Raw genomic sequence first — 115343 nt, forward strand, 5'->3', positions numbered from 1 at the left:
TCGCCTTGGTTTTTTAGCGGGTTAATAGGCTGATTCGATGGCAGGGCTATACAGGTGGCGTTTTTAGCCTTTATATGAGCATCGTGGCCTAAGGGGCTATAGGGTGCAGTAATAATACGCTGCGATATACCTTTATTGGCGATGCCGGCTACATCATACACTTGCACACCGTCACTACCTTCGGCCACATACAAATACTCACCGCGTAATTGCAGACAACTGGCGGTACCCGCTGAGTGTTGATGCAACTTATCTAAGGTTTTATCTTTAGCTAGATGCTGCTGATAAAAGTCGGGGTAGGCATAACGATGTAAATAACTGCCTATCACCGCCTGCGGCTCCTGCCACTCGGTAACTTGCACGGCACTAATTTCACCGGCGCCGCCTAACCACGTATTGTAACCAGCAAAATTAATAAAGTTGGTACCCTGCATTAACAACTGCGCCATGATGGCGTTGTTATCGTTTTGTTTTGATACATGGCAATCGCTACAGGTTTTGGTTTCTGTTTTACGCACGGTATGAGCAAAGTGCGGGTTAAAGGCTTGCGAGCTATAACCACTGGCCGCGATAGGCGGCTGCTGCACATAGATTTTTTCACGGTTAGCGTTAGTCGACGACAACACTAGCGCCGAGGAGGAACGGGTGGGAGCAATTTTGCCGCCCTTGGCTGGGCCACGACGCCCCAGCATAAACACTTGATCTCTAGCCACTTGCGGGTTGTAGGTAGCATAGTTACGACTCTCACCACCTTCGTAGTGATGGCGCTCGGTTTTGGCATTGGCCTCTATAGGCAGGTGGCAACCGCCACAACTAGTGGTCCATGAGGTATGGCAGGCATAGCACTCCATATCATCATTAGAGTGGGCCAATTCTTTAGCGGGCACATCATTGCCCCAGTTTTGTTTTTCCGTATCGGTGCTCATTAATTTGGCACGGGCGGCTTTTTCGTTGTAGTTAGCATTGCCTTTAGTGACACTGTCTTTCACTAAACTCAATTGCCACTCTTTGTCGGGGTACAAGGCCGAGCGCTGGAATAATTTATCCCCTACCCATTCAAAACGGCGGCGACCGTCCGGTGTGCGCAATACTGATAAATCCGCACCACCCTCTAGTGCCGCTGGCCCCGAAGTATAAAGATTAGGATATTCTTTGGCGGTACCGTGGCAATCTTTACAATCGACTTCAACCGCTAAAGCGACTTCGCCGTAGAGATGACCGTTACCGTGGTTATCTTGGCCAAAGTGACAATCCACACAGTGCATGCCGACATCAACATGCACGGAGGACATGTGCACTGCTTTGTCGAATTTTTCTGGATCATCGTCAGCGACCTGTTCACCTTCGGCATCTAACAAATTACCTTTGCGATCGCGTTTAAAAACAGCGCGGAAGTTCCAGCCGTGACCATGGTAGTCAGCAAACTGGGTGTCGTTCATTTTATCGTTGTTATCCCACACATTTTTCAGGAAATCGAGATCTGCCCACTTACCTCGGGGCGCTGCACCTTCGGGGTTTCTGTCTAAGACTTTGCGCGTTTCGGCATGAGAAGGGTATTGTTGTTCTTCGGGCCACATCTGTGGCGCATCCGATTCATAATCCCACATGGTGTAACCCAAGAAGGTATTCATAAACATATTGGGCTGGTGCATATGGCAAATCATGCACTGGCTGGTGGGGATTGCGCGGGTAAAGGTATGCTCTAGCGGGTGGCCACTCTCCTCTTTGTTAATAGTCGTATCTTTGGTGATTGTTTTGCCGTCGTGGCCAAATTTGGCATAGGGCCCAGAGTGACGTGGGTCGCGATCATTGGCATAAACCACATGGCAGGAGGCGCAACCGGAGTTGCGGTAATCGCCGGGTTGATCATTGGTGCCTATAAACCAGGTGAGCGGGTCATTTAATCGCGTTTTAGTAATATTAATGATCGGCACGGAGATACGACCGCCAGTGCCTTCACCGCGGTTTGATTGTTTGAAGTCGGGGCGACCCGGTTCTTCCAAACGCTGTATTTGGCCTAAGTTACTGGGCAGGCCAGTTTCTGGAAATAAATTACTGATATTGCGGCCACCGCGTTCAAACACGCGAAAAACATCACCGGGTTTTACCGTTTCCCATGCCGGCAGCGGATATAAGGCCTCGATAACACCCTTGTCGGCCGCCGCTTGCTTTAAGTGATCAGGAATAACCGGACCTTTTAAAATGGTGCCCTTACCGGCGCGGTCATAAGTCTCACCTAAGATATAATTTTTATAAGGCAATATGCCGTTATTGTAAGAAGCGCCACCTAATAACATCGCACCTGTGCTGTGCAAGCTGCGCATTGATGCCTCGATGGTTTCCTGGTGGCAGCTGCCACAGGCTTCATTGACTATGCGGTAATCGGAGGGGTTAATAAAACGAATAAATTCCGGGCTTTCGTGGTTGAGCAAAGCGTAGGTACGTTCGGGGTTGCGACTGCTAGGCGTGGGCCATTTATCCGGTATGCGCGGCAGCACATGCGCCTCGCTCATCGCTGCTAAATAGGCCTCACTACCTTGCTCACTGCTCTCGGGCTTAAACACCGAGATATTACCACCATGGCAATCGGCACAGGCTAATTTAACACCGGGATTAGCGTGCATGGTTTTGCTGTCGGAGTCGGTATGGCAGCTGGTGCAGCTTTCATTTTTGGCATCAACCTCAAGCTGTGACTGGCTGGCTGGCGAATTAGGGGCGGTGCTATAATCGCGATCAACCGCATGGTACATGCCCGAGCTATAGGCTGCCGCTGACAGCAGCAACAAACCGCTTGCCCACGCTGCCTTCAGCAATGGCGATAAGGCCTTGGCGCTAAATGTTTTTACCGTTGCAGTTTTTGATACGAGCATTGCTATCACTATCCAGTTATCACGGCAGCCGTGATGTTAAAAAATAAAAACAAACCTAGTTACTGCTTAATACGCTAGCACTAGGTTAAACAAAAAATAATCTTGGCCATCATCTTCATACAAGTCGTCATAGCCTTCGCCGGGAATTAACCGTGCGTAAGAGCCTCTAAACACAATGTTTTGGGTCATAAAAGGCCTATAGGTTAACGACAGTGATACATCTAAGCCTATATCGTCCGCGATATCACTTTGGTTTCTCGCCACTTCTAACACCGCGGTATCGTCAAAATACAATTGATTGACGTTGCCACTCAAGCGTAACTCCGGTAACAAATCCATATCGAAACCGGCGCCGATTAAAATAATTCCAGGGTTGGTAAAGTTCGATTGCCCCAGCTCTTTAGACGAGCGCATGGAATTTAACACGCCATTGCGAGACGACAGTGAAACCCTACCGCCGCCAATTAACGGTACGGGCTGGCGTATCCAATAACTGGTATCGCTACCGGCAAATTGAGGATTTTCAAAAATAGCATCGAAACCAGTAGCCTTATCATCATAGGGGTCGTCATCACCGCTACCATAAAGAAACGATAAACGCGGCCTAAACCAATCAAAATCCATAGAGGCTTCGGCGGCAAAAAACACTGCCTCGACATCTACTTTTTGATCAACAAACACACCGGGGTCGTTTTCGCCAAAGGCATAATAGGCTGAGGTAGTTAAATTTAATCGTCCTATATGGCCATCACCGTTATAGCCTAGGTAGGTAACATCGTAACCGCGCGGTACCTCTCGGCCTAATGACGCAGGCCTGGCAATAAACTCATTGTTATCAAAAAAGAACTGCCCCTCTTCGCCATTCTTGTTATGCACAATAGTGAATTGCGACATAAAGCCTTTTATCAATAAATCCTGCCAGTAAAGGTTGGCGGCAAACACATAATCATCACGCAAGGCTTTACCATGGTCGTTTAAACCACTATTGGTGTCTTTCTCCATACGCTGAAACACAGCGAGGTTGTATTGAAAAATATTATTATCGCGGTTACCAAATAAGCGTATGCCTAGCTGATTATCTTGAAACAAAAAGCCTCTAAAGTCAGAGCTAAACGGTTGGATACCCACCCGTATACTATCAAAATCAAACTTATCGGACACGTTGCGCAAATGCACATCGGCAAAGGCGGCCTGTAAACCTATGTGACCATCGTAACGGGTATCACCATCCGCTGGGTCTACATTAATACCCTGCACCTCATCGAGATGCACCTCGTTATAATTGATCACGGGGATAATACGAAATTCGTAATCTGGGGGTCTAAAAACGGTATCGCCTTTATACCAAACAAATTCCAAGGCTAGGTTCTGATTGAGTAACCACTGATCGGCGGAGCCGTATACATCAATGTCGCCGCTGTTGTTGGATGAGCTAGCGCCTACCGGTGTGGGTAGTTGCCTAATTTCATACACTGAGTCAGAAATAATACCGAGGTTAAAAAACCAATCGTCGCCATAAACCGGCTTATCGCCTTTTAAAGTATTGCGATGATAGGGATCAAACCAATTATCCTCATAACCCAAGGCATCCACTATGCGCCAGCGATCGGGTAGCGGTACCGATGCGGTGTAATCTTTAATACCTGGCCTAGGTATAGGTGACACTGGATTTTTACGCCGCGTTTGCCTAGGGTCGGCTGCCACCGGCGCACGCTTGGAGCGCACATATTCTTGCTGCTGGGTGACTTGCTCCGGTTCGCCCTTCTCAGAATCACACAGCACCGCCTGTTGTTTACCCGGGCGACGACGCTTGGCGGCGCGCTCGCTGTTTTGCTGTTGCTGCATCTGCTCTTGGCTGATGCAATCGGTTTGTGCATGCAGCAAGGGGCTGGCGGTTAGCGATAACATCAACCAAGCCGGTGCAACAATAGGCGATAGCGTTTTTGTCATCGGTTATTTCCCTGCACAAACATTGTCGACATCACTATCTAAAAACGGCGCCTGCGGGCACTGCACATAGCGTAAGCGCACACCCTGCGGCGTTAAGTTATCGGCCCGCATGGCCCGTGGCGCATTATTAATGGCACCACTTAAACGCTGGCCAGCATTATGCACACCTAAAAAGCTAATCATGTCATCTTGATCAACACCATCACCGGACACACCTATGCCACCTATTAAGGTGTTGCCGCTATAGATAGGCACACTACCGGGGAATATTTGGCTGCCATTAGCCATTTGATTGGTGGTGCCGGTAGCGGTAAACGTTAGCGTAGGCGGATCAAAAGCTACACCCGAACAACGGTTGGTAACATCTGCCACACCGCCGCCGGAAGCTACGCTTAATACATGCTGAATAACCGCGTTATAAACCATGTCTAATTGCAAACCGGTAGAGAACACACTCCAAGAACCCGGCGCTTTACTTAAGGGGCCATGGGGACGACCTTGCAAGCCATCAGGGTAAGTTGGGCGCGATAAGTTGCCCCCTGCTCGATCAGAAAAGGCCACCGCGCCATTCGTTAATGCCGAGGCATCAGGAATGAAATTTTGCACCGCGCTAACATAACCACCTAGCGCAACAGACTCGCGCAATACTAAGGGCAAGCCGGTAGAGGACACATCAAAGTAACTGGCATCGGGTTGCGTAGTAAGAAAGTTAGCGGCATCAGCCGACGAAAAAAACGCGGCCGTACGTGCTTTTTGCACCGACACATCGGAACCAAATACCGGCGCATCACGGCTTCTTACCATGCCTAAAATATCGCCCTGAGTATCAACCACGGTAATGGTCACTCTTGCTTGGCTACCTAAGGGGCGACGAATTTGGGCGCGCGCGCGGTTGGCAACCGCTAAGGCCTCTTCCAATATCACCTGCACCTGCGCCGCGGTTAACAAACCATCGGGGGCGTTAATAGCCGGGTAGCGATTAATATTGGTGCTGGGGTCAACAAAGATAAAAGCATCGGTGGCAGCGGGAAAGCCACTGCTGTCACGACGTATACCCGACTCTCGTTGGCCAAAAGCCAAGCCTGCTCTTATTGTGCCATTGCTATAACCGGTTACCGGAATTAATGAGCCCACTGAGCCAGCGATAGACGCGTAGCTATTGGCTGCTGCCGGGTCGGTATTTAAATCAGAAAAATCAACATCGCTAAAGCGAAAGGTTTTACCATCGGCAGTAATACGATCACCGCGTCTATCAACAGGCGCGGCGTATTGATAAGTGCCCGCATAGGCGATCATTTCATCGACACTGCGGTCGCTATCAGATATCACTTTATCGATGGAATATAAACCATCGGCAATCACCCCTATGCCCCCTACCGGTGTGCCATTTTTGTAAAGCGGCAAGCCGCCCGGGTCAGCCGATAAACCTAAAGGTGCCCGCTTAGGGCCATGGCTGATATTGACATTATCTACCGTAAAATCTGAGCACGATAACTGACTAAACTGCACACCAAATAACGGGCCGGCCGGTTGATTCATTTCACCGGGGTTAAAATTTTCCTGCACAATTTGGCTGGCAGTGCGGCTAGAAAAGGCATTGCCTTCAGAGGATAAATACGCCCCTGTTATCGCTTTGCTAATGGCCGCCTGATCATCAATATTTAATGCTAGGCCCGTGGCCGGTAAGGAAATACCTTCCAAGCCACTATCAATAACTGCATTACCTGCGCCATTGGTGGCGCTGGCAATGAGCACGCCTCTATCGGCGGCAGCGCCCATGCGATACACCGCCAAGACATTACCCACCCTATCGGCTACTGCGATAGTGGCTTGCTCGCCTTGCGCCTGCGCCTCGGCAATGGCTTGTGCCAATATGGTCTCTACATCGGCAACAGTTAATCGTGTCGGCGTATCCGCACAACTGCCATCACACTCAACTGTTGACGTACCCGCGCCTTCACCGGTTGAACTACCCCCTGAGCAAGCACCCAGCAACAGTAATGACAACAACATAAAAACAGCAGAATAATGCATGCTTTTAAACTCCGGCATTATGGTATTTTTTGATTTAGGGCTCATTGCGTAAAGACGTCCTTGGGATGATAAGCGTGGCAAGAAATACAATTAACCGGTACTTTTTCAGCAATCGAAACATCGCCGTGACAACTGAGGCAATTATCGATGCCGGGAATTAAAACATCCGCGCTGCTGGCTGATTGGTCCGCCTCATGGCAACTTAAACAGGTCTGATCTTTGCTTTGACCCTGCTTAGTTAAATGGCTGGCGTGATCAAATAAAGCACGCGCATGCCAGTTGTCATTAATATTGACCGGCATCACCAACCAACGTGCATACATATCATCCGATTGGTTATCGGATACTTCATGGCAAGTGACGCAGCCCCGCTGGGTAAACTGAATAGCCGCTTCAGTGGTGGCCCGTTGCATACCGCAATTAAATGGCTTATCACTGCAAGCAGATTGGCTAGCACTTTTGCCGGGGCGACGGCGGCGATCACTGCCTGGTGCCTTGTAGTTAGGGTCGGTATACACACGTACAAAATGCTCTTCTATGGTTTGCACCACTAAACTGGGTTCACCATGGGGCAATTGTCGATCAGGCTCATTGGCATCAAAGCTGAGGTCATGGCAAGAGGAGCAATGTTTTTCCATGGTGATAGCGGCAAAATGCTCTTTATCGGCCTTTAACGCATGGCAAGAGTTACAAGACATGGCCTCGCCGGTATCCGACAGCTGCACCTTGCCAGCATCCAAATGTATGTCGTGGGGAAACTTCAAATTAGAAATATCGGCTTGGCCAGCCGCTTTTTCTAACAAATGGCTATCCCAGGTTATCGATATGCCGGTGCCTTTCTTAAGGACTTCCGGCAACACATAATTCAGTTTGAACGCAGGATGGCTGCCCGTATCAAAACCGCTAATGGCGGGCGTGCCCTTGCTATTATCGCTAAGCTGCTGTGCTTGCCGGTGGCAATCCACACAAAGCGCATCGGCTTTTACCACCAAGGCGGCAGGTTCATTATGCTCTTTATGGCAGCTTTGGCATTCGCTCACGCCATAGGCTTTATGGCTGGTGGCTATATTTTGAGTCGCCTCGTCGCCATGCACGGTTAAAGCATCACTATTGATATGATCAGCAGTATCTTGATGACAAGTAACACAGCTTTCGTTCTGTACGGTTTGAAATGCTTTTTTATGGCAGGCCGAACAATCATTACCTATTTCTAATTGATGAGCCGGTAATAAGGGCCCGGTAGACCATAAGTGATCACCCGAACCTGATTTGATAAATGTTTGCTCGGCGGTGGCGTCGGCTCCGTTATCGCGCAACAAATACGCACTGATAGGCCAAGCCAAAGCCAATAGTACAACGATTAAACTTAATAAATAGGCAGGTGCACGTTTCGCTAATACCGTGCTAGCTAAATCGGTTACATAGGCCGACTCTAGCGCCTGTTTTTGCAACTCATCATCTATATACAGTTCGCAGGCTGCATCGAAACCTGCAGGCGGCTCTATTATTTTTAGCTTATGGCTGCTAATAACAATTTCATCGCCAACACTTAACGCCCGGCTCTGGTATTCGGAACCATTAACGACCAGCGTATGTTTACCTACCGCCTGAATAGTAATCTGGCCAGCAACTAACTTAAGCACTGCGTGGCTATGTTTGATAGCGCTACCGCGCAGCTGGATTAATTGTGCGGCAGCACTACCTATAGTAATTAACTCTGCAGCGAGTTCGGTATCTTGATAAACAACAACTCCCTGTTCAGAAGTTATCTCACGTAGCAAAAATTCCATATTTATTATTCTTAATCATTACCAATAAAAGAAAACTGCAACAATATGCGCAGTTAGGGCGAACAACAAAGCAATCGTGAGCGGCACATGAATGTACAGCCAAATCTTCATCCAGCCCTGTAACTGAATATCTCTGCGTATGGTTCTTAATAAATTTTGTCGCCGGCACAGCATGGATAATAAATCCTGCAGCCTGGCAGCCTCTTGTGGCTTTCTACAGCGGGGAATGCGATCGGCAACATACTCGATAACCGCCTGCTGATTAGAGTTGCTCACCATCACACTAGCTGTAGAGACATTGACGCCATCAGCAATAGATAACATTTTCGAATCATCTCTAGCCAATAGCTGCGTTACCACACCGCCACCTATATTGGTGCGGTCTATAGCGCTTTCTATTACCGCCCGTATATCGGGTTCACAAAGCTTGCTTAATTTTCTAACACTATCATTCAAACCATTAAGCTCTACAAAAAGTACCTCCCTAGAGCTATTGGTTCGATTTTTAGCCTGCAAGCGGGGATACACTAAATAGCTATAAATACCAAAAAAACCGCTGGCGATAACTAAGCACATTAGCAAGTAAGCCAGCGTATGAATGTTGTAACCAAACTGGGCGGCGCAGTGCAGCGTTGCCACCACTAATAAACCACTACCCAAATACACATGAGCAGACACCCAAGCTCTAACCGTAGCAGTACCCGTTTTGTAATTTCTTTTGCGCTTGCCTAGCGCGGCCAACCACACGATGAGTAACGCAGCGATAGTGCCTAATATATAGCCCTGCCAAGTGCCGCCATTAGCAGGCTGGCTACCGCCCTGTGAAACATAGAGCGCAACGCAAGCCACCAGCAACACAATAGTTACGGTGAAGTAGCGCGCTTTTTTATAATTTAAAATGTTTTCATGTATCACTTAGCGTACCTCCACCAGCTCGATAAATTGATCGGGGTTCATTCTAACCGCAGCACCGGTTGGGCAGGCATTTACACAGGCTGGGCCTGAGGGTAGATTCATGCAGGCATCACATTTAACCGCTTTTTTACCCTTCGCTTTAGCGGCATCATCGGGCGTGTAGCCAGACTCTTCACCGGGGCCATTGCCCTTACCTAACAACATCCAACTCCAGAGGCTGGGTTTTTTGGGCGCATCGTAGGCAAGCTTGATAACATCGTAGGGGCAGTTTGATTCGCAGTTGCCGCAACCGATACAGCTAGAGTCGATAAACACTTCGCCCGATGGCGCACGGTGTATGGCATTGGGCGGGCAATCTTTCATGCAATGAGGTAGCTCACAATGCCGACAAGAAATAGGCACATGTAACTCAGCATAAGAACCGCCCGACTTTCTATCTAAACGTGAGATGCCGTCGTGAGTTTCGGCACAGGCGGTTTCGCAATTGTCGCAACCCACGCAGAGGTTTTCATCAATAATTAAACAGTTGGTTGCCTCACCCAAGCCTTCGTCCATTAAAAACTGCATCACCGAGCCTACTTCAGGCCTAGATTCCATGGTGCTGTGATTCAGTGCACGCTCACTGGCATTATCTTGCAGCGTTTCTATACAGGAGGTATCGGCCTGCACCATTTTAACAAAGGACTTTCTATCCAACTCTATGGTTTCGGTAGCTACGGTGGCCACGGCAGTTTCGCGCCTAACAGGGTCACCCATTAGCGCCATTTCACCGACCATTTTGCCGGAGTGCAATTGCGCAACCACAACGGGTTTATCTTTATTTCTCGTTAAGGTAACCGAACCACTGCGAATTATGTGCAGCGAAGAACCTTGTTCGCCTTCTACAAAAAGCTTGCTACCGGCATCAAAGGTTTTTTGTTGTATTCTGGCAGCAAATTCACTGAGCTGGGCAATGCTGAGTTTCGGTGCGACATGTTTTTGCAAGGTGCGAACCACAAAGATGAGGTCTATACCCTCTCTCACCTCATCGTTGGAGTTCATTAACTTGATCATGGTGCGGCGCGGCGTTTCAACTAAAATACAATCTTTACCGGCAATGGCGTTACCCTCTCGCGGCCGCCCCGACAACAAACTAGCTTCACCAAAAAACTGACCGCGGCCATGGCTAACGGTTTGCGTGGTATTGGGCAGGCTAACCTCAACCACCCCTTCAATAATCGTAAAGAAGGAGTTGCTAAAATCGCCATCCTTATAAATATAATCACCCGCCCGTATAATTTTGGTATAACGCGGGCTGGGGTTTTGTTTAGCTAATTGCTGTTTTATTTTGGCAGATTCAGCCTCCACCTCATCAAACATAGCGCCAGGTTCATAACTCACCAGTATGTCGCTTTCAATCACTAACTCACGAAATTGCAGCGCATTCATTTCCCTAAACATGGGTATGCGCTGCTGAAACAGCTTAACTAAATCATCCACCTCTTTTATATAAGGCAGTAATTTAAACTGTAGCTCTAACAGAGGATGATCGGCAGGTTTAATGTCGTGGCCTAAGATGTATTCAATAACATCGTAGCCTTGGTTCATCGCTTGCTTTATTAAGGGGTAGCCCGCCAAAGAACCAATAATATAAAGGCCAGGAACATTCGATTCATATTGGCCTGTTAATGCAGGAATGGCACCGGGTTTATCATTGGGAAACTCAACGCCTATAGACTCTACAAAGCCACGTGGCGGCACGCCACCCAACCTGGCAATAACCCTATCACAGGGGAAGCTCTCCTCACCTTCAGCAGTATTTAAGGTAATTAAATAACTACCATCTTCCGCCTTAGCAATCTCTTTTACGCCAGTGCTGTAATAGCAGGTTAACGCTATCGAGGGGTCACTATTGGCAGCTAATATGGCACTTAGATTACCCTCTTTAGCTCTAGAAAATTCATCTCGGCGATTAAGAATGGCAACTTTATTTTGCTTGACTAAGCCCAGAGCATTCTCTATCGCCGAGTCACCCGCACCCACTACTACCACTGTTTCATTGTGGTGAGCCATAGGGTCATCGAGGGTATATTGCACTAAGGGGTAATCTTCGCCTGGCACCCCCAGCTTACGCGGGTTGCCCTCTAAGCCTATCGCTAACACCACATGCTCAGCATGTATTTCAGTGCCATCTTTTAACACTACGCAAAAATCACCTTTAGCGCCGGTAACTTTAACAACTTCACTGCCATAACGAATATTAACGTCTTGCTCTACTACACGCTTTTCCCAGCCGCCTAAAATGGTTTCACGGCTGCCTGCGGCAAACTCAAAATCACTACGCAGCGCCAAAAACCCAGGCTCAGCCATAACATGCTTACCTTTCTGGTAACGCTGTATGGTTTTGGAGGGCTTATCAAAAGACTCTAATAATATGTGGCTATAGTCGTGCTGAGGATTTTGCTCGCGTTGCTGCCTATCGTAAAAAGCAGCGCGGCCCGCGGCGCTTAAGCCTGCAGGGCCAGAACCTATTACTGCCACCTGATAAAGAACAGGCATACTTCATCGCTCCATCGTTGTGTTATTGGTTATTATTAGAGCCACATAAAGCGACAATTTATTTTTAAACGGCCAGTATACCTAAATATATGTAAATATACCTATAAAACCCCAAGCGACATAATTACATTAGCTCATTAATAAACCGAGGCTTAGCAAATAAAAACCCCTGATAAAAATCAAAACCTATAGTTTGGCAGACTTCATAATCTTGCTGCTGACTAATACATTCCGCTAAAGTTTGAATACCCAGTGACCGCGACATTTGATGCAGCTGCTGAACAAGCTCTATTTTACCCGGTGGCGCTTTATGAATATCATGAACCAGCATCATATCGAACTTCAACACATCAGGCGCAGCCTCCACTAACTCCAGTAACCGCGACTGACCTACCCCAAAATCATCGTAGGACAACAGCAGACCTCTCTGGGTTAACTCCCCTTTAATATGCTTAATTAACTCAATGTCGGTAATAGCCTGCTCATGTACCTCCAGCACCAATTGGCAGCTAGGATAACGCTTATGCAGTTGAAAAAATTCGGCCATGAGCTTATCAGGGTTTTTCATCTCACTGGGATGGGTATTCACAAAGATATGGCCTTGCAAGCCATGCTCCATCGCTATTTGCACACCCAACTCACGAAATAACTCTGAAAGCTCAACTTCCAAACCGACACTTTCAGCAATCTGAAACAAGCCCCCGGGGCTTTCAGGTAAATCCGCATGATCACCACGACCCAGCAGCTCGTAACCAAACACAGTACTATTATTGTGATTAACAATGGCTTGATAGGCAGGCTTGATCATTTTACGCGCTAGCAATTCCTCAAATTGGCCAACACCAGCGGGGAAGTGAAAGCTTAAATCGTTGGCCGACACCATTACCGTGGCATCCGATTGATTATCTTCGTACTGCAGCACATCAAGCATAATGCGCATCTCAAGATCACCTAAATGAATGACATCGCCATGCGAAAGAGGCATAGGGCAGCTAATGCGCTCATGATTAACAAAGGTACCATTGCTGCTACCCATATCATTAATGTAGAGCAGGCCATCCTCTACACTCACAAAGGCATGTCGCCTAGAAACCGAGGTCACAGCAACCGTTAAAGGCAGCTTTTCCTCCCTACCAATGATATAGGGATACTCATCAATAACCTGCCGCTGCATAGTACCCGCGGGGCTAAAATAGCCCTCAAAATACCATTTCCGCATTTATATTATTCCTGCTTGATTAATAAAGAGCATGAACAGTGAATTTTATTATCGACGACTATGTTTGCCGCCATTTATTTGTCACTTATAGCGCTGAACACTACTGGCTAAAATATAGACTAACTCGTTAAATGCAATCCGACAATCATTAACCTTAAGAACGTTTCAAGGGGTCAGCGTTTCAAGAACTGTTTGAACTCACAGAAGGATGAATCAAAATACCTTGAGGGTATTTTGACCCTGCGGGCGCCCTTTAAAAACGGGCGTTCAAACTGTGCCCTAGGCACAGTTTGTCGAACCGCTTAGGAACTGCACCCTTTCGAAAAGCACATATTAAAAAAGCCCATACCTTTCGGTATGGGCTTTTTTAATATGGTGCGCCCGGATGGATTCGAACCATCGACCGCTCGGTTCGTAGCCGAGTACTCTATCCAGCTGAGCTACGGGCGCGTAGGGTGCGCACTATATGGATCTGTGCGACTTTAGTCAACCTTGAATTGTGAAAAAAACACATTTTTTCAAGGGCTTGGTGATAACGATTAACTAGCAACCAAAAGAGATAAAACTCTTACTCACCAACTATTTAAAAATACCCGCCTCTGGCGGATGTTTTTAAATAATGGCGGAGAAGGAGGGATTCGAACCCTCGATACAGTTTCCCATATATACCCTTAGCAGGGGCACGCCTTCAGCCACTCGGCCACTTCTCCGCATAAACTTTAAACAATTCATCAAAGAAAAACTGTCTAAAAATCAATCTCATAGGCGCTGAACACAGCCCTTATCAATTGAGGGCGGCATAATACCATACTTGCCGCATATTCAAAGCCTAATCTAGGTTTAAACCGTAATTAGGACTCTATTGGCGCATCCAAATCAAATGCAGTGTGCAAAGCGCGTACGCCTAGCTCTAAAAATTTCTCATCCACGATGACTGAGATTTTAATTTCAGAGGTGGTGATCATCTCTATATTGATGTTCACGTCCGCCAAGGCTTTAAACATACGGCTGGCGATACCGGCATGGCTGCGCATGCCTACACCTACCAAGGAGATTTTGGCTATGGCGTCATCGGTTTGCACGGCACGAGCACCTAGCTCTTTAGCGGTAACCTCAACAATACTCTTGGCCTTAACAAAGTCATTACGATGTACGGTAAAGGTCAAATCAGTAGACTTATCATCGCCAAAGTTTTGCACGATAACATCTACTTCTATGTTGGCATCGCTCACTGGGCCTAAGATTTTATAGGCTATACCGGGTGAATCGGGTACGCCCTTAACCATGATCTTGGCTTCGTCGCGAGTAAAGGCAATGCCTGAAATTGCAGGATTTTCCATTTCAACCTCTTCATCTGTACATATCAATGTGCCGGGGCCATCTTGTGAGCTGTGCAGCACACGCAAGGGTACGTTATATTTACCGGCGAATTCTACCGCTCGAATTTGCAGAACCTTTGAGCCCAGGCTCGCCATTTCTAACATTTCTTCGAAGGTAATTTTATCCATGCGTCTGGCGCGCTCGACTACCCGCGGGTCGGTGGTATACACCCCATCCACATCGGTATAAATCTGGCACTCATCAGCCTTTAACGCTGCCGCTAAAGCCACAGCGGTGGTATCTGAACCGCCACGCCCTAGGGTGGTGATATTGCCATGCTCATCAGCGCCCTGAAAACCAGCTACGACCACTACCCGACCTTCTTCAAGATCAGTGCGTATGTGCTTTTCATCAATAGCTTTGATGCGCGCTTTATTATGAGCGCTGTCGGTAAGAATTTTTACCTGGCCGCCAGTGTATGAACGGGCAGGCACGCCGCGCTTATTTAAGGCCATGCTTAATAAGGCGATAGTAACTTGCTCACCGGTAGACACCAGCACATCCAGCTCACGCGGGGTGGGCGGATCTTGAATAGCATTAGCCATGGCGATTAGGCGATTGGTTTCGCCACTCATCGCCGATACAGCCACAACGATGTCATGGCCCTCAGCACGAAACGCCGCGATTTTATCGGCTACGCCTTCTATACGTTCGATAGTACCTACCGACGTACCACCGTATTTTTGAACAATTAAGCTCATGGTAAACAGCCACATCCTGGAAAAAAGGGACGCAATTAAACACTAAACTGCGCATAAATAAAACAATGTTTTTCAAAGGGGTGATTTTCTTTCAAGGGGTCGATTTTCAAGGGGTCAGAGTCACTTGTTTCATGCTTCACGAAACAAGTGACTCTGACCCCTTGAAAATATCTGGCTGACCCCTTAAAAAAGGCCTAAGCCCCCGCTTCTACCCAAGCAATTACCGCCGGTAAAGCCCCGGCCAAAGCCGCCACATCGGTGCCGGCCCCTTTAGCCTTTTCGGGCTTGCCGCCGCCCTTGCCACCCACTAAGGGCGCAAAGTGCTTCATCAAGTCACCGGCGCGGTATTGCTTGAGCAAGTCTTTGCTTACGCCACAGGCTAGGTTAATCCTATCACCATCCACACTGGCCAATAACACCACCGCGGTACCCAGCTTATCAGTAAGTTGTGATACGGTACTGTCTAAGGCCGTCATATCGGCACCGTCTAGCAGACTGGCGATAACCTTAATACCCTTCACATCCTGCGCCTGCGAAGCTAGGTCGCTGCCCGCTGCCGAGGCCACTTTGGCCTTGAGCGAGATCAGCTCTTTTTCTAGCTTGCGCTGTTTTTCTAATAGCTGCTGTACCTTATCAAGCACATTGTCGCGATTGCCTTTAACCGCCCCAGCTACTTCGGCGACACAGCGCTCGGCATCATCAAATAAAGCCAGCGCCTTAGCACCGGTTACCGCCTCTATGCGGCGCACGCCGGCAGCAACACCCGACTCAGACACTACCCGCATCAAACCTATATCACCAGTGCGGCTAACATGAGTACCGCCGCACAACTCTACCGAGTAGCCCTCACCCATGCTTAGCACGCGCACGTTATCGCCGTATTTCTCGCCAAACAACATCATGGCACCCAGTTTTTCGGCATGGGCCATATCGGTTTCGGTGGTTTCTACCGCGCTGTTTAGCCGTATTTGGGTGTTTACTTGCTGCTCTATAGCTTTGAGCTGCTCGGCGGTTACCGCCTCAAAATGTGAAAAGTCGAAACGCAGTTTTTGTGCATCTACCAAAGAGCCTTTTTGCTGCACGTGATCGCCTAACACATCTCTTAAGGCGGCATGCAATAAGTGGGTGGCCGAGTGGTTGAGTGCAGTCGCATTGCGTATCTCGGCATCTACTGTCGCCGCCAAGCTGTCGCCTACCTTAATAGCACCTTGGGTCAGCACGCCTTGGTGTAAATGGTTATCGCCACTCTTGCTGGTATCAGCCACTTCAAAACGCACACCGCTAGCAGTTAATAGGCCGCTATCACCGGTTTGGCCGCCAGACTCGCCGTAAAAAGGCGTACTAGCTAACACCACCGCACCGCTCTCGCCTTGGTCCAAGCTAGTGACTAGCTCGCCGTCTTTTAATAGCGCGGTCACCACGCAGTCGCCTGCCAAGGATTGGTAGCCCGTGAAAGCCGTCTCACTATCTATAGCCACACCCTCGGCCAGAGTCATTTTAAAATTACTGGAGGCTCTAGCCATTTGCCTTTGGTTTTCCATGGCGGCTTCAAAGCCGGCCACATCTAACTCCAAGCCACGCTCGCGGGCGATATCGCCGGTGAGGTCTACGGGGAAACCGTAGGTGTCGTAGAGTTTAAAAATGGTTGCACCGGGGATTTGCTTGCCCGATAAATTGGCTAAGTCCTGCTCTAAAATGCGTATGCCTTGATCCAAGGTTTTAGCGAACTGTTCCTCTTCTGCTAATAACACTTTTTCGATTTGCGCCTGTAATTTTACCAGCTCTGGGTAAGCCTCACCCATCTCTTGTGCTAACGGCGCTACCAATTTATGGAAGAAGTTATCTTTCGCTCCCAGCTTATTACCGTGGCGTACAGCGCGGCGAATAATGCGGCGCAACACATAGCCGCGGCCTTCATTAGAGGGCAGTACGCCATCACTAATCAAAAATGAGCATGAGCGTATATGGTCAGCAATCACTCGCAAAGACGACTCAGTGGTGTCTTTAAAACCAATAATCTTGGCCGCCGCGTTTAATAAGCTTTGAAACAGGTCTATTTCATAATTGCTGTGCACGCCCTGCATAATGGCCGCGATACGCTCTAGGCCCATGCCGGTATCCACGGAGGGCTTAGGCAAGGGTTGCATGCTGCCATCTTCAGAACGGTTGTATTGCATAAACACATTGTTCCAAATTTCTATAAAGCGATCGCCGTCTTCATCGGGGCTGCCCGGTGGGCCACCAAAGATGTGTTCGCCGTGATCGTAAAAAATTTCGGTGCAGGGGCCGCAGGGGCCAGTATCGCCCATAGCCCAGAAATTATCCGAGGCATATTTAGCACCCTTGTTATCACCTATGCGGATGATTTTTTCAGCGGGCAGACCCATGTCGTTGAGCCAAATGTTATAGGCCTCATCATCGTCGGCATACACGGTAACCAGTAATTTATCGGTGGGCAGGTTGAGGTATTGCTCACTGGTTAAAAATTCCCAGGCAAAGCTAATCGCTTCTTTTTTAAAGTAATCACCAAAGCTGAAGTTACCTAGCATTTCAAAAAAGGTGTGGTGACGGGCGGTATAACCGACGTTTTCTAAGTCATTGTGCTTACCACCGGCGCGTACACAGCGCTGTGAGCTAGTGGCGCGGGTGTAGGCGCGCTGCTCTTGCCCTAAAAACAAATCTTTAAACTGCACCATGCCGGCATTGGTGAAAAGCAGGGTGGGATCGTTACCAGGCACCAAGGAGCTGCTGGCTACGCGGGCATGGCCCTTGTTCTCAAAGTAACTTAAAAATGCTTCCCGTATAGCTGAGCTTTTCATATCTACCTATATACCTATTTATGTCGTGTTCTATGCCACGCTCTATATCGTGTTTGGCTGGTGAGCCCTAAAAAGAACGAAAACCCGCCAAATAGCGGGTTGTAATGAATTGGCAGTATATATAAAAGCACAGCAAAGACCGATAGCTTAGCGGCGGTTTAGAGAAATTAATTGGCTGCTATTCATTGGCCACTATTAATTGACCACTATGGCTACATGCGGCTTTCGACGCTAAGCCCCACACATCAACAAGCACCTAAGCAGCACAAGCGAGCCTCGCTAAAGGCCCCCGAAGCGCTGATAAAAGCCGGCATCAGCCTTTGGCAGCTTACCTTCAGCGGTTTCCATATGGCCCAGCAAGTAGTTTTCTGCCCCTTGATAGGTGGCCCTGTAGATATTCGCGGTTAAGTTTAATGCCGACTTACCCGCCCAATCGGCATGCAGTAGCTCATCGGGTAGGTCGCTATCTTTGAGTAAGATGCGCCTGTATTCGTGTATCAGCAAGGTGCGCAACTGAAAGCACTGCTCCGCATCCAAGGACTTGGCCTTAGTGACTGCTGCCTGCACCGGCCGAAAGCGACCCAAAAAGCCATTGTAACGCGCCTCTAATTCATCCAAGTTCCAGCAAGCCTTAGAAAGCTGCTTCAGCACCCCTTGCGAGGCCAACTCTTCGGTGTGGGCATTCATCACCACCACCTTATCAACCGCATCTAGCTCTTGTAAGGTTTCATCCAGCGAGCGCCTATCCGCACCGGGGCGCGCCAATAGGCCAGAGGCTAAGGTGCCGTAACCCAACCAGCGCAACTCTTTGCGCAGCTCATCGCGCTCCTCTTCCACATAGGCCGGCAGCACCAAGGTCCACTGCCCATCCCATTGCGGGCGGCTGGCAGAGTAAATACGGCGAGAGGTTTTTTGATACTGGCGCGAACCAAATTCGGTAAAACTGTAATAGCTGCGGCGGCCTATCTGGGTGGAGACCAACCAGTTTTCTTGAATAAGACGGTAAACCGACGTGCGCACCAATCGCTGGTTTAGCCCAAAAGGCTGCAAAGCCTCTATTAAGCTGCCCAACCATACCGAGCCACCATGCTGGGAAATAGAGTCGCCAAAAATACTGACTATCAAGGAGCCGCCACGCATAGGTCGCTGCTGCTGAAACTCCGCCAGTAGGCTTTCAATACACTTCAATTTGGCCATGCTAAATGTACTTCCCGTATCATTATTTTGATAGGCAGGATTCTACTGGGCCGCCGTAATGAGGGCAAACATTATAAAAAAGCCGCCATCAGCATAATCCTGATGGCGGCATAGCGATAACTAGCCCAGTAGGTTTTGGCCCCTGCGCTTAGCGCTGATCAAAATCAACCACCACCACATCAGAAATAGGATGAGCCTGACAGCTCAATATATAACCAGCTTCAATTTCATGAGGCTCTAAGCCATGAGCAATATCCATATCCACCTGCCCCTCTACCAATTTACACTTGCAGGTAGAACAAACCCCCGCCTTGCAGGAATAAGGCAGCTCCATGCCGTTCGCCATGCCGGCGTCTAATATATTTTCGCCCACCGCAGCCAAATTAAACTCTATAGCACGGCCATCGGCTTTCACGGTTACCTTGCTGGTTTTCTCTTCACCGTAGTCCTGCACCCGCTGATGCGCTTTTGCTAGGCGCGCTTCGGAATCTTCCGAGGAACTGGCAAACAATTCATAATGTATCTGGGTATCTTTTAACCCTTCTAATCTAAAGCCGTGGGAAACTTCAGACATCATAGACTCAGGGCCACAAATAAACGCGTCATCGGTATTATGAATATCGATGAGTTTGTGCTTTTGTAACAGATAACCTTTTTTATTATCTATTCTGCCTTTAAGTAGATCGGAGCCTTGATCCTCTTGGCTCATGATATTAATCCACTGAAATCGCTCTAAATAATAATTTTTAACAAAGCTTAACTCTTCTTTAAACATCACCGTATTACTACGTTGATTGCCATAAATTAAGGTCACCCGGCTCTCTGGCTCTATAGCCAAAACAGACTTGATAATAGAAAGCATGGGGGTAATACCGCTACCTACAGCTAGGCACATATAGTTCTTTTTCTGGTTTTTATTCAGCGCCGTGCCAAAACTGCCCTGAGGCGGCATAACCTCAACGCTATCGCCAGCCTTAAAATTATCATTGGCGTAATTAGAAAAAACTCCATCCTTTACCCGCTTAATGGCTACCCGCAGGTGGCCATCATTAACCCCTGAGCATATAGAGTAAGAGCGGCGCATTTCTACGCCATCAATAACCGCTCTTAGGGTTAAAAATTGCCCCTGCACAAAACGAAAAGTGTCTTGCAGCTGATCTGGCACAGCAAAACTAATCCGCACCGCGGTATCGGTTTCCGCCTGTACGTTAGCAAGGGTTAATGGATAAAAATTTGTATCTGGCTTCTTATCTAACTCTGTATTTGACATCGTGCCACCTGTGTTTTGGCTAACTTATTCTAGCTATAGGCTTAAATATTTTTAAAATAATCAAAGGGCTCGCTGCAATCATTGCACTGAAACAATGCCTTGCAGGCGGTAGAAGCAAACTCACTGATTCTTTGCGTGTGGGTAGAGCCGCAATGCGGGCAGCGTACATTGGCTGCCGGCGTCTCACGCCCCTGCTGATCCAAGGCATCGTCGGGGGGCGCAATGCCATAGTCTCGCAACTGCGCACGCCCTTTATCGGTCATCCAGTCGGTAGTCCAAGCCGGGGCCAATACGGTGCTTATCGCTATCTTTTCTATGCCGTGGCTGCGCAATAAAATCTCTATATCCTCGCGCATAACATCCATGGCGGGGCAGCCCGAATAGGTCGGTGTAATCGTCACCTGTACGGTTTCACCCTCGCGGCTGACATCGCGTAACACGCCCAAGTCCCATAGCGAAAGCACGGGGATTTCTGGATCTTTCACTTGGTCCAGCAAATCCCAAAGCTCGGTATAGGGCGAGTTGCGTCGCAACTGCTGCCGCTGATACTGCTCGTGGGTCATTAGCGGTATGTGCTGCATAGCGTTACCACTTAGCATTGGGGTAGGTACGATACACAAACTGCATTTCCATTAGCAGATGGCTGAGGTACTCGGTGTGATAACCTTCACGGCCGCCACGTACCGCCCACTCCGCATCGGGCACGGCCAACGTCGCCGCCGCTAAAATGGCTTTAATATCCGCCAACCACTGCGCCTTAAAACTAGCTGCATCCACTGCGATACCAGCATCGATTAAGCGCTGCTCTAAAGCATCATGCTCAAAAATCTCATGGGTATAACCCCAGAGCTCATCTATAGCGCGCTGCATACGTTCATGGCTTTCTGCGGTGCCATCACCTAGGCGCAAAGTCCATTCCCTGCTGCGGCGTAAATGATACTGGGTTTCTTTTATGCCCTTGGCAGCAATGGCCGCCAAGGTTTGATCTTTAGACGCTAACAAAGCTGTTAAGTAATAATGATTAAACACATCAACAAATAACTGACGAGTAATGGTGTAAGCAAAATCACCGCGTGGCAGCTCGTTAATTAAAAAGTTTTGAAACTGCCGCTCGTCGCGTAAATAGGCGTAATCATCTTCTGTTGTATCATTGCCCGCCAACTCAGCGGCATAACTGTAGAGCATGCGCGAGCGGCCTATATAATCCAAGGCCACATTACCTAGGGCGATATCCTCTTCTAAAAAAGGGCCCTTGCTTACCCATTCGGACACTCTGTGCCCCAGCACTAAGGCGTCATCGCCTAGGCGCACGGTATAGCTGATAATATCTTGTTTTATGTCACTGTTGATCACGTCTTTAGTACTCATGGTTTTATCCCGATTACATATTGTCCACTTCTTTAGGAAGCGGATAATAGGTGGCGTGGCGATAGGGTTTATCATCGGAGGGATCAAAAAAGCTGTCGCTATCATCCTCTTGTGAAGCACTAATATCACAGGACTTCACCACCCAAATGCTGACACCTTCGCTGCGGCGGGTGTAGCAATCGCGGGCATATTCCAATGCCTGCTCATGATCGGCGGCATGTAAACTGCCCGCATGTTTGTGGTCTAAACCACGCGCAGGGCGCACAAAAACTTCAAATAATTCTAAATGTTCTAATGACATACTCTTTCTCCAATATGCTGGCAGGGTAAGGGCCTAGGCTGCACTACTCGCCTTACGCGCTCTGATCTTTTGTTCGTAGGCGTTTTGCGCATCGCGCACCCAAGCGCCCTCTTCATGCGCTTGCACATGGTGCTGTATGCGCTGACGATTACAGTGGCCATTGCCATTAATAACGCTCTGAAACTCCTCCCAATCAATTTCACCGCCGTCGTAGTGGCCACGTTGCTCATTCCACTTCAGGTCTTTATCGGGATGCTGTAAGCCTAAGTACTCAATCTGCGGAACTGTTTGATCAATAAACTTCTGACGTAAATCATCATTGGTTTCACGCTTAATCTTCCACTTCATAGAGCGGGCAGAATGCGCAGAGTCAGAGTCATGAGGGCCAAACATCATTAGCGATGGCCAATAAAAGCGATTGAGCGAATCCTGCGCCATCTGCTTTTGCGCGGGTGTGCCGTGGGCCAAGGAAATCATAATCTGGTAACCCTGACGCTGATGGAAACTTTCTTCCTTACAAATGCGTATCATGCCGCGAGCATAGGGGCCGTAAGAGGTGCGCTGTAATGACACCTGATTACAAATCGCTGCGCCATCAACCAACCAACCTATGGCACCGACATCACCCCAAGTTTGGGTAGGGTAATTAAAAATAGAGGCGTACTTGGCCGAGCCATCTTGCAGCGCGGCGATTAACTCGGCGCGCGAGATACCCAAGGTTTCCGTTGCACTGTACAAGTACAAACCATGGCCGGCCTCATCCTGCACCTTGGCTAATAACACCGCCTTGCGACGCAGTGAAGGGGCACGGGTTATCCAATTGCCTTCAGGCTGCATACCTATCACTTCGGAATGGGCGTGCTGAGAGATCTGCCGTATCAAATTTTTTCGGTAGGCTTCAGGCATCCAATCTTTGGGTTCGATTTTTTGCTCCGCATCTACACGAGCCTGAAACTTCTGCTCCAGTGCACTCATCTCTTCGCTTTGGTCTTTAGTCTTCATGTCTCAGTACTCTCATCGTGTGCATTTCAACACCGTGTTATTCAAGCCTAACGCCATTAACTCAGAGCTTGGCAAACAGCCTTGCCGCACTGCGGCATTTGCAATATCTTTATGATACGCAAATTTCAATCTTAATCAACAATAATGTATCACGTAATATTAATTTATTACTCCCTCAGCTAGCAGCAGCGCCCCAACCTTAGCGTAGAAAAATAATTTGCGGACTTGTTAATGAAATTAGCAGCCGAGATAGAAGAGTTACTGCTAAAAAAGTCAGGCCATTAAGCCATACCTATATAAGGCACGGCTTAATGACGGGTTTAGTCCGTAACATTAGAAAAACGTTAAAAGCTACACTACAAAATAATAGCCAAGCCGCATTACACGCGCTCAATAATAATCGCTATGCCCTGCCCTACACCTATGCACATGGTGCATAGCGCATAACGGCCCTGAATGCGATGCAACTGGTACATAGCCGTAGTCACCAAACGTGCGCCACTCATACCCAAGGGATGACCCAGCGCTATAGCGCCGCCATTGGGGTTTACCTGCGCAGCATCATCCGGCAAGCCCAGCTCCCGCATCACTGCCAAACCTTGCGCGGCGAATGCTTCGTTTAGTTCTATCACATCCATATCGGCTAAACGCAGGCCAGCCTTTTCTAACACTTTGCGCGCCGCTGGCGCTGGCCCCATACCCATAATACGCGGCGCCACCCCCGCTGTGGCCATAGCCACAACTCGCGCCTTGGGCGTTAGGCCATAACGGCTGGCAGCTTGTTCAGAGGCCAGCAACAAAGCACAGGCACCGTCATTAACACCTGAAGCATTACCCGCCGTCACTGAGCCGTTTTCACGAAAAGGGGCGCGCAATTTACTCAAGGTCGCCAGTGTAGTATCGGCACGGGGATGCTCATCGGTATCCACCTGTAGTGGCTCACCCTTACGTTGCGGTATCATCACCGGCACAATTTCCTGCGCAAAAATCCCATTAGCCTGCGCTGCTGCCGCTTTCTGCTGACTACTTAAGGCAAAGGTATCTTGGTCTTCACGGGAGATATAAAATTCTGCCGCCACATTTTCAGCCGTCTCGGGCATGGAATCTACGCCGTACTGGGCTTTTAATAATGCATTCACAAAGCGCCAGCCTATAGTGGTATCAAAAAGCTCGGCCTTGCGACTAAACGCGGCATCCGCCTTGGGCATAACCATAGGCGCACGCGACATGGATTCAACACCACCGGCTATCATCAATTCGGTTTCGCCAGACTTAATCGAACGCGCCGCAAGACCTACCGCATCCATACCACTACCACACAACCTATTTATCGTAGCACCCGGCACTTCTACAGGTAAGCCCGCCAACAAGGCACTCATTCTCGCTACGTTGCGATTATCTTCACCGGCCTGATTGGCACAGCCATAAATAATATCGTCTACAGCATCCCAGGCTACGCCGGGGTTACGTACTTGTAAGGCTTTAAGAGGCACGGCACCTAAATCATCGGCGCGTACCGATGATAGCGCGCCACCATAGCGGCCTATAGGCGTGCGTATGGCATCACAGATAAACGCATCTTTAATGGTATTTTTACTCATTGTTTCTTGCTCCAACCGTTGCTCTAACTATTGCTTTAACTATTACGTTTACTATTACGTTTACTATTACGTTTATTATTGTTCCGGTTCTGGCAGCACCGTGCCTCTAATGCGATAAGACTTGCCGCGAAAATACGCCACATCCTCACCCTGTTCATTACTCACCGTTACGTCATACAAGCCGGTACGGCCTGCCAAGCTTTTCTCTGTGGCTACCGCGGTTAACAACTCACCAGCCAAACCCGGGCGCACATAGTCTATGCTTACAGCCTGCGCAACCGTGCTAATGTTTCGACTATTACAGGCAAAGGCAAAAGTAGAATCTGCTAAGGCAAAAATAAAACCGCCGTGGCAACTGCCGTGTCCATTAAGCATATCGTCGCGTACTGTCATGCTTAGCTCCGCGCGACCAGGCGCTACACTAAGTATTTTCATACCCAAAGATTGGCTGGCATTATCAACTTTATACATGCTGTCGGCGCAGGCCTGGGCCAACGCCTGTGGTGATAAATCGCTAGTACTCATAAGCTACTCACTTTTATAGTTCACTTTATAGCTGGTCTTAGAACTCACTCGTCATCAACTAGCTCATCGCTAAAAAAACGACCACCGCTATACACTTTTCGACACAACAAGGGCGAAACACGATAGCGATCTTCACCGTAAATACTGCCTATATTGTCCAAGCTATCAACCACCCAAGCTAAACCAATAGCGTCTGCCCAAGCCAGTGGCCCACAGGGATAATTCACCCCGTTGCGCATGGCTAAGTCCACTGCGGCAGCGTCGCAAACTTGTTGATTCACTGCATCAGCGCCTTCATTGGCAAGCATGCAAACGGTACGCATCAATACCATGCCGGGCACATCATCGATAACAGAAACTGATTTACCTAAGGCCTGAAAAAACCCCACCGCTTTATTCAAAGCCTGCTCACTACATTGATCAGATTTAGTCAGCGCTATGCGTTGGGCCTTGTCATAATCTAAAGCCAAATCAAATAGCACGACATCGGCGTGATTATCCTCAGCGCTGCACTGGGTAGCCGTGCGACCATCCGTTAAAGCCAATCGCAGGCCATCAATTTCTATACCTGGCGAGTGATAATGGCCAGCACTAGCAACCGTGACACCCGCCTTTTCGGCTTGCGCCAATAGAGTTTTGGCAACGCCTAAATCACCGCGATAACGTATGGCTGTAGGAGCAGGCTGTGCACTAGCGGTTTGCGGCTGGGGTTTCGATGTGGACTGCTCGGCAGTGTCGCCATAGTGATAAAAACCACGGCCGCTTTTGCGCCCCAAGTACCCGGCGTTAACTAATTCTTGCTGCAGCAGCGAAGGCTTAAAGCGTGGATCTTGAAAATAAGCATCGAACACGGAATGGGTTACCGCGTAATTAACATCGTGGCCGATTAAATCCATCAACTCGAAAGGCCCCATGCGAAAGCCACCGCTTTCGCGCACGATGGCATCGATAGTAGCAACGTCTGCGCCACCCTCTTCTAACACCCGTAAAGCCTCGGCATAAAAAGGCCTAGCCACGCGATTAACAATAAAGCCGGGAGTCGATCTAGCCAGTACCGGTTTTTTACCCCAGCTGGCCGCAGTATCAAAAATACACTGCGCTACAGCGGGATCGGTAGCCACACCGCTAATAACCTCTACCAATTTCATAATGGGTGCGGGGTTAAAAAAGTGCATGCCCAAAAAGTTTTGCGGCCGCGACAAAGCCGCCGCTATAGACGTTACTGAAATGGAGGAGGTGTTACTGGCAAAAATAGTGCTAGCGCTGCAAATGCTTTCTAACTGCGAAAATACCTGCTGCTTAATCTCAAGCTTTTCCACTATGGCTTCCACCACCAAGGTAGCGGGCGCTAAGTCGGCAATGTTATCGCAGGGGGTTAAGCGACTCAGTAAAGCCTCGCACTCAGCAGCAGAGATTTTGTTGCGCTGCACCAGCTTTTGCAAGCCAGCGGCGGTGCGCGCTATGCCCTGCTTGGCCGCGCCGGCGGCAGCGTCATACAACAACACCTGATGCCCGGCTTTGGCGGCCACTTGCGCAATACCTGCGCCCATGGTGCCAGCACCTATAACGCCAACAATTGTCTCTATAGGCAGTATGCCCATTAGCTTCACCTCTTAAAAAAATATGCTGATTATGTATCGCTTGCAACAGTACGCTTATTTACCTTTAAAAACGGCTGGGCGCTTTTCCATAAAGGCAGCAACGCCTTCACGGTAATCTTCTGTACGGCCGGCTATGCGCATCAACTCTTTCTCTAACTCTAGTTGCTCATCGAGTGAGTTAGCAGTAGACGCTTTTAACGCGCGCTTAATTAACGACAAACCTTTAGTGGGCTGTGTTGCCAACTGTTTAGCTAGTGCTAGGCTGGTTTCCGCTAATTTATCATCGTCCACACATTGCCAAATAAGGCCCCAGGCTTCCGCCTGTTCGGCCGCTAACTTATCGCCCAATAAAGCCAAGCCCTTGGCTCTCGCCATGCCTACTAATCGCGGCAAGGCCCAGGTGCTACCGGAATCAGGAATCACGCCTATTTTACAAAAAGACTGAATAAAACTGGCCGAACGCGCCGCCAAAACGATATCGGCAGCCAACGCAAAGCTGGAACCGGCACCGGCAGCTACGCCATTCACCGCACAGATCACCGGCAACTCTAAGGCCGTAATAGCGCGTATTAGCGGGTTATAATTTTTTTCTACCGACTCGCCCAAATCAGGTGCTTCATCACCCACGGTAACACTGCGGTCGCCTAAGTCTTGGCCGGCACAAAAGGCACGGCCCTTACCGGTAATTAATAAGCAGCGTATGTCATCATTACTGCGCACTTCTTTTAATACTGTGCGCAGTTCTTGATGCATCTCGGTATTAAAGCTATTAAATTTTTCGGGGCGGTTAAGCGTTAGCAGCGCCACTCCAGCATCAATATTGAATTCAATGGTATTAAAAATCATGCTCTAGCGTCCTGTGTATTTAGGTTTGCGCTTTTCAAGAAAAGCATTAATACCTTCATTGCGATCATCACTGCCTGCTAATATCGTGAACGCTTTGCGCTCATATTGCAGGCCCGCTTCCAGATCGATCTCAAAGGCTTTAAGTAAAACGTCTTTTGCTTGCCTAACCGCCAAGGCTGGCTTTTGGGCAATGGTTTGCGCCAGTTTCATCGCGCGCTCTATGGTCATTTCAGGCACGGTAACCTCAGCCACTAAACCCGACTGCTTCGCCTCAAGGGCAGAGATAAACTCGCCAGACAACACCATCTTCATCGCCAAGGATTTACCCACCGCACGAATCAAACGTTGGGTGCCGCCCGCACCGGGTATCATGCCTAGGTTAATCTCGGGCTGGCCGAACTGCGCGTTATCGCCGGCAATAATAATGTCGGCATGCATGGCCAGTTCGCAACCGCCACCTAAGGCATAGCCATTAACTGCCGCAATTAAGGGTTTGGGGAATTGATAAATACGGCGCCAAATAGCCGGGCGAGTATCATTGAGCACCCCCACCATATCCAGCGCGGCCATCTCTTTTAAATCAGCACCGGCGGCGAACACCTTATCGCCACCGGTAAGCACCACGGCGGCAATATCATCATTGCTAGCGATAGCCTCTAAGGCCGTCGCCAACTCCGTTAACAATAATGAAGTCAGCGCATTATGAGCCTGTGGCCGGTTGAGGCGGATAAGCTGCACAGCCGCAACGGGCGGCTCTAAAATAATCGTTTCATAAGATTGAGTCATAAATTTCACTTCAATAGTTTATGGTTGCCGCTACAGTTCAGCCTGCTAATGGGTAAAACTCAGATCATCAGACTAACACAACAAGATACGCATATTAACAAATATATATATTTTACGTATCATAAAATATACCCTAGTCTAGGCCTATACTGAAACAACACCGGAGCAACACCAGAACAACACTAGAACAACAGCTTTCACTACCTTATAGCCTCTCAGCTAGGCTTTAGCTAAATAACTAACTCATGCCCATAGCAACAAAGTGAAAAAGAGAACGATATGCAGGTATACAGTATTGACGACATCACCCCAGTCGTAGACCCCAGCGCCTACGTACACCCCACCGCAGTGCTAATAGGCGACGTGATTGTGGGGCCGCACTGCTACGTAGGCCCCAATGCCGTGCTGCGCGGCGACTTCGGGCGATTGATTTTAGAGGCGGGTGCCAATTTGCAAGACACCTGCGTGATGCATGGGTTCCCCGGCACTGACACCATCGTCGAACAGAATGGCCATATAGGTCACGGCGCGGTGTTACACGGCTGCCGCATAGGCCGCAACAGCTTAGTGGGCATGAACGCAGTGGTTATGGATAACGCCGAGATAGGCGAAGAATCTATAGTCGCCGCCGGCTCGCTGGTTAAGGCACAGTTTCAATGCCCGCCACGCAGCATGCTGATAGGCAGCCCGGCAAAAATCCTGCGCCAAGTTAGCGATAAGGAAATAGCCTGGAAAACACAAGGCACCCTGGAGTACCAACAACTCAGCCTGCGCAGCCAACAAAGCATGAAAAAAGTGCAGCCGCTAAGCAAAGTTGAGCCGGATAGGCCTCGTATTAACATCGAATCTGTACAGCCGCTGCATAAAAGCAAATAACAAAACGAAAAACCGCGGTGCTATCTAGCAGCGATGCAGCCTAAAAACGTGAAAAATCGCCAAAGCTGTATTGCGCCTGCACATCAGTGTAATTAACGATATCAGCATTTATAGCTTTACCCGCAGCGGCTAGTGCCGCCTTCATACCTTCCTGACTATCAAACACTAAATCGACGCTAGCAAAATACTGACTATCATCGCCAGGCTTAACACCTATATTTTTCTTTAAAAGAACATCCTGTAGGCCTAAAGGGCCAAATTTTTCTTTTACCAAGGCTAGGTGCGAATTTTGATAATAGTCAAAATCAAACCGTGCCTGCTCTGACTTGGGGTAACTAACCGTTAAGCAATACATACTAAGCCTCTTACTCTTATATAAAATTTCATCGAACGATACTTATCAAAAAACATTTATTAAACAATATTAATCAAACAGTATTTATTAAAAAACACAGGCTAAACAATAAAAAACCGCGAGCAAGCTCGCGGAAAAATCGTATGGGGATACATACGATAAAATTACTCTTCGCGGCGTTCTACCAGTGTCATAATGCTATACACCGCCACAGGTTCATCACGTTGATTGCGAACCTCTATATCCCACTCAACCACACCGGTTGCCCTGTCTTCGTCGGGGCGCCGGTCTTTTTTAATTTTTTGCTTACAGGTTAACCGCGCCTGTATGGTGTCACCTATCGCTACCGGCTCTATAAACCGTAGGTTTTCTAGGCCGTAGTTAGCGATAACCGGGCCGGGCGCTGGGTCTACAAACATACCTGCCGCCGCCGAAATAACTAAATAGCCATGCGCCACACGCTTACCAAAGAATGAGTCTTTAGCGGCCACTTCATCAAAGTGCGCATAAAAGTGATCGCCGGACACACAACCAAAATTAACCACATCCGCTTCCGTCAGCGTGCGTCTATGGGTAATTAAGGTCTCACCAATCTGTAGCTCTTCAAAGTAATGGCGGAAAGGGTGTACATTGCTGGTGATCTGCTCGGAGCCAGGATTAAATTCTTTAGTAATCGCGGTTAATGTCGTGGGGCTACCCTGTATGGCGGTGCGCTGCATATAGTGTTTTACCGCCCTAGAGCCGCCCAACTCTTCACCACCACCGGCGCGGCCGGGGCCGCCGTGCACTAACTGCGGTAAGGGTGAACCATGGCCGGTAGACTCTTTGGCGCAATCCTGATTGAGCACCAAAATACGGCCGTGATAGGCCGCCGTGCCTAACACCAACTTAGCGGCCTCGGCATCATCCTTAGTGGCTATAGAGGCCACTAAACTACCGCGCCCTAACTTAGCCAAGGTAATCGCATCTTCAATGCTATCGTAGGGCATAAGCGTTGATACTGGGCCAAAAGCTTCTACCGCATGAGCTGATTCCGCCGTTAAAGGCTTATCGCAATACAATAGGGTTGCCGGAAAGAAGGCCCCTTTTTCTTTATCGGCACCCACTACCGCAAAATCCTGAGTGCCACCGTAGATTAATTCGCAAGACTGTTTTAATTGCTCAACTTTTTCCCACACATCCTTCATTTGTGAGCGGCCCACTAACGGCCCCATACGTACACCTTCAACAGCGGGATCACCTAAGGTGGTTTTCTGTAATCGCGCCTGTAAAGCTTCTGATACAGCCTCAACCCGGTTTTGCGGAATAATCGCGCGGCGTATAGCGGTACATTTTTGCCCGGCCTTTATCGTCATTTCGGCCGCAACAGCTTTAATATATAAATCAAACTCTGGTGTGCCGGGCTCTACATTAACACCGAGTATGCTGCAATTTAATGAGTCCGACTCCATAGTAAAGGGGATGGAGTTGGCAACAATGTTGGGGTGTGTTTTTAACATTTGTCCGGTGGTCGCAGAACCGGTAAACGTAACGACGTCTTGCTCATTAAGATGATCCAGTAAATCGCCGGTGTTGCCACAAATTAACTGAATAGCGCCGTCGGGTAAGATGCCAGAATCGACGATTTCTTTTACCATCACTTGGGTTAAATAACTGGACACCGTAGCCGGCTTTACAATAACCGGTACACCGGCAATCAAGCTGGGGGCGATTTTCTCTAGCATGCCCCAGCAGGGAAAGTTAAAGGCGTTGATATGCACCGACACCCCTTCTTTGGGTACCAGTATATGCCGCCCTATGAAGCTGCCATTTTTTGATAAGCGCTCGGCCGGGCCTTCAACTAAAAAAGTTTCATTGGCAAATTCACGTCTCGCTAGGCTGGCATAGGTGAAAACTGTGCCTATGCCCCCCTCTATGTCCACCCAGCTATCGGTGCGGGTAGCACCGGTCCAGGCCGACACTCGATAAAAGTCTTCCTTCTTTGCCATTAAGTGCTGGGCCAAGGCTTTGAGCCTGTTGGCACGCTCATGGAAGGTCATCGCACGCAGGGCAACACCCCCTTGGCTGCGGCCATATTCCAAGGCAGCTTTAAAATCTATGCCTGAGCTAGAGACCTCAGCCACTGCCTCACCATTGATCGCATTAAAAACCTCAACGCCCTGGCTCTGACCTTCAACCCACTGGCCGGATATATAACTCTGTAATTTCATTCGGGAATAACCTCGCTCAACGACACGCTTGCATCTCTGTATAATGCGCAAAAGTATATGACACAAAATTATTACTTAAAAGCCATTTCTTGTGTTATATTTTTGCGCACTGATATCCGTTAACACAAACAAACACTCAATCAATGTAATTTATTCTTTAAATATCAGTTAGTTAGTGACAATTCATCAAAAAAACAACACCAGTAATCTGAATGCTGAATAAAAATATAGATTCACTATAGGTATAAAATACTACTAGACATGAATCATAATAGTATCCGCACAGATAAAAATCACTGCCCGTGCCGTATCGGTAATAGCAAAAGTGAGCAGCGACACCGCTCCCTCATTGCCTATACTGCGCACTAGCATATAGTTAACTATAAAGAGGCAACTTATGAGCCATACCGAAGCCAGCAACAACAATAAAGATTACAGCCAGTTAGAGCCCATAGAAAAAGCCAGCATAGATGAATTGCGCAGCTTGCAACTACAACGCATGCGCAAAACCCTAGAGCATGCTTATAACAACTCGCCTTTCTATAAAGCACAGTTTGACGAGGCGGGTATACTCCCCTCTGATCTCAAGGAGCTTAACGACCTCGCTAAGTTTCCCTTTACCACCAAAAGCGATCTACGCGATAACTACCCTTTTGGCATGTTTGCCAGCCCCATGGATGAGGTAGTCAGAATACACGCCTCCAGCGGCACCACCGGTAAACCTACTGTAGTCGGTTACACCCAAAATGATATTGATACTTGGGCCGACGTAGTCGCGCGCTCTATACGTGCAGCCGGTGGTAGCCGCAAAGACATGCTCCACGTCGCCTATGGCTATGGGCTGTTTACCGGTGGCCTAGGAGCACACTATGGCGCTGAGCGCTTAGGCTGCACCGTAATACCTATGTCAGGCGGGCAGACTGAAAAACAAGTACAGCTTATCAAAGACTTTAACCCCAACATTATTATGGTTACCCCTTCTTATATGTTAAACCTAGCCGACGAAATGGAGCGGCAGGGTATAGACCCACATCAACTGAATTTACGCGTGGGTATTTTCGGCGCAGAGCCTTGGACCGACGCCATGCGTAAAAATCTAGAGCAGCGCCTAGGTATAGATGCCTTAGATATTTACGGCCTCTCTGAGGTGATGGGCCCCGGTGTGGCTATGGAGTGTTTAGAGACCAAAGACGGCCCCACCATTTGGGAAGATCATTTTTACCCGGAAATCATAGACCCAGAAACCGGCGAAGTGCTACCCGACGGCGAAGAAGGCGAGCTAGTATTTACCAGCCTCACCAAAGAGGCACTACCCATCATCCGCTACCGCACCCGCGACCTAACGCGGTTATTACCTGGCACTGCCCGCCCCATGCGCCGCATGGATAAAATTACCGGCCGCAGCGACGATATGTTGATTATTCGCGGCGTCAATGTGTTCCCCAGCCAAATCGAAGAACAGATACTCGCCCTAGCTACGCTCTCCCCTCACTATCTATTAGAACTTAGCCGTGTAGGTAATTTAGACACACTACAAGTCGATGTGGAATCCTGCGAGCCACTCGATGAGCAAGCAAGCGCAGTGATTGCCAAAAAACTGCAAGGCCGAATAAAAACGATGGTCGGAATTTCAACCAAGGTTAAAATATTTTTGCCAGAAACTCTGCCTCGCTCTGAGGGCAAAGCTAAGCGGGTTATCGACAAACGCTAAGCAAAAAAATGGCCGCATTAACATGCGGCCATTTTTATATTCCAATAAAAGCGAATTACATCAACGCTCACAAAGCGCTAGGGCTCTAGGCTATCGCCCCGATATTAAAGCATGTGCTAAACCCAAGAACTTATTCTCACAGAAAAATGCCGATGGGCTATTTTAGCTTTTCGTCAACGCTAAGCTCGCGGGCTTCGCTCTCTAACATTACCGGTATGCCGTCGCGAACGGGGTAGGCCAAACCGCTGGCACAGCAAATCAATTCATTTTTATCTTTATCGTATTCCACCGGCGCCTTGCTAACAGGGCAAACTAAGATGCTTAATAATTTTTTATCGATCATTTCTTACTCTCAATGTAATGGCTGTGGGTTAGCAGCCATGGGCGCGACTAACAACTGCGGGTCTATACGAGATTGATACCAATTCATGCGCCAATCTAAATGCGGGCCAGTGGCGCGGCCGGTAGCCCCGACTTCGGCGACGATATCACCGGGCTTTACCTCATCACCCACGTTTACCAACACTTTGCTTAAATGCATAAGCGTGGAAGAAACCCCGTAACCGTGGTCAATAATCAAGGTGCCGCCAGAATAAAACATATCGTCATGTGCCAGAGTAACAACGCCGGGGGCTGGCGTGCTCAGCGGTGTACCGGTGGGTGCTGCTACATCCACCCCGTAGTGCGGCCGTTTAGGCTCTCCATTATAAACACGCTGGCTGCCAAACACACCCGTAATAGGCCCGGTTAGCGGCCAAACAAACGGCCCGGCAAAATCCTCACGTTTTTGGATTTCCGCCCGCGCTTGCCGCACCTGCAAACTATCTGCACGAATACGCTTTAAGGCCTGCGGCGAGGGGCTCATGATTTTTTTGGCTATGCCCTCTATGCGCTGCATCTGATATTCACGTCTAGCAATGCTCAACTTATGATCAAATTGGCTGCCATCAGGCAGGTTTAGCGACAACGGCATAGTGGCCGGGGCATCTCTATCAAAACCCAAGCTAAACAGGCCCTGCTCACTAACACTGACTTTTTGGCCATCGAGGCTAATCTCTGTGCCGGGCTGGCCATGGCCTATTACCAAACCGCCTTGCGTGAACGGCCCTTTCAGCGTTATGCCCGCTATCGCCAGCTCATCGGCACATAGCCATGGCGAAAACATCCATAGTAATAAAAAAACCTTATACAAAGCTGACCCCTAGATACATAGATACATAGATACACACAAAAAATAGCGGTTAAAGCCGCTCGCACTAGCACTCATTTCAACACAGGCGAAAACATGAGAGCAAGCGTAAAGCCTGTTATTTAATTAGTCATTGCATTAATAGCTTCGAAGCCAGTGACAGCGCTTAGGCTGCACACTAAGATAAAGCTCACTATACCTATAAACCGCCTAGACGCCGGAGAGCCGCCGTGCACAACGCCACCTATAAAGAGAAGCGCCGTTTTATCATTAAACTGGGTAAAAACTTACATAAATACGGCACCCCCACCGATAGGCTAGAAACCCACTTAGACAACACCGCCAAATTATTAGGTATTAACGCGGGCTTTATGGTGGCCCCCACCTCTATTACTTTTTTATTTCAACACCCCGATGAGCACCACGATGACAACCACATCGTGCGCGTCAAACCCGGTGAGTTAGACCTAGGCGCCTTGTCCCGCACCGATGCCGTGGTAGATAAACTGGAAAACGACAGCCTGTCACTGGCAGAAGCCGATCAACAATTAGACGAAATTGCCCAGAAGCCCAGCCGCTATTCGCCACTGGTTACCCTACTAGCCTTTGCTGCTGGCAGCGCGGCCTTTGCCCTACTCAGCCACGGCAGCTGGCACGACATTTACTCTTCGGCCTTAATAGGCACGGTGGTGTTTGCCTTGGTTAGCCTAGCCCAACGCTATGAGCGGGTCGCCTATATGTTAGAGCCACTATGTGCGGTAACCGCAGCTTTTTTAATTTGCTGCCTCAACCGCATAGACCCCGCTATCAATGTGCCGCTGGTAATTTTGGCTAGCATTATCGTATTGATTCCCGGCTTATCGTTATTGCAAGGTTTGGCCGAGCTATCCGCCAGGCACTTGGTTTCCGGCAGCGCTAGGGTGATGGATGCACTGATGCAAATGTTTAAACTCTATTTTGGCTCATGGCTGGGCATCGCTTTGGCCTCAGCCTTTTTAGGGCCGCTACAGTTTCAAGCGGTGACGTTTAACACTAGCTGGAGTAACTGGCTAGCCGTGGCCACCCTAAGCATTACCCTCACCATTATTTTAAAAGCGCGCAGCAAAGACATACCTTGGATGCTAGCCTCGGGCTGCATAGCCTATGGCGCCAGCCTGTGGGGTGGTGCTGTGTTTGGCATCGCCCTAGGTGCGTTTATCGGCGCTTTTGCGGTGGGTATTTTTAGCAACCTTTATGCCCGCATGATGAAGTCACCGGCACTCATCCCCTCACTGCCAGGGCTGGTGGTGCTAGTGCCGGGCTCTAAGATTTTCATTTTGCTAAACCGCGCTATTTCTGGGCAAGAGCAATTTGCCGGCGATCAATTAGGGCAACAGGCTTTTTTGGTTTTTATGTCACTAGTGGCGGGGATAATTTTTGCCAACGTGATTACGCCGCCTAAGCGTAGCCTTTAAGCATCGTAGCTATAGCTCAAACTTAATCTAAGATAAATATGGATAATGAAACCAACTCAAGTCGTACAGTTGGCTTCGTGCGTGAAGCGAACGTTCAGCAAAAGTAAAAAACGGATTTAGTCGAGAATTTGAGACGGAAACAACTTAGCTGTATGAAAAATAATCGTTACGACCCCTTTAGCTATCACCATGGCAGAGTGTCAAATGAATCGATTTATCTTTCGTTATTTTTCCCTAGGGAGGTTTAGCTTGAATAAACGCAGAGGGATTAGTACGTTTTAAATACTGGCTACGGTAATAATAAAAATACTTGCGATTAATCGCCTTGTCACGACAAAACGCGGTAATGCTCAGGCCGCTTTGCTGCTGTTCATTGATGAGTACTATCCACTGCTGCTTATCGCATTTCATAGTCTGCACCTAAATTATTGGAACAGTAGTTTATCGATTACGTGTAGTTACTGGCAGGGTGTGGTTGGTGCGGCGCTTACTTTATTTTAAAAGATTTTGTTTCAAACCTTGGAAGCATGATGCCTCTCGGGGTGTATAGTCACGATTGTTTTGTAATATGTAGCCAGAGGCAAGTAGATTATTAACAGTTGCAGCATTAAATATACCTGATAAAGATTCAGCAGTTAGTGATCTGTTAAACTCAATGAGTTTTTTATCTTCTTGCATATCCACAATGTTTATAGGTATGCCATTGCTGGGGATAAAAGGCACTATAAGATTGAATTTTGATATTAATAACTCTTTAGTGTTGTCTGGCACGATGCAAATATAATTATTCTTAAAGTCAAGCTCTACAATTGAAGACGGGTAGACTGTGAAATTAAAGTTCCCCTGCCTATCAAGTTGTTTAATGGTATTGCCGTAAGCGTTGTTTTTTTCGCGCAAGCAGGGCTTGTTGGTGCAGGCAGACAAATAATCGACAAGTAATTGTTGACTGGGTTCTTCAAGACTAATTAAGGCACTCCACACCTCGCCATCTAGAACAAAGGGTGCGCTGTATTCAATGTCCAGTTCTATACCTATGGGAACATCTGTTTTTGGTAAATACACAAATTTTGCTTTATTGGTTGATACTTCAAGGCCTGATTTAAAATAGATCGACCTGGCTATACCAAAGAATAGCCATAAAATTAATATTGAAAATATAAATAATGGAGGGGAGAGGATTTTGACGATTTCTTTAATTGACAGCTTAGAAAAGAAGAGAAACAATAATATAACAAGAGGGAATCCCGTCCATAATATTAATAATTGATGAAGGTTTCGGTACCCAACCCCTTCTTTTATCAGTAAGGGAAGTGCAAGCAAAAAAAGTATGCTTATGAAAATGCAAAGTAATGAGTTGGAATGAGCTTTCATATCTTATTATCGCAAAAAAGTACCATTACTAAATGGGCCTATTCAGTAATGGTACTCACAATTATTGAGCAAGGCTATTAAAATTACCCCCGCTATCTACAGCTGCGCCTCCTTGATTATGCGGAACAGATACAGATACTGTGGATGAACACTGGCCACCTTTACTATCGGATGCTTGTGCGGTAATACGGTAAACTTTGCCATCACCATTGCCTAAGCGCTCAGAGCGTAAATTTGCGGAGTTCGATTCAACCATGATTGCATCCGGCGAATTATTACCAGGCGCTTCATCCTGAGTGATGCTAGTAATATCATAGGATATTTCATCCCCATCTGGATCAATAGCACCAGATATCGTGACCTTCTGGTACTTTTTATTTGGTGGCCATAAAATTGCTTTGTCCACATTTAAGTCAGTACAGAGAGGGGGTGAATTGCTAGGCCCTGTCAATAAAGAAACAGTTGCATTATTTTGAATGTTAGCATCGGTTTTAGATTGTGCCGTTAAACTAACATCAATGGTTGAATAGGGTAATGTAGTCTCACTTGCCGAAACAGGAACTTGAACTGTTGTAGAGGATCCGCCTTCAAGCGTAATTATTTCTGATAATATTACACCTGCCTCCGTAGCTGCAACCAGCGTGAATGAGTCCTCTGAACTGCCGTGATTAGTGACTTGAAATGTAAGGGTGACACTATCGCCAATTTTTAGGATTTCGAGCCCTTGTGGGGCCTTCACTTCTACATACGTTGCGCTCGACTCACCAGAAATTAATCGTGAAAATTGATTTCCACCCATGGTTTTACCTGTAGCATAAATCAAAAATGTCTCGGTTGGGATGGTTACGTCCCCCACGAATTTATCGGCACTTGTATTTGGATTATTCTGATGGGTGTCAATATTGGCTATGAGACTGCCATCAGGGCGACGAAACGAAAATTGGCTAGAGGAATAATCACCAATCATGTTGGCAAGAATAGTACCTGTGTTACCGGCAATAGGTGTGCCATCTACAGGAAATAAACCTTCATGCCCAATCCTTCCTTTTAACTCAACAAACTCTAGTGAGTCTAAAAATAGATCTGTTTTAGATTTAACAGCTATTGTTAAGTCGCCGGAGCCAGTAACCTCGATAGACCAAGAACCGGAAGCAGGATTTACGACGGTATATACAGCTCCAGATGTCAGTTGTGTCTCAGATACATCGGCATCAGAGCCAGTTACTATATTACCAGACGGTGACTTTAACTTAATGATGTTTTTATTTTCTATCGACATTGAAAAAGTAATTTCAGATATCGTTTCATCTATTGGAACTGAGTATGAAGTTGGTCCTCCAGCTAGGGCTGTGCGCAGCGAAAATACAGGGTAAACATTTTTCTTTGCCAAAGGGGCAATCAAATTAAAAATATTAGCTGCTTCTGAGCCGTTGAGGATAAATACTTGGCCACCTGTTTTATTCGCAACATCAAAATAGCTCTGATGATAGGGAGAGCACGATCCAAACAAAAGGGGGTAGATTTCTGTATTTTTACTATTAGCTAGGGCTGCTACGTTAGATGCAAGCGATCCATCCTTGGGTGCAGCATCAGTAAAAAGAAATAACTTGCTTGTAGTAAGAGCTTTATCCACAGCCCTTAAGGCTCCAGTCCAAGCCAGTTCAGGGCAGTCTCCACCACCATTCGCGGATAGCGAATTGACAGCGCCCAAGAAGGGTGCTGATTCAGAATATACCTGTGGAGACCCCACCGCAGGATCATTAAAAGATTGAACAAGGTATTGCCCTGGCTCATCTTCAGTACCAGCAGTGGCGCTAACAATTGCAGACACCTGACTTTTCACTGAAGCAATAATTCCACCCATACTGCCGGTATCGTCTATGATGACACCAAGTGTCCCTTTAATATCCATTAAGGTCTTAATGGCATTTATATCACTTGCAATTGCAGAGTCATCTAATATTGAATTGACAAAGTTTTGAGTTGCTAGAGTGGCATTGTTGAAAGCAATCGGGTAACCGGCTCGTCCTGGTGAGTCTTTATTAAGGCCGTCGGGGCAAACTATAGCTAGGCCATGCCGGCACTTACCTGCAGGTATGTTTGTGCAGATGCCCGGGATGTTAAAGTAACCACTTGTGGGGCCTGTTCCGGGTATTAGTGTGGTTCCAGGGCTGATGATAGACCCTGTGCAAGTCGCTTGGCTGGCCCCAACAGAAGAAACGGTTTCTTCTCCAAAGTTGGGTATGCCGCTGCCACTCTCAACTGAATTTGTGTGCGAGAAATAGTCTTGTATTGTGTGTAAAGCTTGCCCTAATTGCTGACGTGCTTGCTCACCGTCAGCACTTGACCCTATTAGAGAATTGATTATGGATTTTTTTAGCCCGACTATACGCGATGTTGCTTGCCCCAGGCTTTCATTGTCCACGTGTAGCTGGGGAGTTAACTGATGCCAGTCGACGTCTAAATTAGCCTCAATAACTTGCTCGATGGCTCTCTCACTAAACTCTAATAGCTCACCATCTTTATTTCTCGATATACCCTCTAAAGTAGTTTGGGTGATTCCGATGTGGCCATCTTCATTTGTACCAAATGCTGATAACTTAAGGGAAAAAGTGATGAAAACTATAAAAATGAACCCGGAATGATATTTTTTAATATAATCCATCATATTGCACCTCCAGTGTGCTTATTAATATATTTTTTAAACTAACCAGAATAATTTGTGGTTATAGCAATAAAATATAACCAAATTGATTATTTGAAAAATCAAAACTAATTAATTGAAATGGGCGTTTCTTTGGAGAAAGCTTAAGATGTTAGCGGTATTAAGCTTAGGGGTAGCATGCATCAAATTTACAAGCTATTTTGGTTGCTCTCTCCATGAGATAAATCGTTATTCCCTTTTTTCCGTCGAGAATGTTATGCCTGTTTATAGAGTTGTACAATTTGAAATGGGTATATTGTGACATGCGTCACAATTTATAGCTGGGTCGGCTGGTGGCTAGATTTTAGATTGATCTAAATGAATGGCTGGCAGAGTGATTGAATAGGCAAAGGCAAATAATCCCACAACACTCCCAATATCAAAGATGGTGTACTTGAAGCCCGGGTAATTACTTAGAAATTCTTAATTAAAGCGAATTAAAGGGGCCGTAACGATTATTTTTCTTTGGTCATGGCTGGGCATAGCCTTGGCCTCTGCCTTTTTAGGGCCGCTACAGTTTCAGGCTGTGACGTTTAACACTAGCTGGAGCAACTGGCTAGCCGTAGCAACCCTAAGCATTACCCTCACCATTATTTTAAAAGCGCGCAGCAAAGACATACCTTGGATGCTAGCCTCGGGCTGCATAGCCTATGGCGCCAGCCTGTGGGGTGGTGCTGTGTTTGGCATCGCCTTAGGTGCGTTTATCGGCGCTTTTGCGGTGGGTATTTTTAGCAACCTCTATGCCCGCATGATGAAATCACCGGCACTCATCCCCTCCCTACCGGGGCTGGTAGTGTTAGTGCCTGGCTCTAAGATTTTTATTTTGCTAAACCGTGCTATTTCTGGGCAAGAGCAATTTGCTGGCGATCAATTAGGGCAACAGGCTTTTTTGGTTTTTATGTCGCTAGTGGCGGGGATTATTTTTGCCAACGTGATTACGCCGCCTAAGCGTAGCCTTTAAGCATTGTTGTTGTGGCTTGTAACAAACTGCGGCTAGCACAACCTGTAGCATTGTTGGTTGTAACAGCTCAAACTTAATCTGAGATAAATTGATATTGAGGCCAACTCAAGTCGTACAATTGGCTTCGTGCATAAGCGGATGCTCAGCAAAAGTAAAAAAACGGATTTAGTCGAGAATCTGGGACGGCAGGAACATAGCTGTATAAAAAATAATCGTTACGACCCCTTTAGCGATTAGTCGCGCTTGATTACCTTGTTAAAGCTTTGCGCCGATACGTGCTAATTTGTCCGGCTCCATGTATGCCTCCCAATCTGTGGAAGGCTTAACTATTACACCGTTTTGCATTTTGTGATTGGTGTAAGACCTTGTTCGGACACCTTTAGTATCCTTAATAAGCTCCTGCTTTCTAGTATTATCAGGAACGAACATAATACGCTTCTCTTTATCTATTCGTGGCGTAATATCATGAAACTGTCCGTTTTCATCCACCCAAACTGCATGAAACTCTGCCTCAGTGAACCGAGCAGCCTTGTCTTGCCAAATTACCCAGCCGAACTGTACAGAACCGCCATCTAATTCCTGTTTCTTTATACAATTTATATTGCAGTATTTCTCGACAGCTTCAAACTCAGCCTGCCTCCTCAACTTTAATATTTGTACAGAAGCGTCGTCCAGCCCCAAGTCTTCGATTAAAGCCTGAATATCAATATCTATTTTCTTCGGAGTCGTATTCATGGTTTATAGCTTTAACGCTGCCAACAACGGCAGACTTGTAGTTGTGATTTTTGTGCAACAATGGCGCAGCCATGCACAAAAAGCGCGACTGCAAGGCTGTCCAAGCCATGAAATGGCTGATATTGCTTGGCCTTGTTAGGTTTCGAGGTCACGGGACTGAATAATACCATTGCAGACATACAGGCAACTTCTGAATATTTCTTCAGCCTTTTCAAAAAACTCATCATTCAAAACCAGTTCTTGGTGACCACCGCTATAGTATTTGAGTACATACCCATCATGGTGGTCGTGTATTACCTGACCATGAGCGAATGCATTTCTCCATAGCATTAGCTTATTTAGATTCGCCTTTAGCTCTTTAATACCATTGGTATCGAGAAGATTAAACTTCTCGAGCATTCTGGTGAAAGCCTTTCTTTTAAAAGAAAAGTTGAAATCTGATGTTCCAACAACCTCATTAATAAAGAAGTTTCGCTTATCTTGGGACTCTTTGAACAAATACTTGCTCATTGCTTCAATAATACGATCTTCGATCGTAATCATTGCGCCAAGTATTTCAGAGCGGTTCTTCTCGATAATAGGTATATCTTCTGCCGAAGCAGATGGAAAGCCTTTAGCTTTATCTTCACGATCCAAAACTAATCGAAGTGTAATCGCTTTCGGAAAATTGAACTCTCTCATAAAAACCTAACGCTTTTGGAAGGGGCGAAGTGCGCAGCACTTTGTCCCTTCCAAACTTGTTAAATTAGCGCCACACTGGCTACGAAAAATAAGATGTTGCGTAGCGCTAGCGTAGCTTTTGTTTGTGGTGGCACCCGATAGATACATGAGCTTTCCGATGCCCTGATTATTATTAGTGGCAACATTTGCCGAATAGACTGAGTTTGCCGATAAAATATAACTTTGTAAATGGCACTAGGAACGAGCGTGATGACATATGATGTTGCACATTCCTTGATGCCTGATTGCCAACGAGTGGCACGATAGTTTTAGCTAAGCTGAACTACCGCTAATAATTATTTTTTGCCGCGCAATTTAACGCTTAGTATACCGACTAGTCCGTATAATCTGAAAACCTAGGCAAAGTCGGTTTAAGTTGTGGAATAATAAGGGGGTTATGCGGACAAATCGGTATAACACTCCCTGATTACCGTTTTATTATTGCTGCTAATATATTGTTTTTACACGAAAACATTCAACTTTGCTCATTAACACCATAATTATTATGGCAAAGGCTCTATTATCTAACTTTTTCATCATTAATTAAGAAGTAACATCATATAGGCTGTCACCTCACTTCATATCTATAGTTCCATATACGCAATAGGTGAACTTCCGCCTCGGAGCATTTTGATACGACCAGAGGTTCAGGCTATATCAGATCAAACCTAAGCTCCAACAATTTAACACTGCCCTCTTATTTAATCTTATTTTTTAACCCCCTACGAAGCGCAATACCTAAGGAAGTAAGGTAGCTGTTTGCAAGACAGTCGCTGGCATGGATGCCAGCGCCTAGCCTATATGGACATATTCACGGCGTGTCTTGCAAGCGGCTATCTTGCTTCCTCCGCTTTCACACTAATAACCAACATATACCTTCCATAGCTTAGCAACGAACTGAGCCGAGTGTTACGTTCCAGAACACGCCGTGAACACATCCATGTGGGCTCGGCATCAGCATCCCTGCTGATGACGGTTCTGGAACGTAACACTCAACTCAGCCCGTAGCATCAAGTACTAATTTCTTATTTAACACTGTTTTTAAAACTGCCTTACGAAGCGCGATATTCAAGGAAGTAAGGTAGCTGCTTGCAAGACAGTCGCTGGCATGGATGCCAGCGCCTAGCTTAGGGCCTGCCCCGTGAGCGTAGCGAGTGCTTTGGGCACAGGGATGTACTTGCAGCGTGTCTTGCAGGCAGCTACCTTGCTTCCCACACCTCCCAATGACACTCCACCACAGTAAAAGCTTTACAAGCACTCACCGCTTTTTGATAATGAGCACAACGCAACCCGTACCAACTACAAACACTCTAAGTTAATCACTGTTATGTCACGTTACCGCCCACCCCGCCCTAAAGGCTCGTTTTACATTACCCCCGAAGGCGAAAAAGCCATACGCGATGAGGTATTTCAACTGTGGAAGGTAGAGCGCCCGCAAGTGACCTCGGTAGTACATGAGGCGGCTAAAAATGGTGACCGCTCTGAAAACGGTGATTATATATACGGCAAAAAACGCCTGCGCGAAATTGATAGCCGTGTACGTTTTTTAACCCAGCGCTTAGAAAATGTAAAAGTGATACACGACAAGCCCAGCGACCAAAATAAAGTCTTTTTTGGTGCCTGGGTAACCGTGGAAGACGAAGACGGTAAAGAAACCACCTACCGTATCGTCGGCCCCGACGAATTTGACTTGCGCCAAAACAAACTCAGTATGGACTCGCCTCTGGCTAGAGCCTTATTAGGCAAAAGCCTAGAGGATGATATTATTTTTAAAACCCCAGAAGGTGACAGAGAATTATATATTGCAGCGGTGAGCTATACGCCGCCCTGTTGATACAGCCTATCCACCGCCAACAAAGCAGCTACTGATAAGGCATCGGTAATCTCGCCGTTTAAGGCCATAGCTACCGCCTCACTTAGCGGCATTTTTTTACGGATTAAATCGCCCTCACTAGCTTCTAGCTGCTGTTCACCGGCCACTAAACCGGTGGCTAAAAAAATCACCGCCTCTTCATCGGTTACTGAGTTAGAAGTATGCAATGTCATTAGCTGCTGCCAATGTTTGGCGCTGTAGCCGGTTTCTTCTTTGAGTTCGCGCTGCGCACCTAGTAGCGGTTCTTCATCTAAAGGCCCTCCACCCATGGGCAGCTCCCAGCTGAAAGCATCTAAGGTGTAACGGTGCTGACCAACCAGCCAAGTATTACCCGCCTCATCCACGGGCACGATGACGATAGCGCGGTTTTTAAAATGGATGTTGCCATATATACCCTCAGTACCGCCGGGGGTGGTGACAGTTTCGTGAGTAACCGTAACCCAAGGGTTGTCATACACTTCTGCGCTGCTTAGTTTTAACCAAGGTCCGCGCTGTTGGGGCAATTTTATTTTGCTATCGCTCATAGGATAAATCTTTTTGTTTATCGTTTTACCGCTTATGCAGCTAGATAAATGCCCGCTACCAATGCAGCACCTCTTTTACAAAAGGAATAGTCAGCTTACGCCGCTCTTGCAGGGAAGCTCTATCCAACTGCGCCAAAGTTGTTAACAGTGCTTCCATGTTGCGCTGGCAGCGCTTGTAGATATATTGCGCCACTTCATCGCTTAACTCTAAGCCTCGGCTCACGGCGCGTAGCTTTAGCACCGCTATGCGCTGCTCGTCACTGAGCGGCTTTAATTGGTAAAAAGCTCCCCAACCTAAACGCGAGGCTAAATCCGGCATAGTAATCGCTAAATCCGCCACCGCTTTATCGGCCGCAATTAACAGGCAGTTGTCAGCTTCACGCATTTGATTAAACAAATGAAACAAGGCTTCTTCCCACTGCGCGTTACCCAACACGTGGCTGATATTATCCAAACACACCAAGGGCAGCGCCGCTAAGCCGGCAAACAACTCTTCAGGAGGGTAATGGCTTAATTCATCCAAGGGCAAATACACTGAGGCATGCCCCAGTTGGTCGGCATGGTGACAGGCCGCTTGCAATAAATGGCTGCGACCACTGCCGCTGGGCCCACATAAAAAGATGTAGGTTTCACCATTTTGTAGCTGACGGCTAATCTCATTAACCGCTAAGCCATTATCACCCGCGTAAAAATTTTCAAAGGTGGCTTCATCTCTTAGCTGAACTGCCAAAGGCAGTTGCTCGTATAAAAAACGCATGGATAAACTCATTCAAGTAAAAGGCTGTTATGACTTAGCCACATCGTATAGCTCACTGCTTTTATAGTGCGCATGTAAGTGCCGCAACCAAACCATAATCACGGCCGCTACCGGCAAGGCCAATAACACGCCGACAAAACCGGCTAATTGGCCGCCCGCCATCACCGCAAAAATAACCGCTACCGGATGCAAACCTATGCGATCGCCTACCAGCATGGGGGTAAGCAATACACTTTCTAGTACTTGCCCTACGCCAAATACCAGCGCCACCCACAGTAAAGGTAACCATTCATAAAATTGAAAATACGCTGCCACACTGGCCGCCACTATGCCGACGATAAAACCTAGGTAAGGCACTATAGAGGCCAGGCCTGCTAACAAGCCTAACAACAGGGCTAAGTCCACACCCACTATGCTCAAGCCTACGCTGTAAATAATACCCAAGGCCAACATCACTAGCAGCTGGCCGCGCATAAAGGCGCCTAAAATCTCATGGCACTCAGAGCTGACGGCCACCACTTTGTGCTCCCACCTTCTGGGCAGTGATGCACGTATTTTGGCAATCAGTAAATCCCAATCGCGCAGCAAATAAAAAGTCACCACGGGAATTAATAATAGATTAGCGACCACAGCAATAATCACCATACTGGAACCCGCCAGACGCTGCCACAAGATGGCAACAACATTACCGGCACCTTTTAAATTACTGCCGATATTTTCACGCAGCTGATCAAAGCCTAAACTGTCGGCAGACACATTAAAATTGCGCTGCAAAAAAGGCATAAGCAATTCCTGCAAACCGTGTAACCATTCCGGTATGCGAGTGATGAGTATATCTAATTGCCTACCTATCATAGGCACGGTGATAAGTAGTATTACACTGACCACAATAGAAAAAACTAAAAACACCACGCACACAGCCACGGTGCGATTTAATTTCCAGGTTTCTAACTTATCCGCTATGGGGTCACCCATATACGCCAATAACGCGCCCACTAAAAAGGGCGTTAATATGGGGTGTAATAAATACACCAGCACAGCGACTAGCAATACGGCCGCGGCTAACATTAAACGCTGTAGGTCACTCATAATTAATCCCTTTATTCGTGTTGCCCTTGTTGATTTATTGTCTATTTGTTCTTTATGGCTTGCTTATTATGCACTAGGTTATTGTGCGCTAGGCCAGTGGTAATTGAGTTGCGCTGCGGGGTAGTTCGCCGCTTGCAAAGCATCCAGCGCTGCGATTTTTTCTAATTTTTGGCCTAGCGCTAAGGTCTGCTCTAGCTGTTCTAATTGGCCATCGGCGATAAGGTGGATAAACAGCTGTTGATTTTCTACATAGATGGGATTGGCATAGCGCACCGCCGATAGCTTTTGCAAATAGTCGACCGCACGGGCGTAAGCAGTAAAATCTTTAATCCCGGTTAAACGTATAACTATCCCGTCCTCGGACATTTTTACCGGCACTATGGCGTACTTGCTGGCCAGCTGATCCGCCGCCACATCCATAGCCGTGCCCACATATTCATCCAGCTGCGGTGCTTGGCCCTCTATCTCGCTGCGCTCACCCTGATCGCTAAACTGCCAGCGGCCCAGCCACTCACCATTACTTAACGCGGTCATACGGCCTATTAGCAGGCTATCGGCTTTGTAACGCGCCGCCGCGCGCTGGGCCGACCACAGGTTCATCTGCCACAGCTCGTCGGGGCTAATAGCGATAGTATCTTCTAAATCTAAGCTGGGCAGTTTAACCACCAAGCCACGGCGCGCCGCTTGCTGCTGTATAGCCTCGACGATGTTACCGTCGGCCGCACCAACAAAGCGCCTGCCCTCAGCACCATCTACTACCGCCCACACTAATATGGAGGGGCGATTAGCCGACCATATGGGCAGGCTTTCACTGCGCAGCAAGTCATCAATTAAACTGGCTTCAAATTCCATTTTAATCATCAGCTGCTCTTGCTCGCCCTCCACCGTGGGCTGACGATAATAGCTAAAGCGCTTAAGAAAGCGCTCCGCCTGCCTGACTTTGGCTTTAACTTGGTCATTTTCCAGCACGCTATGATGGCCCGATATACGCACCAGCACGATGCTTAAGCCCTGCGACGCTGCCCGTAAGCGATCGCGGTAGGATTGCGAGTCCAGCGCTTGCTCTACGCTATACAGGCCCCGCGCCACCTCAGCGCTATGGCCATAGGGCGTGATCAGGCACCACAGCACCAGCAACCATGCGCTAGATACCCTGTATTTACTGTGCTTTTTTATCGTCATTACTCAAAGTCCATCGCTATAGCGCTGTTTATATACGCTAACAACTTAATTTATAAGCAGTTATTGTAACAAGAGTATCATTATTTCATTAGCGAATTCACAGGCGTAAAGTCACAGAAAGTAAATATAGGAGTGCAGCCGCCATTTATCGGGGCAATTTAGTAGAGTGTGAGGGCAACATCCGCTAGAATAGCGCCGCCCAAAAAACTCGCTGCGAGCCTATCTTCATGACTGATCAAAATACCTCAAAACCTTCTCTTAGCTACAAAGATGCCGGTGTCGACATAGATGCAGGTAATGCTTTGATAGAACGTATTAAACACGTAGCTAAGCGCACCCGTCGCCCCGAAGTGATGGCCGGTTTAGGGGGCTTTGGCGCATTATGTGAAATACCCACGGGCTATAAAGAGCCGGTACTAGTCTCAGGCACCGACGGCGTAGGCACTAAACTGCGCCTAGCCATGGACCTAGGTATACATGACACCATAGGCATAGATTTGGTGGCCATGTGTGTTAACGACTTAATTGTAGCCGGTGCCGAGCCGCTATTCTTTTTAGACTACTACGCCACCGGCAAGCTCAATATAGACACCGCCGCTGCAGTAGTAGAAGGCATAGGCAAGGGTTGCGAACTTTCTGGCTGCTCCTTAGTCGGTGGCGAAACCGCCGAAATGCCCGGTATGTATGAAGGCGAAGATTACGACTTAGCGGGCTTCTGTGTCGGTGTCGCTGAAAAGTCTAAGTTAATTGATGGCAGCGCGGTTAAATCAGGCGATACCTTAATCGGCCTAGCCTCCTCGGGCGCGCACTCTAATGGCTACTCGCTAATACGCAAAATTATTGAAGTCAGCAACGCTGACTTATCTATGCCCTTAGGTGATCAATCACTGGGCATGGCGCTAATGGCCCCTACCCGCATCTATGTAAAATCGATATTGGCGCTAATGAAAAAATGCCCAGTACACGCCCTGTCCCATATTACCGGTGGCGGCTTATTAGAAAACATCCCCCGCGTACTACCTGCTAACTGCAAAGCGGTAATAGACACCCAAAGCTGGCAGCAGCCAGAGGTATTTGCTTGGTTACAAAGCAATGGCAACGTAGACAGCGTAGAAATGTACCGCACCTTTAACTGCGGTGTAGGCATGGTAATTAGCGTGGACAACGCCGATGCGCAATTAGCGCTAGAGTTCTTATCAGAACAGGGCGAAGAAGCTTGGATTATTGGCCATGTTGCCGAAGCCAATGACGGCGAAGAGCAGGTAGAACTACAAGGCCTGTAAAACGCAACATGACTGACACCAACATTACCCCCAACACTACCCCCAACCCTCAAGGCCAGCGCCGCAAGCTAGTCATTTTAATTTCTGGCAGCGGCTCTAACCTGCAATCGTTTATTGATGCCAGCAACAATGGCCAGCTCAATGCCAGCATAGAGGCGGTTATTTGTAATCGCCCTAATGCCCTAGGTTTAGAGCGTGCCGCCAAGGCAGGCATACCCGCCATACTGTTAGACCACACCCAGTTTGACGGCCGCGAGAGTTTTGATGCGGCATTAATTCAACGCATAGACAGCTACCAGCCCGACTTGGTGATACTGGCCGGCTTTATGCGAATTTTAACCCCCGGCTTTGTGCAACGTTACTTGGGCCGCCTGCTAAACATACATCCTTCACTACTACCCAAGTACCCTGGCCTCAACACGCACCAACGCGCGATTGATGCCGGCGATGCCGAAGCCGGTGCCACGGTGCACTTTGTAACCGAAGAGTTAGATGGCGGCCCCGCTATCGTACAAGCGCGCATCGCCATTACCGCGCAGGACGATGCCAGCAGCTTGGCGCAACGTATTTTGGCCCACGAACATCGTATTTACCCGCTGGCCGCCCAGTGGTTTTTAGAAGGGCGCTTAAAACTTGCCGATAACTACGCTATGCTGGATCAAACACCTTTGAGTGCCAGTGGATATGCCTACTCTTAATTTCCGCAAAACCTTGCCGTATCGCGCCCTAGCGGCAGCGGCCTGTAGCTTTATCATCAGCCTTGCTACCTTCAGCCTCCCCACGCTTGCGGCCAAAAACCCAATTGCACCCTATCAGGCCAACTATTTGGCTTATAGCAAAGGCTTTACCCTCAAATTAGAACGCCAGCTCGAACAACAGGCTGGCGACCAATGGCAGCTCAGCAATATCACCCAGGTGTTGTTTAGTCAGATTAAAGAACGCAGCACCTTTACCCTTAGCGACGGTAAGCTGCAGCCACTCAGCTACCAATACGACAATCCCTTAAGCCGCAAAAAAAATTCCTCACTGCAATTTGACCCCACCGCTAACACCGTGCAAGAGCTAACGTCAAAAAGCGCACCCTTAATTTTGGCAACAGCCAGTTACGACCAGCTTAGTTTTCAAATGCAATTGCGTTTAGACTTCATCAACCAAGCCGAGCCTTTTACTAAAAAAAGTTATCAACTGGTTGATGGTGACGACCTAAAACACTATCAGGTAGAAGTACTAGTGGAGGAAACGATTAACATCGCTGCCGGTAGTTTTAAGGCGATTAAACTCAAGCAATATCGCCCCGGCAAAGATAAATACACGCTGATATGGTTAGCCAAAGATTGGCAGTATTTTATTTTACGCTTACAGCGTTTTAAAGAAGGCAGTAGTGACAGCAATATAGAATTGCAAAATGCCATAATCGACGGCAAACCTATATCGTCTATTTAATTAGAGTTAATAAACGTAAAGTAAACTACAGCGCCGCCACTACTGCCAAAGACCTACTCGCAAGTAGGTATCAACCCATACTCTCCTGAAACGCCAACAACACATTGGCGGTATTCACCCCCAAATCCTCTACGGCATAACCGCCTTCAAACACAAACAAAGTAGGCAACTGCATAGACTCTATAAGCACGCCCATTTCACTAAAGTTTTCTGATTTGAGCTTAAAGGATGAGATAGGGTCATGTTCAAAGGTATCCAAACCCAAAGAGATTAACAGCACATCGCAATCAAAATCTTTAATCGCTGCCATGCAACGCTGTAAGGCTTCGCGGTATACCGGCCAATCGGTAGTGTGCAGGGTTAGCGGTATATTTAAGTTATAGCCTTCGCCATCACCTTGGCCTATCTCGTCGCTATGACCGCTAAAATAAGGGTATTCGTAATTGGGGTCGCCGTGTATAGAGGCCACAAAAACATCGTTTCTATTATAAAAAATACTTTGGGTACCATTGCCGTGGTGATAATCCACATCCAGTATCGCTACTTTTTCATAGCCTTGATCGCGAAAATACTGCGCGGCCACCGCCACGTTATTTACATAGCAATAACCACCCATTTGATCGGCGGAGGCGTGATGGCCGGGGGGGCGGCACAAAGAAAAAGCCGTGCGCTCGCCGCTGCAAATAATCTCTGCGCCAGTAAGGGCAACATTGGCTGAACTTTTAATGGCCTGCCAAGAGCCTGCCGATAGGCCTACCGCTAAATCAAAAGCGTAATAACCTAACTGGCCTTTAATATGGGCCGGCACTTTATGCCTAAAGTCATGCATAGGGAAAGCTTCCGGCACCGCATCATTGGCGCTGCCAAATTCAGCTTCCCACGCGGGCCAGCAGTTTTCTAAAAACTGTATATAGCCTGGCGTATGCACTTTGGTAATAGGCGTTAAGCCATAATCCTTGGGGGCCAATACTTCACCCAGCTGCTGTTTCACCACCTGCTCTAACACCATATCGGCGCGCGAGGGTTTTTCAAAACAAGGGGTGGGCTCACCGCCCGACATTTCATAACGCAAGGCATGCAAGCGTTGATCGTCTGAATAAACAATTTTCATAATTACCTCTAATTGACTTCAGTATTCAGTAACAAGTGTGAGCAGGCTGTAAGCAATTTACAGCCACGCGATTAATAGAAAACCCAGCGCCGTTATAGTGGCAGCGATTAGCGCATAGGGCAGTTGCGTTAAGGCGTGAGCCATGGGCGGGCAACCACTGCCCTGTGCCGACAAGATAGTGGAGTCACTATAAAAACAGGCGTGACTACCAAAGGCACCCGCTGAAATAACCGCGCCTATCATTAAATGCACATCCACCCCCATAGTATTGGCTAGCGGTATTACTACCGGCAGCGCTACCGCATACAGCCCCCAAAAAGTACCGGTGGCAAAAGCCACTAAAGACAACGACACAAAGGTAATTAAGGGCAGCAACAGAGGATTCACCCAAGAGGTAGCGACATCTATCACATACGGGGTTAGCTGCAGCTGATCGTTCACGTCTTTTAATACAAACGACATGATCAAAATGGCGATCACTTCCACCATAGATTTCATACCCGTTAAACTGTGTTCGAATATGTCGTGCAAACGCATTAGTCCTTGCGCGCTATACATCACAATAATCAGCACCAAGGTAGCGAAAGCCCCTTTTAAAATATCGACATCAAACAACCAGGTGAAGCCAATTAACGCCAGCATGGGGACCACAAAATTAAACACCCGGCCCTGGTCACTCAGCTTATCGTCATCGGCATCGACATCCTCAACAAAACCCAGCGGCACGGTTTGACCCTGCGCTGCTCGTGCCTGCGCCTTACGCATACCGCCTATTAAAGGCAGCTTACCGCTAGCCAGCAAAGGAGGCATCAGCAAGGCCACCCAGGCATATAACATATAGGGTATGGCGCTAATATAAGCGCGCATACCCTCACCCACAGCGGCAACATGATTAGATTCCAACAAACCCGATACATAAATCGCCCAGGTTGAAAAAGGCAATAAAATACAGACCGGTGCGGCGGTGGTATCCACCACATAGGCCAGCATTTCTCTAGACACTTTTAATTTATCGGTAACCTTTTTCATGGCCGAGCCTACCGCTAGAGCATTGAGGTAGTCATCAATAAAAATTAATAAGCCCAATCCCCACGTCGCCATTAAGGCCTGCGGACCGGTTTTGATATATCGGGTTAAAGAGCCGGCAAAGGCGGAAGCACTACCCGACTTAACCAATAGCGTAATTATGCTGCCAAACATGGCCACGGTTAGTACTATCCAGCCTACCGTTTCATTACTGATAGACTGTAAAACAGCGTTTAAAAAACCAGACATAAATAAATGCTGTTGCAGCATTATAAAGCCCACTAGCGCGCCTATAATTAAGGCCTCTAGTGCTCGCTTTAATACTATTGCAGTGATTAACACCACCAGCGTGGGGATTAGACTTTCTATACCAGGCTCTAACATAGACAACGAACTCACAGAAAATTAATGTTAATAGGCGCTAAACAGCCATGTGTTTAGCGCCTATTAAGCATACCGCTTAGCTAGGCTTGTCGCCTTACCACTTATAGGTAAAGGACGCGCCATAGGTTCTTGGTGTGCTGGGGTTATAAGCCACCAAGGACTCTAGCGTATCGGGGAACATTTCTGTGACATATTCTTTGTCCGCTAAGTTTTTAACCCATAGTGCCACTTCCCAGTCGCCTACCTCGGGCCGTAAACTCACCCGCGCGTTGGCTAACCAAAAACCTTCTTGGCTGGCTGCTTCGGTGTTTTGCACGGTAAAGTAAGTATCATCCTGATAATTAAAATCCGTTTGCCAAGCAGTGATATAACCTTCCGCCAAGGCCCACTCATAACGCAGCAAACCATTAAACATCCATTCGGCAGCATTGGCGGTAGTGTTGCCCGCTAGAATACCGTTGGCCATTTGGTCGGCGGTTACTTTTTTAATTTCAGCATCGGTATAAGAGGCGCCGGCACGTATATCTAATCCATCCAGCGGCCGCCACCACAACTCTAACTCGGCACCGTAAATGTCGGTTTCGGGTATATTACTGACGTTAAACACACCGCTGGCATCTAATACAAAAGCTTGTAAATCTTGATAATCGTAATAGAACACGCCACCGTTTAATTGCAGGGTGTTATCCATTAGCGTGCCTTTAAAACCGATTTCATAATCGATTAAGGTTTCTATCTCGTAAGGGATCAACTCAGCATCAGAAGAGGTCCAGGTACCATTGTAACCACCACTTTTAAAGCCGCGGCTGACAAAACCATATACCAGCCAGTCATCATTGGGTTTGTAATCTATGCCTAGCTTCCAGGTCATTTCATTGGCGGTAGTTTCATTATCAGTAGCCGTCGATAGCTGGCGATTTTCTAGCGGCACGCCAAATAATAAATCGTCAAAGTCGGCGTCGGTAACATCAATAAGATAAGTACCACCATCAAAAGTAATTTCCTCAGCGGTGTAACGCGCATCGGCAATTAACGACCAACTATCCGCAATATGCCATTCGGTATGGCCAAACATCGCGTAAGTGGTAGTTTCTTGCACAAAGTCCACCAGCTTGCTGTGAAACCAGGTGTCGGCGTAATCGTAAGTGTCTTTGGTATCGACTTTATCGGCACCGTAGTAAACACCTGCCACCCAATTGTAATGATCACTGTCGCCTGACAAGCGCAGCTCTTGGGAAAACACATCAGTCACTGAGGTATAGGTTTGATCGGCACTAATAGCGGCGGTGCCATCAAACTCTTCCTGCAAGATACGATCAGAATATAGGTAACCGGTAACCGAGGTTAGGGTGACCTCATCGGCTTCGTAATTAACATTAAGCATCGCGCTGTAAAGATCGTGGTGATAAACCGGCTCTAAACTGAATTCGCCTTCATATAAATCGCCGTCGCCACTGTGGCCAGTGCTGGTGACACAACGGCCCAGTTCATTTTGCGCCTGCAGTTCTTTACGGCTCATGTCTTCCGAGCAGGCATTACTGCCGGCAAAGCCGGTAGAATTACCCGCGCCATAGGCCTCGTCGCGGCCAAAGGCATTGCCTGGCACCCAATCAACGCCAGCATTGGTTTGTGGATCAGAGGCATCGGCAATACCGAAACTGGCCCAAGGGGTGTTGCCGCTGCGATCTTTCACCGCCTCTAGCACTAAGTGGGTGGTCAGTGCCGAGTTGGCATCCCATAACAGGCTACCTCGGCCGGCCCACATTTCTACTTCGCCCAGCTCATTGCCGGTGGCATTGTTCTTATAAAAACCATCGCGGTTTTTGCTGGTAAAGGCAAAACGCCCCGCCACGGTATCGCTAAGCGGGCCGTTAATATAACCGTCAGTTTCTACTAAATTTTTATTACCCAGCTGTAAGGTAAACTCACCACCGGCCTCCATGCTGGGTTTAGCTGAGAACAGGCTCATGGCACCGGCGGTGCTGTTACGGCCAAACAAAGTGCCCTGCGGCCCTTTTAAAACCTCTATGCGCTCTATATCGTACATGGGTAGTGACATTAGGCTGGTATAGGCCAGATTCACCTCATTCATATACATGCCCACGGGCTGAGCAGCATTAGTAACAAACAGCGATTGGCCGACATTGCGTATGCTGATGTAGGGGTTGGCTACGCCTATACCGTTTTTAATAAACAAACCCGGTGTTTGTGCGGCAACATCGATGGGTTGCTCCATACCTAAATCTTTAATCGATTCACTACCAAAGGCGGTAATCGCTATACTGACGTCCTGCGCGCTTTGTTGACGCTTTTGCGCAGTCACCATAACTTCTTCAAGCTGATAGGCCCCGGCATTCAGTGCCGCACTGCTCATTATTGCTACGGCTATGCTCTTTAAGGCCAGTGTTTTGTGTTGGTACATAGGTGCTCCCCATTATTATTGTGCTAGAGTATTCGCATGAAATACGACTATCATGTCGACCAAAAGCCTATGGCTCCCGACGGTGCCTAGAAGACCACAAGCAACAGGTATTGCCTATAACGTCGCGGGGGTATTTGTGAGCGATAGGCAAAGAATAAAAATGATAGTGAGATGGATAATGAGATAGATAGAGAGGTAGGTTTTGAGTGGTACGCTTTTACTAAATTCGGCAGAATGGCACCAGCAACTGGCCTTGCTGGTTGATAAAATCGGCAGCGATGATTTTGTATTGCAGCTTTCTGCGGCTATATGCAGTATTACGCAATACAATCATATTGCTGTTTACACCTTATCCACTAAAGAAGTACCTACCGTGCTGTTTCACAACCTGCCCGAGCAATGGGCTAAACCTACCTTCCCCAGTTATTGTGAAGGCGCCTATTTGCTAGATCCCATAGCCCAGTTTTGTTTTAACGACGCCCCTTCAGGCGCTTATCATCTAAAAGACTTGGCCCCCGATCACTTTAAGCAAAGCGAATATTTTAAGCGCTATTACAAAAACATAGGCCTGCGTGATGAGAGCGTGCTGCTGTTAAAATTAAAACCCGATTATTATATCGCCCATTCTATAGGCCATCGCTTTAGTAGCTTGGGAAGAATGAATAAACGCGAGCAACAGCGGCTACACTATGCAACGCCGACGCTGCTGGCCATTTGCCGGCAGCATTGGAGTTCGGTATTAAATAATGAAAAAGTAGACGATAGCAGTGCAAAAAATATTGCCGCCGCCTTTCACCAATTTGGCGCTGAGGTATTAACCAGCAGGGAACAGGAAATAGTACGTGAAGTGTTAAAGGGGCATTCCAATAAATCGATAGCCGAAAATTTATATATTAGTTTTGAAACCGTTAAAGTGCATCGCAAACACATTAATAATAAACTGGGCACATCCTCTCACGCGCAATTATTTAGCAGCTTTATCAGCTACCTCACCAATAGTTTGGACCAAGCCTAAGAGCTAGCAAGCCATTAAGGCTTTTTTTGTACATCATCTTTGATGTGTTTATAGGCGAAACGCCCTACATACACCAACATTACAAAGCATAAAACGACAATAATTATACCGGCCACTACTGCATCATCTATATACATCATCGTTCCCCTCTAAGCACTATTAATGAATTGTAGACTACGCCTATACGGTGAAATGACCTTGATGCATATCAAACAGCCTTTAGTTTAAGCGATGTGGCTGCAGCTCGATTTTTTCTATGCCCTGCCCCAACATAAAGACTCGCCCTTGATAGCGTTCGTTGCCGGTAGAGCTAAACTCAAATACAAACGAGCGCCATATTTTTAAACGCCCCTGCTCATCGCGTTTGCACCAAAAACCGCGCAACGCCACACCCTCATCCAGCAACTGCACATCCATTTCTTTACAGTGTTTTTTGACGGCGACAAAAGCCTGCTGCTTAACCCCCTGGGCTCGCCACCAATACACCAGCAAGGTAATAAACGCCGCCAGTAACAATAAATCCCCTAAACTAAAATACACTCTGCCACCCTCTTTATATTTAGCTATTTATACCGTAACCGACTCAGCTTTCTCTAAACGGTTGATATGCCACAATACCAAGCTAAAACCTAATACACCAAATACCGCAGCGCCGGCTACTTCACCCGCTATCACCCCAACAGCACCAAAATACTGTGAAAATATATACACTAAAGGCACAGTACCCAATAAAGCCCGGCCAAAATTTAACATAGTCGCAATATACGGCAGGTGCAGATTATTAAAACTGGCATTGGCAATAAACAACATGCCGCCAAAGGCAAAACCGCCAGCCAAGTAATGGGTATAAAACGTGATCAGCGCGGCGGCGTCGCCATCTACGCTAAAAAACTGCACCAAATACTCGCTAAGTAAAAATAACAGCGCCCAAATCACCAGCACATACGCTAAATTACTGAGCATGGCATTCCACACCACTTGCCGCACCCTATCATAGCGCCCCGCGCCCGCATTTTGCCCGATGATGGGGCCTATAGCCCCCGACAGTGCAAACAACGCCACAAAAGCCACCGGCGCTATGCGCCCTATAATAGCCGCCCCCGCCACCGCACTATCACCAAAGCTAGCCATCATTTTTAGCACATAACTACTGCCTATAGGGGTGGCGATATTGGTTAATACCGCCGGCCCCGCTATTGCTGTTATGGCGGCCAGGTCTTCACGAAAAAAAGCTTTATTGGTTTTACTGGGTAACTGATGCACTTTCACTATGGCGCTTACTGCTAGGGCAAACACCCCTATACGGGCAGCAAAAGAGGCCATTGCGGCGCCCTCTATGCTCCACTCGCAGACGAAAATAAAGATGGGGTCTAGCACGGCATTAATTAGCGCGCCGCCCATAGTGGCCAGCATCGCTCTGCGGGCGTCACCTAAGGCTCTCAGTGCAGCGGCGGCACACATGCCTACCGCCAATAACGGTGTCGCCGGCAATAAAATATTGCAATAGGATAGCGCCAAGGACAGGGTTTCATCCTGCGCGCCCATAAAGGCTAACAATTGCTCGGCAAACAACCAAGCAGGAAAGCAAACTAGCGCCGCAACCAACCCACTAAACAGCATCACATTACTACAATGACGCCCCGCCAATGCTCTATCGTTGCCCCCTTCGGCCTGAGCCACTAGAGCCCCCATGGCTATCTGCAAGCCTATGCTTAGCGAGGTCATAAAAAACAAGAGTGTGCTGGCAAAGCCTACTGCCGCAGCCATTTGCTCCTGACCCAACAGGCTCAAAAAATAGATATCAATCAGGTCAACACTAAATAAGGCGATTAAGCCTACGGTGTTGGCGCCGGTCATGATCAGAATGTGCTTAAGGGTAGAGCCTTGGGTAAATACAGCGCGTTTCATGCAGGATTCAATTAAATATACAGTGCAAGGGGTTTTCTTAATAAGCTAGATGTCTATACTAACAGAGGTTGGCGTACGGAGCCGAACTCGCTTACTATCTAGGTTCATATTGAGCACCAGCAAGAAAGCTAATAATAAAACCAGCCGCCGCACCGGCAGATGGCGCACAAGGTAACAATAATGGCAAATATACTCATCGTAGACGATTCACCTATAGATCAAAAAGAACTCTCTAGCATCTTAGAAAAAAATGGTCACTCAGTGATGCGCGCTGACAATGGTGAAAGTGGCGTTAAAATGGCCCGCAGCGAAAAACCCGACCTGATTTTAATGGATGTGGTAATGCCCGGCCTCAACGGCTTTCAGGCTACCCGTCAAATCAGCAAGGCAGTAGAGACCGCGCATATCCCCATTATTTTAGTGTCTAGCAAAGATCAGGAAACTGACCGCCAGTGGGGCCTGCGTCAAGGTGCCAAAAGCTATATGGTCAAGCCGGTTAAAGACAAAGAATTACTGAGTGAAATAGCCGCACTGCTGTAGTACTCACCTATCTAGAGCAACACCATGATTAAGGGCCGCCCAGGCCCTTTTTAATTACCCCTTAATTATTGCCCCTTTTTAGTTGCCCCCTAATTATTACCCCTTTTTATTTCCTCTTAATTATTTACAGGCAAAAAACCGTACAGGTTCTATGCTTACTCTATGCTTTATACATTTATGTAGTCAGCCGCATTATGAGCCAAGCAGATATACGCAACTACCCCGATGTCATGCAGGCCTGCCAAACCATAGCCAATTTAGTCGCTAAAGTTTGTCAGGTACCCGCCGTGTTAATCATGCGGCAAAACAGCGACAGCATGGAAGTTATTAGCTCTGCCGACACGCCGCAAAGCCCCTTCCGCAGCAGTGACACTGTAGCCCTAAACTCAGGAATCTATTGCGAAACTGTGATCGCCACACAACAGCCACTGGAAGTAAGCGACGCCCTTAACGACCCGCTATGGCATAACAACCCCGAGATAAAACTAGGCATGATCGCCTACTATGGCGTGCCTGTTAACTGGCCTGACGGCAGCATCTTTGGTACCTTTTGCGCGTTACGTAATGTCGCCGGCCACTTTGATGCCGAGCAAACGACACTTATCAACGAGTTTGCCAGCGTTATCGAAGCTCTATTAAAACAAGTCAGTTCGCAAGAGCAGCTGCAGCTATTGGCCGACTATGACAGCCTTACTCAAGTCTATTCCCGCAATCGCCTATTGGAGCGTTTACAGCATGAATTTGACCGCTATCAACGCTACCAAACGCCGCTATCGGTTATTTATCTAGACATAGATCATTTCAAGCAGGTCAACGATAACTACGGCCACGGTATAGGCGACTTAGTACTGCAATTAATTGCTAAGCAGCTATTAAGTAATCAAAGGCAAACTGATTTTGTTGGTCGCTTGGGAGGGGAGGAATTTTTAATCTGTCTTAGCGACAGCCAATTAAATGCCGCCATGCTGCAGGCACAGCGGCTGCTGCAAAAAATTACCGAAATAGACGTGGAAGTAAAAAGCCACGCCTTGGATATTAGCGCCAGCTGTGGTGTTGCGCAGGCCAGCCATGGCGATCAAACTATAGATCAGCTTATTGCCCGCGCCGACCAGGCCTTATATAAAGCCAAGCTAGCTGGCAGAAACCAAGCTAAAAGTGCCTAGTTAAAGGCTGCAGCTTGCAGGTACTGCCCTGCAAACTCAGCGTATTCTAAAGTTGCTCACCTAAGCTGACTATTCAGCTAGCCATGCAGTCAGTCATCCAGCCCCGACAAATCTTCGCCGCCAAAAGCCACATAGATATCTTTAATAAATTTGGCGAACTCCAGCGTCATAATACTAAAGTCGACATCAAACTGCGCAGCAGCATCGTCGGCACTTTGTTTTTCAGCCTGCTCTTGAATTAAGTCGCCAAAGCTAATGCGTTTAATCGCCAGCTGATCATCGACGATAAAATCTATGCCGCCCTGCCAGCTCATCGCCAATTTATTCACCCACATACCGGCAGCTAAATGGCTGTTAATTTCCTTAGAGCCCAAGTCCTGATTTTTACAGCGGATAATACTACTGTCATCGGCCTTGTCGCGCAGCTCACACTCACCACCCAGTTCAAAGCCTTGCGGCGGTTTGTTCTCTAACACCCATTGCGTCATCGCATGCTGCGGTACGTTTTTTGCCGTCGCCGCTATCACCGGTAAAGTGCCTAGGGTTTCCCGCAAGTAGCTCATAAACTCTTCAGCGCGCTTAACCGCACCGGCATTAATAATTAGTAAACCTGCACGTGGGTCTATATAGGCATACTGCCGCGACGAACGAGTAAAGGCTTTAGGTAATAGTTCAAACAGCACTTCATCTTTTAAATCTATACGCTCTTTACGCCCTACTGAACGACCATCGCGAGCTTGTATCTGTTCAACTTTTTCAATCAGTGCTTCATTAATCACACCGGCGGGTAAAACTTTTTCCTGACGCTGTGCGCACAACATAATGTAACCGTTGGCGACATGGGTGAACATTTCGCCATGCTTACCCAAGGGTGCCGCCCAGCCATAGCTGCTCAGCTCTTGGCTACCACAGGGGTTAAACGATTTCGCGGATAAAGCGGCCTCTAAGTTTTCTACGGTTTCAGTAAAGGGTTTGGTAAAGCGATAAACTAATAAATTTTTAAACCACATAGTCACTTCTTTCTTATCAATAGGGCTTGTTGTTATTGAATAATTACTGCGTTATTTCTCAATAATTATTGCGCAAAAATAATCGGCTCATCACCTGCATGCCACTGCGGTAACTTAATCATTACCTGGGCAAATAATTCGGATTGTAAAAATTGTTGCAGCCAACGCTGCACATGTTGATAAGGCGCCGCATCAAAGCCAGCCTTATTAACAAAGGCAAACTGCCGTATAAAAGGCAAAATCGCCATATCTGCCATACTTACTTTACACCCCATTAAAAATGTCTGGGCCTGTAAGCGTAACTCTAACTCGTTAATAAATATTTCCGCCTGCTGCTTATACTGTTGTTCTATTTCTAACAAGCTCAGCTGGGGGTAATCGTCTACATAGCGATTAGGGTATTTGTATCTATCCAATGCACTTTTAAATTCGTTATCGTTGCGCGCAATCAAAACCGCTTGTTCGCTGCCATTACTAGCCAACCAACCGTCGGGATCATTAGCCGCTAATGCCCACTGCATAATCTCCACGCTTTCATCTATCACAGAGCCATCAGCTATTAGAGAGCCATCAGCCATCACAGTGCCATCAGCCATTAAAGAGCCCTCAGGCAACTGCAATACCGGCACCGTAGCTTTCGCCGAGCAGGCCAGTAATTCGGCCGGCTTATCGCGCAACACGACTTCCCGCAGCTCTACAGCTAGGCCAGCATAGGCCAGCGCTAAACGTGCGCGCATAGCGTAGGGGCAACGACGAAAAGAATATAAGATAGGCATATGGGGAACAGTCAATAGTCTACAGTCGCTAGTCTCTAGCCGCACAAACTAGCGACTAGAGACTTCCAGCTAGCGACTGCAATTAAGCAACAATATCTAGCAATTCAACTTCAAATACTAAGGTTGTGTATGGGCCTATAGCACCACCAGCACCACGCTCGCCATAGGCAAGGCTGTAAGGTACTGATAACTTCCACTTTGAACCTACAGGCATTAACTGTAAGGCTTCGGTCCAGCCGGCAATAACGCCGTTAACAGGAAATTCAGCAGGCTCACCACGATCAACAGAGCTGTCGAAAACGGTGCCGTCAATTAGCGTGCCGTGGTAGTGGGTGCGCACGGTAGAACTGGCAGTAGGCTTGTCACCTTCACCGGCCACTAATACTTCATACTGTAAGCCGGACTCGGTTACTGTAACGCCGTCACGCTTGGCATTTTCAGCTAGGAAGGCATCGCCCTCAACAGTAAACTCTTTGGCTTTTTCGGCTTCTTTGGCTTGCATGCGCTGGGTAATTTCTTGGAAAGCAGCGCTTAAATCGTCCTGCGACACAACACTGGCTTTGCCAGCAAGCGCATCGATAAGGCCAGCGGCAACGGCATCGGCATCAACACCATCAAAAGGGTTAGCGGCAAGTTGATCGCCCATTTGACGGCCTATGCCGTAGCTGGCGCGTTGCTCAACGCTGGTATACGTATCAGACATAAAAATTCACTCAATCAGTCATTAAAAAGGATTGCGCAGCTTATCATAAACTTATCGGCCTTGCCGCCCACGATACAAGCGCTGCGTTTAAGGCTACACTAGCCGGATTTTATTGGTCTAATATCGAACTATTTATTGCATTATTTATTGCACTATTAACGAGCAGCTCCCCCTCTATGCGCCATCTAGACAGCAACACGCAAGCCGAATTTAAAGGTTTTAACTGGCAGATATTAGTCACCCTCTGGCCCTATCTGGCCGAGTATAAAGCCCGCATAGCCTTGGCCATAGGCTGCCTGCTGGCGGCCAAGGGTGCCAATGTCTACGGCCCTTTTGTGTTAAAAGATCTGGTCGATAAGCTGGATATACAGCGCGGCAGCGATGCCCAGCTTATCGCCCTGCCGCTGGCCTTGGTACTGGCTTTTGGTTTGGCCAAATTCTCTAATGTATTATTCAGTGAACTGCGCGATACCATTTTTGGCCACGTCACTGAGCGTGCCATGCGTCGCATAGGCTTAAAAGTGTTCGAGCATTTGCACCAACTGGACTTGGCCTTTCACCTTAACCGCCGCACCGGTGGGCTATCGCGGGATATAGAGCGAGGCACCACCGGCATTAGCTTTTTAATGCGTTTTTTCGTCTTTAATATCTTCCCCACCCTGATAGAGATTTTGATGATAGCCGGCTTGTTGCTAGTCAATTATGGCATCGCCTTTTCACTGATTATTATCGTCGCCGTCACCCTCTACATTATCTATACCATCATCGCCACCGAGTGGCGCACCCAGTTTGTCCGCGCCGCCAACCAAGCCGACTCCGCCAGCACCACCCGCGCCGTGGACAGCCTGCTCAATTATGAAACCGTTAAATACTTTAACAATGAGCACTACGAGGCGCAGCGCTACGATAGCGCCTTAGCCGAATGGGAGTCGGCGCGGCGCAGCAACCGACTATCGCTGTTTACCCTCAACGGCGGCCAGGCCTTAATTATCGCGGTGGCGCAAACCCTAATGATAGGGCTGGCAGCACAGCAGGTCACCGAAGGTAAAATGAGCCTAGGGGATTTCATCTTGGTCAACGCCTTTATGATGCAATTATTTTTGCCGCTGAATTTTTTAGGCTTTGTATATAGAGAAATCAAAAGCTCTATGACCAACATAGAGCAAATGTTTACTCTGTTAGCCCAGCAGCCGCAGGTGCAGGATACGGCCCACGCCAGCGAGCTAGTGGTCAGCCAGGGCCATATCCGTTTTGATAATGTCTATTTTCACTACCATGCCGACCGCCCCATACTGCAAGGCGTGAGCTTTGAGGTGCAGCCCGGCGAAAAAGTGGCCGTAGTGGGTGCCAGCGGCGCGGGCAAGTCTACCTTGGTGAAACTGCTGTTTCGCTTTTACGACGTCAGCAGCGGAGCTATTAGCATAGACGGGCAAAATATCAGCACGGTTAGCCAGCAATCACTGCGCCAAGCCATAGGCATAGTGCCGCAGGACACCGTGCTGTTTAACGACAGCCTCTATGAAAACATACGCTACGGGCTACCCAGCGCCAGCCACCAGCAAATCGAACAGGCCTGCCAAATGGCTCATCTAGCGCCCTTTATTGCCAGCCTGCCGCAGGGCTACGACACACCAGTGGGTGAGCGCGGCCTAAAATTATCCGGTGGCGAAAAGCAGCGCGTGGCCATAGCCCGCACCCTGCTGAAAAACCCACCCATTATGGCCTTTGACGAGGCCACCTCGTCACTGGACAGCCACTCTGAGCAAGCTATCTTAACGGCTCTACAAGCCGCCGCTAGGGGGCATAGCAGCCTAGTGATAGCCCATAGGCTCTCTACCATTATTGATGCCGATCGCATCATCGTACTAGAGCAAGGCAAAATCGTTGAACAGGGCCAACACCAGCAACTGCTGGCCGCACAGGGCCATTACGCCGCCCTGTGGCATATGCAGCAGCGCGAGCAACAGCCCAGCTAGTTTATCCCTGATAGCCCTGTACCTAAGCCAGCCCAGCGATTACACTGTGCGGCTGGCCCGCAAACAACCAATGGCAACTGCAGTGAAAAAGCCCATTAGCAAAGCTAATATACGCGACGAAATGGATCAGCAGATCCGCGATTTCCTACACGAAGGTGGTGCAGTCGCGGAGATTGCCTCAGGCATTAGCGGCCGACCCTCCAGCTATGGCCCCCTCAAACCCGACAATACCCCTTTTCAAGAGCCCAAAGCCGAGCGCACCTATGTGACTGAAGCTGTCGCCGCCTTAGAAGAGCGCAAAAAAGCCAAAACCAGCAGCAGCGCCAAGCCCAAAGCTAATCGCCGGCCACGTAAAAAAATGATTTATGACGATTTTGGTGAGCTTTTACGCTGGGAATGGGAATAATCCCTATTAGACTTTTTTTTCATATTGTAAATATTACCGTTTCAATTGCAGGCAAAGTGCGTACAATCGCCCCCCTTGTCGCCTAGGCTAAACATTAGCCCGCAATAACAACGGCAAATACACGGCAGTATTGATAACAATAACAACTGAACTAAGTATGACACGCAGGCTCTAAGCGCCCACTAACGCCATCACTTAGCTTTAGCAAAAAATTACACATCATTATGACTCGCGCAGAACAATTAAAAACCTCTATAGAGGAAGGCCATCTCGATGATGTTGAATGGCTAGTAGAAGGCAACAACGCCCCTATAGGCTGGGAGCACGTACAGCTAGCCATAGATAGCCAGCAACCCGCCGTTGCTGAACAACTTAAAACCTATATCAAGTTGCACAGCAACGCTTAATTTTTAGCTGGCTGCGCACAACGAAAAGCCATGTTAATAATCTCTAACACCGTCACTATACCGCTAGACTACATTGAATTAACCGCCATACGCGCCCAAGGTGCCGGCGGCCAAAACGTCAATAAAGTTTCTAGCGCCATACACCTGCGCTTTAACATCCACTGCGGCTGCCTACCTGCGTATTATGTTGAGCAGCTAATAGCGCTTAACGACCAGCGTATTAGCAAAGACGGTATTGTTATTATTAAAGCACAGCGCTTTCGCAGCCAAGAAAAAAATCGTGAGGACGCCCTCAACCGCCTGCAAGCCTTCATACAACAAGCAGGGGTTAGGCAAAAAGTGCGCCGGGCAACCAAGCCCAGCAAAAATTCACAACGCAAACGCATGGACAGTAAAAACAAGCACGGCAAAAAGAAAGTGCTTAGGGGCAAGATAGATCTTTAGCTACGCGCTTTACCTTTCAGCTTGGCTTTAAGGCCTTTTTTAAAGCCTTGCTTAGCATCATAAGACCACAACATAGCTTGCCAGAATTTTACCTCTTTACCGATACAGTGATGGTACGCCGCCATAAACAATGCTCTATCGGCCCAATTTAATTTATAACAAATCCGCTTTAAGTCGATGCCGCGCTGCATATCAGTAATAGTTTTGGTTTTATCAATGCTCGCTCGGCCTATATCAATCGCGTAAAAATTTAAACCCTGCTCATCCATAGTCATCATCAAATTACCTGACGACAAATCCCTATGAACAATATTGCTGGCGTGCATAGTGGCAATAAACGCGGCAATAGCTTCAAAAAAGGCTTCTTTAGTCATGCCTTTATAAACGCTTTCACCTTGGTTAAAGGCCTGAAACACATTTCTAGCCGAAAATGCATTGGGCACAAAGCGGCACACATAGTAATTATCTTCTATACCCGCATTTTTATGGCGCTCAAAAAAGGCTAAGGGCTGAGGCGTATTAATCCCTCTGCGCAACATTTCGGTAGCATTATTCCAATGTCTTTTGCCCTTGCTGGGCATAAATCTATAGGTGAATTTTTTGATGCCTTTAGCACGATTTAATTTAACCGTTTGTATTTCTTCAGCCTGCTCATTCAGCTGTATATTCCACAAACGATTGCGGGTGTCGCGCAATACCGCCAGTTCTTGCGCCGCCAACATCGCCGCGGGCATATAAGTAGCAACCGTAGCCTCAACGTCTTGTCCGTCAGCTACGGCCACCACCCCCAGCCACTGCGGTGTATTCACCGCCACGGACTGCAAACCGGGGTGAGCATGATAAACAACGGTGCGGCCAAGTACGTCATCCAAGGTGCGGATATCATCACTGCTGGGGCGGCCGCTTTGTAATTGCGACCATTCAATAATTAGCGGTTGCTCGGTCGCCATCATGGGCAACTGCTGGGGAGCTACACCCTCAGCGGTTTTGAAACTGGCACTCTCTAACTGTGCTTTGCTGTAAATATCGCTAAGTGCCAAGGCGCTGCGATCCAAGCACCACACCACATGCGCCTCACCGCCCTGCTCGGTTTCAAAAATAAAATGGTTGATGCCGTTATCGGCACTCACCCCTTGCACGCAAACCACATGGCGTAATAAAGCCGATATATATTTAAAGGCGACGTAGGCTTTGGTGGGGGTAAAGTTTGCCACTTCGCCACGCACTTCTTTATAAAAACTGACATTATCGACATGGGGATAGCCGCCATCACCGCAGTCTACTAGGCCATCGCGGTTACAAATTAGCGGCCCCCAATACACGCGGTCCAAGGCACCGCTGGCGGCGGCGATAATTAAATAACGCACCAGATAATCGGCATTTTTTTGTTCCGGGTCTAGGCTCCAGCGGCTTAAGCGTTTTCTGGTCCAGCATTTATAGGTGCAAAAGGTTTTTTCACAACCCTCTTGATGGCCTATCTCGGCGATTATGCGCGCTTTTTTAATTAGATTGAGATTGAGTTTACGGGTAGCCCAGTTACCCGCCACGCGATGATCATAAGCTTCGGGCTGCACGACTCGCTCAACAAATAAATTATCACTATGAATAAGCGGAACTGAATCCACCCGCTTCATGGCGCGTAAATAGGCAAAGTTATACAAGGGTTCAAAGTCGGAGATATTGGGGCCGGCTAAGGTCACTTCAAATTGTTGGGCCACGTCGGTAGCAATTTGCCAGGCATGTAAATAACTAATGCCATCAAAGCCCGACCACTTGCCGCGATTAGGGGTACTGCCAATCTCAAAAATACTAACCTGTCCGGCGTACTCGCTAAACACCTGCTGTAAAAATTCGCGCCAGCGCTGTTGCGCCTGCACGTCATCGCGCAACGCCGCGGCCTCTTCTTTGGGCGGGAATAAATCCAGCATCACATCCAAGCCTTCGGCTAACACGCGATTTAATAAGCGCTGAGCATCGCCCTGCTGTGAGCAGTAGCTGTAATCCATACGCACATGACGTATGGCTAAGTCCTGCAAGTAGGCCATCACTTTATCGTCACAGCCAGGATCGCTGGAGGTGGCAATATTAACGCCCACAAAGTCATTGCTAATTTGATTGCGGTGATGAATTTCGTGGGATAGGCGCAACCAAGAGGGAATTTCTGCCAGGCAGCTTAATACATCTAGGCCAGCTCTGGCCCAGATTTTCCAGGGCACTATTATGTGTGCCGATGCTGCTGTGACGGGTTTAGTTGCAGAAGCATTCGCCGCTGTTTTTTTATTCAAAATAGTTACTCATTATGCTGTTGTTTAGCTATACCACTGGCCATTACCTGAAGCCCTTAGCTGAGGCTGGTACCTGAGGTATTGTATCGTGCCAACGGTTGTGCAGCCATTATTGCCGCCACCGGTCTGTAAACAGGCAAAACTTACACCGCCACTAATACCCGTACAGCTTCCAGTTTGCTGCGTGCCTGCTGCAGCGAGGCCGATAACATGTCAGTAGCCTGCAGTTGAAAATCAATTTCTTCCTGCCGTATATTGGGGTTGCGCTGGGCCAGCGCGGATAAACGTTGCGCTTCTTCAGTTTGTTGGCTGAGCATAGCCTGCTGCGCTTGTTCGACGATCGCTGCCTGCTGCACGGCAGCAATAGTTTCGGCTAGGGTAATTAGTTTCATAATATCAGCGCGGGTTTGCCGCACTAAATCTTGGCCTACGCGCTTAGGGACTTTGGCCACTAATTTGGCTAAGCGCTCGCTGCTTAAAATCGCGCTGAGGTCAGTGTTATTGATGTCCACTACCACTCTGATAGTCGTGAGTGGCAAATAACGGTGTAATTGTAATTGCGGTGGCGCTGAACATTGTACGGTAAACACCGCCTCTAACATTAGGGTGCCGGGCTTAATAGGCGGTAGCTTAATAGTGGCCAGCGCGGTATTACCCAGCTCGCCACCTAAAATCATATCCATAGCGCCGGTTACTAGCGGGTGCTCCCAGCTTAAAAACTGTATATCTTCGCGGGACAGGGCCATTTCCCGTTGGTAGGTCGCCGTCATGCCATCTTCTGACAGGCCGGGGAAATTGTGGCATAGCATATGATCGCCGGGATGAATTACCGTGCTTAGCGCCGTGTGCTCTTCTTGATCAACACCAAATAAGTCGAACACCTGTTCCATATATTTGGCCAACTCATACCGTCGCTCTTCAGCAATAAACGCTTCTACTATGCGCTCAGCTTTAACCTCATTAAAGGAGTTAAGTTCCACTAAGCGATCCCGCCCCTGCTGTAAGGCCGTTAGGGTTTGCAAGGTGACTTGCTGGGTGTGGCTTAATAAGGCTGCCAGTTGTTCAGCCTGGCTCTCATTAGCCTGAGGCTCACCACGCAAACAAGCCAGCAACTCAGTTTCTACTTGCTGATAAATATTATTGCCCGCCGGGCAGGTTTTCTCGAAAGCATTGAGGCCTTCGTGATACCAGCGCAGTAAACTTTCCTGTGCGGTTTGCTGATAATAGGGGCAGTGTATTTGCACATCGTGGCGCTGGCCTATGCGATCTAAGCGGCCTATACGCTGCTCTAATAAGTCGGGGTTGAGTGGTAAATCAAACAACACTAGGTGATGGGAAAACTGAAAGTTTCTGCCCTCACTACCTATCTCTGAGCATATTAATATCTGCGCGCCATCTTCATCGTCGGCAAAATAGGCCGCGGCTCTATCGCGGGCCACTAGGCTTAAACCCTCGTGGAATACCGCCGACTGCACCCCCGCTTTTAAGCGCAGATGCAATTCTAAATCCAATGCGGTTTCTGCCCGCGCACAAATCACTAACACTTTGTGGCTGCGGTGTTCGCGCAACCAACTGCTTAGCCATTGCACCCGCGGGTCGCTGCTCAACCATTGCTCGCCTAATAAGACTTCTGGCCGGAGGCTGGCATTGATCTCTGCGCCGTCTAGTTGCGCCATATAGTCATCGGGGGCAATTAATGGATGCTGGTGTAAATGCCTATCGGGGAAGCCAGCCACTGACGCACGAGTGTTGCGAAATAAAACTCTACCGGTACCGTGCTGATCCAGCAATTGCTCTATCGCGTGGGCTATCGCTAATTGCGGTTGCTCGCCCTGCCATTCCTGCTGTAAATGAGCCACCGCGTCAGCACCTAAATACTGACTGAGTTGGCTGATAAATTCAGGGGCTGCGATATGCTCGGCAACGTTCGCGGCCATAAGCTGTTGTACCAGGCCATTGACCGGCTGGTAGTGCTGCTCTTCGGCGATAAACTTTGCTACATCGTAATAACGATCGGGGTCTAATAAACGCAGCCGCGAGAAATGGCTCTCTATACCTAATTGCTCAGGAGTAGCGGTTAGCAGCAATAAACCCTGCGCGGTTTTGGCTAAAGCTTCTACACAGCGATAAGCAGGGCTGACCTGTTCGGGGCTCCAGGTTAAGTGATGGGCTTCGTCCACCACCATTAAATCCCAGCTGGCGGCTACCGCTTGCTCATGCAACTCTTGGTGCTCAGTAAAGGTAGACAGGCTACACAACACCAGCTGCGCTTCTTCGAAAGGATTATCGACACCCGACTCTTTAATCGCCTGACAGCGCTCGGCATCGTATAAGCTAAAAAACAAATTAAACCGACGCAGCATTTCTACCAGCCATTGGTGTACCAAACTATCGGGCACCACGATTAACACTCGGCTGGCACGGCCGGTCATTAATTGGTGATGTATGACCAAGCCCGCCTCTATGGTTTTACCTAGGCCCACCTCGTCGGCGAGCAACACTCTAGGGGCAAAACGGTTGGCGGTTTCGCTGGCTATATATAATTGATGGGGTAGTAACTGCACTCTGGCACCCACTAGGCCGCGTACCTCTGACAATTGCTGGTGACGTATATGCTCTAGGGTTTCACAGCGCAGTTGAAAGGCGCGGTTTTTATCAATTTGGCCGGCAAACAAACGATCTTGCGGCTGACTAAACTGTACAAAGCTATTGAGCTCTAACTCGGGCACCGTCAACTTTTCGCCCTGTTCGTTATACCCTATATAAAATAAGCAGCTGCGCTCTTCTATAACCTCAGCCACTTTAAAGCTCTGATCCTCAGCCGTGCTAATCTCTTGCCCTACGTCGTAGCGCACACGGTTTAACGGGGCGTTATCCACCGCATAGGTGCGGCGCTCCCCCGAGGCAGGAAAGCTTATATCTACGCGCCGGCCCAGCACCTCAACCACTATGCCTAGGCCTAACTCCGATTCGGTATTACTTACCCAGCGCTGGCCGGGCACAAACAACAGGTCGCTCACGTATAGTTCCTATTAGCTCTATAAGGCCGCGGATGATAAGGCCTTGGCAGCTATTTGCAAGTAAAGGCTGGGGCAATTGCGTTCTCTGCTGGCCTAGCCTAAGCAATGCGATTAAGCTTAGCAGCTTCTGCACAAGCCAAAGGATACGATAGGCACCATGAACCTCGCGCAACAGCTACAACAACTCTACAGTGAGTTTGGCCATTTAGATGGCATACATATAGAACTACACAAGGAGTTAATTGCGGTAGCCGTTAGCAATAGTGCCGCTAAAGCACTGATTTTTTTGCAGGGCGCACAGGTGGCCGAGTATCAGGCCCACGGCCACAACAAAACCCTATGGCTAAGTGGCAGTAATAGCTATCAGCAGGGTCGGCCGTTACGCGGCGGCATACCCATAAGCTGGCCGTGGTTTGGCCAGCTAAGCGATAACCCTGCGGCCATTACCGGCCAGCTAGACAGTGCACAAACCTATTCCGCCCACGGTTTTGCCCGCAATAGCGACTGGCAGCTCGATAGCATAAACACCGACAACAACGAGCAAACCCAATTACAATTCAGCTACCAACCCAGTGCCGCACAACAAGCACTGTGGCCCTATGACAGCCGCCTGCAATTAGAGATCAAGGTGGGTAAGCAATTACAGATGAACCTAACAGTTACCAATAACGGCCAGCGTCCCTTCAGCTATAGCAGCGCCTTACACAGCTACTATGCAGTGAGTGATATCAGCGACTGTGAAGTGACCGGTTTAGAGCAGCAGCGCTATGTCGACATTAACAACCCCGAAGCCCATAGTACTCAAGAGGGTGCTGTGCGCGTCAACACAGAAGTAAACCGGTTGTATCAACACTCCCGGCTACAACAAAAAGAACTGCCGCCAATATACTTGCTAGACAAGCGGCAAAAACAGCAAACCTTAATCACCAGCAGCGGCAGCCACAGCACCGTGCTGTGGAACCCTTGGATGAATAAAGCCAAGCAATTAAACCACTTTGCCGCCGACGATTACCGACGCATGCTATGCATAGAAACCGCCAATGCCGGCGAGGATATCGTCACCCTAGCGCCACAGCAGAGCCGCCAGCTTAGCCTGTGCATTCAACCGCAGCCGCTGTAAACCGCTATCGCAGGCAAAAAAAACGCCGTCGTGTTAGCGACAGCGTTTTTTTTTGCCTACCACCAACAGCGCTTAATAGCTGGGAAATTGGTTAAAGAGTTTTTGCACCACCCGCTGGGTAATCATCTTAATTTGCGCTTTACTAGTTGACGAAGCATCCATGATTTTTGAGGCGGTGCCGTGCCATAATTCTTTTTTGCTGAGTTTGTCGCGTACACTAAAACGCAGAAACAACTCGCTAATTTTATCCGGCGCAAACTCAGTCTGCAAACCGGGGTCGCCCATAGTGGCACCTACATCCCAAGCGCCATCTAAGGCTTTAGAGGCATCACTAGGTTCACTTTTATCGGTGGTCACCTTACGAGTATAGCGATAATCCACCACAAACTGCGCCTGGCCAGAGGCAACTAAATGATAGCCCTTAGCGGTTAACTGCGTGTTCAGTGCCTCACGCAGAGCATGGTCCATAATCACCGCACGCTCTGAGCGCCCCTGCTTGTGCTCCATGGCTGCCGTAGCCCAGCTATAGTTGCGGTACTGCTTGCTCTTAAAACGGCTGATATCGGCGGTCTCGGTCTGCATAGTGGTGCAAGCCGTTAGCCCCAACACCCCGGCCAGTACGATTAATCCTATAATTTTATTCACAGCAAAGCCTCTTAGTCTCACTCGCGTTACACAGTCTTAAGTATCGCTAAGGAGTGTAACCTATGTCAGCAGTCCATATCTAAACTTAGTCGCTTTTATGCCTGCGCCAACTCAGCAGGGAATAAAGGTAGCTGTATCTCTAGTAACTCTTGGCTCACCTGAAAACGTACCCCCAAGCCCAATAACCTCACACTCAGACCAGCCCCGCGGGCAAAGGCTTGATGAAATAAATCATGGTACACAGATAATCTAATACTACCCGCCGTCACGCACTCCACCGTGGTACTTTGAAAATCAGAAAATTTAAACTTCACAAATTGCTTGCTGACCGGATAACGGCCGTCCAGCGCTTGCAAACGTTGCTGCAACTGAGCAAACAATACCGGTAATTGCGCCAGGCATTGCGCTAAACCGTTCTTATCTACCGGATAGGTATGCTCCACACTTAAGGATTTACGCTGCCGACTAGGCTTAACCAGCCGCTCGTCTTCGCCGCGGCAAAGTTGATGCAGCCTTTGTCCAAAAGCACCAAACAGCTCCACCAATTCAAATACCGTATAGCGCTGCAACTCACCACAGCGCTGCACCCCCATACGATGTAATTTTTCTGCCGTAACTTTGCCGACACCGTTAATTTTTACCACAGGTAAATCCACCACAAAATCGGCCACCTGCTGTGGCAAAATCACACACAAGCCATTGGGTTTATTCCAATCACTACCTATTTTTGCCAAAAATTTATTGCTGGCCACCCCCGCGGAAAGCGTAATACCCACCTCAGCAAACACTCTGGCCATGATTTCTTGGGCGATTAAGGTTGCGCTGCCTTGGCAGGCACTGCTATTGCTGACATCTAAATAGGCCTCATCTAAAGACACCGGCTCTACCGCGTCACTATAGTCATAAAAAATATCGCGTATCTGCTGTGCGGCAAGGCGATACTTCGCCATATTGTGAGGCACCACCAATAAATCAGGGCAGCGTTTTTTGGCCTGCGCGGTGGCCATAGCCGAGTGCACACCATAAGCACGAGCTTCATAATTACAGGTAGAAATCACCCCGCGTAACTCACTGCTGCCACCCACCGCCATAGGCCGCCCGCGCAACAAAGGGTCGTCACGCATTTCTATAGCGGCAAAAAAACAATCACAATCACAGTGAATGATTTTTCGGCTGGGGAGCGTTGTAGTGACTGCAAACATAAAAAAACCGCTGAATCCTGTACATAAAAACAGTATACACCGGCTCAGCAAAAAGCAAAGTAGTATGATTTGCCTGCAGCATCACTATAATAAAAGAAATTCACTACGCTCAGGTACACAGTATGACTATAGGCACATGGTCAGCCGATCAATCATCGCAACTCACAATCAGTGTTAGCCCACAGCTATTGCAACGCTTTATTGCTCTAGCTACTGACAAACAGCTGGATAATTTGGCACAGCAATTCAGCAGCCAAGAACTAGCCGACTACGCCCCTTTAATGCGACTAGCGATTGATCACTGGCAAACTCAGGCTCAAACGCTCAACGATGCTGACATCAGCGCATTAATGCAGTTTTTTACCAAGGCGGAGCAACTACCCGGCTGGGAAGCAGGCGATCAGTCACCCGTTATCGGTTTAGGGAAGATATTAAAACAACGGGGCATGGGCATAAGTAAAGAACTGAGCTTATGGATTAAAACCAATAGTAATAACCGCTTTCTGCCACATGGCAGCCTGTTATAAATAGGCTTACCACCCCAGAGCTAGACACCACTATTTATTATCGCTATTAAACGCCGCTAGCTGCTCCGGGGTGGCTTCTAATTGGTATTTTTCCTTCCACTCCTGATAAGGCATACCATAAACAATCTCCCGTGCCCCATCATAATCTAGCGCTAATTGCCGCTCTTCTGCCTCAGCCATATACCATTTAGCTAAGCAATTGCGACAAAAGCTCGCCAAATTCATCAGCTCAATATTTTGCACATCTTTGCGGCTATCCAAATGGGCCAATAAGCGACGAAATACAGCCGCCTCTATTTCTGTTTGGGTATTCTTTTCCATTTCACACACTCTTTTTTTCGTTCATTAAGTTAATCATTCACCTGCCAAAAAGTATGGTCCACAACGGGTCTGGTACGCAAGACAGGGGGAATTTTTTACAGCAAAAAGAAGCTAAAGAGCAAAAATGCCGAATAATTTTACAAAAGATTAAAAAAATAATGCCAATTTGTTTGTTTTCAGCTACTTATTTTCTATTTTCACTTTCTTCGTAGAAAAAGCCGGGTATAATTCGCTTGTTTTTTAAACAAAGCTTTTTGAACCTTTATAATTATTTTTTAATGAACGTAAGGACAAAACTATGGCCGCTGCAAAAAAAGTTGCAAACCCTGTTATTGAAATAGAGAAAGAAATCGCTCAGCTTAAAGCTAAGCTTGAAAAAGCTCGCACTAGCCAAGCTGCTACTGCTGAAAAAGCTGCAACTAAGGCTGCTAAAGACGCTGCTAAAGCTAAAACTGTAGCTACTGCTGCCGCTAAAAAACTAGCTGCTGCTAAAACCAAAGCTAAAGCCAAGAAAAACGCTGCTAACCAAGCCGCTGTTGTTAAAGCTAAAGCTGCTGCCGCTAAAGCTAAAGCTGCTGAAAAAGCCGCTAAAGATATTGCCAGCGCCCTTAAAGCTGAAGTTGCCACTGCCAAAGCAGGCTTAAAAGCTGCCGCCGTAGAAGCTAAAACTGAAGCTGCGGCCGCCAAAGCCCTTGCTAAAAAAGAAGCTGCCCAAGCTAAGAAAGCCGCCGCTAAAGCGAAAGTAGCAGCTAAAAAAGCCGCCACTAAGCAAAAAGCCCAAGCTAAGAAAGCTGCCGCTAAAGCTAAATTAGCCGCTAAAGCGAAAGCTGTTAAAGCTCAAGCTGCTGCTAAAAAAGCCGCTGCCAAAGCTAAAGCTGCTGCCAAGAAAGCTGCCGCTAAAGAAAAAGCGAAAGCCAAAAAGGCCGTTAAAAAGCCTGCTGCTAAAAAACCAGCAGCCAAAAAAGCCGCTAAGAAAGCAGCCAAGAAAGTAGTTGTAAAGGCCGCTAAGAAACCAGCTGCCAAGAAAGCTAAAGCTGCTACTAAGAAAGCCGCTAAAAAGCCAGCTGCTAAGAAAGCCAAAAAAGCTTAATTAGCCTGCACTACTAAAAAGCCCGCTGCTAGCGGGCTTTTTTATGTCTGACACTTTTTGCCCGCGGCATTTATTTGACAAAAGCGCGCAGGCTGTAGATATCAAATCGCACTGCCTTACCCGCCAAGCTAAAACTGGGCTGCTGATCGGCCAAGTAGGCAGATTTTTTGGGACGTTTTACTACTACCCGGTGCCTAGCCTTGGCCCGCGCGGTCGCCAGTAACTCGCTGCCGTCCTGCTCCTTGCCGACGATGGCATGAAACACACGCATATCTTTTTTAACCAGTGCCGACTTTTTAGAGGGTGGGAACATAGGGTCCATATAGATAATATCGGGCAGCTGCTCATCACTTAGCGCCACTAAATAATCCTGCGCCTCGCCCTGCCATAATTGCATGCGGCCAGCGATGTCCTGTACTTCAAAATTTTCACAGTGCTGAGCGCGCCGCAAGCCATCAGCCAATAAGCTAGCCACTATGGGCGAGCGCTCTAGCATTTGCACAGTAAAGCCCCAGCTGGCCAGCACAAAACTATCGCGCCCTAAGCCAGCGGTAATATCAACCACGCTAGGTCGGTTTTGTTTACTACCGCCCATCGCTTTGACTATCAATTCACCACCGCCCATATTGCGCCGGTGAGCGGCCGTGCCACTGGTAAAATCCACCGACACGGGACCGGCTTTACTGGCTAATTCTTTCACCCCCAGGGCCTGCTGAAAAAAACCTAGGCCGTATTCGGCATGGCTGTCAGCTAACTGATCGGGGTTGACTAAAGGGAGTTGTAATTGCTGGGCCAGCGACTGTAACTGCTGCGGATAGCTTTCATCCAGCAGCACAACCAGCTCGGAACGAGACATAGGATTTACTCGGGGCGATGTAGGGTTTGCTTTAATAATTCGGGATCGTTTTTTGCCAGCAGCGATTCTAAATGTTTACAGTTATTTTCTAAAGCATCCATATATTTATTAGCGCCACCAAAATGCGCCTCTACATAGCGGTACAGGCCTTGAAAATGGCCATCTAAACGCTCGGTGATCGTTTTTTTGATAAAGCCCGGCGTCTTGGCCAGCAAATCTTCTGCCGAGCTGTAAATAATATGTTCACTACCATCGGCTAAACGCTGCTTTAACATGCCGCCCAATTCAAACTCTGGATAAAGGTGATCACGGCATTTATTGAGATAGGCAACATCGGCCATTTGCGCCACCACATCGGCGGTACCTATCATGGCGCCCAATATCCGATGCTTGGGGTCGCTCAATTCAATATCTTCGGGCTGCACTTCGTAGCCGGTAAAATGCACCAATTTTTCCGCTAGCTGAGCCCACTGCCCCAGAGCTACTTGCGGAAAATAATGTGCCATAAACGCAGCGCTGCGACTAACGTGAGTTTTGGTATATTCCGCGCCGTGCTGGGTTTGCTTGTCATCACTGCTGCGTATATAGCCGGAGTCATGAAACAGCGCCACTGCCATACCTAGAACAGCCAACTCTGGGCCTAGTTGCTGGTCTGGGCTGTGGCTTTTATCGTAGCCATCCAATAGGCGCGCCATCGCCAAGCTCACGTCTAACACATGCTGTATGTCGTGATAGGGGGTTTCGCAGGCGATGTAACCAGGGTAGTGGCCTTGATACAAGGCGGAAAAATCGTGATAAAGGGTGCTGAGAATAGTGAAGTCATGGCCGGGGTATCTGGCTGACAATATCGCCCGCACGGCGCGGCAAACATCTTGCCCATCGCTAACATTAACGGTTCCTGTTACATCCATGGTAACGCTGTGCACTTGCCCGGCCATCTTGTCCCCTAGTAGCTTAAGCTTATCCTTAATTAATCGTCGGCTACCGCTATGCTAGGCGATAGGCGCTTTAATACACGATCACTTTCGGCGATAGCGGTTACACCATCGTATTGACGTTTGGGTAGATTACTATCAGACAGGCCTAGTAGGAGTGGACGCCCGTCACAGGTTCGAATATTGATGCGCAAATTATAAACATTACGGCTATAGCCATGCTTATCGGTGACCTTAAAACGCCTAACGCTGCGACCGGCACTGGCGCCGGTTTCACCGGTTAAATAACAATGTAAATCGCTGATTTTTTCGCCCGATAACTCCAGGCCATTGAGCGCCCCCGCCCTGCGGCTCACTCTGTCGACAAAGTTTTGGCTATCGACGGTAACTAGATATGAACCCTCACTTCTAGAGGTAGGCAGCCAGGTGTCTATGTCCCCTATAAAAATTTGCCCGGGCTGGGCCAGCTCTAACATTCTGGCCAGCTCTATGGTGACATCACCGACAATAAAACTATCCACCGCAGCGGTACCGGACTCAGTTTGGTAAAACTCATAATGGCTGCCTATATGGAAGCCTGTGCGCAGTAATGGCACGTTATTGGCTTTCGCTCTACGGCGCTTATTATGTTGCTGCATTTTGCGTCGTGCCAGCGCGTTATCGGCCAACACTAACAGCATAAAATAAAACAAGTCGGCATTGCCCTGCGGGCGGCTATCGCGGTTCCAAATATAATAACCGTCACCGGTAGTGGTACGGGAAAAATTAACCTCTACGCCTATGCTGCGCAATTTAATCCGTGCCGAGTTTAAGGAGTAGGACAAGCTGCTAAGCTGGCTAATTTGTTCAAATGAAGTAACCAGGGAAAAGTCGCAGATATCAAATAATAATACGCCGCGGTTTTTGACATAGTTAAGGCTGTAACGCTGCACCAGTTGATCTATCGCTTTACAGACTACGTTCTTTTTAGTCACCGGCACAGGCAAGGCCAAAGCCTGCACCTCTAAATCAAAGCGCTTGGCGGTACTGTGCAAGTCCTCCACACTTAATTGCCGGCCACCGGATATGAGTTGGCGTATGAAGCGGCCATTGAGCGCATCTAGCCTATCCACTGGCGAACAATCATTTAAGCTTTCAGTAAAATCACTTAAAAAGTAATGAGGCACAACCAACACCTCTACCCCAGACTCCACCGCACACCAGCACAAAATAATATTGCGGCCGTGACTCCATAACTCGCTAAACTGTTGCGCCAATAGCTGCAAATTTAACTGTTGTACCTTGCCTATTTCAGCGGCAATAGTGGCGTCTAAACCCAGCGGATTGGAATTATTATCTACCATAAAGCCTTAATTTCATTATTGGCTGTACCATTATTTAGCCGTAACACTATTAGCCATAACCCGAATTAACCCACTGTAGGACTAAACAAACATCAAGCCCACACCGCCGTTATTATGGTGCACCACCTGCATAGCCACAGGCTCATCATTAATAACACCGGTATAGCGTTTAATTTTAACCTTAAGCACGGTACCTATAGGCGGCGCAATATTGGCCCCCAATATGACAAACATGCCGCCGTCCGATAAGTCTCTGGCTTTGAGTTCACGGTAAGCTAGGCTGGGGTGGTTGAGTTCAACTGTTGCCGAGCACTCCGCCCGTACATATTTACGCTGCTCGTCCATTATTCACCTTTTTCGCAATCTTATTAGTAGTAGCATAATAGCCAATATGAGCAATAGTGCGTATTAAGGCCTAATTAAGGCTGTGCTGCAAGCACCATTGTCATTACAATAGTGCACTTATTATCGCCCTAAAGTACCGTTATATCTATTGATGAAACTATTAATCGCCCTGCTCGCCAAGCTACCTTTACCCGCGTTGTATCAACTTTCTAACGTCCTCTATAGTTTGGCCTATTACCTAGTGCGCTACCGTCGCGACATTGTGCGTAGCAATCTCAACCACGCCTTTCCCGAAAAAACTCTGGCCGAGATTATTAGCATAGAAAAAGCCTACTACCGTTTTATTTGCGATAACTTTATGGAGGCCATAGCCTCACAAAATATCAGCGCCGAGGATTTAAACGCACGCTTTGAGTTTAGCAACCTAGAGCTCATCCAGCCTTATCTAGATAATAAGCAATCCCTGCAATTACTCTCTATACACCAAGGCGGCTGGGAATGGTTGGTGCAATTGCTACCCTACAAACTCAATGCGCCGGTAGACGCTATTTATAAACCGCTGCACGATGATTTTTTTGATGCTATCTTTTTGGCCAATCGCTCCAAGCTAGGCACGCAGTTAATCCCCTCTAATAAAGCCATGAAACACATACTGCGCAAACGCAAAGAGTTTCACCTAATTACCATGACCGCCGATCAGGCACCGATTAGAAAAGATAAAAAGTACTGGCAGTTGTTTTTTAATCGCCCGGCACCGTTTTATCTGGGTACCCAAAAAATTGCCGAGCTCACTCAAAACCCAGTGGTGTATTTTCGTGTACACAGAGTCAAACGCGGCTACTACAAGGTGACGTTTGAAATTATTGCCCAGCCACCTTATGCCAAAAACAGCTACCAGGTGATAGACAATTATATCGCGGCTATGCAGCGCGCGATTACCGCCCAGCCCGAAACCTGGCTGTGGAGTAATCGCAAATGGCGGCGTAAGCCCACCGGTGACAGCACGGATATTTTTGCGGCAGACTTCCCCAAGCAACAGTACCTGCCTGAATCAGACCAGCCCTAACAGCTTTAATTAGTCTATACCCAGCCAATCAAAACCTTGATCTTGTTTGGCCAACAATAGCGGCTGCTCATCACCGTAAACGCCCATAATCGCATTGCGCGCCAGAGTCTCGGTGTTGTTTTGCTCGCTAATGTGTGAGATCACCAAATGCTGCAAGAGCTCAGTATTGATCTCACGTAATAAATTGGCCGCCTGCACGTTATTCAAATGTCCCCACTGGCCACCCACACGCACTTTTAATGACTGTGGATAAGGTCCCATCGCCAACATTCTACTGTCGTGGTTACACTCCAACATTAGGCTATCGCAGTGCAGGTATTGCTGGATAATAAACGGGGTAATGCTGCCCAAATCAGTTAACACCCCCAAGGTTTTTTGCTGGTGCCTAAATACAAACTGGCAAGGCTCGCGGGCATCGTGGGGCACGACTACCGGGGTGATTTCTATATCCGCAATATGAAAATTTTGGTGGGTATTAATTAAATGCCGAATGGGTAATTTGGCCACGCTTTTGTGCTGAGCGGTGCCGTGGGTGAGATAGACGGGAATATTATAGCGCCGCGCCAAAGGGCCAACCCCGGCGATATGATCACCGTGTTCGTGGGTAACTAGAATTGCTGTCAGGTCTTCTGGCTGATGGCCCAGCAGAGCTAGGCGCCTCACGGTTTCTTTAATAGTAAAACCGCAGTCCAATAGCAGCAAACCCTGCGGCGACTCTATTAACGTCGCATTGCCTTTGCTGCCACTACCTAACGAGGCGAAACGTAGGCTCACTAGCTCAGGTGCCGCTTAATCAGTTTTAATAATTTATTGGCTTCGCCTTCAACAAAAGGCTGGCCATTTTGCTGCTCTATGCGCACTTCTACCGCTTGCTCATCACGGTTTTTAACCCGTATAACGTAGAGTACACCCTGCTTTTTAGCCTCCGCATCATCATCGCTAAACCAACCGGAGAACCAGCCCGAAAACCAACCGTCATCCTCTTCGTCATCGATGCTGTTGGGGATATGACGCACATAATAAACTTGCTCGCCTATATCTAAATCTGATTGCTTAAAACCGGCCTTGTCTATGGCTAAGCCCAAAGAAGCCCAAGCGCGATAGAAAGGCAGACGCAATAAGATATAAGGCTCACTGCCCTGTAATTGTTCTATGCTAACGCGGCCGGAAGAATCCAAAGCCTGTTCGGCCAACATGGATACCGAACCCTCTATCGCCGAGTCGGCTAAGAATTGTGATAGCTGCGTCACCAAAGCGGACTCACGCGCCAAGCTACTAGATTGGCTGGGCCACTGCGGGCCTGCGGCGATATCCATATGCAACACATGTACTTCGCTGCTGCCGCGCTGCACCCCTTGCTCTATATGTAATTGATAGCGCTCTTTAGGCAATTCGCTGTTTACCGGTTGTATCCAGGCGGTTTCCAACACACCTTTGACCGCATCGGTACGCAGTAAGCCCACGCCCCCTAAGTTAAAAAAGCTGCGCAGCCTAGGCCACACTTGGCCGGGAGAACCGTTGACCAGTATCCATTGCTCGTCACCTAAGCGATTAATACGCACCGCATCCCTATCCACTTCGGCCCCTAAAGCATCGGGGCGCGGCACTACAAACTCACCGCTGAGTTCACCGCGATCAGAGATAACGGGAATCATATAGCCATCATCTATACTATCGCTGCGCACATCGGCGGGCAGCTTCATGGGGGGCAAATCTTGGGACTTGCGATAATCATTGCTGCGGTCGCGAAAAATACCGTCATCGCCGGTTAGCCAACCACAGGCGGTGGTACTAAAAGCGATAGCAACTAGCGCCGCTATCTTTATCTTTTTAGGGCTTAGCTTAGAATTTAACTTAGAATTTAACTTAAAGTTCAACTTAGAGTTTAACAACGTCAATTACCTGCGGTTAAGGAGCTATAAAATACCAGATTCTTGCATCGCCGCTCGCACGACAGGTTCATACTCTTTGCTCATCACCGTCAGTGGCAAGCGCAGTGTTTCGCCGATTAATCCCATTGCATGTAAGGCCCATTTCACCGGTATGGGATTGGCCTCAACAAACAACTTGTCATGTAGCGGCTGAATTTTTTGATTTATTTGCCTAGCCAGCTCGGCATCGCCTCGTAAGGCCGCCTCACACATCCGCGCCATTTCTGCTGGCGCCACATTGGCGGTGACCGATATATCGCCCTTGCCGCCATTCAGCATTAATTCTAGCGCCGTAGCATCATCACCTGAATACACCGCCAATTGGTCGCCGCAGCGGGCAATAAGTTCAATGCCGCGGGCGACATCACCGGTAGCATCTTTAATGCCGATAATATTGCTAATTCCCGCTAAGCGTAGCACGGTGTCATTTAGCATATCGCAAGCGGTGCGGCCGGGGACGTTATATAAAATCTGGGGGACGGCTACCGCCTCCGCCACTGCTTTGAAGTGCTGATACATGCCCTCTTGGGTAGGCTTGTTGTAATAAGGCGTCACTAATAAACAGGCATCGGCCTTGGCTGCTTTAGCAGACGCGGTCAGCTCTATTGCTTCGCGGGTGCTATTGGCGCCGGTGCCAGCAATAACCGGGATGCGGCCATGGATATGCTCTACGGTATGACGTATCACCTTACAGTGCTCTTGCACATCTAGAGTAGCCGATTCGCCGGTGGTGCCTACCGCTACTATGCCGTGGGTACCCTTCTCTAAATGCATGTCTAGCAAATCGGTTAAAGCCGCCCAGTCAACGTCGCCGTTAGGGGTAAAGGGGGTTACTAGAGCAACAAGACTGCCCGCTATCATACATCTCTCCGAAAGGTCGCACGGGCGCTAGGTAAGCTTTACAAAACGCCAAAATAAAATAAGGGGCTATGGTACTGACAGGCCAGAGCAAGCTCAAGCGAGAAGCGGTAATTTAAGACAATAACTGGTAATTAAAGCCCCTTAGTCGGACTTTTTTGATTAAACTAGTGTCAGCATAACCCAACTAAGCTAACAAAGGAGAGAATCCCATGCATAAACAGCGTTACTTAACTTTGTTTTGTTTACTCATCAGCTGCTGCTTTAGCCTTAACAGCTACGCCCAAGAGTGGCGCAAAGAGCCACTCACTACCAATGATCAAACCTTTATGGCCAAGCAGCGCGACAGCATAGACGAGCTGACCCGGCGTCATTTTGGCCGCCAACTGACTGGTAAAAAAGACAATGACTTTGCCTTGATGCAGCGCCTATTGGACGAAAAAATCATCAAGCCTGAACAAGTCGTTTTATTACAAGCTATGGGTGTCATTCTGGGAAATGTCTTAAAGGAACATGAAGGGCTAAGCTGGGTTATTTATATTGACCGCTATGGTCGCAGTCGCGCCTTGGATGTGCCCGGCAAACGCGATGTGGTATTTCCCATCACCATGATTTCACGACGCTATGAAACCGGCGGTGAGGTCAATATTGAACAGCTATACCAAAAAGCCGTCGCCAGCGTAGCCACGATTAAAAAACAAATTATTGTTTATTAAGCTTTGCCTATTAATAGGCGCGTAGTCGCAATAGCTTAACGGCTGACCCAGCCAGCCGTTAAGCGGTAGTGGCGGTCGCTTTCGGTTTTAATTTATTCAACACCGCGCCGAAAGCCCGCTCCATAAAGCTGCGCTTTTCTAGCACTACCAACTCTATAGTGCCGGCCTGCATACCTTTAACCAACTCTACACAGGTCATCACCGCCTGTTTGATGCCTGCCGTATTTACAAACATATAATTGGAAGTAACCCGGCTATACCAAGCCAGTTTCATCCTATCGCGGCCGCCATCTTCACGCACAAAATCAAACCAAGTACCGAAGGCGATATCTTTCAGCGCGTCTAGCTGCCGCTGCTCAGCAGCTGACAATGTTGATTTTTCCTGCTCAGCCAAAGGTATACGCTTGGCCTTATGCGTCATCTGCACCTGCTGGCGCTGTATCGCGGTTTGCGGCGGCACGGATTCTGCCGCTGGCGTTACTACAGGTTCAGGCTTAGCGTCAGGGGACGTAGGCTGAGCCTTAGCTGTCGGCTTATGATCTTGCACTATAGGGCTGACTACGCTCTTGTCGTCGGTTAGCACCAGCTGGTGGTAGGCCAATTCCTGCGCCTCCCGCAAGCTAATCAGCAAACCTTTAGAGGCGCCAGGGTCGTAGCCCATAGCCAGCAAACCTTCCTTAATAGAGGTTTCAAATTCCTGCTGACGCCTATGAAAGTCTTCTTTATTATCCACCGCTTGCTTTTGCTGTATGCTCCACACCACCGCATCCACCACTTTTAACGCCGACTGCCAGGTGCTGCCTTCGTCGCCGTGACGCAGTAGATTAAAAGCCAAAAAATCGGTCCAGGGTTTTTGCAATATGGCGGCGGCCTGCGGGTGTATTTCGCCGTTATCAAAACGTACTAACACTTCCTCTTCGGCGCGATGACGCGATAATTCCAAACGCTCCATGCCCTGCTGTGATTCGGTGTTGCGCTTCTCCACCATTTTTGAGCGTTTTTCTAGACTCTCTCTAAAGCGTTGAAAGTCTTCTAGCAAGCGATCAAAAATACTGTAATCATCAATAAAACCTTTTAACACCGTTTCTACCACTAAGCGTATTTTCGGCAATACCGTTTTATCATCTTCATCTTTTACCCAACGGCCGCCGACATCCGCCAAACTATTAATTAACACCCTAGCGCTGTGCTCGTAATTATCAATAAAGGTTTTGTCCATTAGGGCTAGTTTGAGATAGGGCGTATGCAAATGACTAAGCAATGATTTAACCGCATCACTCAGGTTTTCATCATCCAATATGTAGCGAAAAATCATGCCCACTAAATCTACCGTATTGGCATCGGCACCGGTCATTTTATGGCGCGATTTGTCATCGCCCTGCTTTAATAATTGCTCTACAACTTTTTTCTCTACTTGCTCGGCAGGCATAGGGCGATTCTGTGATACCGCCTGTAAAATGTCCGTGGACTGCTGCACAGCACTCAGTGCTAAGGCGTAATCCATCTGACCAAAAGCGGCGGCACTACCATCACCATCAGTGGCTATACCTCCCAAACTGACACCACCGGCCGTGTGAGTACGCGGCCCCAACTGGGTTTGTAAGGCTTGTATGGTCGCAAGCATTTTACGCTGATTTTCTATACTGGCAGGGCTTTCGTGGGCATGATCAGGTTCGGGTAAAACGGGAGGCGTTGGCGCGCCACCGTCGGCCTGTTGATGGGCTAAAAATTTAAGATTGGGTAATATGCTCTGGGCTACCAATTGCTCGTTTAACTGTTTGAGCGGCTTTTCAAAACCCAGAATAAACAGCTTACCTAGCTGCTTATAAACGAATAAACGCGCCTTACTCTCCAAACCCAAGGCATTCACTGCTGCCTGTAAGGCCTCACCTACCATGGTAGGCGCAAAGGGATTATCCTCATCGTAAACTGGAGTGCCACTGCGCAGTACCGACAAACGTTTATTCAGTTTCCACAGTGACTCCGAATAGCGACTATTAGACTTAGACACAATTACCGAGATAGCTAAATCATCTTCCAGTTTTTGCGGATTGACTAAGGACAACTCGTTAACAATTTCTTTGGGCGTTTGTGACGCCACCACGCCATCGCGAAAACGCTGGTAACAATCGCTAAGTCGCTGCTGAAAGGCCGCGTGCATGCCCCCAGAGTTATTACGGCAGGCCTGCATAGCTTCATAATAAAAGCGCTGCTCATCATTATTTTTGGCCGCATCTGAGTGCTCAAACAAACTATCAATTAACTTTTTTTCAGCCGCCAGTAATAAATTACTGTAGTAACCATGAGCGTACTCACGGCAGTTGTTCAATAGCTCCATTGGCGCTTATCTCGACGTCTCGTTGTTATTAGTCTTAGTTGCAAATAATAAACGCTATATCATTAGCGCATTAGTTTGTTAAATGTAGCCTATTGTATTGATTTTAGAAGAGAATTTCTCAACTAACAGTTTTTTATAGCCAGCATTCAGGTTTTATCTCTCAACAGCGTCTGGTACAGGCTGGCCAAATGGGGGTCCATTACCACCAAATAGACTTCCACTAGCGTCGACTGACCGCTAGCAAAATACTGTTTTAAAGCTGCGACCGCCTCTGTGCAGGCCAGCTTATGGGGATAGCCATAAGCACCGCAACTAATCGCCGGAAAAGCGATAGTCGTCAAGCCCAACTCATCGGCTAACGCTAGGCTACATTGATAACAGCTGCGTAATAATGCTGCCTCATGCTGCCCTCCCCCCTGCCACACCGGGCCGACCGTATGTATCACATAGCGGCAGGGCAAATCATAGGCCTTAGTCAGTTTGGCCGCGCCGGTTTCACAGCCCCCTAAACCGCGACACTCTGCCAATAACTGCGGCCCGGCTGCTCGGTGTATGGCACCATCCACTCCGCCACCACCGAGCAAGCTGTTATTAGCGGCATTAACGATGGCATCAACCGCCAAGCCGGTAATATCACCTAGCTGTATCACTATATTGGCCATAGTCTCGCTCTAGTCAGTTGCCTGAGGTTCTCTAGCAAGGGGCAGCACTCATTAAAGCCCACAGAGTAGCAGCTTACTACGCTATAGGCGGATTGCCACAACCTATTGAGAGCAGCGTCGCTACAACCTAGCGGCTTAAAACACGAAGCCTTTAGTAGCGGCCAACGTATGCAGGCCTTTAGCGACCCGGCCCAATTGCTGGTGATAACCTCACAACGCGGCGTAACGATACGCTTCCCCCTTAGCGGTTAGCTGCTACTCATAACTCACCCACTCACCACCACCGTTAGGTAATCTTCATTACCGTCAACTATAAGCTATAGTGTAAGAGTTAGCTGACAGCGAGAGGTTGCCATGACCAAAGAGTTTAGTAGTCGCTTACACATACCCAAAGCCCCGTTCCGGCCCGACGAAGAGCCCGACTTTTCCTATCTCGACATACCCAGCCCCGAATCCTCCAGCAAACCTGAGCCCTTAATAGATCCCAACGCCATACGCAACTTGGCCTATGGCTTAGTGCGGGTGCTGGACGACGACCACAAAGCCAAGGGCGAATGGCACCCCCAACTCAGCCCCGATAAGCTGCGCTTGGGCTTAAAACAGATGATGCATGTGCGCGCCTTTGATGACCGCATGTTTGCCATGCAGCGCCAGGGCAAATTATGCTTTTACCTTAAATGCACCGGTGAAGAAGCCGTGGCCGTGGCCCAAGCCATGGCGCTGGATAACGGCGACATGTGCTTCCCCAGCTACCGGCAACAGGGCCTATTATTTGCTCGCGGCTATCCGGTGGTAGACATGATGTGCCAGTGCCTGTCTAACGCCCGCGACAATCTAAAAGGTCGGCAACTACCGGTGCTCTATAGCTGGAAGGAAGGCGGTTTCTTTACCATCTCCGGAAATTTGGCCACCCAATACTGCCAAGCCGTAGGCTGGGCCATGGCCTCCGCCTATAAAGGTGAGGATCATATCGCCGCCACTTGGGTGGGGGACGGCAGCACCGCCGAGGCCGACGTCTATCACGCCCTGCAATTTAGCTCTACCTACCAAGCGCCAGTGATTTTAAACGTGGTTAACAACCAATGGGCTATCTCCACACCGCAATCCTTTGCCTCGGCGGGCACCACTTTTGCCGCCCGCAGCCTAGGCTTTCACATACCCGGCATACGGGTAGACGGCAACGACTTTTTAGCGGTATATGCCGTCACCCAATGGGCCGCCCAGCGCGCCCGCCGCGGTGGCGGCCCCACCTTTATAGAATTATTTACCTACCGCGTAGCCAGTCACTCCACCAGCGACAACCCCGATGCCTATCGCTCCCCCAAAGAGGCCGAATACTGGCCTCTGGGCGACCCCATTACCCGCCTTAAAGAGCACCTCATTACCCTAGGGGAATGGAGCGAAGATCAGCACCAGGCACTGCAACAAGAACTCAAGGATAGCATCACCGCCGACTGGCAGGAGGCGCTATCTTACGGTTCACTAGAGGAGGGCCCGCACTGGCCACTGAGCTCTATGTTTGATGATGTATTTAAAGAATTGCCCGAGCATTTGCAAAGACAACGTCAAAAAATGGAACACGGCCATGGCTAGAATGAATATGGTGCAGGCCATTAACTCGGCCCTAGATATTAAAATGTCGCAAGACCCTGCCGTACTGGTGATGGGCGAAGACGTGGGCTTTTTTGGCGGCGTGTTTCGCTGCACCGAAGGCCTATATCAAAAACACGGCCCCCATCGCTCGCTGGATATGCCCATAGCCGAGGGCGGTATTATCGCCACCGCCATAGGCATGGGGGTTAACGGCTTGCGGCCGGTGGTAGAGATACAGTTTGCCGATTACATCTACCCCGCCTTCGACCAAATTGTTAGCGAGCTGGCCCGCCTGCGCCACCGCAGCGGCGGCGAATTTTGGGCACCGGTAACCATACGCACCCCCTGCGGTGGCGGCATACGCGGCGGCCAAACCCACTCGCAAAGCCCCGAGGGTATATTCACCCATGTTTGCGGTTTAAAAACCGTGATGCCCTCCAACCCCTACGATGCCAAGGGCTTATTAATCAGCGCCATAGAAGATGACGACCCAGTGTTATTTTTTGAGCCTAAGCGCATTTACAACGGCCCCTTTGACGGCGACCACAACAAGCCCTCGGTAAGCTGGGCCAGCCATCCACTAGGGGAGGTGCCCGAAGAGCATTACCGTATTCCTATAGGCCAAGCCACCATTAGCCAGGCCGGCAACGACGTGACCGTACTAGCCTACGGCACCATGGTGCATGTGGCCGCCGCCGCCATAAAACACAGCGGCATAGACGCTGAACTCATAGACCTGCGCAGCTTAGTACCACTGGACTTAACCACCATAGTCAACTCGGTGGAAAAAACCGGCCGCTGCGTGGTGATACACGAGGCCACCCGCACCGGCGGCTACGGCGCCGAATTGGTAGCCGAGGTGCAAGAGGAATGCTTTTGGCATTTACTGGCGCCGATAGAGCGCGTTACCGGCTGGGACACCCCCTACCCCCACGCCTTTGAGTGGGAGTACTTCCCCAGCCAGGAGCGCATCATAGAGGCGCTGCAACGTACGCTGGAAAATCGCTAACCCCGCCAGCTCAATAGGAGGCTCTGCTTATGAGTGAATTTAGTTTCAAACTCCCTGACTTAGGCGAAGGCATCGTGGAGTCTGAAATCGTGGCCTGGCATATCGCGGTGGGTGATGAGGTTGCCCAAGATCAACACATCGCCGACGTACAAACCGACAAGGCGGTCATAGAAGCCACCTCGCCTATTAGCGGCCGAGTATTAAAGCTGGGCTGCAGCGCCGGTGAAGTGTTAGCAGTAGGCAGCGAGTTAATTTTATTTGAGACCAATACCACTTTTCAAAACCAAGCTACTAGCAGCCAACCCGCAACCGCAACATCATCCGTCGCAACCAACAAAACCGCAGCAGCAGCGCCAACAGCCAGCAACAATGACGCACAAAAAAATACCCGGCCAACAAGCGCCGCCGATAACACAGAAACTGCAGACAGCGGCGTGTTAACCTCGCCCTCGGTGCGCTTACGAGCACGGCAACACAATATCGATTTGCGAAAAATTAGCGGCAGCGGTCCCAAAGGACGCATCAACCACAGTGATTTAGATAATTTAATACCTAGCACGCATAACGAGGATAAATCCGGTAACAATACCGGCAACAGCAGCAGTAATACGTCCAACAACAGCAAGCAAAAGTCAGCTACCAATGCTAACAACCCTAGCGACAATAGCCAAAAAAATACCGGCGATAAACGCTACACCCTCAGCGGCACTAGACGCATAATTGCCAAAAAATTACAGCAAGCAGCGCAACAAATACCACACTATTCCTATGTAGAAGAAGTAGACGTCACTGCACTGGAACAACTGCGCGAACAACTCAACCAACAACGCAGCAGCGAACAAAACAAGCTCACTTTATTACCTTTTATTATTCAAGCACTGGTACAGGCATTGCCGCAATTCCCTCATTGCAACGCCCACTTTAATAACGACAATAACGAAGTCACCGAATATAAAGCGGTGCATGTAGGCATAGCCACCATGACCGATAAAGGCTTAGTGGTGCCGGTATTGCGCGACTGCGAACACAGCGAACTATGGCAATGCGCCGCCGCTATAGAACAACTCGCCAGCGCCGCTAGACATCACCGCCTTAGCCCACAGCAGCTTAGCGGCTCCACCATCACCCTTACCAGCTTGGGTAAACTGGGCGGCATCGCCGCCACCCCCATTATCAACGCGCCGGAAACCTGCATTATAGGTATTAATAAAATTCAGCGGCGGCCCGTGGTGATAGGTGAAGCTATCGCGATACGCTCCATCATGAATTTATCGGCGTCATTTGATCACCGAGTGGTGGATGGTTTTGACGGCGCCAGCCTGATACAGGCAATTAAAAAATTATTGGAGCAACCGCAATTGTTAAGCAATAATGAACCCATCTAACTCTCACAATAACGAAAAAAAAGACATGGACACTAGGCAGGAAATGGTTAACCACGCCCGCAGCTATGTGCTTAGCGTTTGCGCATTAGTAGGTGTAGGCGAAATTGTCACCTTCGCTAATATGGAAAAATTCCCTTTACTGAGTTTCTCAGCCGTCGCCTTTGGCTTAGCGATAGTGATAGCCGTGGTGCATTTAGGGGTATTGTGGTGGCAGGCGCTATACCAGCCTTTTATAGGGAAAAAGCCGCTAAAGTTTTTTAGCGGCCGGGTGCGAGGGGAGTTTTCATTATTGGTTTTTATTGTATTAATAGCGGCGGGATTATTGCCGGTTATTTACTATGCCGCGGCTACCGCTACAGGCTAAATTCTAAACGCGGCCCCACCATGTTAAAACCGTTGCGCTGATAAAAATCGACTGTACGCTGGCAGCGCGGCACATCGGGTGCACCCACTTCCAATACAGCCCAACCTTTCTCCTTGGCAAAACGTTTAGCCCTAGCCATTAATTGCTCGCCAACTTTTTGCGAACGGTAATCGGGGCGCACATACATCTCGGCAATCTCACCAAATTCACCACCCGCATAAATCGCCACACAGCGGCTGAGGTTAAGCATGCCTATCACTTGTTCCTGTTCATTAAACGCGAGTAGCGACCACACGCCGCCATCGGGGCGCAGGGTTTGAAAGGCCGCTTGCTGCAACTTTGCCACAGGAAAGCTCGCTACGTCGGCGGGGAATAGCTCCAATAATAAATCGTAAACACCTTGCGCCACCAAATCACTTTGATCAATACGCGCCAACTGAATATTCAACATATAAGCTCCCTGCTATTCGCACTACACACCCATGCTACTCAGCTTCACCATAATATCTTTTAATACGCCGGTTAAAAGGGGGTGCTCAGCCTCAAAGGCCGTGGCTAGCTCATCCACTTGCTCGGATAGGGTATCGCTGTGCTCTTCACCCTCTAATTCATCTAGGCGTATTTCTATATTATCGATTAAGCCCTCTAGGGCATCCTGCTCCTGCTCGCTGAGGTCTTTGTCGTTAATGTAGCTATTGAGTTGCTCTATGTACTCTTTTAACTGCTTTTTTGCCACTTGCTGTCTCCATAAATACTATTAATTTATTCGCTATAGCATAGCACTAGTCGCTGCTATAAAAGCCATAATTAAAAAATGCTTAAGCAATAGTTAAACAAAAGCCACAAAAAGTAAAACGCCTCTTGAGTAAATCACGCTATACTTGCCCCACATTAAATTTTGACTGGAATTTGCATTATTTATGGCCGGATTACTGTCACGTCTTAAAGCTGTCTTTAACAGTGTCCCCGCTGCCCACCACGCAGGTAATGACACCATAGAAATTACCCAGCCCTCAAATTTCAGTATGGCCTCTATCTCTGCCAGCTTTTATCGCAGCCTATTTGGCAAGGCCGAGCAGGTAGACAGCCTTAGCGTGCCGCAAAAGCTGATTTTAGACGTGGTCACTCAGGACATGAGCCAACAGACTAGACGGCTGAAGGCGGTACCTAGGTTACCCTCGGTGATACCTAAACTATTGCAAAGCCTGCGTAATAAAAACTCCTCCTCTAAAGACTACGTCAATATTATTAACAAAGACCCGGTCATGACTGCAGCGGTGTTAAAGCTGGCCAATAGCGTTTACTTCAACCCCATTATTAAGCGCATCACCAGCATCGAAATTGCCGTGGTGAAGTTAGGCATAGATGGCCTGCGCACGGTATTGTCTGCAGCGGTCATGCAGCCGGTGATAGAGCGCAAGTCGCCCTACTTCGCTAACTTTGGCCACAAGCTTTGGCAGCACTCGCTGTCCTGCGCGGTGGCCTGTGAAATTATTGCCCGTCAGCGCGGCCTAGAGCCCTATAAAGCCTACTTATTGGGGCTGGTACACGACATGGGCAAAATCACCTTATTTTGTGAGCTGTGCACCCAATTTAAAATTAATAGCCACCAAATGGATAAGGTACTACCCAGCTACGCCACCTTCGCGCCACTGATGGAAACCCTGTCACCGATGCTGAGTTACAGCATAGCCAAAGACTGGGAGTTGCCGGAAGAAATATGCTCAGCCCTGCATCAACAGGTAGACCTCAGCCCCGGTGACAAAGTAGGCGCCTATGCCCACCTGCTGTTTCAAGCCAACTTGGCCTGCGAAATGCATTTCACTTTAAAAGAAGCCCCCGAAGAGGACAGAGATATTTTGGAGCGCGCCTCGCAAAAAGCGCTGTCAGAAATGGCCCTGCCGAAAAACCTATTTAAGCAGTTGGATTCAATAGAGCAGCAAATCACCGCTTAACAGTAACTCTGTTAGCAGGCACTCACTTACCTGCTAACAGCTATATGAAAGCTTAAACCAAACGCCCCGCCTGGTAATCCGCTATCGCCTGCTCTATCTCCTCGGTGCTATTCATCACAAACGGGCCATGCTGGGCAATGGGTTCTTTAAGTGGCTTGCCGGCCACTATCAAGGCACTTAAACCCTGACCCCCCGCATGCAACTGTAAGCCTTCACCATCCCCATATAAGCCCAGCTGCCTAGTCGCCAGCGCCATCCCTTCAACCTCTACCGCGCCGCCTTCATACACATACACAGCCAAGTTGTGGCCTGCTGGTATGGCGGCCTGCCACTGCGCGCCGGGGGCTAATTGCAAATCCCAATACAGCGCCTCGGTAGTACCCTGAGGAATGGGGCTGGCTACCGGCTTAGCATTAACCTCTGGCCCGGCGCTACGCTGATTACCAGAGACTGGCGAGTAAGTACCCGCTATCACCTTAATCGCGCTGCCATCGCCTAATTCAAACACAGGTAGCTGCTCGCTGGCGTAATCAGCATAGGCCGCTGGTAGCATTTTTTCAGCGGCAGGCAGATTTAACCACAGCTGAAAACCGTGCAGCAAGCCCTCGCTTTGCTCGGGCATTTCGGAGTGTATAACCCCGCGCGCCGCCGTCATCCACTGCACATCGCCAGCGGCTAATAGGCCTTCATTGCCCATATGATCTTTGTGACGCATTAGCCCCTGCTTCATATAGGTTATGGTTTCAAAGCCCCTGTGAGGATGCGAAGGGAAGCCGCCGATATAGTCAGCGCCGTCCTCTGAACGTATCTCATCTATCATCAAGAAAGGGTCCATGGCCCTATTCAAATCACGCCCGGCAAGGCGCTGTATTCTCACCCCTGCGCCATCGGATGAGGCTTGCGCTTGCACAATGCGCTTCAATTTTCGTAGCTTCATATTCAATACTCCTCTAGCACCTAATCTAATATCGCCGCCGCCTAACTCAATAACGCTCTATCGTGGGGCTGCATAAAGTCATGCTCTTGCCCCAAGGGCACTATGCCGGTGGGGTTAATACTGTGATGGCTGCGATAATAGTGCTGCTTGATATGCTGCATATCCACCGTTGCCGCCACCCCAGGCTGCTGGTATAAATCGCGTACATAGCCCGACAAGTTAGGGTAATCGGCTATACGCTGCTGATTGGTTTTAAAGTGGCCAAAGTACACCGCATCAAAACGCAGCAGCGTGGTAAACAAGCGCCAATCTGCGTCGGTTATGCCCGCGCCCACTAAGTAGCGTTGCTGAGCTAACTGCTGCTCTAGCTTTCCTAGCATGGTAAACAGTTCGGTATAAGCCTTCTCATACGCGTCTTGACTAGTGGCAAAACCCGCCCGGTAAACGCCGTTATTAACCGCGGGATAGATGGCCTCATTCCAAGCGTCTATCTCTGCCCGTTGCGCCTCTGGGTAGTAATCCACGGTATTGCCCGTTAGCTGATTAAAGGCATTGTTAAACATGCGAATAATCTCGGAAGACTCGTTGTTGACTATCGTTTGTCGCTGCTTATCCCACAACACCGGCACGGTAACGCGGCTGCTAATGGCAGGGTCTACCCGAGTATAAAGCTGATGCAAATACTGATAACTGTAAGTGTTGTCGTCAGCCTCTGCTCCCTGCTGAAATACCCAACCATGCTCGGCCATTAACGGGTCGACTACGGTTACCCCTATATAGTCCTGCAGGCCCTTGACCGCACGAAAAATCAAGGTGCGATGTGCCCAAGGGCAAGCCAGCGACACATAGAGGTGATAGCGCCCCTTTTCAGCCTTAAACCCGCCATCACCATCAGGGCCAGCATCGCCAGTGGGTGTAATCCAGTGCCTAAATGCACTAGCTTGACGTACAAACTCGCCTTTCGAGGCTGCAGTGTCATACCACTGGTCTTGCCACTGCCCTTCAATTAATAAACCCATGACGCGCTCCTTAGGCTTTACGATTGATAATAGCGACAAGCAAATTATCAGCAGCTAAACGGCCGCCACCTTGTACGGCCAGCGCCACGCTCATACCCAGTAGTGCCAAAGCGTACTCATAACCACCATTGCTGATGAAAAAACCTGATGCAAGATGAGCCATAACAATAGCTACTAACATAGTCATCGCTAACATCGTGGCCGCTGGCCTAACCAGCAAACCAAACAACAAGGCTAGGCCGCCAAAAAACTCGGCACTACCAGCCATTAACGCCATTAGATAGCCCGGTTCCATGCCTATAGAGGCCATGTATTGGCCGGTGCCCTCTAAGCCATAACCACCAAACCAAGCAAACAGCTTTTGCGCACCATGAGCCACAAAAATAGCGCCTGCAGGTAGGCGTAAGGCTAAAGCGGCATAACTTTGATTGCTGCTTAATAAGGATTTCAGTTGTAAAGCTGACATAGTATTCTCCAAAAACATTCAGTTAATTTAATACGATAAAAACAGTATAAGCTTGCCGATAAATTAAAAAAGCGATATAAACTGATTAATTCAGTCAATTTATTTGAACAATAAAAGGATAGCCGTGAGAAGCTTGATTAGCTTAGAGGCCATAGAGGTGTTAGACGCCATACAGCGCAAGGGCAGCTATGCCGCAGCAGCCAGTCATCTCAACAAAGTGCCTTCTGCACTGTCTTATACGGTGCAAAAGCTAGAGCAGGATTTAGCCGTCACCCTATTTCAAAAACAGGGCCGCCGCTCGGTATTAACCAGCGCCGGCGAGCATTTGCTAGAACAGGGACGCAAGCTGCTATTGGCCGCCGAACAACTTAGTCACAGCACCCAGCAAGTAGCTTCGGGTTGGGAGCCACGGCTGCGTATAGCCTGTGACACGGCAGTGCCCAGTAGCTGGCTATACCCCTTGTTAGATAAACTCTACCAATTGCAAACTAATATCATCATAGAGCTGAGCGAAGAAGTACTGGGGGGCACCTGGGAGGCGCTAATAGAAAACCGTGTCGACCTAATTGTGGGGGCGGTTAACCGGCCTCCCGGGCACCAAGGCATACGCTGCTTGGAATGGTTTGACTCTGACATGTGCTTTGTTGCCAACCCGCAGCACCCCATTATGCAAGCACAGCAACCGCTTAGCGCAGATAGCCTCAACCTACACCGCTCGGTGATAGTGCGCGATTCCTCTCGAAACCTACCCACGCTCAACTACGGCATACTCAACCGTCGGCAATATATGTATGTCGCCAGCATGGCCGAAAAAATTAATGCGCAACGCAACGGCTTAGGGGTAGGCTTGGCGCCACGCTTTCGGGTAGCCGAGAGTTTGGCGCTAGGGGAGCTGGTAGAGCTGCAACTAGAGCAGCCTCCCGCGCCCTCTCCTCTGCATATAGCCTGGAAAACCGCTAACCGCGGCCAAGCCCTGCAATGGCTGGTAGAACAGCTGCAACAACTGCAGCCTTGCCACTCACCAGGGCAAAACCTCGCCATTGGCGTGCCAAAACGTACCGGTATTTTGAAGATTTAACGCATCCACTCTAGCAATCAAGCGCCCTGCAGCATCCTCTGGGGCAACCTCACCGCCAAAGCCCACCATTTCGGTTTGTACATAGCCGGGGTGTAAAATCGCCACCGCTATGCCGCGGTTTTTTAAATCCTGTGCTAAAGACACACTAGCCGCATTTAAGGCCGCCTTAGACATGCGGTAGCCGTACTGACCACCGGAACCGTTATCCGCCATAGAGCCCATACGGCTGGTGACCATGGCAATTTTTGAGCCTTCGCCTAGGTTGCCCAGCAGGGCATGGGTTAAACGCAACGGCCCCATGGCATTAACTTCAAATTGGCGCGCCACATCATCAAAACACAGCGTCTCTAAACTTTGACTAACCAAAATACCGGCGTTATTAAACAGTACATCTAAACGGCGGCCTTGCAACTTTTTCGCCAGCGCCGCTATCGACTCCGCCTCGGTGACATCTATGCCTGCCATCACCTCCACCCCCAGTGCGTCTAGCTCGGCTGAACTCTGACGGCAGACTGCGATCACCTCATCGCCACGCTGCTTAAAAAGAGTGCTTAGTGCATAACCTATGCCGCGGTTAGCGCCGGTAATTAATACGGTTGCCATAATCAAGTTACTCGCTGTTATTCATACTATTGTTAAGGCTGCTGTTAGTACTGTTGATACGGTTACAGCTACTGTAATAAATGCTGTCGCTGCATAAAGCTAGAACCTAACGATAGACCTTTTAAAACCCTAAGACTAGCGCTGTATTGCTACGCTAAAATCACCACAAGTGACGCATACTAGCTCTAATTAAATTTTAGCCACAGCCGCTTTAATCACGTTACACTTAACACGCCGCAGCCTAAACTAGGGTCAGGCTTATGACGCAATCACTATATATAAATAGTACACATAACTAGCACACACAGGTAACACACTGAGCATGTCCAATAACACACACATCACCAATCACTATGGCGTTAACTTTTTAAACGCCCAGCACAAGGACCTGCGCCAGCTCAAAAACTTAGACGATCAACCCTCTATACACGGCAATAAGTTTTGGGGCTCCACCTATTTACTGATGGACTACTTGCAAAAAAATCCCTTAGAGATAGGCGCCAATGTATTAGAAATTGGCTGCGGCTGGGGCTTAGGCGGTATTTTTTGCGCCAAAACCTTTAAAGCCAATGTTACCGCCATAGACGCCGATCCATCGGTGTTCCCCTATTTGCAACGCCATGCCGAACACAACGACGTGCACATACAAACCCACAGCTGCTACTTTAATGAAATCACCGAAGCCGACCTAGCCTGCTTTGACGTGATCATAGGCGCCGATATTTGTTTTTGGGATGAGTTAGCTGACGAGGTATTAGAACTGGTAGAAAAAGCCTGCGATGCCGACGTTAAAAAAATACTGATTAGCGACCCCGAACGCCCACCCTTTTTTGAGTTGGCTGAAACCTGCATGGCAGAATTTTACGGTGAGCTGCTACCCTATGCCGTTGACGAGCCCAAGCGCACGACGGGTGCTATTTTAGTCATCGAAAACGCCTAATAAACGTAAGCTCACAAACCCAACATTTATAAACCTAAGGATAGAACTATGAAACCGTTAAAACAGCAGCACTCTCTACGCGCTCTACTATCTTGCGCCTTACTGACATTGGGCTTAAGCCTAAGCGCAGCCAGCCACGGCCATCAAAACCACGACAGCACCAACAGCCAATACCAACAGCAAGCTATTACCGACAAGCTGACTATGCTCAGCAAAAAAGGTGGCAATATCTTATTAAGCCAAGGCAAAGATGGCCTGCTGATTATTGATAATGGCTATGCTGACCTAGCGGCTGATTTACAAAGCGCACTAGGTGAACTAGGCCACGGCCAAACCTTAAAATATATTATTAACACCCACTGGCATTTTGACCACACCGGCGGCAACGATACCCTAGGCAAAAATACCACTATTATTGCCCACGATAATGTACGCAAGCGCCTAGCACAAAAGTCGGCCATCCCCTTGTTCAACTATCAAGCCGATGCTCACCCCCAGCACGCTCTGCCCAGCCTTACCTATCCCCAGTCCATGCGCGTGCATTTTAATGGTGATGAATTGCAACTAGAACATTTTGCCAACAGCCATACCGATGGTGACACCGTGATATTTTTTAGTAAGGCCAATGTGGTACACATGGGCGATTTGATGTTTTACCCCAGCTTCCCCTTTATAGACATACACAATGGCGGTAATGCCGTTAACTATGCAAAAAATATTGAAATTATTTACCAGCGCATCGATGACAAAACCATTGTTATCCCCGGCCACGGCCCAGTCACTAATAAAGCAGGGATGGCTAAATTTAAAACCATGCTCAACAGCAGCATAGCCGAAGTTAAAGCAATGAAAGCCAAAGGCATGAACCTAGCCGCTATGCAAAAGCAGGGGCTAGATAAACAATGGCAAGACTGGGGCAAGGGTTTTATTGATGAAGCAACTTGGATTAATTTTATTGAGGCTAGCCTATAGCTTTAGAGTTCCTAGAGCGATGGTCATGCCGGACTTGATCCGGCATCTAGGCACTCATGACTTTTTAGTTATTTTTTAGCTTTTATTAACTGCACCGACCAGCTGATCTCTTAGCCGAGGCTTTAAGGTGTTAGTGGACAGCCAAATAGCGGTAAACGCGCCAGAAAAGTTAGGGTCTTTAATAGCACCGGCCCATACACTGTTGTAATAAAAATGGCTAACCCCATCACTGTCAACAAACAATAACAGTGAATCATTCTCGCTAACACTTGGCCATATCTGTTCAAGCTTGGTTAACCACTGGGCCTGATAATTTAACTGTTGGCGCTGCCACTCATCTTTAGTCGCCTTAATTAAGTCGTCTCGGCTAATATCACGCTGGTAGATCAACTCTAATGCCAACGGCCATGTTTGTTTTTGATAGTTACCCGATGGTGTCAATAGTTTTGCTTTATAAACATCGAACCAAAACCACGTCATTTGGCCTTTACCCACCAGCTTATAATTAGCTACAGGATTGGCATGACCATAGCTGCTGACCATGGCCAATAACAAAACCCATATTACAAAAACAAGCGCCTTTAAATCCCTCATGACATGCCCCGAATATATTTATCAGCCTTAACATAAAACGGCAAGGTTAGCGCCCAAATAGCAGCAATGAATAAACCCGATAAAACAGTGCCCATAGGCAAGCAAACAGCACCCAAGTACCAGCTTATAAGATAAACATAACAGCCTGAAAAAGCACCTATGGGCATTAACCATAATGGGTTTAAACGACGCAAGAACTTTAAGCTATGGCCAAAGTTAAGTACAAACCCCAGCCATAAAGCCCCTAACCATAAAGGCGACTCCTCAAAATAGAAAACACCCGCCAGCATGAGTAAATAATCAATACCAAAGCCGACTAAAGCCAATGGCAGCACTTTGTAGTCGGCATATTTGTTGGGAGTGATAATAAAATGGAGCAACAATAATGCCATAGGAAAAATAAGCCATTGGTTGCCACCAAAAATGCAAGCCAACCAAATAATCTGGAAGAGCGACGCCTGTATTAACAACCAGTGCTTCATTAGCTGTACTTAGCCTTTACGGTTTCAATATGGGCCAGCCCAATGACCGCTTCACGAAAGCCACCCTCTGAATAGCTAAAATAGTATTGCCATAGGCGATAAAAATCTTCACTAAAGCCCAAGTTTAATATGGCATCATGATTTTTATCGAAGCGACTACCCCACTCCTTTAATGTATTAGCATAATCCTGACCGTAATCGACGAAATGATTGAGCCGCATATTGGTTTGCTCCTTAATATGCCGGCAAATTTCACTCACCGAAGGTAAGTGGCCACCTGGGAATATATAGCGCTGAATAAAATCGACATTAGTGCGGTATTCGTCATAGCGTTGATCTTCAATAGTAATCGCTTGAATCAATAGCTTGCCACCCGGTTCCAACAGCCTATCGAGAATATTAAAGTACTCAGGCATAAATTCATGACCAACCGCTTCAATCATCTCTACCGAAACAATCTTGGAGTATTGCCCTTTCAAGTCGCGGTAATCATCCAATAACAAGGTGACTTTCGATTGCAGACTTTCATCATTCACTCGCTGCCGGGCTATGTCATACTGAGCTTTTGAGATCGTTGTGGTAGTCACTTTGCAACCATAATGTATAGCCGCAAAGCACGCCAGCCCACCCCAGCCGGTGCCTATTTCTAATAGATGGTCATCTGGGGTTAATTGTAAGCGCTCACAAATAGTGCGCAGCTTGTGCTCTTGCGCCTGCTCTAAATTGGCATCGGCATGAGGGAAGATCGCCGAGGAATACTGCATATGCGGGTCAAGAAACATACGATACATTTCATTACTCAAGTCGTAATGGGCAGCAATATTGGTGCGGCTGCCAGACTTGTTGTTGCGATTAGAGCGATGACGAATAAGATTAAACGGCTTACTTAGCCAAGCAAACCTGTCTTCGTATTTTTTCAGGGCCGGCAAGTTACGAGAAAATATACGAATAAGATTAACGAGGTTGTCGGTTTGCCATAGCCCCTCCACATAAGCTTCGGCGGCACCGATACTGCCGCCAAATAAAAGACGCTTATATGCTTGAGGGTGAACGATAGTTAGCTCTGCGCGCAGCTCCTCGTCCTCACTACCAAAGCAATAGTCATTATCACCATCTATTAAACGAACATGGCCATGCTGCAAACGGTTAAGCAACGAAAAGACCAAGCGCTTTGCCAAGGTCATTTTCTGTGCAGTGCAGGCAGCGACAGTATTAGAGGTTTTCATGTTTATCACCTTGTATTATCTTATTCGATGCATTGAAAGAAGGGGCCGACTTGGATGTTTTTATATAAGTCACAAAGGGGATACCCTTTACATAAAGTTTTAAAGCCTGCCAATAGATACGCTGGAGTATACCTAGCGTAACCATTGGCCAATTCAGTAGAACCTTTCTAATACTGGCTGGACTAATCTCATGCCGCTCAGCTGAAAAAACGGCCTTAAATAAGCGTTGATCGCGCCAACTCTCTATTTCAATTCGAGTATTTTTTTTTGGAACTTCTATTTGCCAGCGATATTCCATATCCATATTCATAAAAGGTGATATGTGAAAATCTTTAGGGGTGAATTTCTCTTTGTTTAAATCGACTAAGTAACAGTGTTTTTTATTCCACGGTGTATTGCTCACCTCCGCCAATAAATATAGAGCTTCGTCATCATGCTGTAAAAAGAAGAAATTTACCGGACTAAAATACAACCCAAAGCAACGCATTTGCGCCAGCATGACAACGCAATTAACGCTTTCACAATTGGCACCCAATACTGACGCAACAGCCAATGCAGTAGATTTAAGTTTTTGTGATGGGCTTAACTCATCGCTAGTAATCGCCCCTTCGCCATCACCATCACCATCACCATCACCATCACCATCACTTTTTATTATCGAGGCCGAGGTTAAATAATCATGGCAGTTTAATTGCAGTGGCGACCAGCGCGTTTGAGAAAACCACCAATATTGCTTATCAATATCATCCACCTCATCAAGATCTAAAGCGATCATATACAATGGATAATTAAACTGATGAACTTTTGGCTGAAAGCGCTTATGAAAAACATCGCCAATATAAAATGCGCTATTAAAAGCTTGATGGCTGTCATTACCGCTATTATCACCAAGGAATTTCATGTTTATAACTCAGCCCCAAAACGCTGACACACGTCTAATGCACTACGCAAACCATCCTCATGAAATCCGTTATACCAATAAGCACCGCAAAAATGCGTATGATTAATACCACATATTTCAGCACGCTTAGCTTGAGCAGAAATAGACTCTAAGGTAATTACCGGATGGGAGTAACTAAACCTTCTCAAAATCTTATCGGGGTCTATCGACTGGGTTTTATTCAAAGTAACAAAAACATTTTCTCCAACATCTAGACCCTGAAGAATATTCATATCATAAGTCACGCAGGGCAGATCGTTACTGTCAGAGTCTATCCAATAATTCCAGCTGGCAATGGCTTTCTTACGACGAGGTAACAGAGCGGTATCAGTATGCAACACCACTTCATTTTCACGATAAACTAAACGACCTAAAACAGCCTTCTCTTGAATAGAAGGATCATCCAATAGTGCTAGTGCTTGATCCGCATGGCAAGCAAAAATAACTTCATCAAATTGCTCACAATAGTCAGCCATCACCACGGTGACCTTATGCTCTTGACGAGCAACGGATAATACTGGTGAATTTAGACGAACATCTTGAATTGGACGAATTAAATGGGGAATATAACTACGTGAGCCGCCTTTAATAACATACCACTGGGGGCGATTATTAATATCCAATAAACCATGGTTATTAAAGAACTGTAAAAATATACTCAAGGGAAACTCCCTACAGCCATTAATAGAAGACGACCAAATAGCAGAAACCATAGCAAGGATATAATTGTTGGCGAAGTAGTCCCCAAAATCGTGCTTATCTAAAAATGAACCTAGGGTCTCATTACTTCCGGTAAGGACTCCAGCATCGGCTTTTTTAGCGAGCTTATTGAAACGTAGTATTTCTTTGATAAAGCCATAAAAACGTGGATTAAATAAGTTTCGGCGCTGGGCAAATAAGGTATCTATATTATGGCCGTTGTACTCCAATCCATTAGCGTGGTTGTGCACACTAAAGCTCATTTCGGTTGGCTGTATGTCTATATCCAGATGAGTCATTAATTTAATAAAGTTTGGATAAGTACGGTCATTAAAGACGATAAAACCTGTATCTATGGCTAGCTGTTTGCCATCAAGCTCTACATCGACGGTTGCGGTATGGCCGCCTAGATAGTCATTCGCTTCAAATAACGTAACCTGATGCTTTCGGCTTAATAAGTAACCCGCTGACTGGCCTGATATACCACTACCAATAATGGCAATTTTTTTTGACTGACTATTCATACTAAATTTTTACCATTCTGCGTGCCAGCCTATGCCATAGACCGCTAGGCAATAGCGACAATATTTTTAAGGCGCAATAAAACCCACTAGGAAACCTAATCTCCCGGCGCCGCTTGTTCAAACCATCAATGATAGCCTCGCCCGCTCTCTCAACAGTAACAATACCAGGCATAGGAAAATTATTTTTATCGGTGAGTGGCGTTGCCACAAAACCCGGTCGAATCAAACTAACATCAATTTTTTTTGGTGCAAGATCAATCGCCAAGGCACGCGTTAAATAATCTAACGCTGCTTTAGAGGCCCCGTAAGCTTCAGCACGAGAGAGAGGTAGCAAGGTTACCACTGAACTAACAATCGCTAATTGTCCACCCGCCAAGACATTAGGCAGTATTGCCTGCAAGCAGTTACCTGTACCTACAACATTAGTCTGCATAACACGCTGTAATAACTCACTATCGAAGCTCTGCGCATCATTAATATATTCACAAGTGCCAGCATTAAGAATAACGATATTTAATTTTTTGAATTTACACATATTGACCAACACATCTTGGCGACTATTCAAATTACAGATGCAATGGATAATATTGTCTGCGGCAGGTAATACAGCCGCTAGTTTTTCCGCATTTCGTCCACAAGCAATAACTTGATACCCCAAGGCTGAATATTTCTTTGCTAACTCAAGCCCAATGCCAGAGCTTGCACCGGTAATAAGTATTCGTTTCATTTAACCATCTCGCTTTTTACTTTACGAATAACTGACCCTAACAATGGAACATGCTCATAAATCATACTCCCCATATCCATGTAATCTCGGTGGTATAAAATGCGTGCATCAAACTTTATATAGCTAACCCCGGGGACCTTTATTTCTTTACCTTTACCAAGCCTAGGATGACTAAATCTCATAACCCACTTTACAAATGCTTGTCTATCTCTCTCAATCACATCGTCAATTTCAAAATGACAATAGGATATGTTAGCGAGCATATTATGAAAATAGCGAGCAATATCATCCAAGCCATTAATTGTATGTGCGGGGTCCTCAAAAACAGCGCATTTGTCATAAACCGCATTGAGGCTTGTGAGTTTATCAACGGTCAATTTGTCATAAAATTCGCAAAAATTACTAACAGCATTATTCATAGACATTTCTCATTATTGTTTTTATCAAAAAACAAACTAATCTCAGCCACTGTCACGCCAAGTTTGCTCATAGATGTACGATTAAATACGCGATTCTGATCAAGTTGATACATCCAATCATCCATCGTGAATTGATAGTTTTCGCCATCAATAGTCACTATTAACTGATATTGCCATTGAAAAGCAAAGCCTTGGTGCAGCCCTTTAGCAATACCCACTACATCTTCAGCCTCGCCTTGATACCGCCCTTTTTCCAAACGCGTTAGCTGCCAGTTTCTATAGGCTACCTCGCCATCATTAAAATAGAACGTCTCAGCTAATACACCTTGATTACCATTCCATTGACCATTCAGCTCTACACAAAATCGACGTGTAACCTTACTAGAGTAATCTTGCACCATACCCCAGGCAGTCATTTCACCATTGAAGTATTCTTTAATATCAAACTGCGGAGATTTACTTTTATAATAATTTATATCTGCCGCACAACCAGTAAGTAATAAGGTAGTAAAAACGGCTAATGTATATATCTTTAACGCGGTCATTATTCATCACCTTGTTTCTAGTTTTGACATCACAAACGATTGGCCAAACCCAAAGACTCAGGATAAGGCTTAAGATAACGCTGGCTACGTATATAGTCTGAGCCATATTGTTCAATATAGTGATTGAGTAAAGTAAGCGGTGTTATCAATGGCAGTTGGCCTTTATGATATTTATGAATCACAGCCGCTATGCCTTGTCGGGCTGCAGACGGAATTTTTTTGCGAAGGTAACCCAGCATATGCATTAGGGTATTGGTGTGATTTTTTCTATTGGCAGGATTTTCAAGTGCCCTCATAAACAACTCAAAATATTCGCCGACAAAATCTTCAGATATGTTTTTATTGGCCTGCCCCAACATACGACCCAGTTCTTTGTAGGCAGTTTGATTATGAGCCATCAAAATATATTTGTACTGGCTATGAAAAGCCAACAGATTACGCATAAGTGGTGTAGCCACCACCTCGGACTTAAAGCTGCGGTAGGCGTAAACCCGCAGCACAAAATTTTCAAATAGCTGCGGATCATGCAGCCGCCCTTCTTCTTCGATAGGCAAAAGAGGATAGCGCTGCTGTAGTGCCGCAGCAAACAGTCCTTGCACGCGAATTTGATGAGGGTGACCGTTAGCTTGATAGACCTTCACTCGCTCAAGGCCACAGCTAGGTGAGTTTTTCATTAAGATATAGCCATCTAAATCACTAAATTCTGATAATTTATCTGTGTAACCGCGCTCAAGCTGCGCTGTTAAATCACTGCTCTCATCATTACTAAAGGTGAGTGTAGGCTTATTCGGGTCACCTATAAGCCTCATCGTAGGCCTAGGAATACCAAAACCCGCTGCGACTTCGGGACAAAATGTCTTAAAGGTGAAGTACTTACGCAATAGTTTTAAACATAACCGAGACTGGGTATGGCCACCGTTATATCTAACTTCTTGCCCAGCAAGACAAGCACTTAACCCCACATTAATCTGAGCAGCATCAGGCTCGGTATAAGGTTTATTATCAATAGTCGTCGCCGTAATAATATCTGAACTTTTCATTGCTAGCCCCTGTTAACGTTGCTTTAAATCCCAGTTTTACTGGCGTCAGCTGCCGACTGCTGCTCCAACTGCATCTCTCATTAACCAGCCAGTTAAGCGATTAAAAAACTAGTAGTTATACGATATAGGCATTAAAAACAGTCAGCTATCGTCGGTACTCCGCTGCCAATACATGCAAAAATCGTTACCTCACAAAAGTTATACAAAAAATAGTAATGTACAATTAGATTGTTGTACAGAAATATTTTCTGTATAGTTACTGCATTGGATAAAACGCCCCACGTAAACAGCCCCACGGACAAGACCTAGATGCCAGAAAAAGACGCCATTGATGAATCAGGTAGATTCCCTATTCGCGAGCTGAGCGCACGCACACAAGTAAACACCGTCACGATTAGAGCTTGGGAAAGGCGTTATGGGCTGCTAACCCCTCAAAGAACAGCTAAAGGACACCGCCTCTATTCTGAAACCGATGTCGTAACCATAGAAAAAATTCTATCTCTAGCGGCTAGAGGTGTACCTTTAAGAAAAGTAAAATCTTTACTGAATGACCAAGATACACACACTGAAAACAGCGACACTGATAGCTGGCCCCAACACATCAATGCGCTAGAGGAGGCAATAAAATCTTATTCATCAGGAAAAATTGAACATTTAATCAACGAGTTTTTTTTAAACTACCCACCAAGCCTGTGTCGAAAAAAACTTATCGAACCGACGTTAAGTGCACTTACAAGCAGGCAAAGTAAAGCCGCCTACTTATTTGCCGAAAGCGCCTTAATTCGTTACACCCTTTTTAGACTAGATTCAAATGCATCTAAAGATAAACGGTCAGCGCTGACCTTGATTTGCGGCGATAATACGCCCCTATGGCGCTTATGCTTAATGGCAATGGAGCTAGCAGATGCGAATTATAAAACGCAGATAATGTGCAGGCCTTTTGATGTGGCAGACTGCATAGAATTGTCATCCAAGCTTAATCACAACACTACGATATTTTATCAAGATGGTATCTGGAAAGCGGACGAAGCACGTATGATCTCAGCAGCTATGGCAACAAACAAAAGCTTGCTACTGTGCGGCACTGCTGCCATTTTGTCTGATATCAAAGACGACGCCAGAGTTTTTGCGGATTTAAACCAATGCATAGACTTTCTGATAAATAAACAGGCTGAAAAATAAACTATTTCACTTAAAAGCATAAGGGGATAAAGACCATGCGCTATTTATTATTTACCGCAGCCTTAACCTTACTTTCAGGCTGCATTGGTATTCCTGAAGGCATTACCCCTGTTAACAACTTCGACATTAATCGCTATACCGGGAAATGGTATGAAATCGCCAGGCTAGATCATTCATTTGAGCGCAACATGCAATCGGTTAGCGCTGAATATTCAGTGCATAGTGATGGCGGCATTACGGTGATTAACCGTGGATTAAAAAAAGAAAATAATCAATGGAAAACAGCCGAAGGCAAAGCCTATTTTGTGAGAGATAACAGCACCGCTCATTTAAAAGTATCTTTTTTTGGCCCATTTTACGGTTCATATATAGTGTTTGAATTGGATGAGGAATACCAGCATGCATTTATCACCAGCACTAACAGGTCTTACCTATGGCTGCTTTCAAGATCACCCACCATCAGCCTCGACTTGAAAAACCACTTTATTGATAAAATTACACGCCTTGGATTTGAAGCGAAAAATATTATTTTCGTTAATCAGGATATGAATAACATGAAGGTGGAAAATAATGAATAGTGAACAGAAAACACATCGACTACCCTGCCGAGGCTGCATGCCTAACTGTAAAAACTATACGATATGTAATGGTTACCCTTGGCGCATTGACACCTCTAAATCTATAGGTACCAAGGCTCATGTTTTGCCATCAAAATAACATGTTAATGCTGTGATTAATGTACTATTAACACCTAATTAATGATTTAGCGGGCATAACTGATCACATGGATACGGACCGGGGGGGGGGCTGGCTAACCACTCACACTATAGATACTGGCCTGCGACGGTACGACAATAAGGATATCAACTACTCGCCAGATTCAACAGCCGCCGAACTTTCATCAACTTTAGACTTGGTCATATACAAACCCAACTGCAAGCCTGCCAGTAAGGCGCTGGCTAAAATTAATATTTGAGCTAATTTTTTCATGCTTACTCTTTGTTCTCATCAACTAAATCAACCACGCGACCGCAGTTGCGCCCCTCTTCTTTAGCGCGATATAACGCCTGATCAGCGCGTTTAATAAATTCAACTATTTCTATATCGTTGTTGGGTTTCACTACACAGGCGCCGAAGCTCATGGTGACATATTCAGACACAGTGGATTGGCTGTGCGCTATCTGTAATTCGGCTATGGATTTTGCAGCCCGCTCCATCACGCCTGCATCTTCAACCACACTGCCGGGTAATATCACAGCAAACTCTTCCCCACCGTAACGGGCAACCAAGTCCACCGAGCGGGAGAATGCGCTTTTTAAGGCAATGGCAATTTGCTGCAAGCATTTATCGCCTGCGATATGGCCGTAGCTATCATTATATTTTTTAAAGTAATCGACATCACAGATAATTAAAGACAGCACAGTTTTATCGCGACGCCCTCTAAGCCATTCTTTTTCTAAATATTCATCAAAGTAACGCCTATTAGCCAGCTGAGTTAATGCATCGGTACGGGTAAGATGCTCTAGCTTGCGATTAACAAAACTGAGTTCACGCGTGCGAGCTTTAACCTCATCCTCTACATGCTCAGCCCTTACCCGAAGTAAATAAATATAAAAGCTTATTGCTAAGGTTATCATCATGCCTATAAAAGCAATATAACTACCCTGCCCGGTACTCACCAAGCCTATATATTTATCTGTAGGCATGCCTTCTATTAACCAGCGGCGATCACCTGCTATAACGGTTTCTATACGGGCACTGTATTCCTCTAATAAGTTACCACCTTTTTCCGGCTCATTTAAGGCGATGTAAACGGTGCGTTCCGGTGAGGTAATATCGGAAACACTAATCTCTAATTGCGTATAACGTTCAAAATTTAAGTAATCAAAAATCAACGAATCTATACGTATCGCGCCAATTAAAAACCCTTTAAATGCGCGATGATAGGCTTCTATGTTAGTAGGGCTGCCAGTATAAACCGGCATCATTATCATGAGATAGTTTTTGGCATCTTCCTCACCGTATAAGGGGTCACCAAAAATTGGTTTTATGTCGACACTAAAAGTGCTTGGGCCTTGATCACGGATACGATCTAACTCACGCCCCAACAACCCTTCGGCTAAATTCAACCCCAAGCCTGCGCGGCTATTGCGCGAGTTTTGATAATAGATGGGGTAATAGTAATCCTGCGCTTGTTCGGTGACTAATACACCGTTTTCATCGCGTATTTTAAATTCGTAACCGGGATAGATATTTTGGGCTATGCGCTCATAGCCCTCGCGATCTTCAGCTAAAACTTTAGGTATCCAAAATAGAGATTGTAAATGTTTATAATTAGCTAAGGCATCCGCGCCCACCAAGTCAAAGGTAGCATGATCAACCTCACTAACGCTGAAAAAACTCGCCAAGGTATGTAGTAAAGTTAATGCGCGCTGAGTCTCAGCCGTAAGATAGCCGCCATAGAGCTCTATATCTACCGCTACACTTTGGCTAACCCGGTTGAGGTCTCTATTGTTAGAGTATTGCACCAAAGTATAGGTAGCTAGCAACCCTGCCAGTAATAACAGCACAGAAGCCCAGTAATGTTTTACTTTCATTGTCTACTCATAGAACTGCCTTAACCTTAGCCCTATACTAATAAAAATAGCAGCGTTGAATTAAAACCCAAAAGCAATTTTAAATACGACGCCATCTTCCAGCTCTGCGTTTTTAACGTGATCGGTATCAACCTCTATAGAGCCATAGCCTAAGGAAATTTCGCCGTTTTTTATAACCTTTGCTTTAACACCCATAGACCACTCTTGGTATTTTTCTAAATCGTTAAAAGATAACTTTCCTGAGGCATAATACAGGTGGGCAAAGACAGAGATTTTATCAGCTATGGGTAATTCCGCTGAACCACCGACGGCTAAAGCCATGCCATCATCAAAATCACTTTCCAGCACCACACCTTTTAAACCTAGCTTAAGGTCTAGCTGGTGTATGGTTTTGATGTCACTTTGATCGGCTATCACATCAACATAAAAGCCTAGGCGCAATAAGTCGAAATCGTCATCGTGCAACAAATTGATGTCAACCGAGGAGTTTTCGCCCACAGGATCAAAACTAGCACCTATACCAAAGCTTTCATCACTGATACTGAGGTTAAAATTATCGGCAATAGCGTTATAGCTTATACAGGCACTACATAGCACCACACTTTTTAACAGGTTTTTTATTATCATAAGCCCTCTCCTTTATTCGTTGTTTTATCATTCATACCGTCGCACAGTTGCCATAGATCTTGCTGGCAGTTTACAACGGATTCTTTTTCTAATTTCAGTAAATGCGCCCATAGCGATAATTGCGCGATAGGGTGTAAGGCACTATCGACATTGCGATAAACCTGAGCTGTTAATTGCGCCAAGCTGGCTGGGGATAGCTGCTGCAAGGTGGCTATCAATTGCTGCTCTCTACCTAAGCGATGCTGTAACAAAGCCTCAATTTCAGCCACAGGCTCGTTAATAATATGGCCGTGGGCTGGCGCTATAGCGGCAATTGCATAGTGTAGCAGCAAGCTAAGTGAAGCCATATAGGCCTGCATATCACCGTGGGGCGGGATAATCACCACCGTTGAACCTTGCATTATATGGTCGCCGGCCAACAGCAGCCCTTCTTGCTCTAAAAAAAAACACAGGTGATTATTAACATGTCCCGGTGTATGCAAAGCCCTCAGGCTAAACTCCGGACAAACAAACAACTCATCATGCTGAAAGCTATGGCTGGGTTTAAAGCTCTCATCTTGGTAGCCATCATTTTGAGCCAACACATTACCCAACAATTGGGCACCGGTTTGCTGCGCTAATTGCTGTGCTGCCGGCGAGTGATCGAGATGGGTATGGGTGACTAAAATCCATTTAAGCTTGCCATTACAGGCCTTTAGGATGGCTGCAATATGGCTGGGGTCGGCGGGGCCTGGATCGACTACGGCTATCTGTTGCCTGCCTATTAAATAGCTATTGGTGCCCGGCCCAGTCATCACGCCAGGATTAGGGGCCGTAATACGTCGCACCAGCTTTGACAGCTGTACGCATTCACCGGCAACAATAGATTTCACAGCAGTCTGTTTCTCATCACAATAAAAAGGCAGCGTATGCTGCCTTTCTTTTGCCTTTGCTTATACTACGTTTTTAATCGGTACTACGGGGTCCACATCGGATTCGTAATCTACTTCATCAAAACCGAAGCCAAACAATTTTAAAAACTCGTCTTTATAGCCCTGCATATCACTGATTTCGAATAGGTTTTCATCATTGATTTGCGCCCATAGGCCCTCAACTTTACGCTGTATTTCCGGCAACAATTCTTTGTAGTCGGCACGTAAGCGGCCTTCTTCGTCAAGCCGCGGGGTATCGCCGTAAAGGCTTTCGCGGAACAGCAAGTCGATTTGTTCTATGCAGTTTTCGTGCGTACCTTCCTCTTTCATCACTTTAAACAGTAAACCTAAATAAAGTGGCATAACAGGAATGGCTGAGCTGGCTTGGGTGACCACGGCTTTTAATACCGATACCCGAGCATCACCACCATGGGCGGCTAGCTTTTTACGTATAGAAAGTACTTTTTTATCTAAATCTTTTTTGGCCGCACCTATAGTGCCATCCCAGTAGATATCTTGGGTAATTTGGTCCCCTAAGTAGGTGTAAGCGGTGGTTTTCGCGCCCGGCGCCAAAACACCCGCCTCATCTAAGGCATCTATCCACATCTGCCAATCTTCGCCGCCCATAACCGCTACGGTGTTATCTATCTCTTCTTGGCTGGCAGCCTCAATGGTAAATTGCTTTAATAGGTTTTTATCGGTATCAATACCGGTTTGCACCACATCTTGGCCTATGGGCTTTAAGGTAGACCTGTGCAGCACCTCGGTTTTAGGGTGCTTACGCACTGGCGAGGCCAGGCTGTATACCACTAGGTCCACTTGGCCTAAGTCTTCTTTAATAACGTCTATGGTTTTTTGCTTAATCTCATCAGAGAACGCATCGCCATTAATGCTTTTGGCGTATAGGCCTTCGGCTTCGGCATAGTGATGAAAGCCTGCCGAGTTATACCAGCCCGCTGAGCCTGTTTTTTTCTCTGTGCCTTCTTTCTCAAAAAACAAACCCAAGGTGGCTGCACCACTACCAAAGGCTGCGGTAATACGTGAGGCCAAGCCGTAACCGGTAGATGCCCCTATCACTAGTACCTTTTTAGGGCCGTTTTCTATGCGGCCATTGGCTGTTACATAATCAATTTGGCGCTTAACATTGGCTGCACAGCCAGTGGGGTGAGTGGTAACACACAAAAAACCGCGTACGCGTGGCTTGATAATCATAATAGGCCCTTGATAGGAGTAGTCTGATAATAAATGAGCGGTATTATAAACTGCTAGCGACACATAGCCAGCCTGTTTTTATCTGATAAGAGTAAAACATTCGGTCTGCACAACGGTATAATAACGGCTATTTAACCCTCAACTATTGGTAGTATTCGACCCCTTATGAGCAAAGTAAATTTAGCCTATCAAACCCCTGCCGAATGGACTGCCACGGTTCTCGCCGACTTTGATCGTTTTTTACTCGATCACGCCACTGCCGAGAAAAAGGCCTCCGGTATGGCGATGTCTATGCTCTCCCACTACCCCGACAAGATAGAGTTAGTACACGCCATGGCCGATCTAGCCATAGAGGAGATGACCCATTTTCGCGAGGTTATCAAGCTGGTGCACGAGCGTGGTGGCCAAGCTGATAAAGACGGGAAAGACCCCTATGTTAACGAGTTCCGCACAGCCTTTAGGCGTGGCAAAGAGGAGTATTTTCTCGACCGCATGCTGGTGGGTGCCATTATCGAGGCCCGTGGCGCCGAGCGCTTTGGCCTTATTGCTGACGCCTTGCAGCCGGGTAAGCTAAAAACCTTTTATGTAGCTATTAGCCGCTCCGAACAGCGCCACGAGGGCTTGTTTGTAGACCTAGCCTATCTCTATTTTGATAAGGCTGAGGTCGATATCCGCCTAGCTGAACTGATCGCCATAGAGGCCGAGATAGTCAAAGCACTACCCCACCGCGCGGCCCTACATTAAAACCATGTCAGCCATTGCCAAATACTTACAGCACTACGCTGAGCCCGAATCGCAATGGTTGGACGGATTTACACCGCTGTTTAATTACTGCCTAGCCATACCCATGTATCGCGAAAGCAGTGAGTCGCTAGCGTATTTTTGCCAATTTGCCGCCCAGCAACAACATTGCCTATTACTAGTGGTACTAAACCGGCCCGATACAGACAACCACAGCCAGTGGGCACAGCAACTCATAGCACCACTAGGCAGCCCCGACTGGCAAAGCAGCAATCAGTTGTTGCGCTACCACGCACTGGCTAATCACAGCGGCTTATTGGTGATAGATCGCTGTCTTAACGGCCCTCCCATCCCTCAGCGGCAAGGGGTAGGCCTAGCCAGAAAAATAGCCAATGATATCGCCTGCCAACTCATAGCAAGGCAGCAAATACAGCGCCCCTGGATAGCGAATACCGATGCCGATGCGCGCCTACCTGAAGATTATTTTTCCAGCTGCGATACGGTCGATAGCACTAAAAGCGCAGCCATATTATTTGCCTATCAGCATATAGCTGGCGAACAGGACTATGTGCATACAGCCACCCAGCTATATGAGCTCTCGCTGACCTATTATGTGGCCGGGTTAAGCTGGGCAGGCTCACCTTATGCCTACCACACCTTGGGCAGTATTATGGCGGTTAACTATAAACACTATGCGCAGGTTAGAGGCTTCCCTAAACGCGCCGGGGCAGAAGACTTTTATCTATTGAATAAATTAGCGAAAACAGCCGCCATCACCAGCCTACAACAGCCCTCTATCGCTATTCTTAGCCGCGCCTCTAGCCGTGTACCCTTTGGCACAGGCCCCGCCGTGCA

Annotated in this window: 109 protein-coding genes and 2 tRNA genes (2 of these 111 cut by a window edge); 33 read left to right on the top strand and 78 right to left on the bottom strand. The window is 47.7% G+C overall.

Annotation, left to right across the window (positions count from 1 at the left end):
- The 22 genes from B067_RS0107425 to paaF form a co-directional block, all read right to left on the bottom strand.
- Positions 1 to 2870 carry the 5' portion of a hypothetical protein gene (locus B067_RS0107425; protein WP_019529448.1) on the bottom strand. 895 nt of this gene lie to the left of the window's left edge, so 2870 of the gene's 3765 nt are visible here — the first part of the coding sequence; its start codon is at positions 2868 to 2870; the stop codon falls past the left edge of the window.
- 66 nt (positions 2871 to 2936) lie between these two features.
- The gene (locus tag B067_RS0107430) at positions 2937 to 4820 is read right to left on the bottom strand and encodes a hypothetical protein (RefSeq protein ID WP_019529449.1); all 1884 of its coding nucleotides are present in this window, start codon (positions 4818 to 4820) and stop codon (positions 2937 to 2939) included.
- A gap of 3 nt (positions 4821 to 4823) precedes the next feature.
- On the bottom strand, positions 4824 to 6854 hold the full coding sequence (locus B067_RS0107435) for a heme-binding protein (RefSeq protein WP_156820789.1): 2031 nt from the start codon (positions 6852 to 6854) through the stop codon (positions 4824 to 4826).
- A gap of 41 nt (positions 6855 to 6895) precedes the next feature.
- Complete coding sequence (locus tag B067_RS0107440; RefSeq protein ID WP_019529451.1) at positions 6896 to 8644, bottom strand: cytochrome c3 family protein; 1749 nt, start codon at positions 8642 to 8644, stop codon at positions 6896 to 6898.
- Positions 8645 to 8662: 18 nt separating this feature from the next.
- Positions 8663 to 9559, bottom strand: a complete 897-nt coding sequence (locus tag B067_RS0107445; protein WP_019529452.1) for a hypothetical protein — start codon at positions 9557 to 9559, stop codon at positions 8663 to 8665.
- Positions 9560 to 12097, bottom strand: a complete 2538-nt coding sequence (locus tag B067_RS0107450; protein ID WP_019529453.1) for a cyclic nucleotide-binding domain-containing protein — start codon at positions 12095 to 12097, stop codon at positions 9560 to 9562.
- A 124-nt stretch (positions 12098 to 12221) separates the two neighbouring features.
- Positions 12222 to 13316: an EAL domain-containing protein gene (locus tag B067_RS0107455; RefSeq protein WP_019529454.1), complete on the bottom strand. Its 1095-nt coding sequence runs from the start codon at positions 13314 to 13316 to the stop codon at positions 12222 to 12224.
- A gap of 373 nt (positions 13317 to 13689) precedes the next feature.
- A tRNA-Arg gene (locus B067_RS0107460) sits at positions 13690 to 13766 on the bottom strand.
- 170 nt (positions 13767 to 13936) lie between these two features.
- Positions 13937 to 14026: transfer RNA gene (locus B067_RS0107465), tRNA-Ser, on the bottom strand.
- A 141-nt stretch (positions 14027 to 14167) separates the two neighbouring features.
- Positions 14168 to 15397, bottom strand: coding sequence for an aspartate kinase (locus tag B067_RS0107470; RefSeq protein ID WP_026244503.1), 1230 nt, complete (start codon positions 15395 to 15397; stop codon positions 14168 to 14170).
- A 194-nt stretch (positions 15398 to 15591) separates the two neighbouring features.
- On the bottom strand, positions 15592 to 18216 hold the full coding sequence (gene alaS, locus B067_RS0107475) for an alanine--tRNA ligase (RefSeq protein ID WP_019529456.1): 2625 nt from the start codon (positions 18214 to 18216) through the stop codon (positions 15592 to 15594).
- 279 nt (positions 18217 to 18495) lie between these two features.
- On the bottom strand, positions 18496 to 19413 hold the full coding sequence (gene paaX / locus B067_RS0107480) for a phenylacetic acid degradation operon negative regulatory protein PaaX (RefSeq protein ID WP_019529457.1): 918 nt from the start codon (positions 19411 to 19413) through the stop codon (positions 18496 to 18498).
- Positions 19414 to 19561: 148 nt separating this feature from the next.
- Positions 19562 to 20683 (bottom strand): 1,2-phenylacetyl-CoA epoxidase subunit PaaE, encoded by a 1122-nt coding sequence (gene paaE, locus B067_RS0107485; protein WP_019529458.1) that lies wholly within the window; start codon positions 20681 to 20683, stop codon positions 19562 to 19564.
- Positions 20684 to 20724: 41 nt separating this feature from the next.
- Positions 20725 to 21264, bottom strand: a complete 540-nt coding sequence (paaD, locus tag B067_RS0107490; protein WP_026244504.1) for a 1,2-phenylacetyl-CoA epoxidase subunit PaaD — start codon at positions 21262 to 21264, stop codon at positions 20725 to 20727.
- 4 nt (positions 21265 to 21268) lie between these two features.
- Entirely contained in the window at positions 21269 to 22051 is a 783-nt protein-coding gene (gene paaC / locus B067_RS0107495; protein WP_019529460.1) for a 1,2-phenylacetyl-CoA epoxidase subunit PaaC, read from the bottom strand.
- A gap of 13 nt (positions 22052 to 22064) precedes the next feature.
- Positions 22065 to 22352: a 1,2-phenylacetyl-CoA epoxidase subunit PaaB gene (gene paaB, locus B067_RS0107500; protein ID WP_019529461.1), complete on the bottom strand. Its 288-nt coding sequence runs from the start codon at positions 22350 to 22352 to the stop codon at positions 22065 to 22067.
- 33 nt (positions 22353 to 22385) lie between these two features.
- Positions 22386 to 23354, bottom strand: a complete 969-nt coding sequence (gene paaA, locus B067_RS0107505; protein WP_026244506.1) for a 1,2-phenylacetyl-CoA epoxidase subunit PaaA — start codon at positions 23352 to 23354, stop codon at positions 22386 to 22388.
- A 380-nt stretch (positions 23355 to 23734) separates the two neighbouring features.
- Positions 23735 to 24955: a 3-oxoadipyl-CoA thiolase gene (pcaF, locus tag B067_RS0107510; protein WP_019529463.1), complete on the bottom strand. Its 1221-nt coding sequence runs from the start codon at positions 24953 to 24955 to the stop codon at positions 23735 to 23737.
- A 75-nt stretch (positions 24956 to 25030) separates the two neighbouring features.
- Positions 25031 to 25480 (bottom strand): hydroxyphenylacetyl-CoA thioesterase PaaI, encoded by a 450-nt coding sequence (paaI, locus tag B067_RS0107515; protein WP_019529464.1) that lies wholly within the window; start codon positions 25478 to 25480, stop codon positions 25031 to 25033.
- Between the two features lie 44 nt (positions 25481 to 25524).
- Positions 25525 to 27081, bottom strand: coding sequence for a 3-hydroxyacyl-CoA dehydrogenase PaaH (gene paaH, locus B067_RS0107520; RefSeq protein ID WP_019529465.1), 1557 nt, complete (start codon positions 27079 to 27081; stop codon positions 25525 to 25527).
- 54 nt (positions 27082 to 27135) lie between these two features.
- A complete protein-coding gene (gene paaG, locus B067_RS0107525; protein WP_019529466.1) occupies positions 27136 to 27927 on the bottom strand; it encodes a 2-(1,2-epoxy-1,2-dihydrophenyl)acetyl-CoA isomerase PaaG in 792 nt (263 codons plus the stop codon).
- A gap of 3 nt (positions 27928 to 27930) precedes the next feature.
- The gene (gene paaF / locus B067_RS0107530) at positions 27931 to 28713 is read right to left on the bottom strand and encodes a 2,3-dehydroadipyl-CoA hydratase PaaF (protein ID WP_019529467.1); all 783 of its coding nucleotides are present in this window, start codon (positions 28711 to 28713) and stop codon (positions 27931 to 27933) included.
- 279 nt (positions 28714 to 28992) lie between these two features.
- Here paaF and B067_RS0107535 point away from each other — a divergent pair, with 279 nt between their 5' ends.
- Complete coding sequence (locus B067_RS0107535) at positions 28993 to 29589, top strand: DapH/DapD/GlmU-related protein (RefSeq protein WP_019529468.1); 597 nt, start codon at positions 28993 to 28995, stop codon at positions 29587 to 29589.
- Between the two features lie 40 nt (positions 29590 to 29629).
- Here B067_RS0107535 and B067_RS19895 read toward each other — a convergent pair whose 3' ends face one another.
- Both B067_RS19895 and paaZ read right to left on the bottom strand, forming a co-directional pair.
- Positions 29630 to 29944 carry an EthD family reductase gene (locus tag B067_RS19895; protein ID WP_019529469.1) on the bottom strand — a complete coding sequence of 105 codons (315 nt, stop codon included), beginning with the start codon at positions 29942 to 29944 and terminating at the stop codon, positions 29630 to 29632.
- Positions 29945 to 30108: 164 nt separating this feature from the next.
- Positions 30109 to 32154, bottom strand: a complete 2046-nt coding sequence (gene paaZ, locus B067_RS0107545) for a phenylacetic acid degradation bifunctional protein PaaZ (protein ID WP_019529470.1) — start codon at positions 32152 to 32154, stop codon at positions 30109 to 30111.
- 397 nt (positions 32155 to 32551) lie between these two features.
- Between paaZ and paaK the strand changes: the two genes are divergently transcribed.
- A complete protein-coding gene (gene paaK / locus B067_RS0107555) occupies positions 32552 to 33865 on the top strand; it encodes a phenylacetate--CoA ligase PaaK (protein ID WP_019529472.1) in 1314 nt (437 codons plus the stop codon).
- A 157-nt stretch (positions 33866 to 34022) separates the two neighbouring features.
- Here the strand turns inward: paaK and B067_RS0107565 are convergent, their stop codons facing one another.
- Together B067_RS0107565 and B067_RS0107570 are read right to left on the bottom strand one after the other, a co-directional pair.
- Positions 34023 to 34208 carry a Trm112 family protein gene (locus B067_RS0107565; RefSeq protein ID WP_019529474.1) on the bottom strand — a complete coding sequence of 62 codons (186 nt, stop codon included), beginning with the start codon at positions 34206 to 34208 and terminating at the stop codon, positions 34023 to 34025.
- A 9-nt stretch (positions 34209 to 34217) separates the two neighbouring features.
- The gene (locus B067_RS0107570) at positions 34218 to 35057 is read right to left on the bottom strand and encodes a M23 family metallopeptidase (RefSeq protein ID WP_051083830.1); all 840 of its coding nucleotides are present in this window, start codon (positions 35055 to 35057) and stop codon (positions 34218 to 34220) included.
- A 227-nt stretch (positions 35058 to 35284) separates the two neighbouring features.
- Here B067_RS0107570 and B067_RS0107575 point away from each other — a divergent pair, with 227 nt between their 5' ends.
- Complete coding sequence (locus B067_RS0107575) at positions 35285 to 36508, top strand: threonine/serine exporter family protein (protein WP_019529476.1); 1224 nt, start codon at positions 35285 to 35287, stop codon at positions 36506 to 36508.
- A 234-nt stretch (positions 36509 to 36742) separates the two neighbouring features.
- Here the strand turns inward: B067_RS0107575 and tnpA are convergent, their stop codons facing one another.
- The 3 genes from tnpA to B067_RS0107590 form a co-directional block, all read right to left on the bottom strand.
- On the bottom strand, positions 36743 to 36919 hold the full coding sequence (gene tnpA, locus B067_RS21790) for an IS66 family insertion sequence element accessory protein TnpA (protein ID WP_019529477.1): 177 nt from the start codon (positions 36917 to 36919) through the stop codon (positions 36743 to 36745).
- 81 nt (positions 36920 to 37000) lie between these two features.
- Positions 37001 to 37828, bottom strand: a complete 828-nt coding sequence (locus B067_RS0107585; RefSeq protein ID WP_156820777.1) for a hypothetical protein — start codon at positions 37826 to 37828, stop codon at positions 37001 to 37003.
- Between the two features lie 112 nt (positions 37829 to 37940).
- Entirely contained in the window at positions 37941 to 40547 is a 2607-nt protein-coding gene (locus B067_RS0107590) for a COG1470 family protein (RefSeq protein ID WP_019529479.1), read from the bottom strand.
- Positions 40548 to 41070: 523 nt separating this feature from the next.
- On the opposite strand from B067_RS0107590, the gene B067_RS19900 reads away from it, so the two are divergent.
- Positions 41071 to 41544 (top strand): threonine/serine exporter family protein, encoded by a 474-nt coding sequence (locus B067_RS19900; protein WP_019529480.1) that lies wholly within the window; start codon positions 41071 to 41073, stop codon positions 41542 to 41544.
- Positions 41545 to 41799: 255 nt separating this feature from the next.
- Here B067_RS19900 and B067_RS21210 read toward each other — a convergent pair whose 3' ends face one another.
- Both B067_RS21210 and B067_RS0107610 read right to left on the bottom strand, forming a co-directional pair.
- Positions 41800 to 42279: a hypothetical protein gene (locus B067_RS21210; RefSeq protein ID WP_019529481.1), complete on the bottom strand. Its 480-nt coding sequence runs from the start codon at positions 42277 to 42279 to the stop codon at positions 41800 to 41802.
- Between the two features lie 135 nt (positions 42280 to 42414).
- Complete coding sequence (locus B067_RS0107610; RefSeq protein ID WP_019529483.1) at positions 42415 to 42960, bottom strand: hypothetical protein; 546 nt, start codon at positions 42958 to 42960, stop codon at positions 42415 to 42417.
- 1366 nt (positions 42961 to 44326) lie between these two features.
- On the opposite strand from B067_RS0107610, the gene greB reads away from it, so the two are divergent.
- A complete protein-coding gene (gene greB, locus B067_RS0107615; RefSeq protein ID WP_019529484.1) occupies positions 44327 to 44833 on the top strand; it encodes a transcription elongation factor GreB in 507 nt (168 codons plus the stop codon).
- Here greB and B067_RS0107620 read toward each other — a convergent pair.
- From B067_RS0107620 to B067_RS0107635, 4 genes are all read right to left on the bottom strand, one after another.
- A complete protein-coding gene (locus B067_RS0107620; RefSeq protein WP_019529485.1) occupies positions 44815 to 45396 on the bottom strand; it encodes an NUDIX domain-containing protein in 582 nt (193 codons plus the stop codon). The two genes, greB and B067_RS0107620, sit on opposite strands and share 19 nt — an antisense overlap.
- Positions 45397 to 45451: 55 nt before the next feature.
- Complete coding sequence (gene hda, locus B067_RS0107625) at positions 45452 to 46153, bottom strand: DnaA regulatory inactivator Hda (protein ID WP_026244509.1); 702 nt, start codon at positions 46151 to 46153, stop codon at positions 45452 to 45454.
- A gap of 27 nt (positions 46154 to 46180) precedes the next feature.
- Complete coding sequence (locus B067_RS0107630; RefSeq protein WP_019529487.1) at positions 46181 to 47242, bottom strand: AI-2E family transporter; 1062 nt, start codon at positions 47240 to 47242, stop codon at positions 46181 to 46183.
- Between the two features lie 78 nt (positions 47243 to 47320).
- Positions 47321 to 48424: a DUF2066 domain-containing protein gene (locus B067_RS0107635; protein ID WP_019529488.1), complete on the bottom strand. Its 1104-nt coding sequence runs from the start codon at positions 48422 to 48424 to the stop codon at positions 47321 to 47323.
- A gap of 227 nt (positions 48425 to 48651) precedes the next feature.
- Between B067_RS0107635 and purM the strand changes: the two genes are divergently transcribed.
- From purM to B067_RS0107650, 3 genes are read left to right on the top strand one after another with little or no spacing between them, the layout of a single operon-like run.
- Positions 48652 to 49707 (top strand): phosphoribosylformylglycinamidine cyclo-ligase, encoded by a 1056-nt coding sequence (gene purM, locus B067_RS0107640; RefSeq protein WP_019529489.1) that lies wholly within the window; start codon positions 48652 to 48654, stop codon positions 49705 to 49707.
- A gap of 8 nt (positions 49708 to 49715) precedes the next feature.
- Positions 49716 to 50405: a phosphoribosylglycinamide formyltransferase gene (gene purN / locus B067_RS0107645; RefSeq protein WP_019529490.1), complete on the top strand. Its 690-nt coding sequence runs from the start codon at positions 49716 to 49718 to the stop codon at positions 50403 to 50405.
- A complete protein-coding gene (locus B067_RS0107650; RefSeq protein ID WP_019529491.1) occupies positions 50392 to 51150 on the top strand; it encodes a DUF3108 domain-containing protein in 759 nt (252 codons plus the stop codon). Before purN ends, B067_RS0107650 begins: the two co-directional genes overlap by 14 nt.
- Positions 51151 to 51220: 70 nt before the next feature.
- Here B067_RS0107650 and B067_RS0107655 read toward each other — a convergent pair whose 3' ends face one another.
- The 3 genes from B067_RS0107655 to B067_RS0107665 form a co-directional block, all read right to left on the bottom strand.
- The gene (locus B067_RS0107655) at positions 51221 to 52261 is read right to left on the bottom strand and encodes a histone deacetylase family protein (RefSeq protein ID WP_019529492.1); all 1041 of its coding nucleotides are present in this window, start codon (positions 52259 to 52261) and stop codon (positions 51221 to 51223) included.
- 57 nt (positions 52262 to 52318) lie between these two features.
- A complete protein-coding gene (locus B067_RS0107660) occupies positions 52319 to 53671 on the bottom strand; it encodes a Na+/H+ antiporter NhaC family protein (RefSeq protein ID WP_019529493.1) in 1353 nt (450 codons plus the stop codon).
- Between the two features lie 94 nt (positions 53672 to 53765).
- The gene (locus tag B067_RS0107665) at positions 53766 to 56093 is read right to left on the bottom strand and encodes a TonB-dependent receptor (RefSeq protein ID WP_083921380.1); all 2328 of its coding nucleotides are present in this window, start codon (positions 56091 to 56093) and stop codon (positions 53766 to 53768) included.
- Between the two features lie 202 nt (positions 56094 to 56295).
- On the opposite strand from B067_RS0107665, the gene B067_RS19910 reads away from it, so the two are divergent.
- Complete coding sequence (locus tag B067_RS19910; protein WP_019529495.1) at positions 56296 to 57108, top strand: response regulator transcription factor; 813 nt, start codon at positions 56296 to 56298, stop codon at positions 57106 to 57108.
- A 14-nt stretch (positions 57109 to 57122) separates the two neighbouring features.
- Here B067_RS19910 and B067_RS22230 read toward each other — a convergent pair whose 3' ends face one another.
- From B067_RS22230 to B067_RS0107685, 3 genes are all read right to left on the bottom strand, one after another.
- On the bottom strand, positions 57123 to 57248 hold the full coding sequence (locus B067_RS22230; protein WP_276201898.1) for a hypothetical protein: 126 nt from the start codon (positions 57246 to 57248) through the stop codon (positions 57123 to 57125).
- A 79-nt stretch (positions 57249 to 57327) separates the two neighbouring features.
- Positions 57328 to 57648 carry a DUF3301 domain-containing protein gene (locus tag B067_RS0107680; protein WP_019529497.1) on the bottom strand — a complete coding sequence of 107 codons (321 nt, stop codon included), beginning with the start codon at positions 57646 to 57648 and terminating at the stop codon, positions 57328 to 57330.
- Between the two features lie 27 nt (positions 57649 to 57675).
- Positions 57676 to 59016 (bottom strand): MATE family efflux transporter, encoded by a 1341-nt coding sequence (locus B067_RS0107685; protein WP_019529498.1) that lies wholly within the window; start codon positions 59014 to 59016, stop codon positions 57676 to 57678.
- A 180-nt stretch (positions 59017 to 59196) separates the two neighbouring features.
- Between B067_RS0107685 and B067_RS0107690 the strand changes: the two genes are divergently transcribed.
- On the top strand, positions 59197 to 59556 hold the full coding sequence (locus B067_RS0107690; protein WP_019529499.1) for a response regulator: 360 nt from the start codon (positions 59197 to 59199) through the stop codon (positions 59554 to 59556).
- Positions 59557 to 59750: 194 nt separating this feature from the next.
- Positions 59751 to 60719, top strand: a complete 969-nt coding sequence (locus tag B067_RS0107695) for a sensor domain-containing diguanylate cyclase (protein WP_019529500.1) — start codon at positions 59751 to 59753, stop codon at positions 60717 to 60719.
- 89 nt (positions 60720 to 60808) lie between these two features.
- Here the strand turns inward: B067_RS0107695 and rdgC are convergent, their stop codons facing one another.
- The 3 genes from rdgC to B067_RS0107710 form a co-directional block, all read right to left on the bottom strand.
- Positions 60809 to 61729: a recombination-associated protein RdgC gene (gene rdgC, locus B067_RS0107700; protein ID WP_019529501.1), complete on the bottom strand. Its 921-nt coding sequence runs from the start codon at positions 61727 to 61729 to the stop codon at positions 60809 to 60811.
- Positions 61730 to 61794: 65 nt separating this feature from the next.
- Positions 61795 to 62505, bottom strand: coding sequence for a glutathione S-transferase (locus B067_RS0107705; RefSeq protein ID WP_020700285.1), 711 nt, complete (start codon positions 62503 to 62505; stop codon positions 61795 to 61797).
- An 82-nt stretch (positions 62506 to 62587) separates the two neighbouring features.
- Positions 62588 to 63208, bottom strand: a complete 621-nt coding sequence (locus tag B067_RS0107710) for a BamJ family beta-barrel-assembly machinery protein (protein WP_019529503.1) — start codon at positions 63206 to 63208, stop codon at positions 62588 to 62590.
- Between the two features lie 176 nt (positions 63209 to 63384).
- Here B067_RS0107710 and B067_RS0107715 point away from each other — a divergent pair, with 176 nt between their 5' ends.
- From B067_RS0107715 to arfB, 4 genes are all read left to right on the top strand, one after another.
- On the top strand, positions 63385 to 65184 hold the full coding sequence (locus B067_RS0107715; protein WP_019529504.1) for an ABCB family ABC transporter ATP-binding protein/permease: 1800 nt from the start codon (positions 63385 to 63387) through the stop codon (positions 65182 to 65184).
- 82 nt (positions 65185 to 65266) lie between these two features.
- On the top strand, positions 65267 to 65590 hold the full coding sequence (locus B067_RS0107720; protein WP_240472833.1) for a hypothetical protein: 324 nt from the start codon (positions 65267 to 65269) through the stop codon (positions 65588 to 65590).
- Positions 65591 to 65814: 224 nt separating this feature from the next.
- The gene (locus B067_RS0107725; protein WP_019529506.1) at positions 65815 to 65997 is read left to right on the top strand and encodes a hypothetical protein; all 183 of its coding nucleotides are present in this window, start codon (positions 65815 to 65817) and stop codon (positions 65995 to 65997) included.
- Between the two features lie 30 nt (positions 65998 to 66027).
- Positions 66028 to 66441, top strand: coding sequence for an alternative ribosome rescue aminoacyl-tRNA hydrolase ArfB (arfB, locus tag B067_RS0107730; protein WP_019529507.1), 414 nt, complete (start codon positions 66028 to 66030; stop codon positions 66439 to 66441).
- On the opposite strand, the gene B067_RS0107735 is transcribed toward arfB, so the two are convergent.
- Together B067_RS0107735 and rapA are read right to left on the bottom strand one after the other, a co-directional pair.
- Complete coding sequence (locus B067_RS0107735) at positions 66438 to 68726, bottom strand: lipopolysaccharide kinase InaA family protein (protein WP_020700286.1); 2289 nt, start codon at positions 68724 to 68726, stop codon at positions 66438 to 66440. The genes arfB and B067_RS0107735 overlap by 4 nt on opposite strands.
- Positions 68727 to 68869: 143 nt before the next feature.
- Positions 68870 to 71746, bottom strand: coding sequence for an RNA polymerase-associated protein RapA (rapA, locus tag B067_RS0107740; RefSeq protein ID WP_019529509.1), 2877 nt, complete (start codon positions 71744 to 71746; stop codon positions 68870 to 68872).
- Between the two features lie 157 nt (positions 71747 to 71903).
- On the opposite strand from rapA, the gene B067_RS0107745 reads away from it, so the two are divergent.
- Positions 71904 to 72866 carry a D-hexose-6-phosphate mutarotase gene (locus tag B067_RS0107745; RefSeq protein WP_019529510.1) on the top strand — a complete coding sequence of 321 codons (963 nt, stop codon included), beginning with the start codon at positions 71904 to 71906 and terminating at the stop codon, positions 72864 to 72866.
- Positions 72867 to 72938: 72 nt separating this feature from the next.
- On the opposite strand, the gene B067_RS0107750 is transcribed toward B067_RS0107745, so the two are convergent.
- Entirely contained in the window at positions 72939 to 73511 is a 573-nt protein-coding gene (locus tag B067_RS0107750; RefSeq protein ID WP_019529511.1) for a DUF4136 domain-containing protein, read from the bottom strand.
- A 95-nt stretch (positions 73512 to 73606) separates the two neighbouring features.
- Positions 73607 to 74713, bottom strand: coding sequence for a DNA polymerase IV (dinB, locus tag B067_RS0107755; protein ID WP_019529512.1), 1107 nt, complete (start codon positions 74711 to 74713; stop codon positions 73607 to 73609).
- Between the two features lie 122 nt (positions 74714 to 74835).
- Here dinB and B067_RS0107760 point away from each other — a divergent pair, with 122 nt between their 5' ends.
- Complete coding sequence (locus tag B067_RS0107760; protein WP_019529513.1) at positions 74836 to 75240, top strand: hypothetical protein; 405 nt, start codon at positions 74836 to 74838, stop codon at positions 75238 to 75240.
- A gap of 30 nt (positions 75241 to 75270) precedes the next feature.
- Here the strand turns inward: B067_RS0107760 and B067_RS0107765 are convergent, their stop codons facing one another.
- Complete coding sequence (locus B067_RS0107765) at positions 75271 to 75561, bottom strand: DUF1244 domain-containing protein (RefSeq protein WP_019529514.1); 291 nt, start codon at positions 75559 to 75561, stop codon at positions 75271 to 75273.
- Positions 75562 to 75859: 298 nt separating this feature from the next.
- On the opposite strand from B067_RS0107765, the gene B067_RS21795 reads away from it, so the two are divergent.
- Positions 75860 to 76651, top strand: a complete 792-nt coding sequence (locus B067_RS21795; RefSeq protein WP_020700287.1) for a hypothetical protein — start codon at positions 75860 to 75862, stop codon at positions 76649 to 76651.
- 70 nt (positions 76652 to 76721) lie between these two features.
- On the opposite strand, the gene B067_RS0107775 is transcribed toward B067_RS21795, so the two are convergent.
- From B067_RS0107775 to B067_RS0107790, 4 genes are all read right to left on the bottom strand, one after another.
- On the bottom strand, positions 76722 to 77507 hold the full coding sequence (locus B067_RS0107775; protein WP_019529515.1) for a class I SAM-dependent methyltransferase: 786 nt from the start codon (positions 77505 to 77507) through the stop codon (positions 76722 to 76724).
- A gap of 5 nt (positions 77508 to 77512) precedes the next feature.
- Entirely contained in the window at positions 77513 to 78445 is a 933-nt protein-coding gene (locus B067_RS0107780; RefSeq protein WP_019529516.1) for a hypothetical protein, read from the bottom strand.
- 32 nt (positions 78446 to 78477) lie between these two features.
- Positions 78478 to 79785, bottom strand: a complete 1308-nt coding sequence (locus B067_RS19915) for a hypothetical protein (protein WP_019529517.1) — start codon at positions 79783 to 79785, stop codon at positions 78478 to 78480.
- Between the two features lie 81 nt (positions 79786 to 79866).
- Positions 79867 to 80130, bottom strand: coding sequence for a PilZ domain-containing protein (locus tag B067_RS0107790; RefSeq protein ID WP_019529518.1), 264 nt, complete (start codon positions 80128 to 80130; stop codon positions 79867 to 79869).
- A 151-nt stretch (positions 80131 to 80281) separates the two neighbouring features.
- Between B067_RS0107790 and B067_RS19920 the strand changes: the two genes are divergently transcribed.
- Positions 80282 to 81196 carry a lysophospholipid acyltransferase family protein gene (locus B067_RS19920; protein ID WP_019529519.1) on the top strand — a complete coding sequence of 305 codons (915 nt, stop codon included), beginning with the start codon at positions 80282 to 80284 and terminating at the stop codon, positions 81194 to 81196.
- 9 nt (positions 81197 to 81205) lie between these two features.
- Here the strand turns inward: B067_RS19920 and B067_RS0107800 are convergent, their stop codons facing one another.
- Genes B067_RS0107800 through dapA form a run of 3 tightly spaced genes read right to left on the bottom strand, consistent with a single transcriptional unit; the run spans position 81206 to position 83988 of the window.
- The gene (locus B067_RS0107800; protein WP_019529520.1) at positions 81206 to 81970 is read right to left on the bottom strand and encodes an MBL fold metallo-hydrolase; all 765 of its coding nucleotides are present in this window, start codon (positions 81968 to 81970) and stop codon (positions 81206 to 81208) included.
- Positions 81970 to 83088 carry an outer membrane protein assembly factor BamC gene (gene bamC / locus B067_RS0107805; protein ID WP_020700288.1) on the bottom strand — a complete coding sequence of 373 codons (1119 nt, stop codon included), beginning with the start codon at positions 83086 to 83088 and terminating at the stop codon, positions 81970 to 81972. The genes B067_RS0107800 and bamC overlap by 1 nt, the downstream gene beginning before the upstream one ends.
- A 24-nt stretch (positions 83089 to 83112) precedes the next feature.
- A complete protein-coding gene (gene dapA / locus B067_RS0107810; protein ID WP_019529522.1) occupies positions 83113 to 83988 on the bottom strand; it encodes a 4-hydroxy-tetrahydrodipicolinate synthase in 876 nt (291 codons plus the stop codon).
- A gap of 209 nt (positions 83989 to 84197) precedes the next feature.
- Here dapA and B067_RS0107815 point away from each other — a divergent pair, with 209 nt between their 5' ends.
- Positions 84198 to 84701, top strand: coding sequence for a DUF3806 domain-containing protein (locus tag B067_RS0107815; RefSeq protein ID WP_019529523.1), 504 nt, complete (start codon positions 84198 to 84200; stop codon positions 84699 to 84701).
- Between the two features lie 58 nt (positions 84702 to 84759).
- On the opposite strand, the gene B067_RS0107820 is transcribed toward B067_RS0107815, so the two are convergent.
- Both B067_RS0107820 and B067_RS0107825 read right to left on the bottom strand, forming a co-directional pair.
- Positions 84760 to 87039, bottom strand: a complete 2280-nt coding sequence (locus B067_RS0107820) for a DUF1631 family protein (protein WP_019529524.1) — start codon at positions 87037 to 87039, stop codon at positions 84760 to 84762.
- A 146-nt stretch (positions 87040 to 87185) separates the two neighbouring features.
- Positions 87186 to 87701, bottom strand: a complete 516-nt coding sequence (locus B067_RS0107825; RefSeq protein WP_019529525.1) for an O-acetyl-ADP-ribose deacetylase — start codon at positions 87699 to 87701, stop codon at positions 87186 to 87188.
- A gap of 105 nt (positions 87702 to 87806) precedes the next feature.
- On the opposite strand from B067_RS0107825, the gene B067_RS21800 reads away from it, so the two are divergent.
- The 5 genes from B067_RS21800 (at position 87807) to B067_RS0107850 (ending at position 92052) form a co-directional block, all read left to right on the top strand.
- Positions 87807 to 87953 carry a hypothetical protein gene (locus B067_RS21800; RefSeq protein WP_019529526.1) on the top strand — a complete coding sequence of 49 codons (147 nt, stop codon included), beginning with the start codon at positions 87807 to 87809 and terminating at the stop codon, positions 87951 to 87953.
- A gap of 102 nt (positions 87954 to 88055) precedes the next feature.
- A complete protein-coding gene (locus tag B067_RS0107835) occupies positions 88056 to 89294 on the top strand; it encodes a thiamine pyrophosphate-dependent enzyme (protein ID WP_019529527.1) in 1239 nt (412 codons plus the stop codon).
- Positions 89287 to 90303 (top strand): alpha-ketoacid dehydrogenase subunit beta, encoded by a 1017-nt coding sequence (locus B067_RS0107840; protein ID WP_026244514.1) that lies wholly within the window; start codon positions 89287 to 89289, stop codon positions 90301 to 90303. Before B067_RS0107835 ends, B067_RS0107840 begins: the two co-directional genes overlap by 8 nt.
- 29 nt (positions 90304 to 90332) lie before the next feature.
- On the top strand, positions 90333 to 91688 hold the full coding sequence (locus B067_RS0107845; protein ID WP_019529529.1) for a dihydrolipoamide acetyltransferase family protein: 1356 nt from the start codon (positions 90333 to 90335) through the stop codon (positions 91686 to 91688).
- Positions 91675 to 92052, top strand: coding sequence for a hypothetical protein (locus B067_RS0107850; RefSeq protein ID WP_019529530.1), 378 nt, complete (start codon positions 91675 to 91677; stop codon positions 92050 to 92052). The genes B067_RS0107845 and B067_RS0107850 overlap by 14 nt, the downstream gene beginning before the upstream one ends.
- Here the strand turns inward: B067_RS0107850 and B067_RS0107855 are convergent.
- The gene (locus B067_RS0107855) at positions 92042 to 92503 is read right to left on the bottom strand and encodes a GNAT family N-acetyltransferase (protein WP_019529531.1); all 462 of its coding nucleotides are present in this window, start codon (positions 92501 to 92503) and stop codon (positions 92042 to 92044) included. The genes B067_RS0107850 and B067_RS0107855 overlap by 11 nt on opposite strands.
- A gap of 21 nt (positions 92504 to 92524) precedes the next feature.
- The gene (locus B067_RS0107860; protein WP_019529532.1) at positions 92525 to 92788 is read right to left on the bottom strand and encodes a DUF4404 family protein; all 264 of its coding nucleotides are present in this window, start codon (positions 92786 to 92788) and stop codon (positions 92525 to 92527) included.
- 184 nt (positions 92789 to 92972) lie between these two features.
- On the opposite strand from B067_RS0107860, the gene B067_RS0107865 reads away from it, so the two are divergent.
- Positions 92973 to 94007 carry an HDOD domain-containing protein gene (locus B067_RS0107865; protein WP_019529533.1) on the top strand — a complete coding sequence of 345 codons (1035 nt, stop codon included), beginning with the start codon at positions 92973 to 92975 and terminating at the stop codon, positions 94005 to 94007.
- Positions 94008 to 94059: 52 nt separating this feature from the next.
- On the opposite strand, the gene B067_RS0107870 is transcribed toward B067_RS0107865, so the two are convergent.
- From B067_RS0107870 to B067_RS0107880, 3 genes are read right to left on the bottom strand one after another with little or no spacing between them, the layout of a single operon-like run.
- Positions 94060 to 94944, bottom strand: coding sequence for a pirin family protein (locus B067_RS0107870; protein WP_019529534.1), 885 nt, complete (start codon positions 94942 to 94944; stop codon positions 94060 to 94062).
- Positions 94945 to 94985: 41 nt separating this feature from the next.
- Entirely contained in the window at positions 94986 to 95963 is a 978-nt protein-coding gene (locus B067_RS0107875; protein ID WP_019529535.1) for a glutathione S-transferase family protein, read from the bottom strand.
- A 10-nt stretch (positions 95964 to 95973) separates the two neighbouring features.
- Positions 95974 to 96429 carry a DoxX family protein gene (locus B067_RS0107880; RefSeq protein WP_019529536.1) on the bottom strand — a complete coding sequence of 152 codons (456 nt, stop codon included), beginning with the start codon at positions 96427 to 96429 and terminating at the stop codon, positions 95974 to 95976.
- A 124-nt stretch (positions 96430 to 96553) separates the two neighbouring features.
- On the opposite strand from B067_RS0107880, the gene B067_RS19925 reads away from it, so the two are divergent.
- On the top strand, positions 96554 to 97507 hold the full coding sequence (locus B067_RS19925; protein ID WP_156820779.1) for a LysR substrate-binding domain-containing protein: 954 nt from the start codon (positions 96554 to 96556) through the stop codon (positions 97505 to 97507).
- Here the strand turns inward: B067_RS19925 and B067_RS0107890 are convergent.
- Entirely contained in the window at positions 97448 to 98110 is a 663-nt protein-coding gene (locus tag B067_RS0107890; RefSeq protein ID WP_019529538.1) for an SDR family oxidoreductase, read from the bottom strand. The genes B067_RS19925 and B067_RS0107890 overlap by 60 nt on opposite strands.
- A gap of 322 nt (positions 98111 to 98432) precedes the next feature.
- On the opposite strand from B067_RS0107890, the gene B067_RS0107895 reads away from it, so the two are divergent.
- Positions 98433 to 99050, top strand: a complete 618-nt coding sequence (locus tag B067_RS0107895; RefSeq protein ID WP_019529539.1) for a class I SAM-dependent methyltransferase — start codon at positions 98433 to 98435, stop codon at positions 99048 to 99050.
- Between the two features lie 48 nt (positions 99051 to 99098).
- Positions 99099 to 100022, top strand: coding sequence for an MBL fold metallo-hydrolase (locus B067_RS0107900; RefSeq protein WP_019529540.1), 924 nt, complete (start codon positions 99099 to 99101; stop codon positions 100020 to 100022).
- Between the two features lie 75 nt (positions 100023 to 100097).
- Here the strand turns inward: B067_RS0107900 and B067_RS19930 are convergent, their stop codons facing one another.
- The 9 genes from B067_RS19930 to B067_RS0107945 are packed head-to-tail and all read right to left on the bottom strand — an operon-like array spanning position 100098 to position 107218.
- The gene (locus tag B067_RS19930) at positions 100098 to 100616 is read right to left on the bottom strand and encodes a chalcone isomerase family protein (protein ID WP_019529541.1); all 519 of its coding nucleotides are present in this window, start codon (positions 100614 to 100616) and stop codon (positions 100098 to 100100) included.
- Positions 100613 to 101098, bottom strand: coding sequence for a DUF2878 domain-containing protein (locus B067_RS0107910; protein ID WP_019529542.1), 486 nt, complete (start codon positions 101096 to 101098; stop codon positions 100613 to 100615). Before B067_RS0107910 ends, B067_RS19930 begins: the two co-directional genes overlap by 4 nt.
- Positions 101098 to 102324, bottom strand: a complete 1227-nt coding sequence (locus B067_RS0107915; protein ID WP_019529543.1) for an SAM-dependent methyltransferase — start codon at positions 102322 to 102324, stop codon at positions 101098 to 101100. Before B067_RS0107915 ends, B067_RS0107910 begins: the two co-directional genes overlap by 1 nt.
- Positions 102311 to 103225, bottom strand: a complete 915-nt coding sequence (locus tag B067_RS19935) for a DUF1365 domain-containing protein (RefSeq protein ID WP_019529544.1) — start codon at positions 103223 to 103225, stop codon at positions 102311 to 102313. Before B067_RS19935 ends, B067_RS0107915 begins: the two co-directional genes overlap by 14 nt.
- Before the next feature lie 2 nt (positions 103226 to 103227).
- Positions 103228 to 104487: an NAD(P)/FAD-dependent oxidoreductase gene (locus B067_RS0107925; RefSeq protein ID WP_019529545.1), complete on the bottom strand. Its 1260-nt coding sequence runs from the start codon at positions 104485 to 104487 to the stop codon at positions 103228 to 103230.
- Position 104488: 1 nt separating this feature from the next.
- Entirely contained in the window at positions 104489 to 105214 is a 726-nt protein-coding gene (locus tag B067_RS0107930; RefSeq protein ID WP_019529546.1) for an SDR family NAD(P)-dependent oxidoreductase, read from the bottom strand.
- Positions 105211 to 105633, bottom strand: coding sequence for a nuclear transport factor 2 family protein (locus B067_RS0107935; RefSeq protein ID WP_019529547.1), 423 nt, complete (start codon positions 105631 to 105633; stop codon positions 105211 to 105213). Before B067_RS0107935 ends, B067_RS0107930 begins: the two co-directional genes overlap by 4 nt.
- Complete coding sequence (locus B067_RS0107940) at positions 105630 to 106178, bottom strand: DUF3833 domain-containing protein (RefSeq protein ID WP_019529548.1); 549 nt, start codon at positions 106176 to 106178, stop codon at positions 105630 to 105632. The genes B067_RS0107935 and B067_RS0107940 overlap by 4 nt, the downstream gene beginning before the upstream one ends.
- Positions 106179 to 106207: 29 nt before the next feature.
- Positions 106208 to 107218 carry a YbgA family protein gene (locus B067_RS0107945; RefSeq protein ID WP_019529549.1) on the bottom strand — a complete coding sequence of 337 codons (1011 nt, stop codon included), beginning with the start codon at positions 107216 to 107218 and terminating at the stop codon, positions 106208 to 106210.
- Positions 107219 to 107527: 309 nt separating this feature from the next.
- Here B067_RS0107945 and B067_RS21215 point away from each other — a divergent pair, with 309 nt between their 5' ends.
- Both B067_RS21215 and B067_RS0107955 read left to right on the top strand, forming a co-directional pair.
- Positions 107528 to 108400: a MerR family transcriptional regulator gene (locus B067_RS21215; protein ID WP_019529550.1), complete on the top strand. Its 873-nt coding sequence runs from the start codon at positions 107528 to 107530 to the stop codon at positions 108398 to 108400.
- A gap of 35 nt (positions 108401 to 108435) precedes the next feature.
- Positions 108436 to 108978 (top strand): lipocalin family protein, encoded by a 543-nt coding sequence (locus B067_RS0107955; RefSeq protein ID WP_019529551.1) that lies wholly within the window; start codon positions 108436 to 108438, stop codon positions 108976 to 108978.
- Positions 108979 to 109267: 289 nt separating this feature from the next.
- On the opposite strand, the gene B067_RS22235 is transcribed toward B067_RS0107955, so the two are convergent.
- From B067_RS22235 to fabV, 5 genes are read right to left on the bottom strand one after another with little or no spacing between them, the layout of a single operon-like run.
- Positions 109268 to 109390, bottom strand: coding sequence for a hypothetical protein (locus B067_RS22235; protein WP_019529552.1), 123 nt, complete (start codon positions 109388 to 109390; stop codon positions 109268 to 109270).
- Between the two features lie 2 nt (positions 109391 to 109392).
- Positions 109393 to 110997 (bottom strand): diguanylate cyclase domain-containing protein, encoded by a 1605-nt coding sequence (locus B067_RS21220; RefSeq protein WP_019529553.1) that lies wholly within the window; start codon positions 110995 to 110997, stop codon positions 109393 to 109395.
- A 60-nt stretch (positions 110998 to 111057) separates the two neighbouring features.
- Positions 111058 to 111624 (bottom strand): YfaZ family outer membrane protein, encoded by a 567-nt coding sequence (locus tag B067_RS0107970; protein WP_019529554.1) that lies wholly within the window; start codon positions 111622 to 111624, stop codon positions 111058 to 111060.
- Positions 111621 to 112496, bottom strand: coding sequence for an MBL fold metallo-hydrolase (locus tag B067_RS0107975; protein ID WP_019529555.1), 876 nt, complete (start codon positions 112494 to 112496; stop codon positions 111621 to 111623). Before B067_RS0107975 ends, B067_RS0107970 begins: the two co-directional genes overlap by 4 nt.
- A gap of 60 nt (positions 112497 to 112556) precedes the next feature.
- Positions 112557 to 113747: an enoyl-ACP reductase FabV gene (gene fabV / locus B067_RS0107980; protein ID WP_026244516.1), complete on the bottom strand. Its 1191-nt coding sequence runs from the start codon at positions 113745 to 113747 to the stop codon at positions 112557 to 112559.
- Between the two features lie 165 nt (positions 113748 to 113912).
- On the opposite strand from fabV, the gene B067_RS0107985 reads away from it, so the two are divergent.
- On the top strand, positions 113913 to 114491 hold the full coding sequence (locus B067_RS0107985; RefSeq protein ID WP_019529557.1) for a MiaE family protein: 579 nt from the start codon (positions 113913 to 113915) through the stop codon (positions 114489 to 114491).
- A 4-nt stretch (positions 114492 to 114495) separates the two neighbouring features.
- Positions 114496 to 115343, top strand: partial view of a glycosyltransferase family protein gene (locus B067_RS19950; RefSeq protein ID WP_019529558.1) — the 5' portion only. Its footprint extends 415 nt past the window's final position; the window shows 848 of its 1263 coding nt (coding positions 1-848); its start codon is at positions 114496 to 114498; its stop codon lies off the right edge, out of view.

The organism is Dasania marina DSM 21967, from assembly GCF_000373485.1.
Lineage (GTDB): Bacteria > Pseudomonadota > Gammaproteobacteria > Pseudomonadales > Dasaniaceae > Dasania > Dasania marina.

Excerpts from the sequence above, each read along its gene's own strand:
- paaH (WP_019529465.1), bottom strand. The coding sequence starts at position 27,081 with ATGGGCATACTGCCTATAGAGACAATTGTTGGCGTTATAGGTGCTGGC.
- B067_RS0107840 (WP_026244514.1), top strand. The coding sequence starts at position 89,287 with ATGGCTAGAATGAATATGGTGCAGGCCATTAACTCGGCCCTAGATATT.
- B067_RS0107985 (WP_019529557.1), top strand. The coding sequence starts at position 113,913 with ATGAGCAAAGTAAATTTAGCCTATCAAACCCCTGCCGAATGGACTGCC.
- B067_RS0107895 (WP_019529539.1), top strand. The coding sequence starts at position 98,433 with ATGTCCAATAACACACACATCACCAATCACTATGGCGTTAACTTTTTA.
- B067_RS0107780 (WP_019529516.1), bottom strand. The coding sequence starts at position 78,445 with ATGGCCGGGCAAGTGCACAGCGTTACCATGGATGTAACAGGAACCGTT.
- B067_RS0107775 (WP_019529515.1), bottom strand. The coding sequence starts at position 77,507 with ATGTCTCGTTCCGAGCTGGTTGTGCTGCTGGATGAAAGCTATCCGCAG.
- B067_RS0107855 (WP_019529531.1), bottom strand. The coding sequence starts at position 92,503 with ATGTTGAATATTCAGTTGGCGCGTATTGATCAAAGTGATTTGGTGGCG.
- paaE (WP_019529458.1), bottom strand. The coding sequence starts at position 20,683 with ATGTCAAATACAGAGTTAGATAAGAAGCCAGATACAAATTTTTATCCA.
- paaI (WP_019529464.1), bottom strand. The coding sequence starts at position 25,480 with ATGAGTACTAGCGATTTATCACCACAGGCGTTGGCCCAGGCCTGCGCC.
- fabV (WP_026244516.1), bottom strand. The coding sequence starts at position 113,747 with ATGATTATCAAGCCACGCGTACGCGGTTTTTTGTGTGTTACCACTCAC.
- B067_RS0107590 (WP_019529479.1), bottom strand. The coding sequence starts at position 40,547 with ATGATGGATTATATTAAAAAATATCATTCCGGGTTCATTTTTATAGTT.
- B067_RS0107915 (WP_019529543.1), bottom strand. The coding sequence starts at position 102,324 with ATGAAAACCTCTAATACTGTCGCTGCCTGCACTGCACAGAAAATGACC.
- B067_RS0107765 (WP_019529514.1), bottom strand. The coding sequence starts at position 75,561 with ATGGAAAAGAATACCCAAACAGAAATAGAGGCGGCTGTATTTCGTCGC.
- B067_RS0107790 (WP_019529518.1), bottom strand. The coding sequence starts at position 80,130 with ATGGACGAGCAGCGTAAATATGTACGGGCGGAGTGCTCGGCAACAGTT.
- B067_RS0107715 (WP_019529504.1), top strand. The coding sequence starts at position 63,385 with ATGCGCCATCTAGACAGCAACACGCAAGCCGAATTTAAAGGTTTTAAC.
- B067_RS0107440 (WP_019529451.1), bottom strand. The coding sequence starts at position 8,644 with ATGGAATTTTTGCTACGTGAGATAACTTCTGAACAGGGAGTTGTTGTT.
- B067_RS0107870 (WP_019529534.1), bottom strand. The coding sequence starts at position 94,944 with ATGAAGCTACGAAAATTGAAGCGCATTGTGCAAGCGCAAGCCTCATCC.
- rdgC (WP_019529501.1), bottom strand. The coding sequence starts at position 61,729 with ATGTGGTTTAAAAATTTATTAGTTTATCGCTTTACCAAACCCTTTACT.
- purM (WP_019529489.1), top strand. The coding sequence starts at position 48,652 with ATGACTGATCAAAATACCTCAAAACCTTCTCTTAGCTACAAAGATGCC.
- B067_RS19935 (WP_019529544.1), bottom strand. The coding sequence starts at position 103,225 with ATGAAATTCCTTGGTGATAATAGCGGTAATGACAGCCATCAAGCTTTT.
- B067_RS0107430 (WP_019529449.1), bottom strand. The coding sequence starts at position 4,820 with ATGACAAAAACGCTATCGCCTATTGTTGCACCGGCTTGGTTGATGTTA.
- B067_RS0107930 (WP_019529546.1), bottom strand. The coding sequence starts at position 105,214 with ATGAAACGAATACTTATTACCGGTGCAAGCTCTGGCATTGGGCTTGAG.
- B067_RS0107845 (WP_019529529.1), top strand. The coding sequence starts at position 90,333 with ATGAGTGAATTTAGTTTCAAACTCCCTGACTTAGGCGAAGGCATCGTG.
- B067_RS0107815 (WP_019529523.1), top strand. The coding sequence starts at position 84,198 with ATGCATAAACAGCGTTACTTAACTTTGTTTTGTTTACTCATCAGCTGC.
- tnpA (WP_019529477.1), bottom strand. The coding sequence starts at position 36,919 with ATGAAATGCGATAAGCAGCAGTGGATAGTACTCATCAATGAACAGCAG.
- B067_RS0107900 (WP_019529540.1), top strand. The coding sequence starts at position 99,099 with ATGAAACCGTTAAAACAGCAGCACTCTCTACGCGCTCTACTATCTTGC.
- B067_RS0107970 (WP_019529554.1), bottom strand. The coding sequence starts at position 111,624 with ATGATAATAAAAAACCTGTTAAAAAGTGTGGTGCTATGTAGTGCCTGT.
- B067_RS0107745 (WP_019529510.1), top strand. The coding sequence starts at position 71,904 with ATGAACCTCGCGCAACAGCTACAACAACTCTACAGTGAGTTTGGCCAT.
- B067_RS0107705 (WP_020700285.1), bottom strand. The coding sequence starts at position 62,505 with ATGCCTATCTTATATTCTTTTCGTCGTTGCCCCTACGCTATGCGCGCA.
- B067_RS21795 (WP_020700287.1), top strand. The coding sequence starts at position 75,860 with ATGGCCGCTGCAAAAAAAGTTGCAAACCCTGTTATTGAAATAGAGAAA.
- B067_RS0107890 (WP_019529538.1), bottom strand. The coding sequence starts at position 98,110 with ATGGCAACCGTATTAATTACCGGCGCTAACCGCGGCATAGGTTATGCA.
- B067_RS0107620 (WP_019529485.1), bottom strand. The coding sequence starts at position 45,396 with ATGAGCGATAGCAAAATAAAATTGCCCCAACAGCGCGGACCTTGGTTA.
- paaK (WP_019529472.1), top strand. The coding sequence starts at position 32,552 with ATGAGCCATACCGAAGCCAGCAACAACAATAAAGATTACAGCCAGTTA.
- B067_RS0107535 (WP_019529468.1), top strand. The coding sequence starts at position 28,993 with ATGCAGGTATACAGTATTGACGACATCACCCCAGTCGTAGACCCCAGC.
- B067_RS0107690 (WP_019529499.1), top strand. The coding sequence starts at position 59,197 with ATGGCAAATATACTCATCGTAGACGATTCACCTATAGATCAAAAAGAA.
- paaC (WP_019529460.1), bottom strand. The coding sequence starts at position 22,051 with ATGAGTACTAAAGACGTGATCAACAGTGACATAAAACAAGATATTATC.
- paaD (WP_026244504.1), bottom strand. The coding sequence starts at position 21,264 with ATGCAGCACATACCGCTAATGACCCACGAGCAGTATCAGCGGCAGCAG.
- dapA (WP_019529522.1), bottom strand. The coding sequence starts at position 83,988 with ATGATAGCGGGCAGTCTTGTTGCTCTAGTAACCCCCTTTACCCCTAAC.
- paaA (WP_026244506.1), bottom strand. The coding sequence starts at position 23,354 with ATGAAGACTAAAGACCAAAGCGAAGAGATGAGTGCACTGGAGCAGAAG.
- arfB (WP_019529507.1), top strand. The coding sequence starts at position 66,028 with ATGTTAATAATCTCTAACACCGTCACTATACCGCTAGACTACATTGAA.
- B067_RS0107685 (WP_019529498.1), bottom strand. The coding sequence starts at position 59,016 with ATGAAACGCGCTGTATTTACCCAAGGCTCTACCCTTAAGCACATTCTG.
- paaB (WP_019529461.1), bottom strand. The coding sequence starts at position 22,352 with ATGTCATTAGAACATTTAGAATTATTTGAAGTTTTTGTGCGCCCTGCG.
- B067_RS0107630 (WP_019529487.1), bottom strand. The coding sequence starts at position 47,242 with ATGAGTGACCTACAGCGTTTAATGTTAGCCGCGGCCGTATTGCTAGTC.
- B067_RS0107450 (WP_019529453.1), bottom strand. The coding sequence starts at position 12,097 with ATGCCTGTTCTTTATCAGGTGGCAGTAATAGGTTCTGGCCCTGCAGGC.
- paaG (WP_019529466.1), bottom strand. The coding sequence starts at position 27,927 with ATGATTTTTAATACCATTGAATTCAATATTGATGCTGGAGTGGCGCTG.
- B067_RS0107655 (WP_019529492.1), bottom strand. The coding sequence starts at position 52,261 with ATGAAAATTGTTTATTCAGACGATCAACGCTTGCATGCCTTGCGTTAT.
- B067_RS0107610 (WP_019529483.1), bottom strand. The coding sequence starts at position 42,960 with ATGAGAGAGTTCAATTTTCCGAAAGCGATTACACTTCGATTAGTTTTG.
- B067_RS0107880 (WP_019529536.1), bottom strand. The coding sequence starts at position 96,429 with ATGTCAGCTTTACAACTGAAATCCTTATTAAGCAGCAATCAAAGTTAT.
- B067_RS0107875 (WP_019529535.1), bottom strand. The coding sequence starts at position 95,963 with ATGGGTTTATTAATTGAAGGGCAGTGGCAAGACCAGTGGTATGACACT.
- B067_RS0107650 (WP_019529491.1), top strand. The coding sequence starts at position 50,392 with ATGCCTACTCTTAATTTCCGCAAAACCTTGCCGTATCGCGCCCTAGCG.
- greB (WP_019529484.1), top strand. The coding sequence starts at position 44,327 with ATGTCACGTTACCGCCCACCCCGCCCTAAAGGCTCGTTTTACATTACC.
- B067_RS0107835 (WP_019529527.1), top strand. The coding sequence starts at position 88,056 with ATGACCAAAGAGTTTAGTAGTCGCTTACACATACCCAAAGCCCCGTTC.
- B067_RS0107635 (WP_019529488.1), bottom strand. The coding sequence starts at position 48,424 with ATGACGATAAAAAAGCACAGTAAATACAGGGTATCTAGCGCATGGTTG.
- B067_RS0107955 (WP_019529551.1), top strand. The coding sequence starts at position 108,436 with ATGCGCTATTTATTATTTACCGCAGCCTTAACCTTACTTTCAGGCTGC.
- B067_RS0107820 (WP_019529524.1), bottom strand. The coding sequence starts at position 87,039 with ATGGAGCTATTGAACAACTGCCGTGAGTACGCTCATGGTTACTACAGT.
- B067_RS0107910 (WP_019529542.1), bottom strand. The coding sequence starts at position 101,098 with ATGAAGCACTGGTTGTTAATACAGGCGTCGCTCTTCCAGATTATTTGG.
- dinB (WP_019529512.1), bottom strand. The coding sequence starts at position 74,713 with ATGTTTGCAGTCACTACAACGCTCCCCAGCCGAAAAATCATTCACTGT.
- B067_RS22235 (WP_019529552.1), bottom strand. The coding sequence starts at position 109,390 with ATGAAAAAATTAGCTCAAATATTAATTTTAGCCAGCGCCTTACTGGCA.
- pcaF (WP_019529463.1), bottom strand. The coding sequence starts at position 24,955 with ATGAGTAAAAATACCATTAAAGATGCGTTTATCTGTGATGCCATACGC.
- alaS (WP_019529456.1), bottom strand. The coding sequence starts at position 18,216 with ATGAAAAGCTCAGCTATACGGGAAGCATTTTTAAGTTACTTTGAGAAC.
- B067_RS0107435 (WP_156820789.1), bottom strand. The coding sequence starts at position 6,854 with ATGCATTATTCTGCTGTTTTTATGTTGTTGTCATTACTGTTGCTGGGT.
- B067_RS0107725 (WP_019529506.1), top strand. The coding sequence starts at position 65,815 with ATGACTCGCGCAGAACAATTAAAAACCTCTATAGAGGAAGGCCATCTC.
- B067_RS19915 (WP_019529517.1), bottom strand. The coding sequence starts at position 79,785 with ATGGTAGATAATAATTCCAATCCGCTGGGTTTAGACGCCACTATTGCC.
- B067_RS0107710 (WP_019529503.1), bottom strand. The coding sequence starts at position 63,208 with ATGTCTGATACGTATACCAGCGTTGAGCAACGCGCCAGCTACGGCATA.
- B067_RS22230 (WP_276201898.1), bottom strand. The coding sequence starts at position 57,248 with ATGATGTATATAGATGATGCAGTAGTGGCCGGTATAATTATTGTCGTT.
- purN (WP_019529490.1), top strand. The coding sequence starts at position 49,716 with ATGACTGACACCAACATTACCCCCAACACTACCCCCAACCCTCAAGGC.
- B067_RS0107825 (WP_019529525.1), bottom strand. The coding sequence starts at position 87,701 with ATGGCCAATATAGTGATACAGCTAGGTGATATTACCGGCTTGGCGGTT.
- B067_RS21220 (WP_019529553.1), bottom strand. The coding sequence starts at position 110,997 with ATGAAAGTAAAACATTACTGGGCTTCTGTGCTGTTATTACTGGCAGGG.
- paaF (WP_019529467.1), bottom strand. The coding sequence starts at position 28,713 with ATGACTCAATCTTATGAAACGATTATTTTAGAGCCGCCCGTTGCGGCT.
- B067_RS0107695 (WP_019529500.1), top strand. The coding sequence starts at position 59,751 with ATGAGCCAAGCAGATATACGCAACTACCCCGATGTCATGCAGGCCTGC.
- B067_RS0107945 (WP_019529549.1), bottom strand. The coding sequence starts at position 107,218 with ATGAAAAGTTCAGATATTATTACGGCGACGACTATTGATAATAAACCT.
- B067_RS0107940 (WP_019529548.1), bottom strand. The coding sequence starts at position 106,178 with ATGACCGCGTTAAAGATATATACATTAGCCGTTTTTACTACCTTATTA.
- B067_RS0107850 (WP_019529530.1), top strand. The coding sequence starts at position 91,675 with ATGAACCCATCTAACTCTCACAATAACGAAAAAAAAGACATGGACACT.
- B067_RS0107565 (WP_019529474.1), bottom strand. The coding sequence starts at position 34,208 with ATGATCGATAAAAAATTATTAAGCATCTTAGTTTGCCCTGTTAGCAAG.
- paaZ (WP_019529470.1), bottom strand. The coding sequence starts at position 32,154 with ATGAAATTACAGAGTTATATATCCGGCCAGTGGGTTGAAGGTCAGAGC.
- hda (WP_026244509.1), bottom strand. The coding sequence starts at position 46,153 with ATGCGTTTTTTATACGAGCAACTGCCTTTGGCAGTTCAGCTAAGAGAT.
- B067_RS19930 (WP_019529541.1), bottom strand. The coding sequence starts at position 100,616 with ATGAGGGATTTAAAGGCGCTTGTTTTTGTAATATGGGTTTTGTTATTG.
- B067_RS19920 (WP_019529519.1), top strand. The coding sequence starts at position 80,282 with ATGAAACTATTAATCGCCCTGCTCGCCAAGCTACCTTTACCCGCGTTG.
- paaX (WP_019529457.1), bottom strand. The coding sequence starts at position 19,413 with ATGGCCAAATTGAAGTGTATTGAAAGCCTACTGGCGGAGTTTCAGCAG.
- B067_RS0107455 (WP_019529454.1), bottom strand. The coding sequence starts at position 13,316 with ATGCGGAAATGGTATTTTGAGGGCTATTTTAGCCCCGCGGGTACTATG.
- B067_RS0107665 (WP_083921380.1), bottom strand. The coding sequence starts at position 56,093 with ATGTACCAACACAAAACACTGGCCTTAAAGAGCATAGCCGTAGCAATA.
- B067_RS19895 (WP_019529469.1), bottom strand. The coding sequence starts at position 29,944 with ATGTATTGCTTAACGGTTAGTTACCCCAAGTCAGAGCAGGCACGGTTT.
- B067_RS0107935 (WP_019529547.1), bottom strand. The coding sequence starts at position 105,633 with ATGAATAATGCTGTTAGTAATTTTTGCGAATTTTATGACAAATTGACC.
- B067_RS0107660 (WP_019529493.1), bottom strand. The coding sequence starts at position 53,671 with ATGTTAGAGCCTGGTATAGAAAGTCTAATCCCCACGCTGGTGGTGTTA.
- B067_RS21210 (WP_019529481.1), bottom strand. The coding sequence starts at position 42,279 with ATGAATACGACTCCGAAGAAAATAGATATTGATATTCAGGCTTTAATC.
- B067_RS21215 (WP_019529550.1), top strand. The coding sequence starts at position 107,528 with ATGCCAGAAAAAGACGCCATTGATGAATCAGGTAGATTCCCTATTCGC.
- B067_RS0107865 (WP_019529533.1), top strand. The coding sequence starts at position 92,973 with ATGGCCGGATTACTGTCACGTCTTAAAGCTGTCTTTAACAGTGTCCCC.
- B067_RS0107925 (WP_019529545.1), bottom strand. The coding sequence starts at position 104,487 with ATGAATAGTCAGTCAAAAAAAATTGCCATTATTGGTAGTGGTATATCA.
- B067_RS0107760 (WP_019529513.1), top strand. The coding sequence starts at position 74,836 with ATGACTATAGGCACATGGTCAGCCGATCAATCATCGCAACTCACAATC.
- B067_RS0107470 (WP_026244503.1), bottom strand. The coding sequence starts at position 15,397 with ATGAGCTTAATTGTTCAAAAATACGGTGGTACGTCGGTAGGTACTATC.